General features: G+C 63.0%; 105 protein-coding genes and 3 pseudogenes (2 of these 108 cut by a window edge). 55 read left to right on the forward strand and 53 right to left on the reverse strand.

Annotation, left to right across the window (positions count from 1 at the left end; all coding sequences use genetic code 11):
* From J4E63_RS11815 to J4E63_RS11825, 3 genes are all read left to right on the forward strand, one after another.
* On the forward strand, positions 1 to 1356 hold the 3' portion of the coding sequence (locus J4E63_RS11815; RefSeq protein WP_192261300.1) for an MFS transporter. It extends 60 nt beyond the left edge of the window; only the last 1356 of its 1416 coding nucleotides appear in the window; its start codon lies beyond the left edge, outside the window; the stop codon is at positions 1354 to 1356.
* Entirely contained in the window at positions 1353 to 2627 is a 1275-nt protein-coding gene (locus J4E63_RS11820) for a glucarate dehydratase family protein (RefSeq protein WP_192261299.1), read from the forward strand. Before J4E63_RS11815 ends, J4E63_RS11820 begins: the two co-directional genes overlap by 4 nt.
* A gap of 390 nt (positions 2628 to 3017) precedes the next feature.
* On the forward strand, positions 3018 to 4202 hold the full coding sequence (locus J4E63_RS11825; protein WP_207282070.1) for a porin: 1185 nt from the start codon (positions 3018 to 3020) through the stop codon (positions 4200 to 4202).
* 251 nt (positions 4203 to 4453) lie between these two features.
* Here the strand turns inward: J4E63_RS11825 and J4E63_RS11830 are convergent, their stop codons facing one another.
* The 11 genes from J4E63_RS11830 to nirS all read right to left on the reverse strand — a co-directional run bounded on the left by J4E63_RS11830 (position 4454) and on the right by nirS (position 13775).
* Positions 4454 to 5950, reverse strand: coding sequence for a nitrite reductase (locus J4E63_RS11830; RefSeq protein ID WP_207282071.1), 1497 nt, complete (start codon positions 5948 to 5950; stop codon positions 4454 to 4456).
* Positions 5947 to 6789, reverse strand: coding sequence for a uroporphyrinogen-III C-methyltransferase (cobA, locus tag J4E63_RS11835; RefSeq protein WP_207282072.1), 843 nt, complete (start codon positions 6787 to 6789; stop codon positions 5947 to 5949). The genes J4E63_RS11830 and cobA overlap by 4 nt, the downstream gene beginning before the upstream one ends.
* A 40-nt stretch (positions 6790 to 6829) precedes the next feature.
* The gene (nirJ, locus tag J4E63_RS11840; RefSeq protein WP_207282073.1) at positions 6830 to 8008 is read right to left on the reverse strand and encodes a heme d1 biosynthesis radical SAM protein NirJ; all 1179 of its coding nucleotides are present in this window, start codon (positions 8006 to 8008) and stop codon (positions 6830 to 6832) included.
* A gap of 114 nt (positions 8009 to 8122) precedes the next feature.
* Complete coding sequence (locus J4E63_RS11845; RefSeq protein WP_207282074.1) at positions 8123 to 8692, reverse strand: Lrp/AsnC family transcriptional regulator; 570 nt, start codon at positions 8690 to 8692, stop codon at positions 8123 to 8125.
* Complete coding sequence (locus J4E63_RS11850; RefSeq protein WP_207282075.1) at positions 8667 to 9110, reverse strand: Lrp/AsnC family transcriptional regulator; 444 nt, start codon at positions 9108 to 9110, stop codon at positions 8667 to 8669. Before J4E63_RS11850 ends, J4E63_RS11845 begins: the two co-directional genes overlap by 26 nt.
* Positions 9103 to 9615 carry an Lrp/AsnC family transcriptional regulator gene (locus J4E63_RS11855; RefSeq protein WP_207282076.1) on the reverse strand — a complete coding sequence of 171 codons (513 nt, stop codon included), beginning with the start codon at positions 9613 to 9615 and terminating at the stop codon, positions 9103 to 9105. Before J4E63_RS11855 ends, J4E63_RS11850 begins: the two co-directional genes overlap by 8 nt.
* Positions 9612 to 10070 (reverse strand): Lrp/AsnC family transcriptional regulator, encoded by a 459-nt coding sequence (locus J4E63_RS11860; protein ID WP_207282077.1) that lies wholly within the window; start codon positions 10068 to 10070, stop codon positions 9612 to 9614. The genes J4E63_RS11855 and J4E63_RS11860 overlap by 4 nt, the downstream gene beginning before the upstream one ends.
* A 2-nt stretch (positions 10071 to 10072) precedes the next feature.
* A complete protein-coding gene (locus tag J4E63_RS11865) occupies positions 10073 to 11251 on the reverse strand; it encodes a cytochrome D1 domain-containing protein (protein ID WP_207282078.1) in 1179 nt (392 codons plus the stop codon).
* Positions 11248 to 11577, reverse strand: a complete 330-nt coding sequence (locus tag J4E63_RS11870; RefSeq protein WP_207282079.1) for a cytochrome c — start codon at positions 11575 to 11577, stop codon at positions 11248 to 11250. Before J4E63_RS11870 ends, J4E63_RS11865 begins: the two co-directional genes overlap by 4 nt.
* A gap of 185 nt (positions 11578 to 11762) precedes the next feature.
* Entirely contained in the window at positions 11763 to 12071 is a 309-nt protein-coding gene (locus J4E63_RS11875) for a c-type cytochrome (RefSeq protein ID WP_053119574.1), read from the reverse strand.
* A 24-nt stretch (positions 12072 to 12095) separates the two neighbouring features.
* Positions 12096 to 13775: a cytochrome D1 domain-containing protein gene (nirS, locus tag J4E63_RS11880; protein ID WP_207282080.1), complete on the reverse strand. Its 1680-nt coding sequence runs from the start codon at positions 13773 to 13775 to the stop codon at positions 12096 to 12098.
* Positions 13776 to 13974: 199 nt separating this feature from the next.
* Here nirS and J4E63_RS11885 point away from each other — a divergent pair, with 199 nt between their 5' ends.
* The 6 genes from J4E63_RS11885 to J4E63_RS11910 all read left to right on the forward strand — a co-directional run bounded on the left by J4E63_RS11885 (position 13975) and on the right by J4E63_RS11910 (position 19769).
* Complete coding sequence (locus J4E63_RS11885; protein WP_079304772.1) at positions 13975 to 14778, forward strand: CbbQ/NirQ/NorQ/GpvN family protein; 804 nt, start codon at positions 13975 to 13977, stop codon at positions 14776 to 14778.
* Complete coding sequence (locus tag J4E63_RS11890; protein ID WP_207282081.1) at positions 14762 to 15346, forward strand: cytochrome c oxidase subunit 3 family protein; 585 nt, start codon at positions 14762 to 14764, stop codon at positions 15344 to 15346. The genes J4E63_RS11885 and J4E63_RS11890 overlap by 17 nt, the downstream gene beginning before the upstream one ends.
* 12 nt (positions 15347 to 15358) lie before the next feature.
* A complete protein-coding gene (locus tag J4E63_RS11895) occupies positions 15359 to 15616 on the forward strand; it encodes a cytochrome C oxidase subunit IV family protein (protein ID WP_207282082.1) in 258 nt (85 codons plus the stop codon).
* A gap of 263 nt (positions 15617 to 15879) precedes the next feature.
* The gene (locus tag J4E63_RS11900) at positions 15880 to 16320 is read left to right on the forward strand and encodes a cytochrome c (RefSeq protein WP_003202495.1); all 441 of its coding nucleotides are present in this window, start codon (positions 15880 to 15882) and stop codon (positions 16318 to 16320) included.
* Positions 16321 to 16323: 3 nt separating this feature from the next.
* Positions 16324 to 17751: a cbb3-type cytochrome c oxidase subunit I gene (locus J4E63_RS11905; protein ID WP_060742078.1), complete on the forward strand. Its 1428-nt coding sequence runs from the start codon at positions 16324 to 16326 to the stop codon at positions 17749 to 17751.
* Between the two features lie 179 nt (positions 17752 to 17930).
* Positions 17931 to 19769, forward strand: a complete 1839-nt coding sequence (locus J4E63_RS11910; protein ID WP_207282083.1) for a nitric oxide reductase activation protein NorD — start codon at positions 17931 to 17933, stop codon at positions 19767 to 19769.
* Positions 19770 to 19773: 4 nt separating this feature from the next.
* On the opposite strand, the gene J4E63_RS11915 is transcribed toward J4E63_RS11910, so the two are convergent.
* Positions 19774 to 19974, reverse strand: a complete 201-nt coding sequence (locus J4E63_RS11915) for a protein DnrP (RefSeq protein WP_207282084.1) — start codon at positions 19972 to 19974, stop codon at positions 19774 to 19776.
* Positions 19971 to 20654 carry a Crp/Fnr family transcriptional regulator gene (locus tag J4E63_RS11920; protein ID WP_060742081.1) on the reverse strand — a complete coding sequence of 228 codons (684 nt, stop codon included), beginning with the start codon at positions 20652 to 20654 and terminating at the stop codon, positions 19971 to 19973. The genes J4E63_RS11915 and J4E63_RS11920 overlap by 4 nt, the downstream gene beginning before the upstream one ends.
* 563 nt (positions 20655 to 21217) lie before the next feature.
* Between J4E63_RS11920 and J4E63_RS11925 the strand changes: the two genes are divergently transcribed.
* Together J4E63_RS11925 and J4E63_RS11930 are read left to right on the forward strand one after the other, a co-directional pair.
* The gene (locus J4E63_RS11925) at positions 21218 to 22408 is read left to right on the forward strand and encodes an NnrS family protein (RefSeq protein ID WP_207282085.1); all 1191 of its coding nucleotides are present in this window, start codon (positions 21218 to 21220) and stop codon (positions 22406 to 22408) included.
* 25 nt (positions 22409 to 22433) lie between these two features.
* Complete coding sequence (locus J4E63_RS11930; RefSeq protein WP_170866790.1) at positions 22434 to 22871, forward strand: hypothetical protein; 438 nt, start codon at positions 22434 to 22436, stop codon at positions 22869 to 22871.
* A gap of 179 nt (positions 22872 to 23050) precedes the next feature.
* Here the strand turns inward: J4E63_RS11930 and ytfE are convergent, their stop codons facing one another.
* Positions 23051 to 23725 (reverse strand): iron-sulfur cluster repair protein YtfE, encoded by a 675-nt coding sequence (gene ytfE / locus J4E63_RS11935; RefSeq protein ID WP_207282086.1) that lies wholly within the window; start codon positions 23723 to 23725, stop codon positions 23051 to 23053.
* Positions 23726 to 23883: 158 nt separating this feature from the next.
* Here ytfE and norR point away from each other — a divergent pair, with 158 nt between their 5' ends.
* From norR to J4E63_RS11975, 8 genes are all read left to right on the forward strand, one after another.
* Positions 23884 to 25416 carry a nitric oxide reductase transcriptional regulator NorR gene (gene norR, locus J4E63_RS11940; RefSeq protein WP_192261284.1) on the forward strand — a complete coding sequence of 511 codons (1533 nt, stop codon included), beginning with the start codon at positions 23884 to 23886 and terminating at the stop codon, positions 25414 to 25416.
* Positions 25417 to 25610: 194 nt separating this feature from the next.
* A complete protein-coding gene (gene pdxH, locus J4E63_RS11945; RefSeq protein ID WP_207282087.1) occupies positions 25611 to 26258 on the forward strand; it encodes a pyridoxamine 5'-phosphate oxidase in 648 nt (215 codons plus the stop codon).
* Positions 26259 to 26345: 87 nt separating this feature from the next.
* The gene (gene moaB / locus J4E63_RS11950) at positions 26346 to 26900 is read left to right on the forward strand and encodes a molybdenum cofactor biosynthesis protein B (RefSeq protein WP_192261282.1); all 555 of its coding nucleotides are present in this window, start codon (positions 26346 to 26348) and stop codon (positions 26898 to 26900) included.
* Positions 26897 to 28132 (forward strand): gephyrin-like molybdotransferase Glp, encoded by a 1236-nt coding sequence (gene glp / locus J4E63_RS11955; protein ID WP_207282491.1) that lies wholly within the window; start codon positions 26897 to 26899, stop codon positions 28130 to 28132. Before moaB ends, glp begins: the two co-directional genes overlap by 4 nt.
* 81 nt (positions 28133 to 28213) lie before the next feature.
* Entirely contained in the window at positions 28214 to 29209 is a 996-nt protein-coding gene (locus J4E63_RS11960) for a peptidase U32 family protein (RefSeq protein ID WP_060742089.1), read from the forward strand.
* Positions 29210 to 29220: 11 nt separating this feature from the next.
* Complete coding sequence (locus J4E63_RS11965; protein ID WP_207282088.1) at positions 29221 to 30111, forward strand: U32 family peptidase; 891 nt, start codon at positions 29221 to 29223, stop codon at positions 30109 to 30111.
* Positions 30105 to 30575 carry an SCP2 domain-containing protein gene (locus tag J4E63_RS11970; RefSeq protein ID WP_060742091.1) on the forward strand — a complete coding sequence of 157 codons (471 nt, stop codon included), beginning with the start codon at positions 30105 to 30107 and terminating at the stop codon, positions 30573 to 30575. Before J4E63_RS11965 ends, J4E63_RS11970 begins: the two co-directional genes overlap by 7 nt.
* Positions 30575 to 30949: a putative zinc-binding protein gene (locus J4E63_RS11975; protein WP_192261280.1), complete on the forward strand. Its 375-nt coding sequence runs from the start codon at positions 30575 to 30577 to the stop codon at positions 30947 to 30949. Before J4E63_RS11970 ends, J4E63_RS11975 begins: the two co-directional genes overlap by 1 nt.
* Positions 30950 to 31115: 166 nt before the next feature.
* Here J4E63_RS11975 and J4E63_RS11980 read toward each other — a convergent pair whose 3' ends face one another.
* The 3 genes from J4E63_RS11980 to J4E63_RS11990 form a co-directional block, all read right to left on the reverse strand.
* Complete coding sequence (locus J4E63_RS11980; protein WP_060742093.1) at positions 31116 to 31793, reverse strand: Crp/Fnr family transcriptional regulator; 678 nt, start codon at positions 31791 to 31793, stop codon at positions 31116 to 31118.
* 219 nt (positions 31794 to 32012) lie between these two features.
* The gene (gene narL / locus J4E63_RS11985) at positions 32013 to 32660 is read right to left on the reverse strand and encodes a two-component system response regulator NarL (RefSeq protein ID WP_057451904.1); all 648 of its coding nucleotides are present in this window, start codon (positions 32658 to 32660) and stop codon (positions 32013 to 32015) included.
* Entirely contained in the window at positions 32657 to 34456 is a 1800-nt protein-coding gene (locus tag J4E63_RS11990; protein WP_207282089.1) for a HAMP domain-containing protein, read from the reverse strand. The genes narL and J4E63_RS11990 overlap by 4 nt, the downstream gene beginning before the upstream one ends.
* 307 nt (positions 34457 to 34763) lie before the next feature.
* On the opposite strand from J4E63_RS11990, the gene J4E63_RS11995 reads away from it, so the two are divergent.
* From J4E63_RS11995 to J4E63_RS12045, 11 genes are all read left to right on the forward strand, one after another.
* A complete protein-coding gene (locus tag J4E63_RS11995; protein ID WP_219734580.1) occupies positions 34764 to 36065 on the forward strand; it encodes a nitrate/nitrite transporter in 1302 nt (433 codons plus the stop codon).
* On the forward strand, positions 36043 to 37440 hold the full coding sequence (locus tag J4E63_RS12000) for a NarK family nitrate/nitrite MFS transporter (protein WP_207282090.1): 1398 nt from the start codon (positions 36043 to 36045) through the stop codon (positions 37438 to 37440). Before J4E63_RS11995 ends, J4E63_RS12000 begins: the two co-directional genes overlap by 23 nt.
* Before the next feature lie 65 nt (positions 37441 to 37505).
* Positions 37506 to 41279 (forward strand): nitrate reductase subunit alpha, encoded by a 3774-nt coding sequence (locus J4E63_RS12005; protein ID WP_207282091.1) that lies wholly within the window; start codon positions 37506 to 37508, stop codon positions 41277 to 41279.
* Position 41280: 1 nt separating this feature from the next.
* Positions 41281 to 42819 (forward strand): nitrate reductase subunit beta, encoded by a 1539-nt coding sequence (narH, locus tag J4E63_RS12010; protein WP_060742099.1) that lies wholly within the window; start codon positions 41281 to 41283, stop codon positions 42817 to 42819.
* A gap of 2 nt (positions 42820 to 42821) precedes the next feature.
* The gene (narJ, locus tag J4E63_RS12015) at positions 42822 to 43577 is read left to right on the forward strand and encodes a nitrate reductase molybdenum cofactor assembly chaperone (protein WP_158456000.1); all 756 of its coding nucleotides are present in this window, start codon (positions 42822 to 42824) and stop codon (positions 43575 to 43577) included.
* A complete protein-coding gene (narI, locus tag J4E63_RS12020) occupies positions 43570 to 44250 on the forward strand; it encodes a respiratory nitrate reductase subunit gamma (protein WP_207282092.1) in 681 nt (226 codons plus the stop codon). Before narJ ends, narI begins: the two co-directional genes overlap by 8 nt.
* 10 nt (positions 44251 to 44260) lie before the next feature.
* Positions 44261 to 45214, forward strand: coding sequence for a peptidylprolyl isomerase (locus tag J4E63_RS12025; protein WP_207282093.1), 954 nt, complete (start codon positions 44261 to 44263; stop codon positions 45212 to 45214).
* A 25-nt stretch (positions 45215 to 45239) separates the two neighbouring features.
* Positions 45240 to 46232, forward strand: a complete 993-nt coding sequence (gene moaA, locus J4E63_RS12030) for a GTP 3',8-cyclase MoaA (RefSeq protein WP_207282094.1) — start codon at positions 45240 to 45242, stop codon at positions 46230 to 46232.
* Between the two features lie 632 nt (positions 46233 to 46864).
* The gene (locus J4E63_RS12035) at positions 46865 to 48880 is read left to right on the forward strand and encodes a ribonucleoside triphosphate reductase (protein ID WP_060742104.1); all 2016 of its coding nucleotides are present in this window, start codon (positions 46865 to 46867) and stop codon (positions 48878 to 48880) included.
* 31 nt (positions 48881 to 48911) lie between these two features.
* Entirely contained in the window at positions 48912 to 49073 is a 162-nt protein-coding gene (nrdD, locus tag J4E63_RS12040) for an anaerobic ribonucleoside-triphosphate reductase (RefSeq protein WP_092174522.1), read from the forward strand.
* Entirely contained in the window at positions 49070 to 49765 is a 696-nt protein-coding gene (locus J4E63_RS12045) for an anaerobic ribonucleoside-triphosphate reductase activating protein (protein WP_259333728.1), read from the forward strand. Before nrdD ends, J4E63_RS12045 begins: the two co-directional genes overlap by 4 nt.
* Positions 49766 to 49902: 137 nt before the next feature.
* On the opposite strand, the gene J4E63_RS12050 is transcribed toward J4E63_RS12045, so the two are convergent.
* The 4 genes from J4E63_RS12050 to J4E63_RS12065 are packed head-to-tail and all read right to left on the reverse strand — an operon-like array spanning position 49903 to position 53012.
* Positions 49903 to 51270: a 4Fe-4S binding protein gene (locus J4E63_RS12050; RefSeq protein WP_207282095.1), complete on the reverse strand. Its 1368-nt coding sequence runs from the start codon at positions 51268 to 51270 to the stop codon at positions 49903 to 49905.
* Positions 51258 to 52112, reverse strand: a complete 855-nt coding sequence (locus J4E63_RS12055) for an FTR1 family protein (protein WP_207282096.1) — start codon at positions 52110 to 52112, stop codon at positions 51258 to 51260. The genes J4E63_RS12050 and J4E63_RS12055 overlap by 13 nt, the downstream gene beginning before the upstream one ends.
* A gap of 22 nt (positions 52113 to 52134) precedes the next feature.
* On the reverse strand, positions 52135 to 52479 hold the full coding sequence (locus J4E63_RS12060; RefSeq protein ID WP_192263976.1) for a cupredoxin domain-containing protein: 345 nt from the start codon (positions 52477 to 52479) through the stop codon (positions 52135 to 52137).
* 2 nt (positions 52480 to 52481) lie between these two features.
* Positions 52482 to 53012, reverse strand: a complete 531-nt coding sequence (locus J4E63_RS12065) for an iron transporter (RefSeq protein WP_192263973.1) — start codon at positions 53010 to 53012, stop codon at positions 52482 to 52484.
* Between the two features lie 203 nt (positions 53013 to 53215).
* Between J4E63_RS12065 and J4E63_RS12070 the strand changes: the two genes are divergently transcribed.
* Complete coding sequence (locus tag J4E63_RS12070) at positions 53216 to 53443, forward strand: DUF3079 domain-containing protein (protein ID WP_060742110.1); 228 nt, start codon at positions 53216 to 53218, stop codon at positions 53441 to 53443.
* 160 nt (positions 53444 to 53603) lie between these two features.
* Here J4E63_RS12070 and J4E63_RS12075 read toward each other — a convergent pair whose 3' ends face one another.
* The 3 genes from J4E63_RS12075 to J4E63_RS12085 form a co-directional block, all read right to left on the reverse strand.
* A complete protein-coding gene (locus tag J4E63_RS12075) occupies positions 53604 to 55343 on the reverse strand; it encodes a dipeptidase (RefSeq protein WP_207282097.1) in 1740 nt (579 codons plus the stop codon).
* Positions 55344 to 55708: 365 nt separating this feature from the next.
* Positions 55709 to 57709, reverse strand: coding sequence for a U32 family peptidase (locus J4E63_RS12080; RefSeq protein WP_207282098.1), 2001 nt, complete (start codon positions 57707 to 57709; stop codon positions 55709 to 55711).
* 117 nt (positions 57710 to 57826) lie between these two features.
* On the reverse strand, positions 57827 to 59395 hold the full coding sequence (locus J4E63_RS12085; protein ID WP_207282099.1) for a sensor domain-containing diguanylate cyclase: 1569 nt from the start codon (positions 59393 to 59395) through the stop codon (positions 57827 to 57829).
* Between the two features lie 127 nt (positions 59396 to 59522).
* Here J4E63_RS12085 and J4E63_RS12090 point away from each other — a divergent pair, with 127 nt between their 5' ends.
* Both J4E63_RS12090 and J4E63_RS12095 read left to right on the forward strand, forming a co-directional pair.
* Positions 59523 to 59981 carry a metallophosphoesterase family protein gene (locus J4E63_RS12090; RefSeq protein ID WP_207282100.1) on the forward strand — a complete coding sequence of 153 codons (459 nt, stop codon included), beginning with the start codon at positions 59523 to 59525 and terminating at the stop codon, positions 59979 to 59981.
* 122 nt (positions 59982 to 60103) lie between these two features.
* Positions 60104 to 60277 (forward strand): annotated as a pseudogene (locus J4E63_RS12095) (DUF6482 family protein); the annotation flags it as partial.
* 160 nt (positions 60278 to 60437) lie between these two features.
* Here J4E63_RS12095 and J4E63_RS12100 read toward each other — a convergent pair.
* The 7 genes from J4E63_RS12100 to J4E63_RS12130 form a co-directional block, all read right to left on the reverse strand.
* Positions 60438 to 61700, reverse strand: a complete 1263-nt coding sequence (locus J4E63_RS12100) for a cyclopropane-fatty-acyl-phospholipid synthase family protein (RefSeq protein ID WP_207282101.1) — start codon at positions 61698 to 61700, stop codon at positions 60438 to 60440.
* Complete coding sequence (locus J4E63_RS12105) at positions 61672 to 62487, reverse strand: DUF1365 family protein (RefSeq protein WP_207282102.1); 816 nt, start codon at positions 62485 to 62487, stop codon at positions 61672 to 61674. Before J4E63_RS12105 ends, J4E63_RS12100 begins: the two co-directional genes overlap by 29 nt.
* Positions 62484 to 63731: an NAD(P)/FAD-dependent oxidoreductase gene (locus tag J4E63_RS12110; RefSeq protein WP_207282103.1), complete on the reverse strand. Its 1248-nt coding sequence runs from the start codon at positions 63729 to 63731 to the stop codon at positions 62484 to 62486. Before J4E63_RS12110 ends, J4E63_RS12105 begins: the two co-directional genes overlap by 4 nt.
* Positions 63732 to 63734: 3 nt before the next feature.
* Positions 63735 to 64490: an SDR family oxidoreductase gene (locus tag J4E63_RS12115; protein ID WP_207282104.1), complete on the reverse strand. Its 756-nt coding sequence runs from the start codon at positions 64488 to 64490 to the stop codon at positions 63735 to 63737.
* Positions 64487 to 64909, reverse strand: a complete 423-nt coding sequence (locus J4E63_RS12120; protein ID WP_207282105.1) for a nuclear transport factor 2 family protein — start codon at positions 64907 to 64909, stop codon at positions 64487 to 64489. Before J4E63_RS12120 ends, J4E63_RS12115 begins: the two co-directional genes overlap by 4 nt.
* Positions 64910 to 65090: 181 nt before the next feature.
* Positions 65091 to 66176 carry an alkene reductase gene (locus tag J4E63_RS12125; protein ID WP_207282106.1) on the reverse strand — a complete coding sequence of 362 codons (1086 nt, stop codon included), beginning with the start codon at positions 66174 to 66176 and terminating at the stop codon, positions 65091 to 65093.
* A 54-nt stretch (positions 66177 to 66230) separates the two neighbouring features.
* Positions 66231 to 67070, reverse strand: a complete 840-nt coding sequence (locus tag J4E63_RS12130; protein WP_207282107.1) for a pirin family protein — start codon at positions 67068 to 67070, stop codon at positions 66231 to 66233.
* A 123-nt stretch (positions 67071 to 67193) separates the two neighbouring features.
* On the opposite strand from J4E63_RS12130, the gene J4E63_RS12135 reads away from it, so the two are divergent.
* On the forward strand, positions 67194 to 68108 hold the full coding sequence (locus J4E63_RS12135; RefSeq protein ID WP_207282108.1) for a LysR family transcriptional regulator: 915 nt from the start codon (positions 67194 to 67196) through the stop codon (positions 68106 to 68108).
* A 45-nt stretch (positions 68109 to 68153) separates the two neighbouring features.
* On the opposite strand, the gene J4E63_RS12140 is transcribed toward J4E63_RS12135, so the two are convergent.
* From J4E63_RS12140 to J4E63_RS12155, 4 genes are read right to left on the reverse strand one after another with little or no spacing between them, the layout of a single operon-like run.
* Positions 68154 to 69368, reverse strand: a complete 1215-nt coding sequence (locus J4E63_RS12140) for a pyridoxal phosphate-dependent aminotransferase (RefSeq protein WP_207282109.1) — start codon at positions 69366 to 69368, stop codon at positions 68154 to 68156.
* The gene (locus J4E63_RS12145; protein WP_060742128.1) at positions 69365 to 70003 is read right to left on the reverse strand and encodes an RraA family protein; all 639 of its coding nucleotides are present in this window, start codon (positions 70001 to 70003) and stop codon (positions 69365 to 69367) included. The genes J4E63_RS12140 and J4E63_RS12145 overlap by 4 nt, the downstream gene beginning before the upstream one ends.
* Positions 70003 to 70665, reverse strand: coding sequence for an RraA family protein (locus tag J4E63_RS12150; protein WP_207282110.1), 663 nt, complete (start codon positions 70663 to 70665; stop codon positions 70003 to 70005). Before J4E63_RS12150 ends, J4E63_RS12145 begins: the two co-directional genes overlap by 1 nt.
* Positions 70665 to 71330, reverse strand: coding sequence for an RraA family protein (locus J4E63_RS12155; RefSeq protein ID WP_060742130.1), 666 nt, complete (start codon positions 71328 to 71330; stop codon positions 70665 to 70667). The genes J4E63_RS12150 and J4E63_RS12155 overlap by 1 nt, the downstream gene beginning before the upstream one ends.
* A gap of 105 nt (positions 71331 to 71435) precedes the next feature.
* Here J4E63_RS12155 and J4E63_RS12160 point away from each other — a divergent pair, with 105 nt between their 5' ends.
* The 7 genes from J4E63_RS12160 to J4E63_RS12190 all read left to right on the forward strand — a co-directional run bounded on the left by J4E63_RS12160 (position 71436) and on the right by J4E63_RS12190 (position 78812).
* Positions 71436 to 72341, forward strand: a complete 906-nt coding sequence (locus J4E63_RS12160; protein ID WP_060742131.1) for a LysR family transcriptional regulator — start codon at positions 71436 to 71438, stop codon at positions 72339 to 72341.
* A gap of 144 nt (positions 72342 to 72485) precedes the next feature.
* Positions 72486 to 73289 (forward strand): alpha/beta fold hydrolase, encoded by an 804-nt coding sequence (locus J4E63_RS12165; protein WP_219738690.1) that lies wholly within the window; start codon positions 72486 to 72488, stop codon positions 73287 to 73289.
* A gap of 718 nt (positions 73290 to 74007) precedes the next feature.
* A complete protein-coding gene (locus J4E63_RS12170) occupies positions 74008 to 75333 on the forward strand; it encodes an NAD(P)/FAD-dependent oxidoreductase (protein ID WP_207282112.1) in 1326 nt (441 codons plus the stop codon).
* Positions 75333 to 75743: a RidA family protein gene (locus J4E63_RS12175; RefSeq protein WP_003201555.1), complete on the forward strand. Its 411-nt coding sequence runs from the start codon at positions 75333 to 75335 to the stop codon at positions 75741 to 75743. Before J4E63_RS12170 ends, J4E63_RS12175 begins: the two co-directional genes overlap by 1 nt.
* A gap of 10 nt (positions 75744 to 75753) precedes the next feature.
* Positions 75754 to 76428, forward strand: coding sequence for a DUF1028 domain-containing protein (locus J4E63_RS12180; RefSeq protein WP_207282113.1), 675 nt, complete (start codon positions 75754 to 75756; stop codon positions 76426 to 76428).
* A complete protein-coding gene (argE, locus tag J4E63_RS12185) occupies positions 76421 to 77590 on the forward strand; it encodes an acetylornithine deacetylase (protein WP_207282114.1) in 1170 nt (389 codons plus the stop codon). Before J4E63_RS12180 ends, argE begins: the two co-directional genes overlap by 8 nt.
* Before the next feature lie 181 nt (positions 77591 to 77771).
* Positions 77772 to 78812, forward strand: coding sequence for an ABC transporter substrate-binding protein (locus tag J4E63_RS12190; protein WP_063321406.1), 1041 nt, complete (start codon positions 77772 to 77774; stop codon positions 78810 to 78812).
* A 199-nt stretch (positions 78813 to 79011) separates the two neighbouring features.
* Here J4E63_RS12190 and J4E63_RS12195 read toward each other — a convergent pair whose 3' ends face one another.
* The 7 genes from J4E63_RS12195 to J4E63_RS12225 all read right to left on the reverse strand — a co-directional run bounded on the left by J4E63_RS12195 (position 79012) and on the right by J4E63_RS12225 (position 85672).
* On the reverse strand, positions 79012 to 79923 hold the full coding sequence (locus J4E63_RS12195; RefSeq protein ID WP_060742137.1) for a LysR substrate-binding domain-containing protein: 912 nt from the start codon (positions 79921 to 79923) through the stop codon (positions 79012 to 79014).
* Between the two features lie 212 nt (positions 79924 to 80135).
* The gene (locus J4E63_RS12200) at positions 80136 to 81338 is read right to left on the reverse strand and encodes an NAD(P)/FAD-dependent oxidoreductase (RefSeq protein ID WP_207282115.1); all 1203 of its coding nucleotides are present in this window, start codon (positions 81336 to 81338) and stop codon (positions 80136 to 80138) included.
* A gap of 236 nt (positions 81339 to 81574) precedes the next feature.
* Entirely contained in the window at positions 81575 to 81949 is a 375-nt protein-coding gene (locus J4E63_RS12205) for a response regulator transcription factor (RefSeq protein ID WP_207282116.1), read from the reverse strand.
* Between the two features lie 149 nt (positions 81950 to 82098).
* Positions 82099 to 82917: a helix-turn-helix transcriptional regulator gene (locus J4E63_RS12210; RefSeq protein WP_207282117.1), complete on the reverse strand. Its 819-nt coding sequence runs from the start codon at positions 82915 to 82917 to the stop codon at positions 82099 to 82101.
* A gap of 5 nt (positions 82918 to 82922) precedes the next feature.
* Positions 82923 to 83462, reverse strand: a complete 540-nt coding sequence (locus tag J4E63_RS12215; protein WP_207282118.1) for a kinase inhibitor — start codon at positions 83460 to 83462, stop codon at positions 82923 to 82925.
* A gap of 102 nt (positions 83463 to 83564) precedes the next feature.
* The gene (locus J4E63_RS12220; RefSeq protein ID WP_207282119.1) at positions 83565 to 84224 is read right to left on the reverse strand and encodes a response regulator transcription factor; all 660 of its coding nucleotides are present in this window, start codon (positions 84222 to 84224) and stop codon (positions 83565 to 83567) included.
* Complete coding sequence (locus tag J4E63_RS12225; protein WP_207282493.1) at positions 84221 to 85672, reverse strand: ATP-binding protein; 1452 nt, start codon at positions 85670 to 85672, stop codon at positions 84221 to 84223. Before J4E63_RS12225 ends, J4E63_RS12220 begins: the two co-directional genes overlap by 4 nt.
* Positions 85673 to 86142: 470 nt before the next feature.
* Here J4E63_RS12225 and J4E63_RS12230 point away from each other — a divergent pair, with 470 nt between their 5' ends.
* Positions 86143 to 87084, forward strand: a complete 942-nt coding sequence (locus J4E63_RS12230) for a LysR family transcriptional regulator (protein ID WP_310650706.1) — start codon at positions 86143 to 86145, stop codon at positions 87082 to 87084.
* A 26-nt stretch (positions 87085 to 87110) separates the two neighbouring features.
* Here J4E63_RS12230 and J4E63_RS12235 read toward each other — a convergent pair whose 3' ends face one another.
* A complete protein-coding gene (locus tag J4E63_RS12235; RefSeq protein WP_207282495.1) occupies positions 87111 to 88121 on the reverse strand; it encodes a GlxA family transcriptional regulator in 1011 nt (336 codons plus the stop codon).
* 205 nt (positions 88122 to 88326) lie between these two features.
* Between J4E63_RS12235 and J4E63_RS12240 the strand changes: the two genes are divergently transcribed.
* The 5 genes from J4E63_RS12240 to J4E63_RS12260 all read left to right on the forward strand — a co-directional run bounded on the left by J4E63_RS12240 (position 88327) and on the right by J4E63_RS12260 (position 94184).
* Positions 88327 to 89334: an ABC transporter substrate-binding protein gene (locus J4E63_RS12240; protein WP_207282120.1), complete on the forward strand. Its 1008-nt coding sequence runs from the start codon at positions 88327 to 88329 to the stop codon at positions 89332 to 89334.
* 111 nt (positions 89335 to 89445) lie between these two features.
* A complete protein-coding gene (locus J4E63_RS12245; protein ID WP_207282121.1) occupies positions 89446 to 90438 on the forward strand; it encodes a helix-turn-helix domain-containing protein in 993 nt (330 codons plus the stop codon).
* Positions 90439 to 90507: 69 nt separating this feature from the next.
* Positions 90508 to 91440, forward strand: a complete 933-nt coding sequence (locus tag J4E63_RS12250) for a transporter (RefSeq protein WP_207282122.1) — start codon at positions 90508 to 90510, stop codon at positions 91438 to 91440.
* Between the two features lie 12 nt (positions 91441 to 91452).
* Positions 91453 to 92709, forward strand: coding sequence for an MFS transporter (locus J4E63_RS12255; protein WP_207282123.1), 1257 nt, complete (start codon positions 91453 to 91455; stop codon positions 92707 to 92709).
* A 17-nt stretch (positions 92710 to 92726) separates the two neighbouring features.
* A complete protein-coding gene (locus tag J4E63_RS12260; RefSeq protein WP_207282124.1) occupies positions 92727 to 94184 on the forward strand; it encodes an amidase in 1458 nt (485 codons plus the stop codon).
* 287 nt (positions 94185 to 94471) lie between these two features.
* Here the strand turns inward: J4E63_RS12260 and J4E63_RS12265 are convergent, their stop codons facing one another.
* Complete coding sequence (locus J4E63_RS12265; RefSeq protein ID WP_207282125.1) at positions 94472 to 95959, reverse strand: aldehyde dehydrogenase family protein; 1488 nt, start codon at positions 95957 to 95959, stop codon at positions 94472 to 94474.
* Positions 95960 to 96586: 627 nt separating this feature from the next.
* Here J4E63_RS12265 and J4E63_RS31255 point away from each other — a divergent pair.
* Both J4E63_RS31255 and J4E63_RS31260 read left to right on the forward strand, forming a co-directional pair.
* Positions 96587 to 96829 (forward strand): annotated as a pseudogene (locus J4E63_RS31255) (PAS domain-containing protein); the annotation flags it as partial.
* A 105-nt stretch (positions 96830 to 96934) separates the two neighbouring features.
* Positions 96935 to 97126 (forward strand): annotated as a pseudogene (locus tag J4E63_RS31260) (methyl-accepting chemotaxis protein); the annotation flags it as partial.
* A 124-nt stretch (positions 97127 to 97250) separates the two neighbouring features.
* Here the strand turns inward: J4E63_RS31260 and J4E63_RS12275 are convergent.
* The gene (locus tag J4E63_RS12275; RefSeq protein WP_207282127.1) at positions 97251 to 98579 is read right to left on the reverse strand and encodes a hypothetical protein; all 1329 of its coding nucleotides are present in this window, start codon (positions 98577 to 98579) and stop codon (positions 97251 to 97253) included.
* Positions 98580 to 98870: 291 nt separating this feature from the next.
* Here J4E63_RS12275 and J4E63_RS12280 point away from each other — a divergent pair, with 291 nt between their 5' ends.
* The 3 genes from J4E63_RS12280 to feaR all read left to right on the forward strand — a co-directional run bounded on the left by J4E63_RS12280 (position 98871) and on the right by feaR (position 102021).
* A complete protein-coding gene (locus J4E63_RS12280) occupies positions 98871 to 100370 on the forward strand; it encodes an APC family permease (protein ID WP_207282128.1) in 1500 nt (499 codons plus the stop codon).
* Positions 100315 to 100935, forward strand: coding sequence for a DUF3156 family protein (locus tag J4E63_RS12285; protein WP_207282129.1), 621 nt, complete (start codon positions 100315 to 100317; stop codon positions 100933 to 100935). The genes J4E63_RS12280 and J4E63_RS12285 overlap by 56 nt, the downstream gene beginning before the upstream one ends.
* A 123-nt stretch (positions 100936 to 101058) precedes the next feature.
* Positions 101059 to 102021 (forward strand): transcriptional regulator FeaR, encoded by a 963-nt coding sequence (feaR, locus tag J4E63_RS12290; RefSeq protein WP_060742156.1) that lies wholly within the window; start codon positions 101059 to 101061, stop codon positions 102019 to 102021.
* 170 nt (positions 102022 to 102191) lie between these two features.
* Here the strand turns inward: feaR and J4E63_RS12295 are convergent, their stop codons facing one another.
* From J4E63_RS12295 to J4E63_RS12320, 6 genes are all read right to left on the reverse strand, one after another.
* Positions 102192 to 102959 (reverse strand): SDR family oxidoreductase, encoded by a 768-nt coding sequence (locus J4E63_RS12295; RefSeq protein WP_060742157.1) that lies wholly within the window; start codon positions 102957 to 102959, stop codon positions 102192 to 102194.
* The gene (locus J4E63_RS12300) at positions 102952 to 103752 is read right to left on the reverse strand and encodes an SDR family NAD(P)-dependent oxidoreductase (RefSeq protein WP_207282130.1); all 801 of its coding nucleotides are present in this window, start codon (positions 103750 to 103752) and stop codon (positions 102952 to 102954) included. The genes J4E63_RS12295 and J4E63_RS12300 overlap by 8 nt, the downstream gene beginning before the upstream one ends.
* On the reverse strand, positions 103745 to 104566 hold the full coding sequence (locus tag J4E63_RS12305) for a molybdenum cofactor biosynthesis F family protein (protein WP_207282131.1): 822 nt from the start codon (positions 104564 to 104566) through the stop codon (positions 103745 to 103747). The genes J4E63_RS12300 and J4E63_RS12305 overlap by 8 nt, the downstream gene beginning before the upstream one ends.
* 79 nt (positions 104567 to 104645) lie before the next feature.
* Positions 104646 to 105302, reverse strand: coding sequence for a helix-turn-helix transcriptional regulator (locus tag J4E63_RS12310; protein WP_207282132.1), 657 nt, complete (start codon positions 105300 to 105302; stop codon positions 104646 to 104648).
* A gap of 51 nt (positions 105303 to 105353) precedes the next feature.
* Positions 105354 to 105719: a cupin domain-containing protein gene (locus J4E63_RS12315; protein WP_053122428.1), complete on the reverse strand. Its 366-nt coding sequence runs from the start codon at positions 105717 to 105719 to the stop codon at positions 105354 to 105356.
* Positions 105720 to 105763: 44 nt separating this feature from the next.
* A complete protein-coding gene (locus J4E63_RS12320; RefSeq protein WP_207282133.1) occupies positions 105764 to 107062 on the reverse strand; it encodes an FAD-binding oxidoreductase in 1299 nt (432 codons plus the stop codon).
* A 311-nt stretch (positions 107063 to 107373) separates the two neighbouring features.
* On the opposite strand from J4E63_RS12320, the gene J4E63_RS12325 reads away from it, so the two are divergent.
* From J4E63_RS12325 to hpaR, 3 genes are all read left to right on the forward strand, one after another.
* Positions 107374 to 108543, forward strand: a complete 1170-nt coding sequence (locus tag J4E63_RS12325; protein ID WP_192263885.1) for a p-hydroxyphenylacetate 3-hydroxylase oxygenase component — start codon at positions 107374 to 107376, stop codon at positions 108541 to 108543.
* Positions 108544 to 108608: 65 nt separating this feature from the next.
* Complete coding sequence (locus J4E63_RS12330; RefSeq protein WP_207282134.1) at positions 108609 to 109550, forward strand: p-hydroxyphenylacetate 3-hydroxylase reductase component; 942 nt, start codon at positions 108609 to 108611, stop codon at positions 109548 to 109550.
* A 282-nt stretch (positions 109551 to 109832) separates the two neighbouring features.
* On the forward strand, positions 109833 to 110255 hold the full coding sequence (gene hpaR, locus J4E63_RS12335; RefSeq protein WP_060742164.1) for a homoprotocatechuate degradation operon regulator HpaR: 423 nt from the start codon (positions 109833 to 109835) through the stop codon (positions 110253 to 110255).
* A gap of 157 nt (positions 110256 to 110412) precedes the next feature.
* On the opposite strand, the gene hpaI is transcribed toward hpaR, so the two are convergent.
* Both hpaI and hpaH read right to left on the reverse strand, forming a co-directional pair.
* Entirely contained in the window at positions 110413 to 111210 is a 798-nt protein-coding gene (gene hpaI, locus J4E63_RS12340) for a 4-hydroxy-2-oxoheptanedioate aldolase (protein ID WP_207282135.1), read from the reverse strand.
* Positions 111211 to 111224: 14 nt separating this feature from the next.
* Positions 111225 to 111717, reverse strand: partial view of a 2-oxo-hept-4-ene-1,7-dioate hydratase gene (gene hpaH, locus J4E63_RS12345; RefSeq protein WP_207282136.1) — the 3' portion only. 311 nt of this gene lie beyond the right edge of the window; 493 of the gene's 804 nt are visible here — the last part of the coding sequence; its start codon lies beyond the right edge, outside the window; it ends in the stop codon at positions 111225 to 111227.

Raw genomic sequence — 111717 nt, forward strand, 5'->3', positions numbered from 1 at the left:
CTCGCGGCGGCCAAGGTCAAACGTCATGTACTGCCGTTGGTGGTGGTGATGTTCATCGTCAACTACATCGACCGGGTCAACATCGGTTTCGTGCGCAGTCACCTGGAAACCGACCTGGGCATCGGCGCCGCGGCCTACGGGCTCGGGGCCGGGTTGTTCTTCGTCGGCTACGCGCTGTTCGAAGTTCCGTCCAACATGCTGTTGCAACGCTACGGCGCGCGGGCCTGGCTGACACGCATCATGTTCACCTGGGGCGCGGCGGCGATGGCCATGGCCTTTGTGCAAGGTGAAACCAGCTTCTATGTGCTGCGCTTCATTCTCGGCGCCGCGGAGGCGGGCTTCTTTCCCGGCATCATCTACTACTTCACCCAGTGGCTGCCCGCCAACGAGCGCGGCAAGGCGATGGCGATCTTTCTCAGCGGTTCGGCCATCGCCTCGGTGATTTCCGGCCCGGTGTCTGGCGCCTTGCTGCACATCAGCGGGATGGGCCTGCATGGCTGGCAATGGATGTTCCTGATCGAAGGTTTTGCCTCCATCGTGCTGTGCGGGTTTGTCTGGTTCTGGCTGCAATCGCACCCGAGCCAGGCCAAATGGCTGACGGCTGAAGAGAAAGCCGTATTGATCGCCGCCATCGCCGAAGAGCAGCGGGCCCGGGAAGCCGCGCAAGTGATCAAGCCGTCGATGTTCAAGTTGCTGGCTGACCGACAGATCGCGCTGTTCTGTTTCATCTACTTTTCCATCGCCCTGACCATCTACGGCGCCACGTTCTGGCTACCGAGCATGATCAAGAAAATGGGGAGCCTGGGGGACTTCCAGGTCGGTTTGCTCAATTCCATTCCGTGGATCATTTCCATCGTCGCGATGTACGGCTTTGCCGCCCTGGCCGGTAAATGGAAATTCCAGCAGGCCTGGGTCGCGGTGACGCTGGTGATCGCTGCGTTCGGCATGTTCATGTCCACCACCGGGGGGCCGATCTTTGCCTTCGTGGCGATCTGTTTCGCGGCCATCGGTTTCAAGGCGGCGTCGGCGTTGTTCTGGCCGATTCCCCAAAGTTACCTGGATGCCCGTGTCGCGGCGGCGGTGATCGCCTTGATCAACTCCATCGGCAACCTCGGCGGCTTCGTCGCGCCCACGGCTTTCGGTTTCCTGGAACAGACCACGGGCTCCATCGAGGGCGGCCTGTATGGGTTGGCCGCCACCTCGCTTGTCGCCGCCGTGGTGATCTTTTTCGCCCGCACCGCGCCGAAGCGCGACACCCCGAACTCACTGTCCGGCCGGCCCGAAACCGTTGCCGAAGCGAATCAGCCGGAAAAATCGCAAGCCTTGAAACCTGGCCCATCGGGAGCCGCTGTATGAAGATCAAACGCGTCACCGTGACACCCATCGCTTTTCGCGATCCACCCTTGCTCAACGCCAGCGGCATCCATGAGCCGTTCGCGCTGCGCTCGATCATCGAGATCGAGAGCGACAACGGTTACATAGGCTTGGGGGAGAGCTACGGCGATGCCCCGGCCCTGGCAATCCAGCAGCAGTTGCAGAGCCAGTTGATCGGCCTGGACCCGTTCAACCTCAATCAGTTGCGGGCCATCGTCCAGGCGACCGTCGCCGCGCAGAAACCGGCCAGCGTTGCCGGTGCCGAACTGGCACCGGGCTCCCATGCGAGCAAGGCGGTGAGCAATGCCTACTCGGCGTTCGAAGTGGCCTGCCTGGATTTGCAGGCCCACTCCCTGAACGTGCCACTGGTGGACCTGCTGGGCGGCGCGATTCGCGACGAGATCCCGTTCAGTGCCTACCTGTTTTTCAAGTACGCCGAGCACATCGATTCGCCGTACCCGCCCGACAGTTGGGGCGAGGCGCTCAACGAACAGCAGATCGTCGCCCAGGCCCGGCGGATGATCCAGGACTATGGCTTCAAGAGCATCAAGCTCAAGGCCGGCGCCCTCGATCCGGAACATGAAGTGGCGTGCATCAAAGCGCTGAAACAGGCCTTTCCCGGCTACCCGTTGCGCATCGATCCCAATGCCAACTGGTCCCTGGAGACCTCGATTCGCATGGCCGAGCTGCTAGGGGATGACCTGCAGTATTACGAAGACCCGACGCCAGGGCTGGAAGGCATGGCCGAGCTGCACAAGCGCACGGGGCTGCCGCTGGCGACCAATATGGTGGTCACCGATTTCGATGAGTTCCGCCGCAGCGTGGCCCTGGACAGCGTGCAGATCGTCTTGGCCGACCACCATTACTGGGGTGGTCTGCGGGACACCCAGGCCCTGGCGAAAATGTGCAGCACCTTCGGCCTGGGCGTGTCGATGCATTCGAACTCGCACTTGGGCATCAGCCTCATGGCCATGGCCCACGTGGCGGCCGCGGTGCCGAACCTGGACTACGCCTGCGACACCCATTACCCGTGGCAGGAGCCGGATGAAGAAGTGATCAAGGGCGGCAAACTGCCGATTGTCGACGGCTGCGTGAAGATCACCCGGGCGCCTGGCCTTGGCTTGGAACTGGACCGGGATCAACTGGGCAAGCTGCATGACCAGTTCCTCAGTTGCGGTATCCGCCAGCGCGACGATGTGCGGCAGATGCAGCGCTACCGGCCGGAGTGGAAGACCGTCAAGCCGAGGTTCTGAGCTGATAGCGAGGGGGCCTGCTGCGCAGGCCAGCGGGAGCAAGCTCCCTCGCTACAAAAGCAACACGGTGCAAACCTGTGGGAGCGAGCTTGCTCGCGATAGCGTTGTGTCAGCCAACCGCATTGTTGAATGAACTGCCGCCATCGCGAGCAAGCTCGCTCCCACAATAAGCGGGACAAGCGGCCCACACCCAAAGTATCGCACCCGTCGGCAAGGCAGTCTTACACCCAAGCTGTCGCGCCCGTCGACCTCGCCGTCTTACACCCAAACTGCCGCGCCGGGCCGGCGCTGCCAAAGCATTCGCCAATTGCCTCCAAGGCAGCGTATGACGCGCCCTGGCACCTTTCGATAATCGCCTCCGACATCCCGTCCCCTGTTGCGGAGCGCGCCATGCACAACAATAAAAATACCTGCCTGCGTTTTTTGCCTGCGGTCATCGCCGGTCTTTCCAGTCTGGGCCTGACGTCTTGGGCCAACGCTGAAATCATGTTGTACGACAAAGACCAGGCCACTTTTTCCACCGACGGCTACATCAACGCCTTTTACGTCAACAGCGACGTGGACCGCGCGGGTGAGCAATACGACCGTCGGCAGGCGCGGGTCAAGATGGGCTTTTTGCCCAACTACCTGGGCTTCAACATGGGCAAGCAGGTCGATGACCTCAAGCTCGGCGCCCGGGCTTCGTTCTGGGTGACCATCAACGACAGTGAAACCAATGGCACCGACACCGCCATCGACGTGCGCCAGTTCTACGGCACCGTGGCCAACCCGGAGTGGGGCGAAGTGCTGATCGGCAAGGACTTTGGCCTGTTTGCCCGCTCCAACATCCTGCTGGACGAACTGCTCGCCGGTTATGGTCAGGTCAGCGATACCCTGGGGCTGGTGGACGGCGGTGGCGTGTCGTTCGGCAACATCGGCAGCGGTTACCCGTACCCGTTCCCGACCTCGCAGATCACCTACCGCACACCCGTGATGGACGGGCTGCGGGTGGCGGTGGGGATCATGGACCCGGTGGACACCAACGACAACAGCGCTACCGGCAAGGCCTATCAGGAAAACCCGCGCACCGAGAGCGAGATCACCTACCAGTTCGACCTGGGCGGGGCGAAGATCTACAGCTGGCTCAACGGCAGCTACCAGACCTCGGACAACACTGATTCCACCGTCGAATCGGTGACTTCCAAAGGCCTGGGGTATGGCGTGCAAGCGAAGATGGGTGGGTTGTCGCTCACCGGTTCGGGGTTCCAGGCCAAGGGTATCAACCCGTTCTTCACCAACAACGCCGGCGAAGCCACCCTGCGCAATGTCGACAGCAAGGGCTACCTGTTGCAGGGCTCGTACAAACTGGGCAAGAACCGTCTGGCGCTGTCCTACGGCAAGACCGATGACGACGGCAACGGCGTGGTAGGCAGTGGCGCCGATTACGAAACCCGGGGCATTGCGCTGTTCCACGATATCAACGACAACCTCAAGCTCGTGGCCGAGTACAACCAGTTCGAAATCAACGGCCACGACACTAGTGCGCAGAACGAAGACACCGACACCTTTGCGGTGGGCGCGGTGCTCACCTGGTAAGGGTGACCCCCTGGCTGCGCACATAACCCTGTGGGAGCGAGCTTGCTCGCGATGGGGTCAAGTCAGTCGGCATGGATGTTGACTGACCCGCCGCTATCGCGAGCAAGCTCGCTCCCACAGGATGTTTCACTGATGTACCCCTCCGATCGCTTTTGTGGCGAGGGAGCTTGCTCCCGCTGGGCTGCGCAGCAGCCCTGAGGCCTGGTGCCTCGGGTCGATTGATATTGGGGCTGCGCATCAGCCCCCTTTTTTCAGTGGGATGTCCCCTCGGCGAACTCGATCTTGTTGCCGACGTTGTACTTGCCCGAAGGCTTGTTCATGGGCAGGCGCTTGATTTCCTCGAGGGTGTTGCTGTCGTAGACGATCAGCGCGCCATCGGTGTCCCAGATACTCAGCAGCAAGTAGCGCCCGTCGCGGGTGAACTCGACGTGGGCGGCAGTCTTGCCGGGCATGGGCCGCAGGGTGTGGGCGATTTCCAGGGTCTGTTTGTCGATCAGGTGGATGGCGTCGTTGTCGGGGCCGAAGAACACATCGGTCCAGGCGTAGCGAGAGTTGGCATGGCTGCGCAGGAAGAAACCCGGCCCCAGGGTGGGGATCTGCTTGATGACTTTCCAGGTGTCGAAGTCGATCACCGAGATCAGCCCCTTGCTGATGTTGGGCGTGGCGAACACCCAGTGCCCATCGCGTTTCCAATAGGTCCCCGAGCCCAGGTGCGGCATGCCCGGCAGCGCGATGTCGGTGACGATCCGCCCTGTGTCGAGGTCGATCACCTGGCCGCCCTGGGCCTTGCGCGAGGTGGCGAGCAACTGCCGGTAATCGGGCGAGAAGGAAAAGTCGTCGAGATAATCCTCGGCCTCGATCCGCCTGGGCACGAAGTCCGGGTTCGGCCCGGTGGACAGCTCCCAGACCTCCTTCACGTCCTTCAAGGCCACGATGAAGCTGTTGCGCGGCGGCGCGGTATAGACCGCACTGACCCGCGAGGCCTGGCCGCCCAGCCCTACCGTTGCAACCGTCTTGACCAGCGACAGGTCGCGGGCATCTAGCACCACCACGTTGCCCGGCAGGGTATTGCCCACCAGCACCCAGCGCCCGTCCTTGCTCACCGCCAGGTTGCGGGTATTGAGCCCGGCCCGCACCTCGGCGATGAGCGTGAGGTTGTGCAAGTCATACAGACTGATCCAGCCGTCCCGGGAGGCGAAATAGACGAAGCGTCCGTCCGGCGAAAATTTCGGTCCGCCATGTAACGCAAAGTGTGAGGCGAAGCGCGCCAGGACCTCGAAGCGATCCCCGTCGACGATATCGACGTGATGGTCGCCAGCCTCCACCACCACGAACAGGTTCAGCGGATCGGCGTGGTGCTGGGGTTTGTCGGGCAGGGTGGCGACATCCGCCAGCAGGCGATGGCTGCGGCGAGTGTCGTCCTCGCTCCAGGTCGGTTCGACGGCAGGCGGACGTTGGAGATAATGGGTCAGGCCATCGATCTGCGCGGGCTCCAGCACCGCGCCGAATGCCGCCATCTGGCTGGCCGGGCGTCCATGCTTGATCACCTGGCGAATCTCGTCGGGTTTGATCCGGCTCAGGCTCTGGGGCAACAACGCCGGCCCGGCAGCGCCGATGCGATTGACCCCGTGGCACTGCTGGCAGTGTTGCTGGTAGTTGCGTTCGGCCAATGCCAGGTCCGGTTCAGGCGCCGAGGCAGCGTGGACGGCACCGACCCACAGCAACGGGGCAAGCCAGCCGATTCTCATGATGCCACCCTCGCGATACCGGGCTGGAGCGGTATGGCCGGGTGCAGGCGCGCCGGATGCTCCAGCAACTGATGGGCAAACAAGCCGACCACCTTGCCGATCACCGTCAAGGTCGGCAGGCCTTCGGCGCACGTCAGTGCCATCTCCGGCAATTGCTGGAGGGTGCCACGCAGGACCTGCTGGTCGGGTCGCGTGCCGTTGCTGATCAAGGCCGCCGGCGTGTCGGCCGCCAGGCCCGCCGCGATCAGCCGCGTGGCGATGGTGCCGAGGTTCGACAAGCCCATGTAGAACACCAGGGTCTGGCTGTCATCCGCCAGGCTTTGCCAGGGCAGGTTCAAGTCGCCTTCGCGTTGCAGATGACCGGTGATGAAACGACAGGAATTGACCATATCGCGATGGGTCAGGGGAATCCCGGCGTAGGTGCTGCAACCGGCTGCGGCGGTGATGCCGGGCACCACCTGGCAATCGATACCCCGGGCCAGCAGATACTCCAGCTCCTCGGCACCGCGACCGAAGATGAACGGATCACCGCCCTTGAGCCGCACCACCCGTTGGCCCAGGTCGGCCAGGTCGGCCAGCAGTTCGTTGATTTGTGGCTGGGGCAGGCTGTGGCAGCCGGCGGCCTTGCCGACGTAGTGCCGGGCGCAGGGCAGGGGGATCAGGTTGAGCAGTTGCGGGCTGATCAAGCGGTCGTAGACCACCGCGTCGGCCTGCATCAACAGGCTCCAGGCGCGCAAGGTCAGCAGGCCCGGGTCACCGGGGCCGGCGCCGACCAGGGCGACTTCACCCGGTCTGAAGGGCGATTGCAGGGCAGCGGGCAAAACGATGGAGGCAGGCATGGGACTTCCTTGGTTCGTCATCAGGTTCGCCGTCGGTTTATCAGGCGCAGGGCATCGCAACGCTGGGAATCGCGTGCAGGCCAATTTCGTCATCGTTGAGGTGGCAGCCGGGGTCCTGGCCCCACAGGTCGCCGTCGGCCCAGGCGCGGGTGCGGGTATTGCCGTTGCAGATGTCCAGCCAGCGGCATTGTCCACAACGGCCGCCCACGGCCCGTGGATGTTCGCGCAGCTTCAGCAGCAGGGCATCGGGGCGGTCTGACCAGAGTGTCTTGAACGGCGTCTGGCGCACGTTGCCCACCGAGTGCTGCCACCAGTACGTGTCGGGGTGGACCTCGCCGGTATTGTCGATGTTGGCGATGCCGCTGCCCGACGCATTGCCGCCCCAGGCCCGCAGCATCTGCTCCAGTGCGGCGTAGTGCTGGGGCATGCGTCGGGATACCCACTGCAGCAACAGGATCGCATCGGCGTCGTTGTTGCCGCTGACGAAGTCACTGTCGCGGCCCTGTTCGATGTCGTGCCAGGCTCGCTCGAAGATCAGGGTCATGGCCTCGCGACTCATTTGCTGGTGGGCATCGAGCTTGCGACTGCGCTTGCCCCGGCCGCTGTAGTTCAGATGCGACAGATAGAATTTCTGCACGTCGTACTCATCCATCAAGTCCAGCAAGCGCGGCAACTGGGCGTGGTTTTGCTGGGTGAGGGTGGTGCGCAATCCGACCCGGATGCCTTGCTCGCGGCAGAGCCGGATGGCCGCCATGGAGCTGGCGAAGCTGCCCTTGAGCTGGCGGAACTCATCGTGGGTCGCTTCCAGGCCGTCGATGCTGATGCCGACGTAATCGAAGTTCGCCGCGGCAATCTGTTGGATATTGGAGGCGTCGATCAGTGTGCCGTTGGTGGATAGGGCCAGGAAAAAGCCCTTGCTGCGGGCATAGGCACTGAGTTGGAACAGGTCGTCGCGCAGCAGCGGCTCGCCGCCGGACAGGATCAGCACGCGCACCCCGGCGTCATGCAAGTCATCGATGACCTTGAGCGCCGCCGCGGTGTCCAGTTCGTCGCGAAACACGCTGTCGGCCGACGTCGCATAGCAGTGCTTGCAGGTCAGGTTGCAACGCCTGAGCAGGTTCCAGATCACCACCGGCGGGCGGTGCTTGCCCGGTGGTGCGACGCGTGGGGCGGGGCATTGCCCGGCCAGGGCTCGCAGGTAGTGGCTGATCCTCAACATAAAGCGCTCCTTCGATTTCGATCGACGTGCGGGTTCAGCGCGGCTTGCTCCCGCGTTGTGGGAGCAAGGGTTGGTGGGAGCAAGGCTTGCCCGCGATGAAGCCGATGCGCTCCTTCATAAAACCGACGCCCCTGTTTCGCGAGCAAGCTTTGCTCCCACAGGTGTCAGGCGCAGGCCGGTTTTTTTCAGGATGCGGCTGCTCACCAGCATGTCGTCGGCGGCGCAGGCGTCCCCCAGCAGGTAACGCAGGTGTTCGCGGTAGCTGTCGATTTCTTCGCGGCTGCGGCCGTGGACCATGGCGAACAGGTTGTAGCGCCAGCCGGGCCGACGCGGCCGCCGGTAGCAGTGGCTGACGAAGGGCTGCGCCCCCAGCAGCGCGCCGAGGCGCGACATGTCGGCGTCGGCCACGTCCCAGACCGTCATGCCGTTGTGGCGATAACCCAGGCGGTAATGATTGGGCACGGCGGCGATCCGCCGGATCGCTCCTTCGGCCTGCAGGCGCTTGAGCAGGTCGAGGGTGGATTCCACGCTCAAGCCCAGTTGCTCGGCCAGCCAGGCCCAGGGGTCTTCGAGCAAGGGCAGGCCGGCCTGGGTCAGTTCCACCAGGCGCAACGCCAAGGGCGTTTCATCCAGCCGTGGCGGCGTTTGCCAGGAAGCCTCAGACGGGGAAATACAGGCCGACATGGTAGGTCTCCTCTTTGGGCAGGTTCAGCGGCACCAGGCCGGTCAGGTGTTCGATGCGCCGCAGGGTGTCGTCGATCGCCTGTTCGCTGGAGCAGGCGAGCACGAACCACATGTTCCAGGTGTGCTCGCGGCGGTAGTTGTGGGCCACTTCGGGCATGTCGGCGAGCAGCTCGGCAATGGCTTCGAAGCGCGGTTCGGGCACCGCCAGCGCCGCCAGGGTGAACGCGCCGCCCAGGCGGTCGATGTCGAACATCGGGCCGAAGCGGGTGAGTACGCCGTCGTTGAGCAGTTCGTGCAGGCGGTCGAGCAATTCAGTGCTGCTGCTGTCCAGTTCCTGGGCCAGGGCTTGCCAAGGATGGTGGACCAGCGGCAGGCCCAGTTGCAGGCGATTGATCAGGCGGCGGTCGAGGTCATCCATCGATACGGGCTCCGACCGGTGCGGCGTAACGTGCGCCGCATTGCTTGAACAGGTGCGTGCTGAACAGCAATTGGTGGGGCAGGTCGTCCAGCACGTGTTCTTCCAGCAGCGCCTGGACCTGGGCTTCGACGCGATCGCGCTGGCGACCGTGGATCATGCAGAACAGGTTGTATTGCCACTGGGGCAGGCGCCGCGGGCGCTGGTAGCAAAGGCTGATGCCGGGGGCCTGGCCGAGGCGCCGACCGACTTCATCGACCAGGGCGTCCGGCACGTCCAGCACCAGCATGGCGTTGGCGGCAAACCCCAGGGCGCGATGGTTGACCACCAGGCCGACGCGCCGGAACAGGCCCTGTTCGTGCCAGCGCTGCACCTGCTCGAGCACCTGGGGCTCGCTGGCCTCGATCTGCTCGGCCAGGGCCTGGAAGGGCCGCGATGTCAGGGGCAGGCCGGTTTCCAGTAGACGGCGCAGTGCCAGTGACTGTTGCTCGCTCAGGGCGTTTTTCATGGGGTGGCCTCCAGGGCAAAGCCCAGGTCGATGCGGTAGGCGGTGAGCATGGGCAGGTCCAGTGGCGTGAGACCGGTGTCGTGTTCCAGTTCCTGGAGGATGTTGTCCAGGTGGGCCCGGTTGGGGCCGGTCAGTACGAACCAGAGGTTGTAGCGATGCTCCCGGGCATAGTTGTGATTGACTTCCGGGTATTGGCTGACGCGTGCCGCCACCTGGTGCAAGCGGTCTTCGGGCACGGCCAGGGCGGCGAGGGTGCTGGCCCCGGCCCGGGTGTGTTCGAACACCGGGCCGACGCGCGATAATGTCCCGGCCACTTGCAGGTGGTGCAGGCAGTCGATGACCTGGGCTTCGCTGCAGCCCAAGGCCTCGGCCATGGCTTGATAGGGCTCGGCGCACAACGGCAGGCCATGCTGGAATCGATCGATCAGGCGCCGGGACAGTGAGTTGAGTGTCATGGTCAGTACCCCGGCTTGTGGGCGCGGCTGCTGAAGAAAATGCCGCTGGGGCTCAGGGCCGGCAAGCTGCCCAGGCGTTCGAGGCGATAAGGGTCCCAGACCTGCACCTGACCGCCATCCCGGGCGGACAGCCACAGTTGGTCGCCTCGGGCGGTGAACTCCATGTGCAGCACTGCCGGACCCGGCCGCAGGTCGGCGACGATGGCGTGGGTCTGGGTGTCGATGACCTGGACACGGTCGTTGTCCGGGTAGGCGAAGTTGACCCACAACTGTCGGCCATCCGGTCGCGCTGTGACGAACACCGGTTGACCGGCCACGGCGATGGCGTCGGTCTGTTGCCAGTCCTGGGCGTTCATCACCAACACTTGGTGATGCCCGACGGCGGGCACGAAGGCTTGCCGGTCGGCGATGGCCCAGCCTTCCAGGTGCGGCATCTTGTACACCGGGAGCCGCTCCTGGCCGCGCCCGTAATGCCCCAGTACCCGTTTCACCCCGCGCTCCGGGTGCCAGAGATCGAGTTGGGCCATACCGTCTTCACCGAACAGTCCGGCCATGTAATAACGCCCGTCCAGGGTGATCAGGGCGTCATAGGGTTGCTGGCCAATGGCGGTGAAACGCTCGATGCGCGGGGTGAGGCCCAGGCTGAAATCGGCGGTCCAGATTTCGCCGGTGTCGAACAGGCTGAACACGAAGCGTTGTCCTGGCGCATCCACCAAGCCCACCACCCGTGAGCGCTTTTGGCCGCCGGGCAACGGCGTGGCCGGGATGTCGGCGATCTGTTCCAGGGTCCGGGCATCGAACACCTTGACGCCGCCGGGCTCGTAGTTGGAAACGGCGATCAGTTTGCCGTCCTGGCTGATCGCGCCGCCGATGCTGTTGCCGCCCTGGATGATCCGGCGTTCGACGCGCGCACTCAGCAGGTCGACCTTGCTCAGGCCGCCATCACGGCCGAAGACATAGGCGTAGCGCTGGTCGCGGGAGAACACCACCGAGGCGTGGGACAAGTCGCCCAGGCCTTCGACGCGGCCCAGGGCGGTGCGGGTGTCGCTTTCGATGATTTGCAGGCTGCCGCTGGCGCGCTCCACCACCACGCCCAAATCGCCGGTGCCGCGCAACGGTGTCTGGGCGCAACCGCAGAGCAGCAGGGCGATGGCCGTGGAGGACAGGAAGGAACGGATCATGGGGCGGGTTTTCCTTGAAGGAGCCGGTCCACCAGCCAGCGAATGTCGTCGGGCGCAAGCAACGTTGCCCAACCGGGCATGGCGCTGCCGGGCCGTCCGAGGGTGACGGTGGCGATGAGGCTGTCGCGGGATTTTCCGGCCAGGGCTTCGTGGGTCAGGGGCGGACCGAGGCCGCCGGTCAGGTACAGGCCGTGGCAGGCGCCACAGTCCTGGTCCAGCAGGTGTTGCAATTGGATCTGGCGCTGGCTGTCGGGAGCGGCCAGCACGCAGGGCGTGGAAAGCAGGAGGAGGGCGATCATCGAAGTGATATGGCTATGTCGTTCCATGACGCTCTCCTGAATAAAATCGCACCGCTTTTGTGGCGAGGGAGCTTGCTCCCGCAGGGCTGCGAAGCAGCCCCCTGGTCTTGCCTGACACATTGAGTCGTCAGGTGGCTTTTGGGGCTGCTGCGCAGCCCAGCGGGAGCAAGCTCCCTCGCCACGGGGTCGTATCAGGCAGGTCCTGCCTGGGTTTATTTAAGGGTCAAGACCCACGCAGCGAGGATCTTGGCTTCCTCTTCCGTCACGGGGTTGGCCGGCATCGGCATCGGTCCCCAGTTGCCTTGCGTGCCTTCCTTGATGTGCTTGGCGAGCACGTCCTGGGCCCCGGCGACGCCAGCGTTTTTCGCCGCAACCTCCTTGAGCGCCGGGCCCACCACCTTGGTGTCGATGGAATGGCAGGCGGCGCAGGGTTTGCTCTTGAACAGCGTCGGGCCGTCTTGCGCCAACGCCGGCAGGCTGTAGGCGGCAGTCAAGGCCAGGGCAATCAGAATAGGCTTCATGGTTTTTCCTCTTATTGATGGGGCTCAATAGATGTCGTGTTGGGTGTTGTAGACGTTGAATTTCCCGGTCGGGGTGATCAGGCGCTTGTCCTTGATCACGTTCTTGACCTTGAGGGTCTTGTCGTCGATCACCACCAGCGCCGACTCGTCTTCCTGACCACTCCAGACCGAGAACCAGACCTCGTCGCCGGCCTTGTTGTATTCCGGTTGCACCACGCGCAGCGCGCCTTTCTCGATGCCGGCGTATTCGGCGATCGGCAGCACCGTGTAGCCGGCGTCGAGCTTGTCGATGTTGAACACCGCCACCGACTGGCTGAGCTTGGCGTCCGGGCTGAGGGTGGTGTCGACATACAGGTGGCGCGAGGCGGGGTGGGTCTTGATGAACAGCGAGCCGCCACCCTGGCCCTGGAGCGAACCGACCTGCTTCCAGGCGTATTGCGGATGCTTGATCGGGTCGGTGCCGATCATGGAAACCCCGGCGTCGCCCAAGTGGCTGGTGGCCCAGACCGGTCCATAGAGTGGGTGGTTGAAGTTGGCGCCGCGCCCCGGGTGCGGGGTCTTGCCGACATCCACCAGGGCAGTGAGCTTGCGTTCCTTGGAGTCGATCACCGCGACCTTGTTGGAGTTGTTGGCGGCCGTCATGAAGTAGCGATGGCTGCTGTCCCAACCGCCGTCATGGAGGAACGGCGCGGCGTCGATGCTGGTGATGGTGAGGTTCTTGATGTCCTGGTAGTTGACCAGCATCACCTTGCCGGTTTCCTTGACGTTGACGATGAACTCCGGCCATTCGTGAGAGGCGATGATGGCCGCGACCCGTGGCTCGGGATGGTATTGCTGGGTATCGACGGTCATGCCCCGGGTCGAGACGATCTGCCTGGGCTCCAGGGTCTCGCCGTCCATGATGGTGAACTGCGGCGGCCAGTAGGAACCGGCGATGGTGTACTTGTCCTCGTAGCCCTTGAACTTGGAGGTCTCCACCGAGCGGGCTTCGATGCCCACCTTGATTTCCGCCACCTTGGTCGGCTCTTTCGGCCACAGGTCGATCATGTCGATCTTGGCATCGCGGCCGATCACCAGCAGGTAGCGCCCCGATGCGGAGATGCGCGAGATGTGCACCGCATAACCGGTGTCGATCAGCTTGACGATCTTCTTGGTATCGCCGTCGATCAAGGCGATCTTGCCATCGTCGCGCAGGGTGACTGAAAACAGGTTTTGCAGATTGAGGTTGTTGAGCTGCCGGGTCGGACGGTCTCCGGGTTTGACCAGGACCTTCCAGGTCTTGAGGGTTTCGGCCATGCCCCATTCAGGTGGTGTCGGCGGGGTGTGCTGGATGAACTTGGCCATCACCGTGATCTGGTCTTTGGTCAGGGCGTTGGAGGTGCCCCAGTTCGGCATGCCGGCGGCGGAGCCGTAGGTGATCAGCGCCTCCAGGTAGGCCTGGCCGCGGGACTGGGTGATGTCGGGTGTCAGCGGTTTGCCGGTGGCGCCTTTGCGCAAGACCCCGTGGCAGCCGGCGCAGCGCTGGAAATAGATTTCCTTGGCCGAGTCGAAGTCGGCCTGGCTCAGGTCCGGCGCGCCTTCGGTCTTGACCACGCGGGACGGTTCCGGCGTGGTGGGTTGGTCGGCGAAGGCGTAGGGAGCAACCAGCGCTGTACACAGCGCCGTCACCCTCGGGGCCCACGTTTTTTTGTGGCTGATCAGCATTCCATTTCTCCTCAGGCATGACCCGCGCTGCGCTGTAATTGACGTTCGGCGCGCAGGTTCTTGGTGCGATGCAAGGCTATGCCCAGGGCGGTGGTGAGCCGCTTGACGGCGATCAAGTTTGCTGGCCGCCGCCCTTGCCAGGTTGTCGCAGGGCGCCGTAGCGTGGCCGGCAATCGTGTTGTCTGATCAGGCCCTCGCCATGAACGCTATCCACACTCTGCAGCACCCCGACGAACCCTTTTATCAACCCCAGGACAACGAGCAGGCGCTGTTCGAACAGGCCTGGCATCACGGCATGCCGGTGCTGATCAAAGGCCCCACCGGCTGCGGCAAGACCCGTTTCGTCCAGCACATGGCTCACCGCCTGAAACTGCCGCTGTACACCGTCGCCTGCCACGATGACTTGAGCGCGGCTGACCTGGTGGGCCGTCACCTGATCGGCGCCCAGGGCACCTGGTGGCAGGACGGCCCCTTGACCCGGGCGGTGCGTGAGGGCGGCATCTGCTATCTGGATGAGGTGGTAGAAGCGCGCCAGGACACGGCGGTGGTGCTGCACCCGCTGGCCGATGATCGTCGGCAGCTGTACCTGGAGCGCACCGGCGAAGTGCTGCAGGCGCCGCCGTCCTTCATGCTGGTGGTGTCGTACAACCCCGGTTACCAGAACCTGCTCAAGGGTATGAAGCCCAGCACGCGCCAGCGTTTCGTGGCGATGCGCTTTGGCTATCCGGCGGTGGCCGATGAAGAGCGCATCGTCGCCCGCGAGGCGGGCGTGGACTTGGCCCTGGCGGCCCAGGTGGTGCGGCTGGGGCAGGCGCTGCGCCGGCTCGACCAACATGACCTGGAGGAAGTCGCCTCAACGCGCCTGTTGATTTTCGCCGCGCGCATGATCGGCTCCGGCATGGACCCGCGCCAAGCCTGTCTGGCCTGCCTGGCCGAGCCGTTGAGTGACGACCCGCAGACCGTTTCCGCTTTGATGGATGTGGTCGATGTCCACTTCGGCTGAAACCGCTGGCGTGCCCCGGCGGTTGCCCGGGGATCTGGCGATGTGGTTTTTCATCCTCGCCGAGTTGTCGGTGTTCGCGCTGTTGATCCTGGCATTCACCGTCGCCCAGGCGTTGCATCCGCAGATGTTCAGCGAGGGCCGGCAATTGCTGGACCGCTCCACGGGCCTGGCGATGACCCTGAGCCTGCTGACCGCCGGGCTGTTCGCCGCCCTGGCCCAGGAGCAAGTCAGGCGGGACCGGCCGCGTCGCGCCGCGCTGTTGTTGTGCGGGGCGTTGTTGCTCGCCTGCGGTTATGTGGTGATCAAGCTCACTGAGTATGCCCATCTGCTGGCGAACGGCTTGGGGATGGAGCACGACACGTTCTTCACCTTGTACTGGATCCTCACTGCGTTTCATTTTCTCCATGTGCTGCTGGGCATGGTGATCCTCGCCTGGCTGGCCGAGGGTTGCCGGCGTCGGCGCTACGGTGCGCAGGAACACAGCGGGTTGGAGTCCGGCGTGCTGTATTGGCACATGGTCGATCTGGTCTGGGTGCTGCTGTTCCCGGTTGTCTACATTCTCGGTTGAGCGGAGGTGCTCATGTCGGCTTCCCGTGTCTTGATCGCCTGCTGGATGGCGCTGGTCGTGCTGAGCACCGGCACCGTCGCTCTGGGCCAGGTCGCCGCCAGCGCACTGGTGTCCATCGCCATCCTGACGGTCGCGGTGACCAAGGCCTGGCTGATCGCCGACGGCTTCATGGAACTGCGCCATGCGCCGCGCCTGTGGCGGCGGTTGATATTGAGTTGGGCCGCACTATTGGCCGTGCTGATTGCCTCGACACTCATGTCTGGCACATAGCCGTGGCGAGGGAGCTTGCTCCCGCTGGGCTGCGCAGCAGCCCCAAGGCCAGGCATCCCGGTGTATCAGGCTGACCGCGATCAACTTGCCTGGGGCCGCTTCGCGCCCCGGCGGGAGCAAGCTCCCTCGCCACAAAAGCTCATCTGCCTTTCGGGCTGTGTTGGAACAACCTACCAAAACCATCGGAGATTCTTGATCGCCATCAAGCGGTTTCAGCCCCCTCGGTTCCTAAAATGGTCACGCCAAGCAATGAGGAAGTGACCATGTCAGATACCTTCACCAAAGGCATGGCCAGGAATATTTACTTCGGGGGAAGCATCTTCTTCTTCCTGATATTCCTGGCCCTGACCTACCACACGGAACAGACCTTTCCCGAACGCAGCAACCAGGCGCAATTGACGGAGTCGGTGATACGCGGCAAGGGCGTCTGGGAGCGCAACAACTGCATCGGCTGCCATACGCTGTTGGGCGAGGGCGCGTATTTTGCGCCGGAGCTGGGCAACGTCGTGAACCGGCGCGGTGGCGATGAGGCCTTCAAGCCGTTCCTGCAGGCGTGGATGAAAATGCAGCCGCTGAACGTTCCGGGGCGGCGGGCCATGCCCCAGTTCAACCTGAGCGAGCAGGAGGTCGACGACATCGCCGAGTTCCTCAAGTGGAGTTCGAAAATCAATACCAATGGCTGGCCGCCAAACAAGGAGGGCTGAGAGATGAGCATGGCTAATCCGCATCTGAAATTCGCCTCGCAGGCTGTCGCCAAACCCTATTTCGTGTTTGCCCTGATGCTGTTCCTCGGGCAGGTGCTGTTCGGTTTGATCATGGGCCTGCAATACGTGGTCGGCGACTTCCTGTTCCCGCTGATCCCCTTCAACGTGGCCCGCATGGTCCACACCAACCTGCTGATCGTTTGGCTGCTGTTCGGCTTCATGGGCGCGGCGTATTACCTGATACCGGAGGAGGCCGACCGCGAACTGCACAGCCCGAAACTGGCGCTCGTGTTGTTCTGGGTATTCGCCGCCGCAGGCGTGGCGACGATCCTGGGTTACCTCTCGGTGCCTTATGCCACGCTGGCGAAATTCACCGGCAACGACCTGCTACCGACCATGGGCCGGGAATTCCTGGAACAGCCGACCATCACCAAGATGGGCATCGTCGTGGTATGCCTGGGGTTCCTCTACAACATCGGCATGACCCTGCTCAAGGGGCGCAAGACCACGGTCAGCATGGTGATGATGACCGGGCTGATCGGCCTGGCGGTGTTCTTCCTGTTCTCCTTCTACAACCCGGAAAACCTCGCACGCGACAAGTTCTACTGGTGGTGGGTGGTGCATCTTTGGGTGGAAGGCGTCTGGGAACTGATCATGGGTTCGATGCTCGCCTTCGTCCTGATCAAGATCACCGGCGTGGACCGGGAGGTGGTGGAAAAATGGCTCTACGTGATTATCGCCATGGCGTTGATCACCGGGATCATCGGCACCGGTCACCACTTCTTCTGGATCGGCGCGCCCGAGGTCTGGTTGTGGGTCGGCTCGATCTTCTCGGCGATGGAACCGCTGCCGTTCCTGGCGATGGTGGTCTTCGCCTTCAGCATGGTGAAAAACCGCCGCCGGCAGCATCCGAACCGCGCCGCCACGTTGTGGGCCAAGGGCACCACGGTCACCGCGTTCTTCGGCGCGGGTGTCTGGGGTTTCCTGCACACCCTGGCACCGGTCAACTACTACACCCACGGTTCGCAACTGACCGCGGCCCACGGCCACCTGGCTTTCTACGGGGCCTACGCGATGATCGTGATGACGCTGATCAGCTACGCCATGCCGCGCTTGCGGGGCTTGGGTGAAGCGGCGGACGAACGCTCCCAGCGCCTGGAGATCTGGGGCTTCTGGTTGATGACCCTGTCGATGGTGATGATCACCTTGTTCCTCACCGCCGCCGGTGTGGTCCAGGTGTGGTTGCAGCGCTGGATGCCGGATGGCAGCGCCTTGCCGTTCATGGCGACGATGGACCATTTGAAGCCGCTGTTCTGGGCGCGACTGGTCAGCGGCGTCGGGTTCCTGGCCGGGTTGCTCTGCTACCTGTTCAGCTTCCGTCAACGTGGTCGTGCGGCCCTTCGCGCACCGGCGGCGGTGGTGCCTTCCTGAGAGGGCGCTACTGAGTCCGTGGCGAGGACGCTTTTGTGGCGAGGGAGCTTGCTCCCGCTGGGCTGCGCAGCAGACCCTTGTTGATGGGCGCTTCGCACCCAAGCGGGAGCAAGCTCCCTCGCCACAAAGAGCCGTGCGAACCAGTTCTTTCACCGCAACGGGTCGATAGGAGAACAACCATGGCATTCACCCTCGAGCTGGAAGAATGGGTCGGCAGTGTCTGGCACCGTTTCATCACCCGCCGCGCCAGCGTGGATTTTCCCGAAGCACGGGTGGAACTGATTGCGCGGCAACGCTCCCTTCAAGTGCTGTTTCACGCGACGGGCGGCTCTCGCCAGTTGGGTGTGGAGGCGGTCAGCGACCGTGATCTGTTACTACGTCGCAACCTGTTGCAGCAGATCGCCGGCACCTGCAAGCAAGTGCCCCTGGCCTGCTGCGATGGCAATAACCTGCGTTTGCCGGCGAGCCTGGCACCGTTCCCCGATGTCGGCCTGAACGAAGAGCTGTATCGCTGGCTCGCGTTGCTGGCCGCGCAGTCGGGGCCGATGAAGCATTGGGGACGGGACAATCAGCGCTGGACCCAAGCGGTGTTGAAGCGCTACCCGGCGCTGCGCCCTCGCTACCGACGGCTGGTGGACGCGCACCTGTCCCTGCGCCCCGATCCCGCCACGCTCAACCCGGTCGAAGCCGCCCTGGAGCGGGCGTTGTGCCAAGCCTTGCGCGAACCGGGCAGTGTCGAACATTTTCCCCGCAGCGAGCGGGCCGCCTGGCCGTTGCCGCTGTGGCTCTACCCACCCCAACACCTGGCCAATCCCCAGGCCGCCAATCTCGAAGAGTCCGAGCAATACCTGGCGACGCCACCCGGTGAACAGCAAGGTGGGCGCAAGCGCGCCGAGCGAATCGATGACACCACCCGTGACGGTGGGCTGCTGATCGTGCGCCTGGAAAACCTGTTCAGTTGGACCGAACACGTGGACCTGGATCGCTGGGCCGATGACAGCGAAGACCCGGACGCCGCTCGCGTCGCCGAGGACCTGGACCAGTTGACCTTGTCACGCACCCGCATACGCAAGGGCGGTGGCTTGAAACTGCACCTGGACCTGCCTCCGGCCGATGTGGACGACATCCCGTTGGGCGCGGGCATCCTGTTGCCGGAATGGGATTATCGCAAGCAACGCCTGCAGGACGACTTTGTCAGCCTGCAAACCTTCACCCCTCGCGATTGCCTGCCCCAGCCGTTGCCCGCACGCCTGCGAAGCTCGGCCCAGCGCCTGCGTCGCCAGTTCGAACACTTGCGCAACGATCGCCAGTGGTTGCGCCAGCAAACCCAAGGTTCGGAGCTGGACCTGCAAGCCTGGCTGGATTTTCATGTCGAGCGCCAGCATGGCCAGTGCAGCGAACGCGGACTGTTCATGGACCAGCGCCAGACCCGCCGCGACCTGGCCTGCCTGCTGCTGGCCGACCTGTCGATGTCCACCGATGCTCACCTCAATGACGAGCACCGGGTGATCGATGTGATCCGCGACAGCCTGTTGTTGTTCGGCGAAACCCTGTCGGTGCTGGGGGATGATTTCGCTCTGTACGGGTTCTCTTCCCTGCGCCGCCAGCAGGTGCGCATGCATGAACTCAAAGCTTTCAACCAGCGTTACGACGATCACACCCGCGGACGCATCCAGGGCCTCAAGCCTGGTTACTACACGCGCATGGGGGCCGCGATTCGCCAGGCCACGCAACGGTTGGCGGGCTGCAAACGCCGGCGCAAATTGTTGTTGCTGCTCAGTGACGGCAAGCCCAATGACCTGGACCTCTACGAGGGACGCTACGGCGTGGAAGACACCCGCCAGGCGGTACTCGAGGCGCGGCGTCAAGGGTTGACGCCGTTCTGTATCACCATCGACCGCGAAGCGGGGGATTACCTGCCGTACATGTTCGGGGCCAACGGCTACACCTTGATTCGCCAGCCCGAGCAATTGCCGCTGCGTCTACCGCAGTTGTACCGGCAATTGACTCAGGATTGAGGGTTCAGACGATGCTGCGAGGCAGCCAGAAGAACATGACGATGCAGAAGATCGTCAGCCCGCCACAAAACCAACCGAAGCGCCGTAGCCGGCGCTCGTCGACCCTTGCCGCCTCGGCTGGCAACGGCATGCCGCACTGGCGGCATTCGGTGGTATCGACAGGGTTGGCCAGTTGGCAATACAGGCAAGTGGGCTGCGCGCTCATTCGAATTGCTCCAGGCGCAGGCGATCGAGAATGGCGATCTGGCGACCGTCCTGGGTGATGATTTTTTCATCGATCAGGCGCCGGATGATCCGCGAAAAGGTTTCCGGCTGGATCGACAAGTGCCCGGCGATCAGTTGCTTGGCCATCGGCAGTTCGAACTGACTGTCCACGGTTTGCAGGCGCACCAGTTGCGTCAGCAGGTAGCGCACCACGCGGTGAGTGGCGTTTTTCAGCGACAGGGTTTCAATCTCGTTGACCCGCTGGTGCAGGCGCACGCAGAGCTTGCCGAGCAGGGCGAAGGTCAGCCGGCTATTGCTTTGCAACAGGCGCATGTAGGTGGCGTTGGACAGTCGATACAGCTGGGTCGGGCCCACGGCTTCGGCGGACGCGACGTAGTTGGGCGTGTCCATCAGCATCATCGCTTCGGCAAAGGTCTGGCGCTCGCCGATGACCTCGAAGACTTTTTCCTGGCCGTCCGGGGTCAGCCGGTAGATTTTCACCGCCCCGGAAATCACGAAGTAAAACGCCTGCGCCGGCTCTCCCTGACGGAACAACGGGTCGCCCTTGTCGATGCTCAGCAGTTGGCTGTTGCTCATCAATTCGTCGAGCTGCTCTTCGTTCAAGGGCTCGAACAGATGATGGCTGCGCAGAATCTGGTGATGGACACGGTGGAGCACCATGGCATGGATCCTTGTAATGGCTAAAAGAAGTGTTCGGGGTCAGACCAGACTCAGGGACAGGCCGCTGGCAAGCGCCACGATGCAGGAGAGCACGACGAACCAGGTGAGCGGCAGAACGACGGATTTCATGGATGGCCCCGGCAAGAAAGGTGATGCCGTGGCTGAGCAAGAGCCGGGCCAGGCCTGGAGGCTTTGATTGGTGGGGCGTTGGGGCGGATAGGGTAAAAATAACCCTGGCGCGATAGGGTAAAAACAACCATTAAAGGGTCATAAATACCCCATTCAGCTACAGTCCTTGTGGGAGTGAGCTTGCTCGCGATGACGGCCGCACATCCAACATCAGTGCAACTGAGCCACCGCCATCGCGAGCAAGCTCGCTCCCACAGGGGGGCAGAGGTATTTGGCGAGCGGCTCGACCCGGTTCGGCAAGCCCCTTGCAAGTGTCTGGCCGAGGCACCTGGTTGGCTTGATCTGAGACAAGGCCTGCCAGCGTCGATAGCCGATCATTCGAACCCTGGTTTGTCGTACCTCGCTGACGGTTCAGCGAGGCAAAGGAGTGGTGTATGCAAGTGCTTGACCGTCGCAAGGCCATGGCCATCGCGCCGCTGTGGCGCCTGGCGTTTCGGCCGTTCTTTCTGGCCGGTTGCGTGCTGGCGCTGCTGGCCATTCCCTTTTGGCTCGCCGCGTTTACCGGGCGCTTGTCGGCCTGGCAGCCAGCCGGCGGTTGGTTGGCCTGGCACCGCCATGAACTGTTGTTCGGTTTCGGCCTGGCGATCATCGCCGGGTTCCTGCTGACGGCGGTGCAGACCTGGACCGGCACCCCGGGGCTCAGCGGCAAGCGCTTGGCCACGCTGGCGCTGCTGTGGCTGGGCGCGCGGTTGGCCTGGCTGGTCGATGCACCCTGGCCGTTGCTGACGCTGCTGGAACTGGGGTTTGCCCTGGCGGTCGCCGCGTTGATGGGGCTGACGTTGTGGCGTGTGCGGCAGAAGCGCAATTACCCGATTGTCCTGGTATTGCTGCTGTTGGCCGCCGCCGATGGGTTATCCGTGTACGGCCTGGTGCAGCACAACGAGGGCTTGCAGCGCCAGAGCGTGCTCACCGGCCTGTGGCTGGTGGCCGCCATGATGGGGTTGATCGGCGGGCGCGTGATTCCATTCTTTACCCAGCGTGGCCTCGGTCGGGTCGAGGGCGTGGCCCCTTGGCCGTGGCTCGATCGCCTGTTACTGGCGGGGTCGGCGCTGGTGGCGTTGTTGTATGCCTTCGGCCCGGCACTGGTGGCTAGCGCCTGGGTCGGCCTGGTGTTCGCCGCATTGGCGGTGGGGCATGGGGTTCGACTGGTGCGTTGGCATGATCGGGACTTGTGGCGGGTGCCGCTGCTGTGGTCGTTGCACCTGGCCTACGCTTGGCTGGCGGTGGCCTGCCTGGGGATGGCGCTGTGGCACTTCGGCGTGCCGGTGAACCCGAGCCTGGCGGTGCACGGCCTGACCATCGGCGCCATGGCCGGGTTGATCCTGGCGATGATTGCCCGCGTCAGCCTGGGCCATACCGGGCGAGCCCTGGAGCCACCGACGGGCATGACCCTGGCGTTCATCCTGCTGAACCTGGCGTGCCTGAGCCGCGTGCTGTTGGTGCTGCTGTTGCCGTTGGCCGGGCTGTGGCTCGCGGGGCTTTGCTGGACATTGGCGTTCGGTCTATACGCCTGGCGCTACGGGCCGATGCTGCTGAAGGCCCGGGTGGATGGGCATCCGGGATGAGTCGTTGGGGCGTAGGGGAACGATGATGTACGGGGTCTTGCTGGTCACGCATCTGCTGGCGGCCATCGCCTTCATTGGCACGTTGTTTTTCGAGGTTTTTATCTGGCATGCCGCCCGCCGGCCCCTGGCCCAAGGTGTCAAGGACGCCGCCGACCAGGCCATCGCCAAGCGCTCGCGACACGTCCTGCACGGCGTGGTGCTGTTGCTGTACGGCGCTGGCATGGCCCTGGCCTGGCAGCATCGCGGCGCATTGAGCCAGCCGCTGAGTAACAGCTTCGGCCTGCTGCTGAGCCTGAAGATCCTGCTGGCGCTGAGCATCATCGGTCACTATTTGTGGCTGGCGTACTGGCTCAAGAGCGGCCGCCTGACGCCGAACCGAGCCTGCTGGTTGCGCCGCAGTATCCTGGGGCACATGGTGTTGATCGTGGTGCTGGCCAAGGCGATGTTCTATTGGCAGTTTTGAGCTGGAGGGTAAGAGCCGGCATTTGATTCAAGGGCTTTGCAAAATAGGTCGAACACCATAAATCCCTTGTGGGAGCGAGCTTGCTCGCGATAGCGGTGGGTCAGGCAACTCAATATTGACTGATCCGGCGCCATCGCGAGCAAGCTCGCTCCCACAGGGGGAAATGCGGTGTTTGAGGGTTAGCGGGTGGGCTTCATCGCATTGACGAACAACACATTGTTTTCCAGGTGGATGTGCTGCATCAGGTCGTCGCGAAACTCCACCAGCCCGCGATACAGGGCGCGCCAGGTGTTGCAGGCGTCGGCGGGCGGGGTGATCTGGTCGGTCAGGGCGAGCATGGTTTCCAGGGCTTCACCGTGCTGGTCGTGTTCGTAGCGCAGCACCTGGATCGGCGCCGAGGCCCGTTCGCCCAGGCCCTGTTGCAGCATCGGGAACAGCACCTGTTCTTCCTTGAGCATGTGGCCTTCGAGTTCCTGATACATGTCCTGCAAGTGATCGGCCAGGCCGTTGGGGCAACTGGACCGCGCACCATGGACCTGCTCGACGCGCCGGGCCAGGCGGATCAGTTCCGGCAGTTGTTCGCGATGGCGCGCGTGGTAGCGTTCCAGGATGTGGGCGATCAGGAGCGCCTGGGGCTCGTCGCGCCAGTCATGGCCCAGCTCTCCGGCGGCTTGCAGGGTGTTGAGGGCATCGGCGATCAGCAGCGGGTTCAGGCCTTTGCCCAGCGCGGCTTCGCGCAAGGATTTTTGCCCGCCGCAACAGAAGTCGAGGTTGTAATGATGGAAGGTACGGGTGGCACCGGGAATGGCGCAGGCCAGTTGGCCGAGGCTTTGGTCCAGCAATTCGAGGCTCATCATGTTTCCTTGGGTTGAATCCCGGGAGGGACAGACGAGTGGACTTTGCAGCCGGCGTGCCAGATTTAACTGGCTGAAAATAAACGAATAATTTTTTTCAGGGTGATTGTCACCCTGACTGCGAAGGGTCAAACGAACCCTGGAGGGTCATCACAACCATGCTGCGTGAAAGCCTGGCCGCCGACCTGATCGTCGAGCTGCCCAATGCGGTGCGATTGCAGCGCCTGGTGCAGACCCTGCGCGAATACTTCAACAGTGGCGCCGTGGGGTTGCTGCGCCTGGACGATGACAGCCTCAGGCCCGTGGCGACCGTGGGCCTGGTCCACGAGGCGCTGGGACGGCGCTTCGTGATTGCCCAGCACCCGCGCCTGGCAGCGATCATGGCCTCGCGCGAGCCCACCTGGTTCGAGCCTGACAGTCGCTTGCCGGACCCTTATGACGGCTTGCTCGACAACCACGTTGGTGAACCGCTGCCGGTGCATGACTGCATGGGCGTAAGCCTGTACGTGGAAGGCCGGCTCTGGGGCGCAATTACCCTGGATGCGTTGCACGCCGGCACCTTCGACAGCCGCGCCCGGGACGAACTCAAGCGCTGTACCTTGCAGATCGAGGCGGCGGTGCGGGTCACTCGACTTGAACAGGAAAACCGTAGCCTGCGGGCATCGCGCAGCGACCAGACGGACCTGCGCTTGCCAGCCGAGGAGGGCGAGATCCTTGGGCGCAGTGAAGGTTTGCAGCAACTGCTCAACGAGCTGGATGTGCTGGCCGACTCCGAACTGCCGGTGTTGTTGCTGGGGGAAACCGGTGTGGGCAAGGAGCTGTTTGCCCGCCGCCTGCATCGCCTGTCCCGGCGCGGTCACAAGCCGTTGGTCCAGGTCAACTGCGCGGCGTTGCCCGAGTCCCTGGCCGAAAGCGAGTTGTTCGGCCACGTCAAAGGCGCGTTCTCCGGGGCGACCACCGACCGCGCCGGGCGTTTCGATGCGGCCAACGGTGGCACGCTGTTTCTCGATGAGGTCGGTGAATTGCCGTTGAGCGTACAGGCCAAGTTGCTGCGCACTCTGCAGAACGGCGAGATCCAGCGCCTGGGGGCGGACAAGCCGCTGCACGTCGATGTGCGGATCATCGCCGCCACCAACCGGCACTTGCCCGACAGCATTCGCGACGGGCTGTTTCGCGCCGACCTGTACCACCGGCTTTCGGTCTACCCGGTGCCGATCCCGCCGTTGCGCGAGCGCGGCCACGATGTGTTGATGTTGGCCGGGCACTTTCTCGAACTGAACCGCACGCGACTGGGCCTGCGCGGCTTGCGCCTGTCACCGGCGGCCGAACAGGCGCTATTGGCGTACAGCTGGCCGGGTAATGTGCGGGAACTGGAACACGTGATCAGTCGCGCCGCGTTGAAGCAACTGAGTCGTGGCGCCAGTCGCAGCCTGATCATGACCCTGGAGCCGCAGGTGCTGGACCTGGATGTCAACGCCAATACCGCCACGGTCCATGCACTGCTGGAGGCACCCCTGGAGGCGCCCGATGTACCGATCCAGCCGTTGAGCGAAGCGGTCGATGGTTGCCAGCGACAGGCGATCCTCAACGCCCTGGAGCGTTGCGGGCAGAACTGGGCGGGGGCGGCGCGGCTGTTGGAAGTGGATCCGAGCAACTTGCATAAGCTGGCGCGGCGGTTGGGGCTCAAGTAGCTGTTGGACCGCGTTGCCTTCATCGCGAGCAAGCTCGCTCCCACAGGGATCTTGTGAACACAGCAGATCACCTGTGGGAGCTTGCTCGCGATAGCGCCCTTCAACTCACCACAAGAACCGGCATTGACAACGATCAAGGCCCGTCAACGCAGTCGACTCCACACTGGCCCAAACCCACAGTGGAGATCACCCTCATGCCCCTTTCCCTGGCCAAAATGCGCCGCCAGTACACCCTTGGCGGCCTGGATGAAACCCAGGCACCGGACGATCCCCTGGTCCTGTTCGGGCTCTGGATGCAACAAGCCCGCGAGACCGAAAGCCCACCGGTGGAAGCCAACAGCATGGCCCTGGCGACGGTGGACGAGCAGGGCCGGCCCCATTGTCGGGTGCTGTTGCTCAAGGGTTTCGACGCCCAGGGTTTTTCGTTTTTCGGCAACTACGAAAGCGCCAAGGGACAGGACCTGGCGACGAATCCCTGGGCGGCCATGACGTTTTTCTGGCCGGGGCTGGAGCGGCAAGTACGCATCGAAGGGGTTGTCCACAAACTCGATCCGGCGCTGTCAGATGCCTATTTCGAGTCGCGTTCCGCAGGCAGTCGCCTGGGTGCCTGGGCGTCGCCACAAAGTCGCCCACTGGCAGATCGGGCTGCGCTGGAAACCTTGCTGGCGCAGGCGGAACAACGCTTCGCCGATCACCCCGTGCCGCGTCCCGACCATTGGGGCGGTTATTGCCTGCGGCCCGAACGCCTGGAGTTCTGGCAGGGCCGCGCCGACCGTTTGCACGATCGCCTCGACTACCGCCTGCGCGATGGCGCCTGGCAGCGCAGCCGCCTGGCACCCTGATACCAAGGGAGGTACCTCCAAGGAGGAATAGGCCCGGCAACGATTGCGGTTCAGGCTGGGCCATCTTTTCTGACAGGACGGCTGATCATGGCCCATCTGACGCAACGCCTCTTTCAACCGCTGAACATCGCGGTCCTTACCATCAGCGATACACGAACCTTCGACACCGACACCTCGGGCCAAACCCTGGCGGACCTGCTGCAGACGGCTGGGCACGTGCTCATCGACCGCGGGCTGGTGAAGGACGATATCTACCAGATCCGCGCCCAGGTCTCCCAATGGATCGCCGACCCCAAGGTGCAGGTGGTGTTGATGACCGGCGGCACTGGATTCACCCCGCGCGACAACACCCCCCAAGCCGTGGCGCCGTTGCTGGACAAGCAGGTGGACGGTTTCGGCGAGCTGTTCCGCCAGGTGTCGCTGGCGGAGATTGGCATGTCCACCCTGCAATCGCGGGCATTGGCGGGCATGAGCAATGGCGTGCTGGTGTGTTGCTTGCCAGGCTCGCCGGGGGCTTGTCGGACCGGTTGGGAGCAGATCCTGGCCGGGCAACTGGACAGTCGCACCGGCCCGTGCAATTTCACTCCGCACCTCAAGCCCCAGGACGGCATCGCCCCTGCCGCATGCGAGACGCGCTCGTGAGCGGTCGGGTGTGCGACAGCGGCGTGCTGATGCCGGTGGATGAGGCGATCCGGCATTTGCTCGACCAGGCACCGCCGCCACCGCCCGTGCAACGGGTCGGCCTGGACCAGGCCCTGGCGCGTGTGTTGGCTGCCGATATCCTGTGCCCGATGAATCTGCCGGCCTGGGACAACAGCGCGATGGACGGCTATGCCCTGCGGGCCGCTGACCTGCCGGTTGACGGCGGCTACCTGGCGTTGGCCGGGCGCATCGCCGCCGGTGACGAGCCGGGCGAACCGTTGCAGGCCGGGCAGGTCGTGCGGATTTTTACCGGTGCGCCGCTGCCACCGGGGGCCGACACGGTGGTGCCACAAGAGAGCTGCCAGGTCGATGGCGAGCGGGTCTGGTTGCCGTCGGTCAACGGCGGTGACCATGTGCGCAAGGAAGGTGAGGAACTGCGTCGAGGAGACCGGCTGCTTGAAGCCGGCACGCGCCTGCGCGCCCAGGAGTTGGGTTTGCTCGCCGGTGCCGGAGTCCCTCAGGTGGACGTCTATCGCCCCTTGCAAGTGGGCTTGCTCAGCAGCGGCGATGAGCTGTGCGAACCGGGCGAGCCACTGGCGCCGGGGCAGATCTATAACAGCAATCGCCATAGCCTCGCCGCGCTGTTGCGCGGCTGGGGCGTCGAGGTGCATGACTTCGGGGTCATGCCCGACCAGTTACTGGCCAGTCGGCAAGCGTTGCGCCTGGCCGCGGCCGAATGCGATGTGCTGATTACATCGGGCGGTGTTTCGGTGGGTGAAGAGGACCACCTCAAGCAAGCCATCGAAGCCTTGGGCAGCATCGACCTCTGGCGCCTGGCGATCCAGCCGGGCAAGCCCCTGGCTTTTGGCGATGTGGAAGGCAAGCCTTGGCTCGGGCTGCCGGGCAATCCGTCGGCGGCGTTGATTACCGCGCTGATCGTCGTGCGGCCGTTCCTGTTTCGGGCCCAGGGCATGGGCGATGTCCTGCCGGTGCCGTTGCAACTGCCGGCGGGGTTCGACTGGCTCAAGCGCAACCGGCGCCGACAGTACTTGCGCGCCAGGTTGGTGGCGGATGCCAACGGCCACCTGTGCGTGACGCTGCACCCGCAGCAAAGTTCGGCGATGCTAACGGCCGCGTGCTGGGCCGATGGGCTGGCGGTGGTGGAGTGCGAGGCGCAGTTGCACAAGCACGACAAGGTGCTGTACCTGCCATTCACTGACCTGATGCATTGACGGCAATTGATTGCCGTCAAGGTCGCCGGCCGAGGGCTGGCTAGACTGGCGGCGGCCTTAGTTTTCTCACGAGGATGCCCCATGCAACTGGTTTGCCCGGCAGGAAATCTGCCTGCCCTCAAAGCGGCGGTGCGCCAAGGCGCCGATGCCGTCTATGTCGGCTTTCGCGATGACACCAATGCCCGGCACTTCGCCGGGCTGAATATGGACGACAAACAGTTCGACGCCGCAGTCGCGCATATCCGTCAGCACCAACGCAAACTGTACGTGGCGGTCAATACTTACCCGCAACCCAAGGGCTGGGAGCGCTGGCAACGGGCCGTGGACCGTGCCGCCGATTTCGGCGTGGACGCCCTGATCGCCGCCGACCCCGGCGTGCTCGGCTACGCCAGCCAGCGCCATCCGAAACTGGCGCTGCACCTGTCGGTACAAGGCTCGGCGACCCACGCCGCGGCCCTGGCTTTTTACGCCCAGCGCTATGACATCCGCCGTGCGGTGCTGCCGCGGGTACTGTCCCTGGCCCAGGTGCGGCAGGTGGCGGCGGGCAGCCCGGTGCCTATCGAAGTCTTCGGTTTCGGCAGCCTGTGCATCATGGCCGAGGGCCGTTGCCACTTGTCTTCCTACATCACCGGCGAATCGCCGAACCTGTGCGGCGTCTGCTCACCCGCCAAGGCGGTGCGCTGGAGCGAGGACGCCCAAGGCCTCAGCGCACGCTTGAGCGAGGTGCTGATAGACCGCTACACCCCCGAAGAACCGGCCGGTTACCCGACCCTGTGCAAGGGCCGCTTCCTGGTGGGTGGCAAACGCTTCCATGCGCTGGAAGAACCCACCAGCCTCGACACCCTCGACCTGCTGCCGGAACTGACCGCCATCGGCGTTGAAGCGGTGAAAATCGAAGGCCGTCAACGCAGCCCGGCCTACGTTGAACAGGTGACCCGGGTCTGGCGCGCCGCGCTGGATGCCCACCAGGCCGCGCCGCAGCGGTTCCGGGTGCGGGAAGAATGGCGCCAGGTGCTGGCTGGTCTGTCCGAAGGCAGCCAGACCACCCTGGGCGCCTACCATCGATCATGGCAATGAGAGGAGGCCAGATGAAACTCAGCCTGGGACCGGTCCTGTTTTATTGGGACAAAGCGCAACTGGGGAATTTCTATGCCGAGATGTCGGCCTTGCCGCTGGACGTGATTTACCTGGGGGAAACCGTGTGCTCGAAGCGCCGGGCGTTTTCCCTGGATCAATGGCTAGGCCTGGGGCGCGAGCTGCAAACGTGTAGCCAGGCGCAGATCGTGTTGTCGAGCCTGACGCTGATCGAAGCGGCTTCGGAACTGTCCTCGCTGCGACGCCTGTGTGACAACGGCCAGCTGTTGGTGGAAGCCAATGACATGGGCGCGGTGCAGTTCCTGGCCGAGCGCAAGTTGCCCTTTGTCGGCGGGCCGGCGTTGAATTTGTACAACGGCCATGCCCTGGGGCAATTGCTCGACAGCAGCATGATCCGTTGGGTGCCGCCCGTGGAGTGCTCGGCGGCGCTGATCGGCGACGTGCTGGAGCAGGTGCGGGAGATGGACCGCGAGGTGCCTGAAGTAGAGATTTTTTCCTATGGTCATCTGCCCTTGGCGTACTCGGCGCGCTGCTTTACCGCCCGGGCCGAAAACCGACCCAAGGACGACTGTCAGTTCTGTTGCATCAACTACCCCGACGGCCTGGCGTTGAGCAGTCAGGAAGGCCAACAGTTGTTCACCCTCAACGGCATCCAGACGATGTCCGGCGAGGTGACCAACCTGCTGGCCGATTACCAAGCGCTGCTGGCCTGCGGTGCCGACCTGCTGCGGCTGAGCCCGCGCGCCCAGGGCATGGCCGAGGTGGTCGCGGCCTTCGACAAGGTTCGCCAGGGCGAGGCACCGCCGCTGTTCGTCGAAGGGTGCAACGGTTACTGGCACGGCCATGCCGGCATGTTGAAGGTAGAGGAGGCAGGCCTGTGTTGAGTCCGAAGAAGTGGGTGCTCAAGGGCGCCGACCGCTTGCTGCCCCTGGTGGGCAAGGTGCCGTTCGTGGTGCAGCGCCTGGCTTTGCAGCAGGCGCTCAATCGCTGCCTGGCCGAGCCGCTGCGCGATGGCGGGTTCGATGTGCTGCGTGGGCGCTGGTTGTGCCTGCGGGTGCCCGACTTGAAATTGTGTTGGTACCTGACCCTGGCGCGGGATGGATTGCGCATCGCCGAGCGCGCCGAGGCCCAGGTCACCATCAGTGGCAACTGGCGTGAGTTTCTGTTGCTGGCCAGCCGCCAGGAGGACCCCGATACGCTGTTCTTCCGGCGGCGGTTGGTGATCGAGGGCGACACCGAGCTGGGGCTGGCTTTGAAGAACCTGATCGACAGCCTCGACCCGGACGTATTGCCGCCGTGGTTATGGCGCAATCTGGAACGGGCGGGCAAGGGGTTGGCAGCGGTGTGATGAAAGCCCCAAGCGTATTGCCCTTGGTGTATTCCTGTTCCGGTTGCTCCAACGTGGCGCAACTGGCCAACACCGTCGCCCTGCGCCTGGACCGCGCCGGCCTGGCCGAGATGTCCTGCATCGTTGGCGTGGGTGGGCATGTGGCGCCACTGGTCAACAAGGCACGGTCGGGGCGACGGATCATTGCCCTGGACGGTTGCCCGTTGCAGTGCGTGCAGGCGTGTTTGCAGCAGCATGACCTGGAGGCGGATGTGCATGTGATTTTGAGTCAGTTGGGCTGGCGCAAGCGTTTTGGGGTCGATTGCTCGCAAGAGGAGGGCGATGCGTTGTTCGAGCGGTTGATAGCGATGATAGGGGGTGATCAAAGCCCCTGAGCCAAACACCGATCCCGTGGCGAGGGAGCTTGCTCCCGCTGGGGGGCGAAGCACCCCCAAGTTTGCCACAGCGGTGCGTCAGATTGATTGCGTCTGGCCTGTTTGGGGCTGCTGTGCAGCCCAGCGGGAGCAAGCTCCCTCGCCACAGAGGGTGCACTTGCTCGGGCTACTGCTGGTAAGCCTCCAGCGCCTCTTCGGCCAGGATGCGAATGTTGCGCCGCTCCATGGCGATCAGGCCGCCGTCCACCAGACGATGAAGAATCCGCGAAAAGGTTTCCGGCTGGATCCCCAGTTTGGAGGCCACCAGGCGTTTGGAAACCTGCAGGACCACCTGGCCGTCCCGTGGGTCGCGCTCCTGGAGCAAAAAATTGATGACCCGCCGACTGGCGCTGGCCAGTGTGAGGTTATCGATATCCTTGAGGCGCTGGTGCAGGTGGATGCTCATGCTCGCCAGGATCGCCAGGCAGACCTTGGGCTGGTCCTCCAGGGCCTTGCGGTAATGGGTGCCTTCGATACTCACCAGCACACTCTCCTTGATCGCCGATGCGCTGACCGGGTAGCAACGGGCCTGGCTGAACAGCAGGGCCTCGGCGAAGGTCTGCCCGGGCTGGATGATTTCCACCAGGTTCTCCTGGCCCTCGCCAGTGACCCGGAACAGCTTGATCTGGCCGCTGACCAGCAAGAAAAACCGCTTGGCCGGGTCGCCCTGGTGCATGAGCGTGCTGTTGCAGGCCAGGCGCTTGAGCACGGCGAGGTTGCAGACATCTTCAAAGACCCGCTCCGGCAACTGGCTGAACAGGTGATGACGACGCAACAGTAAAACGATGGAAGGGTGGGTCAGCATGGCGTACCTCCGCGTGCCGTCATGGTAGGGCCCAATACGCCGCCGGCCTATGCCTCCGCAGGCCTACCTCGGAAGAGGGAGGGCCTCTCGATCAAGGCACAAACCCCTGTGGGAGCGAGCTTGCTCGCGATGAAGACGGCACAGACGACATCGCCGTAGGCTGACCCACCGCTATCGCGAGCAAGCTCGCTCCCACAGGGGGAAATGTGTTGAGTTGATCTAACCGGCCCCGCGCAAATGTTCCATCGCCCACACCGCCGCCTCCACCCGCGAGCGCAGGCCGAGCTTGTGCAGCAGGTTCTTCACATGGACCTTGACCGTGCCTTCGGTGATGCCCAGCTTGTGGCCGATGACCTTGTTGCTGTAGCCGCCGGCGATGGTCTTGAGCACCTGGCGTTCGCGTTCGGTCAGTTCCACATCGGCCTGGCGCGGTGGCGAGCGCAGGGCCTGGGCCATGACGCGGGTCAGCCCGGGGCTGATCACCAGGGCACCGTTGAGGGCGTCGCGGATGTACTGGATCAGCAGCTCCGGCTCCATATCCTTGAGCAGGTAACCGTTGGCGTCCAGGCGCAGGGCATCGCGGATGTCGTCCTCGGCATCGGACACGGTGAACAACAGCACCTTGCCGGTGTAGTGCATGGCGCGCAGCCGGCGCAGGGTCTCGATGCCGTTCATCTGCGGCATGTTGTTGTCCAGCAACACCAGGTCGGGCTTGAGCGGTTCGATCAGGCTCAGGGCTTCTTCGCCGTGGCTGGCTTCGCCAACGATCTGCAAGTCGTCTTCGAGCTCGAGCATCTGGCGGATCCCGCGACGCATCATCGGGTGATCGTCGACCAGTAGCAGGGTGTGACGCAGGGGGGCGTTCATGTTGCGATGCCTTCGGTGGGTTGGCCCAGGAATTCCGGTTGGAAATGCACCTGGATACGGGTGCCCTGGGGTGTACGGGAGTGAATCTGCAGTTGGCCGTGCAGGCTGCGGGCCCGCTCGTTCATGATGTTCAGGCCATGGTGTTCGCGCTGGTCGACCTCGCCACTGAAGCCCCGGCCATCGTCTTCGATCGACAGGCGTACGGTCTCGCCTTCCTGGCGCAGTTCGAGCCAGGCGTTCTCGGCATGGGCGTGGCGCAGGCAGTTGGACAGGGCTTCGCGGGTGATCTGCAGGATGTGGATCTGCTCGCTGGCCGACAGCTCGAAGGCCAGGGTGTCGACGAACAGGTGCACCTGGAAGTCCCCGCGGTTGGAGAACTCTTCGGCGGTGTCCTTGAGTTCCTCGACCAGGCCGTCGTCGTGGATTTGCAGGCGGAAGGTGGTGAGCAGTTCACGCAGTTGCCGATAGGCATTGTTCAGCCCCTCGCGCAGCTCGCCGGTGACGGTCTCCAGGGTTTGCACCGGTTCGCCCCGGCGCATCAGGGTCTGCATGCGGCTGACTTGCAGCTTCATGTATGACAAGGCCTGGGCCAGGGAGTCGTGCAGCTCGCGGGCAATGATTGTGCGTTCGTCGAGCAGCAGCAGGCGATGGTCCTGTTCGCGCTGGCGCTTGAGGGACAGCGACGTGCCGATCAGGTTGGCCAGGGCCTGGATCAATGCGGTTTCCCAGGGTTGCGCCGCGTGGCCATCGACGAAATGCGCCTTGAGCTCACCCAGTTCGGTGCCCTGGTTGCTGATGCTGAAGGCTTGCGGGCGGGCGGCGTTATGCCGGTGGCAACTGGCGCAATCGCTGCTGGCGCAGACCTGGCGGCTGGCGGCGCCATGCAGGGCCAGCAGGTGCCTGGCCGGGGCCTGCAATTGCCCTTGCAGGCACAGCGTCAGGCGCAACCCCGGCAAGCGCTGCTGGAATCGGCGGATCAGCTCATCCAGGCCTTCGGCATTGGCCTGTCGCGTCGCCAGGCTGCGACTGCTCTGGTACAGCAGTTCGAGGGCGGCGTTGGCCTGTTGCAGGTTCAAGGTCTTTTGCTGGACCTGGTTTTCCAGGGTGCGGTGGGATTGCTCGATGGTCTCGGCCATGGTGTTGAAACTGGTCGCCAACTGCCCCAGTTCATCCTCGGACTGATGGTTGACCCGCACCTGGAATTCGCCACGGCGAAAGCGCTGGGTCGCGTCCACCAGTTCCTGCAAGGGCGTGACCACGCCGTACTGCAATTCATACAGGCCGATCAGCAGGATGATCATGGTGCTGAACAGCGCCATGCCCTGGATCGTCTGTTGCCAGCCTTGTTTGTGTTCGCTCTGGCGTTGCAGCAGGGTGACGAACTGGTCCAGTTGCTCGACGAAAGACGGGGCGCTGCTTTGGAAAAACGCCGAATCGCCGCGCTCGATGGCCGGGCGCAAGGTCTGGTTCCAGCGCTGGATGAGGTCGCGATAGCTCTTGTGCAGGGAGGTTTCCGGCCCATCTTCCAGCACGGCGCGCAGGGCCGGGCTGTCGAGGCGATTTTGCAGGCTGTCGATGATCACCGGGATGTCGTCGTTGGCCCCTGCCGCCAGTTTCCAGCTCAGGTGGTAGGTCTCCATGCGCACGGAACCGGCGGTGTTGATGGCGGCGGCGTCGCCCTGGCTGAACCAGGCGATCAACCCGGCGCTCAAGGAACTGGCCAGGGCCAGGATGGCGATCAGGATCACCGCCAGCCCGGCGCGAGCGGGCAGGGAACTGCGCAGCCAACCCATCATCGACGTGGGCCGGGAAGGCAAAACGGTGAACCGAACATAGGTGGCGCCCTGGACCTGGGTGTAGCAGCCGATCCTGGGCGCACTACCTCTAAAGAGTTGCTGGCCGTTCCGTTTCCATAAAAGCCTCGGCCAACTGGATCAAGATATTGATAAATAAAGGGTTTAATCGATATCCAGGTCTACCTCCTTGGAGGTAGACGGGCCAAGCATAGGCCTGTACCGCCCCGAGGCACGTTGACCCAGGTCAAGTTTTCGCGGGGTTCCTGTCACTAGGCTGCGCTCAATCGAACTGACGGAGTGCATCGTGATGCGAGCGCAAGTGCAACAAGGGCTGGTACTAGGGATGAGTACCCTGGCCTTCACCGTGTGCTTCATGGTCTGGATGATGTTTGCCGTGCTCGGCGTTCCGATCAAGGAACTGCTGGCCCTCAACGAAACCCAATTCGGCCTGCTGGCCGCCACGCCGGTGCTGACCGGTTCGCTGGTGCGCTTGCCCCTGGGGCTTCTGACCGACCGCTTTGGCGGACGGATCGTGTTCTTCCTGCTGATGCTGGCCTGTGTGTTGCCGCTGTACCTGATCACCCTCGCCACGGCCTTCTGGCAATTCCTGGTGCTGGGCCTGTTCGTCGGCCTGGCCGGCGGTTCGTTCTCGGTGGGCATCGCCTACGTCGCCAAGTGGTTCGACAAGCAGAACCAGGGCTTCGCCATGGGCGTCTTCGGTGCCGGCAACGCTGGTGCGGCGGTGACCAAGTTCCTCGCCCCGGCCCTGATCGCGTTCGGCTCCTGGCACCTGGTGCCCAAGGTGTTCAGCGCCATCCTGTTCATCACCGCGCTGTTGTTCTGGTTTCTCACCACCGAGAAAAAGGAACACAGCGGCACCGGCGGCGCCACCTTGCGCGAGCAGTTGAAAACCCTGAAAGAGCCGGCCGTGTGGCGCTACTGCCAGTACTACTCGATCGTGTTCGGCGGCTACGTGGCCCTGGCCTTGTGGATGACCAAATACTACGTGCAGGAATACGGCTTCAGCCTGCAAAGCGCCGCGCTGTTGGCGGCGTGTTTCTCCCTGCCTGGCGGCGTGCTGCGCGCCGTCGGTGGCTGGATGTCCGACCGCTGGGGCGCCCAGAGCGTGACCTGGTGGGTGTTGTGGGTGAGCTGGATCTGTCTGTTCCTGCTGTCCTACCCCCAGACCCAACTGCAAGTGCAAACCGTCAACGGCATCGTCGACTTCCATATCGGCCTCAACGCCACGCTGTTCACCGTGCTGCTGTTCGTGATGGGCATCGCCTTCGCGTTCGGCAAGGCCTCGGTCTTCAAGTACATCGCCAATGATTACCCGAAAAACATGGGCGCGGTGTCCGGCATCGTCGGCCTGGCCGGCGGCCTGGGCGGGTTCGTGCTGCCGATCATGTTCGGCGCCCTGGTGGACCTCACCGGCGTGCGCTCGTCCTGCTTCATGTTGATGTACGGCGTGGTCTGGGTCTCCCTGACCTGGATGTACTTCAGCGAAATGCGCAAGCGCCCGCTGCTGGGTAAACAGTCGCCGGCCAGCCAATCCCCGTTTTCCAGCATTGCCCAAGGAGAAGAACATGTCCGTTCTGCAAACGCCTGAAAAAGGCCCGGTCATTCATGACTGGCGTCCGGAAGACCCTGCTTTCTGGGGCAGTAGCGGCAAGCTGACCGCCCGGCGCAACCTGTGGATCTCGATTCCTGCGCTGCTCTTGGCCTTCGCGGTCTGGATGGTCTGGAGCACGGTGATCGTGCGCCTCAACGCCATCGGCTTCAGCTTCACCACTGACCAGTTGTTCTGGCTGGCGGCGTTGCCGGGGTTGTCGGGCGCGACCTTGCGCATCTTCTATTCGTTCATGGTGCCGATCTTCGGTGGCCGTCGCTGGACGGCCCTGAGCACCGCGTCGCTGCTGCTGCCGGCGCTGTGGATGGGCTTCGCGGTGCAGAACCCGGCCACGCCCTACAGCGTGTTCGTGCTGATCGCGCTGCTCTGCGGTTTTGGTGGCGGCAACTTCGCCTCGAGCATGTCCAACATCAGCTTCTTCTACCCCAAGTCCCAACAGGGCACCGCCCTGGGCCTGAACGCCGGGCTGGGTAATCTGGGGGTGTCGGTGATGCAGTTCAGCGTGCCGCTGGTGATCTCCTTCGGTGTGTTCGGTTTCATGGGCGGCCAGCCTCAGGTGCTGGCCGATGGCAGCTCGCTGTGGTTGCAGAACGCCGGTTTCATCTGGGTGCCGTTCATCCTCGCCGTCACCTTGATTGCCTGGTTCGGTATGAACGATTTGTCCAGCGCCCGCGCGTCGTTCAGCGAGCAGGCGGTGATCTTCAAGCGCAAGCACAACTGGCTGATGTGCTGGTTGTACCTGGCGACCTTCGGTTCGTTCATCGGTTTCTCCGCGGCGTTCCCGCTGCTGATCAAGACCTCGTTCCCGGACGTCATCGCCCTGAAATTCGCCTTCCTTGGCCCGCTGGTGGGCGCGCTGGTGCGGCCGCTGGGCGGTTGGCTGGCGGACAAACTCGGCGGTGCGAAGGTCACTCTGTGGAACTTCGTGCTGATGATCGTGATGGTGTTCGGCGTCTTGCACTTCCTGCCACAAGGCGGCCAGGGCGGCAGCTTCTACGGCTTCCTGGGCATGTTCATGTTGCTGTTCATCACCACCGGCGTGGGCAACGGTTCCACATTCCGCATGATCCCGGTGATCTTCCGCACCCTGCATGAAAAAGCCGCCCTGGGGAAAAAGCCCGAGGTGCGCGAGCAAGCGCTCAAGAACGCCGGCAAGGAATCAGCCGCGGTGCTGGGCTTCAGCTCGGCCATGGGCGCCTTCGGTGCGTTCTTCATTCCTAAATCATTCGGCTCTTCGATGGCCCTGACCGGCGGCCCGGAGATGGCCTTCTACATGTTCGTCGGCTTCTACCTGAGCTGCATCGTGGTGACCTGGTGGTGGTACGCCCGCAAAGGCGCGGCGACACCCTGCTAAGACGAATTCAACTATTGCGTGGGCGGGGCGCAGACCCCGCGGAGCAAGCCTGAGAGGAAGACACTGTGAGTCATTTACTGGATCAACTGCGGTTCTTCAACCGCAAGCAAGGCGAGTTTTCAGACGGCCATGGCGAGACCCGCAAGGAGTCCCGCGACTGGGAAAACGTCTACCGTTCCCGCTGGCAGTACGACAAGATCGTGCGCTCCACCCATGGGGTGAACTGCACCGGTTCGTGCTCATGGAAAATCTACGTCAAGAACGGCCTGATCACCTGGGAAACCCAGCAGACCGACTACCCGCGCACCCGCAATGACCTGCCCAACCACGAACCACGGGGCTGCCCGCGTGGCGCGAGCTACAGCTGGTACATCTACAGCGCCAACCGGCTCAAGTACCCGAAGATCCGCAAGCCGTTGCTCAAGCTGTGGCGCGAAGCCCGGCAGACCTTGCCGCCAGTGGAAGCCTGGGCCAGCATCGTCGAGGACAAAGCCAAGGCCGACTCGTACAAGAGCAAGCGCGGCATGGGTGGCTTCATCCGTTCCAACTGGGAAGAAGTCAACGAGATCATCGCCGCCGCCAACGTCTACACCGTCAAGACGCACGGCCCGGACCGGGTGGTGGGCTTCTCGCCGATCCCGGCCATGTCGATGGTCAGTTATGCCGCCGGCTCGCGTTACCTGTCGCTGATCGGTGGCGTGTGCCTGAGCTTCTACGACTGGTATTGCGACCTGCCGCCTGCTTCGCCAATGGTGTGGGGCGAGCAGACCGACGTGCCGGAATCGGCCGACTGGTACAACTCCAACTACATCATTGCCTGGGGCTCCAACGTCCCGCAGACCCGTACCCCCGACGCCCACTTCTTCACCGAGGTGCGCTACAAGGGCACCAAGACCGTGGCGATCACCCCGGACTACTCGGAAGTCGCCAAGCTCACCGACCTGTGGCTCAACCCCAAGCAGGGCACCGACGCCGCCCTGGCCCAGGCCTTCAACCATGTGATCTTCAAAGAATTCCACCTGGACAAGCCCAGCGCCTATTTCACCGAGTACGCCAAGCGCTACACCGACCTGCCGGTGCTGGTGATGCTCAAGCCGATGCTTGGCGCGGCGCCGGGCGCGGGTTACCAGCCGGACCGTTTCCTGCGGGCCAGTGACTTGACCGACAACCTCGGCCAGGAGAACAACCCGGAATGGAAAACCATCGCCCTGGATGCCAGCGGCGAACTGGTCTCGCCCCAAGGCTCCATCGGCTATCGCTGGGGCGAGAAGGGCAAGTGGAACATCCTCCCCCGTGAAGGCGGCGAGGGGCGTGAGATCGACCTCAAGCTGAGCCTGATCGGCGGCGACGTCGCCGAGGTGGCGTTCCCGTACTTCGCCGGCGAAGCCCAGGAGTACTTCCAGCATGTGGCCGGTGACGCGGTGCAGTTCCGGCGGGTGCCGGTGCACAGCGTGGTGCTGGCCGACGGCAGCGTGGCGAAAGTCGCCACCGTGTTCGACCTGTCGGCCGCCAACCTGGCCATCGACCGTGGCCTGGGTGGCGCCAACGTCGCCAAGGACTACGACGACGCCTCGGTGCCCGGCACCCCGGCCTGGCAGGAGCAGATCACCGGTGTGAGCCGCGAGAAGGCGATCCAGATCGCCCGCGAGTTCGCCGATAACGCCGACAAGACCCGTGGACGCTCGATGATCATCGTCGGTGCGGCGATGAACCACTGGTACCACATGGACATGAACTACCGCGGGCTGATCAACATGCTCATGCTCTGCGGTTGCGTCGGCCAGACCGGCGGTGGCTGGGCCCACTATGTGGGCCAGGAAAAACTCCGTCCGCAATGCGGCTGGCTGCCCCTGGCCTTCGGCCTGGACTGGAACCGTCCGCCACGGCAGATGAACGGCACCAGCTTTTTCTATGGCCACAGTTCGCAATGGCGCCACGAGAAGATGAGCATGCACGACGTGCTCTCGCCCCTGGCCGACAAATCGCAGTTCCCCGAGCACGCCCTGGACTACAACATCCGCGCCGAACGGGCTGGCTGGTTGCCGAGCGCGCCGCAACTCAACACCAACCCGCTGCACATCTGCCGCGATGCCGCCGCCGCGGGCCTGGAGCCCAAGGACTACGTGGTCAAGTCGCTGCAGGACGGTTCCCTGCGCTTTGCCTGCGAACAGCCGGACAGCCCGGTGAACTTTCCGCGCAACATGTTCATCTGGCGTTCCAACTTGCTGGGCTCCTCGGGCAAGGGCCACGAGTACATGCTCAAGTACTTGCTGGGCACCAAGAACGGCGTGATGAACGAAGACATCGGCCATAGCACCGAGTGCAAACCCACCGAAGCCGAGTGGGTCGACGAAGGCGCCATCGGCAAGCTCGACCTGGTGACCACCCTGGACTTCCGCATGTCCTCGACCTGCGTGTATTCCGACATCGTCTTGCCGACCGCCACCTGGTACGAAAAAGACGACATGAACACCTCGGACATGCACCCGTTCATCCACCCACTGTCGGCCGCCATCGATCCGGCCTGGGAGTCGCGTTCGGACTGGGAAATCTACAAAGGTATCGCCAAGGCGTTTTCCGCCATGTCGGTCGGCCACCTGGGCGTGGAAAAAGACCTGGTCACCGTACCGTTGATGCACGACAGCGTCGGCGAACTGGCCCAACCCTTTGGCGGCACCGACTGGAAAAGTGCCGGTGTGGCGCCGGTGCCGGGCAAGAACGCACCGAACCTGCAGGTGGTGGAGCGCGACTACCCGAACATCTACAAGCAGTTCACCTCCCTGGGTCCAATGCTCGAGAAGCTCGGCAACGGCGGCAAGGGCATCAACTGGAACACCGAGACTGAAGTGAAATTCCTCGGCGAACTGAACCACAAGGAAGTCGAGGCCGGCATCAGCCAAGGGCGGCCAAAAATCGACAGCGCCATCGACGCCGCCGAAGTGATCCTGTCCCTGGCCCCGGAAACCAACGGCCATGTCGCGGTGAAAGCCTGGGCGGCGCTGTCGGAATTCACCGGTATCGACCACAGCCACCTGGCCGTCTCCAAGGAGCACGAGGCCATTCGTTTCCGCGACATTCAGGCCCAGCCGCGCAAGATCATCTCCAGCCCGACCTGGTCCGGCCTGGAAGACGATCACGTGAGCTACAACGCCGGCTACACCAACGTCCATGAGTCGATCCCATGGCGCACCATCACCGGTCGCCAGCAGTTCTACCAGGATCACCCGTGGATGCAGGCGTTCGGCGAACAGCTGATGAGCTACCGGCCACCGGTCAACACCCGCACCATCGCCGGCGTGAAGGGCAAGCGCAGCAATGGCGAGACCGAGATCGTCCTGAACTGGATCACTCCGCACCAGAAGTGGGGCATCCACAGCACCTACAGCGACAACCTGCTGATGCTCACCTTGAGCCGTGGCGGGCCGATTGTCTGGCTCTCGGAAATCGACGCCAAGCGCGCCGGTATCGAGGACAACGACTGGATCGAATGCTTCAACGTCAACGGCGCATTGACCGCTCGTGCGGTGGTCAGCCAGCGGGTCAAGGAAGGCATGGTGATGATGTACCACGCCCAGGAACGAATCGTGAACGTACCCGGTTCCGAAACCACCAAGACCCGTGGCGGCCACCACAACTCGGTGACCCGCGTGGTGCTCAAGCCCACCCACATGATCGGTGGCTACGCCCAGCAGGCCTACGGCTTCAACTATTACGGCACGGTCGGATGCAACCGCGACGAGTTCGTCGTGGTGCGCAAGATGTCCAAGGTCGATTGGCTCGACGGTTCCAGTGGCGATGATCTGCCGCGTCCACTGCCGACTGATATCGAGGAGAACTGAGATGAAGATTCGCTCACAAATCGGCATGGTCCTGAACCTGGACAAATGCATCGGCTGCCACACCTGCTCGATCACCTGCAAGAACGTCTGGACCAGCCGCGAAGGCATGGAGTACGCCTGGTTCAACAACGTCGAATCCAAGCCGGGCATCGGCTATCCCAAGGAGTGGGAAAACCAGGACAAGTGGAAGGGCGGCTGGGTCCGTAACGCCGACGGTTCGATCAACCCGCGCATCGGCGGCAAGTTCCGCGTGTTGGCGAACATCTTCGCCAACCCGGACCTGCCCAGCCTGGACGATTACTACGAACCGTTCGACTTCGATTACCAGCACCTGCACACCGCGCCACTGGGCGAGCATCAACCCACCGCGCGCCCGCGTTCGCTGGTGTCTGGCAAGCGCATGCAGAAAATCGAATGGGGCCCGAACTGGGAGGAAATCCTCGGTACCGAGTTCGCCAAGCGGCGCAAGGACAAGAACTTCGACAAGATCCAGGCGGACATCTACGGCGAGTACGAAAACACTTTCATGATGTACCTGCCGCGCCTGTGCGAGCACTGCCTGAACCCGGCGTGCGCGGCATCGTGCCCGAGCGGGGCGATCTACAAGCGCGAAGAGGACGGCATCGTCCTGATCGACCAGGAGAAGTGCCGCGGCTGGCGCATGTGCATCAGCGGCTGCCCGTACAAGAAGATCTATTTCAACTGGAAAAGCGGCAAGTCGGAAAAGTGCATCTTCTGCTATCCGCGCATCGAAGCCGGCATGCCGACGGTCTGCGCTGAAACCTGCGTCGGCCGCATCCGTTACCTCGGCGTGCTGCTGTATGACGCCGACCGTATCAGCGAAGTGGCGAGCACCGCCGATGAGAAGGACCTGTACGAGAAGCAACTGGAGATTTTCCTCGACCCCAACGACCCGGCAGTGATTCGCCAGGCCTTGGCCGATGGCGTGCCACAGTCGGTGATCGACTCGGCGCAACGCTCGCCGGTCTACAAAATGGCCGTGGATTGGAAACTCGCGCTGCCGCTGCACCCGGAATACCGCACCTTGCCAATGGTCTGGTATGTGCCGCCACTGTCGCCGATCCAGAACGCGGCCGCCGCCGGTACCGTGGGCATGAACGGGGTGATCCCGGATGTCGACAGCCTGCGCATTCCGCTGCGTTACCTGGCGAACATGCTCACTGCCGGCGACGAAAAACCGGTCAAGCGCGCCCTCAAGCGTCTGCTGGCGATGCGGGCCTACAAGCGTTCCGAGCAGGTCGACGGCGTGCAGGACCTGCAAGTGCTGGCCGACGTCGGCTTGAGCGTGAACCAGGTGGAAGAGATGTACCGCTACCTGGCTATCGCCAACTACGAAGACCGTTTCGTGGTACCGAGCGCCCACCGTGAAGACGCCATGAGCGATGCGTTCGCCGAACGCTCCGGTTGTGGTTTCAGCTTCGGCAGCGGCTGCAGCGGCAGCTCTGACACCAACATGTTCGGCGGCAAGAAGGCCAATCGTCGCGACGTGATCAAAACCGTGCAGTTGTGGGAGGAATGAACATGCGCATTCTCAAGGTGATTTCGTTGCTGCTCGATTATCCGACCGAGACCCTGGTGGCCGGTCGCGACGAGCTGGAGCAGGCCATTGCGCAAGCACGGGAAATCAGTCCCCAGCAGCGCGCCGGGCTGTTCGAATTGCTGGAAGTGATCTGCGGCAAGGACTTGATGGACGGCCAGGAACACTACGGCGCGCTGTTCGGCCGGGGCCGTTCGCTGTCGCTGCTGTTGTTCGAACATGTCCATGGCGAGTCCCGCGACCGGGGCCAGGCCATGGTGGACATGATGGCGCAATACGAAGAGGCCGGTTTCGCCATCGGCGTCAAAGAGTTGCCTGACTACATCCCGCTGTACCTGGAGTTTCTCTCCACCCGCGAGGACATCGAGGCTCGCGAGGGCCTGGCGGATGTGGCGCATCTGCTGGCCTTGCTCGCGGCGCGCCTGGACGAGCGTGAAAGCGTCTACGCCAGTTGCTTCCGGGCGTTGTTGCAAATCGCCGGGGCCGAACCCCAGGTGGCGGTGGCCGAATTGCGTGAGCAAGTGAAGGCCGAGCCTCGGGACGACTCCCTCGAAGCCCTGGACAAGATCTGGGAAGAAGAGCAGGTGGATTTCATGAAGGCCGAACAGCAGGACCGTTGCAGTTCACTGCCCAGCGCGCCAGGCAAGGCGCGGGACGAAAGTGCGGTGCCGTTGCACTGGGTGGATTTTCAGCATGAAGGGCGGGCCGCAGCGCCAGCCGGGGAGGTGGGCAATGTCTAAATGGGATCTGTTGTTGTTCGGGGTCTACCCCTATGTCGCTTTGGCGATTTGCCTGCTCGGCAGCTGGGCACGGTTCGACCTGTCCCAGTACACCTGGAAGGCCGGTTCCAGCCAGATGCTGAACAAGCGCGGCATGCGTGTGGCGAGCAACCTGTTTCACGTTGGCGTGCTGTTCGTGTTGGCCGGGCACTTCGTCGGCCTGCTGACGCCGGCGGCGATCTATCACCATGTGCTGAGCACTGAGAACAAGCAGTTGCTGGCGATGGTTTCCGGTGGGTTCTTCGGCGTGCTGGGCCTGATCGGCCTGGTGATGCTGCTCAACCGCCGCCTGACCGACCCACGGGTGCGCGCCACCTCCAATGTCTCGGACATCCTCGTGCTGGTGGTGTTGCTGGTGCAACTGCTGCTGGGGCTGATGACCATCGTCGCATCCACCGCCCATATGGACGGCTCGGTGATGGTGATGCTGGCCGACTGGGCCCAGAACACTGTGCTGTTGCGGCCGGTGGAAGCCGCTACCGCGATAGCGCCGGTGGGCCTGGTCTACAAGCTCCACGTGGTGCTGGGCCTGACCCTGTTCGTGCTATTCCCGTTCACTCGTCTCGTGCACATCGTCAGTGCGCCGGTCTGGTACCTGGGACGTCGTTATCAAATCGTTCGGCAGAAGTTCTGAGGAGAAGATCATGGCGAGTGGATGCGGATGTGGCGGTGGTAGCGGTGGCGGTGGTTGCGGCTCCTCGGCAAAAGTGCCGCCGGTGGTCGATGTGGAACCCGTAGGGGCGGTGCAGTTCGAGCCGGCCCAGGCCGGGCCGGTGGTGGAAGATCAAGCGCCAGAGTTGATTGCCAGCAGTGAGCAGGAGTGGCCGATCATCAGCGTCAACGGGGTGTCGATCACCCCGCAGGCGATGGCCCAGGAGCTGCAGTATCACCCGGCCGACAGTCGCGAGGACGCGGTGTACCAGGCCGCTCGGGCCCTGGTGATTCGCCAATTGCTCCAGCAACGTATCGCCGAGCTGGGCCTGGCGTTGCAGGTCGGTGCCGGTGAAAACGAAGAAGAGGCAGCCACGCGGCTGTTGCTCGAACGCGAGGTGCAGGTGCCGCAGTGTGACGAGGCCACCTGCCTGCGTTACTACGAAAGCAACCGGGTGCGCTTTCACAGCGCGCCGTTGCTGGCGGTGCGGCACATCCTGCTCGAATGCGCGCCGGACGATGCCGAGGCCCGCAGCCTGGCCCATGTCCAGGCCGAGCTGCTACTGGAGCGGCTGGACCAGTTCCCGGGCAGCTTCGCCGAGTTGGCGCTGAAGTATTCGGCGTGTCCATCCAAGGCTCAGGGCGGCTCGCTGGGACAGATCAGCAAGGGCCAGACCGTGCCTGAACTGGAGCGCCAATTGTTCACCCTGCCGGCGGGCCTGGCGGGCAAGCCGCTGGAAAGTCGCTACGGCTGGCATGTGATCAGCATCGACCAGCGCATCGATGGCCAGCCGTTGCCGTATGAGGCCGTGGCGACAGCGATTCGTACGCAGTTGCAGCAGGGCGTTTGGCAAAAGGCGCTGGTGCAGTACCTGCAAACCCTGATCGGTGCGGCGGATATTCGCGGTATTCACCTTCAGGGCGCCGACTCGCCGCTGGTGCAGTGAGCACAGGTTCAATCGGGAGATCTTCATGAACGCGGTGTTGCAGGACGGATTTGGGCGCCAGATCGATTATTTGCGGATGTCGGTGACCGATCGTTGTGATTTTCGTTGTGTGTATTGCATGGCGAAAAACATGACCTTCCTGCCGCGTCAGCAGGTGTTGACCCTGGAAGAGTTGCAGCGTCTGGCGCGGCTGTTCGTCGGCCTGGGGGTGAAGAAAATTCGCCTGACCGGTGGCGAGCCGCTGATCCGTCCGGGCATCGTCGGGCTATGTCGCGAGATCGCGGCGCTGCCCGGCCTGCGGGAGCTGGTGATGACCAGCAACGGCTCGCAGTTGGGGCGTCTGGCCCAGCCGCTGGTCGAGGCTGGGGTCAAGCGCATGAACATCAGCCTCGACAGCCTCGACGGTGAGCGTTTTCGGGCGATCACCCGTAACGGCAACCTCGATCAAGTGCTGGCAGGGATTGAAGCGGCGAAGGTCGCTGGGTTCGAGCGGGTCAAGTTGAATTGCGTGGTGATGAAAGGACGCAACTTCGATGAGGTCCCGGCGCTGGTGCAGTACGCCATCGATCAACGCATCGACATCAGTTTTATCGAGGAGATGCCGTTGGGGGAGGTGGGGCGTTCCCGGGGTGAGTCGTTCTGTTCCAGCGATGAGGTCCGGGCGGAGATCGCTCGCCATTATCGCCTGCTCGACAGCGCCGAGAGCAGCGGCGGGCCGGCGCGCTATGTGCGCCTGGAGCGTCATCCAGATACCCGGATCGGTTTCATTTCCCCCAACACCCATAACTTCTGCGCCAGTTGCAACCGCGTGCGCATGACTGTCGAAGGGCGCTTGTTGTTGTGCCTGGGGCAAGAAGACTCCCTTGACCTGCGTGGCTTGCTGCGACGTTATCCGCTGGACGATCAACCGGTGATCCAGGCGGTGCAGCAGGCGTTGTGCGGCAAGCCATTGCGGCATGACTTCAACCCGGGTGGGGAGGTGCAGATTGTGCGGTTCATGAATATGAGTGGGGGTTAAGGGCTTGCGCGGACCCCGTGGCGAGGGAGCTTGCTCCCGCTGGGCTGCGTAGCAGTCCTGTTCTGGGTGCTGGGGTGTTGGGGACATATCCGTTTCTGCGGTAACGGCCACTTAGCGTTCCGCCCTGACGGCGGGTCACTTTCGAAAAGCGCGAAAGTAACCAAAGCGCTCATGCCCCACCACTCGGCACCTCGCCTAGGCTCGGTGTGCCCTCACTCCGGCATTGCTCCGTGGGCCGCCGCGAAGGGCCATCCATGGCCCAGCGCGGCTATCCCGGCATCCATGCCGGGATGCCCACTCCACAATGCCTGCGTTCGGCCATCGTGGTTAACGGGGCGTCGGAGATCAACGTCCACCGCGAGGCGGCCTTATAGCCGACCTGATTCTCACGCTCATACCCCGATCCAACTGTGGGAGCGAGCCTGCTCGCGAAGGCGGCCTGCCAGCGACCTGGTTCTCCCAGCCATACTCCAATCCCCTTGTGTGAGGCGCATTGCTCCCTTCCGAACAGGTTGGTCGTTGCCCCCGATTCTTGATATCGATCAATTGCAACTCGATCATTTGGCCGTACTCTCCACTGCATATTGTGTTTTTACAAATTAAAAAGCCTATATGTAGTGTCTGGAGCCAAAATGCAGAGCACGTTGATCTCAGTAGGGTGTAACCGCTTGCACAAGCGCGATGGCAGTGTGGTCGCCTTTGATGCGGACAAGATCCGCCAGGCGCTGATCGCCGCCGGCAAGGCCACTGGTGAGTACGCCGAAGCCGAGGCCGAAGGGTTGCTTGAGGCGGTATTGGCGCGGCTGGAAGGGCAGTCGCGGTTGAACGTCGAGCAGATCCAGGACCGCGTCGAGCGCGTTCTGATGGACGCCGGGTATTTCCTGTCCATGCGCGCCTACATCGTCTACCGCGAACAACACGGACGCCTGCGTCGGGATCGCCGTACGCTGGTGGAAGTCGCCACTTCGATGAACGAATACCTGGACCGCGAAGACTGGCGTGTGCAGGCCAACGCCAACCAGGGCTATTCCCTCGGCGGGCTGATCCTCAACGTATCGGGCAAGGTCACCGCCAATTACTGGCTCGACGAAGTCTACAGCCAAGCCATCGGCGAGGCGCACCGCGAGGCGGACCTGCATATCCACGACCTGGACATGCTCGCCGGCTACTGTGCCGGCTGGTCCTTGCGCACCCTCTTGCATGAAGGCCTCAACGGCGTGCCAGGGCGGGTCGAGGCTGGGCCGCCCAAGCACCTGAGCAGCGCCCTGGGACAGATGGTGAATTTCCTCGGCACCCTGCAAAACGAATGGGCCGGCGCCCAGGCGTTCAGCTCGTTCGACACCTACCTGGCGCCCTATGTACGCAAGGACCGGCTCAGCTACGACCAGGTTCGCCAGTCGTTGCAGGAGTTCATCTACAACCTCAACGTGCCGTCGCGCTGGGGCACGCAAACCCCGTTCACCAACCTGACGTTCGACTGGGTCTGCCCCCAGGACCTGCGCGAACAGATCCCGGTCATCGGCGGTGAAGAAATGCCGTTCGCCTACGGTGACCTGCAAGCGGAAATGGAGCTGATCAACCGCGCCTACATCGAGGTGATGCAGGCCGGCGATGCGAAAGGCCGGGTCTTCACCTTTCCGATCCCGACCTACAACATCACCCATGACTTCCCGTGGGACAGCGAGAACGCCGACCGGCTGTTCGAAATGACCGCCCGCTACGGCTTGCCGTATTTCCAGAACTTCCTCAACTCGGACATGCAACCCAACCAAGTGCGGTCGATGTGCTGCCGCCTGCAACTGGACGTGCGCGAGCTGCTCAAGCGCGGCGGCGGCCTGTTCGGTTCGGCGGAGCAGACCGGGTCCCTGGGCGTGGTGACGATCAACTGCGCGCGCCTGGGCTACCTGTACAAAGGCAACACCAGCGGGTTACTGCAACGCATCGATACCCTGATGGAACTGGCGAAAGAGAGCCTGGAGGTCAAGCGCAAGGTCATCCAGCATCACATGGATGCCGGTTTGTACCCCTACACCAAGCGCTACCTCGGCACGTTGCGCAACCACTTCTCCACCATCGGCGTGAACGGCCTGCATGAAATGCTGCGCAATTTCACCGATGACCAGCAAGGCCTGCACACCGAGCAGGGCCGGGCATTCGCCCTGAAACTGCTGGACCACGTGCGGGCCACGTTGCTGCGTTTCCAGGAGGAAACCGGCCACCTCTACAACCTCGAAGCCACGCCCGCCGAAGGCACCACGTACCGCTTCGCCAAGGAAGACCTCAAGCGCTACCCGGATATCCTGCAGGCTGGCAGCCCGGTCGCGCCGTACTACACCAACTCGTCGCAACTGCCGGTGGGCTTCACCGACGATCCGTTCGAAGCCCTGGAGTTGCAAGACGAACTGCAATGCAAATACACCGGCGGCACCGTGTTGCACCTGTACATGGCCGAGCAGATTTCCTCGACACAGGCCTGCAAGCAACTGGTGCGCAAGGCCCTGGGACGTTTCCGCCTGCCGTACCTGACCATCACGCCGACCTTTTCCATCTGCCCGGTGCACGGCTACCTGGCCGGCGAACACGAGTTCTGCCCCAAATGCGACGAGGCCTTGCTGCTGCAACAGCAGTTGGCAGGCAGCGTTCACTGATCCGATCCATCGACCGCAAGGAGCTTCACCCATGAATGCATCACAAAGCCTTCCACCCGCACAGCGTCAACGTTGTGAAGTCTGGACCCGGGTGATGGGGTATCACCGCCCGGTGGCGGCCTTCAACCCCGGTAAGCAATCCGAGCATCGTGAGCGGGTGCACTTCACCGAACGCGCGGCCGGGCGTCCATGAGTCGAGTGCTACGGGTCGGGGGCATGGTGCCCCTGACCACCCTCGATTATCCGGGCCAACTGGCCTGTGTGCTGTTTTGCCAGGGGTGTGCCTGGCGTTGTCGTTATTGCCATAACCCGCAACTGATCCCGCCACGCGGCAGCGAGGAGGTGGATTGGTGTCGGGTGTTGGCGTTCCTGCAACGCCGTCAGGACCTGCTCGACGCCGTGGTGTTCAGCGGCGGTGAGCCGACCTTGCAGGACGGCCTGGCGCCGGCCATGGAGCAAGTGCGGCAGATGGGTTTTCGCATCGGCCTGCACAGCGCCGGCATCAAGCCGGCGGCCTTCGCCAAAGTGGTCGGGCTTGCCGACTGGGTGGGGTTCGACATCAAGGCCTTGCCCGAAGATGCCCTGGAGGTGACCCGGGTCGAAGGCAGCGGCGCCGCCAACTGGCGCAGCCTCGACCACCTGCTGGACAGCGGCGTTGATTATGAATGTCGCACGACGGTGCACTGGCATCTGTTCGACCCGGAGCGGTTGCTGACCCTGGCCCGACGCCTGAGCGAGCGCGGTGTCAACCGGTTTGCCGTGCAACTGGTGCGCACCGCGCGGATGCTCGACCCGCATCTTTCCAGTGTCTCGGCGCAGGCCTTGCAGCCCGAATTATGGGCCGCCATGCGCGAGCTGTTTCCTTCGTTCGTGCTGCGTAGTTGAGGGATCGCAGGTTTGAGTGGCTGCCTGCCAAACCCCTGTGGGAGCGAGCTTGCTCGCGATAGCGGTGGGACAGCTGCAGTGATGTTGGCTGTGTCGACGTCATCGCGAGCAGGCTCGCTCCCACCGGATTTAGTGTGTTACCACCCCCAAAACTGCAACCACCACCCATAACCCACCAGACCGCTGGCCACTATCAGGCAGGCCATGGCGGGCAGTCGCTGAACGGGCGATGCAGTCGTCTGTTCCAGGCGTTTCCAACCCAGCCACAGGCTCCAGGCTATCGCCGCCACCAACAATCCGGCTCGAGCCGGTTGCACCCACTCGAGCAACAACCCTTCATAGCGCAGCAACTTGACGGTGGTGGCCGACAGGCCGAGGAACAGTCCCGCACCGCCAAGGGGTGTCAGGGTGACGGCTAGGGGCAAATACTCTGCGCAATCGCCCGCGAGTCGTGCCGCCAGGCGCATCAGCAGCATCAGCGACGTCCCCAGCAACAGGGCGCTCATGCCCAAATAGGCGACGATGCAAAAGCCATCGAGCCAGCTGAAGCTGTCGTTGAGTTGTGGATAGTGCGTCAGCAGCCACCAGGGCGCGTTGTCTTGCAGCGGCCAGAACAGATCGTGTGCCACCAGCCATTGCGCCAGTGCCTGCTTCAGGGTGATGAACCAGGGGCTGACGGTCCATTGAAAGGCCCCCATGGCCAGGCCGATGACGCCGAACAACAGCAAGCGCACATCCCAGGGCGAGAGCGTGGCGGGCGTTGACTGAAGGATTTCCTGGTTGCTGGAGCGGGCGATCAGGCGCACCGCATCGCGCTGGCCGCTGCAGCGACCGCAGGCGTGGCAATCGGCGGCACCGCGCATTCGGCGGATGTCCAGCAAGGGCGCGCAGTTGGGTGCGGGGCGACGCGGCGCAGGGTTTTCCAGCCAGCGTTGTTCGTCTACTTGAAAGTGCATCGGTGCCAGGCGGGCGAGGAGGGCGAAGACGCCACTGACCGGGCACAGATAACGGCACCACACTCGCTTGCCACGGGCGAACAGCAGGCCAACGATCACTGCCGCGACGGTCGAGCCACCCAGGATCAGCAGCGCCGCCTGGGCGTAGTCGTAGACGCTGATGAGTTGACCATAAATCGTCGTCAGGCAGAACGCCAGGGTCGGCCAGCCGGCCCAGCGCACGCTTCTCGGCACACCCAGGCCTTTGCCGTAGCGACTGGCCCATTCACTCAAGGCGCCTTCGGGGCACAGCACGCCACACCAGAGCCGACCGAACAAGACGATCGAGAGCAATACGAACGGCCACCACAGGCCCCAGAACAGGAACTGCGCCAGCAGCGTGAGGTTGTCGAACAGGTGCGCCTGACTGCTGGGCAATGGTAACAGGGCGGGTATCACCAGCAGCACCGCGTACAACAGCACCACCGCCCATTGCACGGCACGAATGGTTGCGCCGTGGCGCCGCATGCCGTCGCCCAGGCGCTGGAGCCAGGGGTTCAGGTGGGGCATGGCAGGTTTTCCGCCTTGGGTGTCCGCAACCATCTCGCGACGGTCAGCCAATAGCCTATCCACACCAAGAGCGTCAGCGCGCTGGGGCTGGCGCGATACCCGGCGAAATCGGCGAGGAATCCGCCCAGGCCATGGCCGTCGTCCAGTATCGCGCTGCTGTTCCACAGTGCATCGCCAATGCCACGGTACACCGGCTCGGGCCAATCCATCGCGAGCAATTGCCCGCCGATCCGCTCGATGCCGCTGACCAACAACGCCGCACCCAACAGCAGCAGGATCGCTTCGCTGATGGCGAAGAAACGCGGCCAGGAGATGAACCGGCGACTGCCGTGGAGCAAGGAAACGCTCAACAGCGCCAGCACCAGGCCAGCGATTGCACCCACGGCGAACAGGCCCAGTGACGGCCCTTGCAAGCGGGCGCCGGCGCCGTACAGGAAGACCACGGTTTCACTGCCTTCGCGGCTGACCGCCAGTAACGCCAGCACCATCAGGCCCAGGCCACCCTGGCGGTTCAGGCGCTGGTCGGCTTTGCGCGAAAGGTCCTGCTTCAGTGTCCCCGCGTTGCGATGCATCCAGCCGACCATTTGCACGATCAACAGACTCGCGATCAACGCCAGCGAAGCCTGGAACCATTCATTGGCGCTGCCGCTCATGGCTTCGCCGGCCAGCAGGATCAAACCGGCCAATACGCCCGACAACAGCAAGCCGAGCAGTGCGCCGCTCCATAGGTACCGCAACAGATGGCTGGCCTGTTGTTGCCGGCTGACCCAGGCCTGGAGGATACCGATCACCAACAACGCCTCGACGCTTTCGCGCCAGACAATAAACATCGATTGAGTCATGCAAATGCCTCCTGCAGGCCGATCATTGGGCGAGAATCCCGCCCTCGGGCAGTTGCGGGTTGAATTCATCGAAAAACGGATAGTGCCCGGGGCGCAGCGGATGGATGACCACGAAGGTCGTGACGCCGGGCGAGAGCACTTTTTCGACGCGCAATGGTGTGCTTTCGAATTCCGCCGGGCCCTGCCCGACATTCTTCAGCACGATCTTGAAGCGTTGCCCGGCCGGCACTTCCAGCTGTGGCGGCGTGAAATGCCCGTCGCGCATACTCAACTCATAGGTGGGCAGTTCGGCCTGGGCGATTGACGGCAGCAGCAGACCGGCCAGCATCAGCCAGGCCAGGCATGACGGCCAGGATCGGCGGCGCATGTTCAGTACCCGCCTTTTTTACCGATCCCGGCGTAGACGAATTCGTAATGCAGCTCGCAGCGTTCGAACCACGGCGCCACGCCGGTTTCCTTGTCGGTATGACGACCGAGGGACGCGTGGCCACCCGGTGGCAGGACGGTGAAGGTCAATTGGTATTTGCCAGGGCCGAGCAGCTTGACGTTGTCGCCGTAGTGCGGCCCGTCATTGGCGACCATGGCGTGGAAGTCGCCCTTGAGCTCGGTGTCGTTGCCTTGTTTCTTCAGCTGGAACGACACGTTGAGATAGGGTACGAAACTGCCTTCCTGAAAGCCTTGCTGGTTGTCCGCCGTGGCGCGGATGTCGGCTTCCAGGTGCACATCCGAATCTGCGGTGGCGCGCATCATGCCGGCGGGGGCCATTTCGATCGGTTGCAGGTACACCGCACCGACTTCCAGCCCCGGGCACAGTTGCGGTTCGCCGATGGGGTATTCCTTGGCCTGGGCCAGCGGTGCGAGCAACAGCAGGGCGAGGGACAACGGAGCAACGGGGCGCATGATGACTTCCTGGTTGGCTAAATGATGGCGCCGAGTCTAGGAAGCTTCGCTGCGAATAATAATGATTCTTGTCAATTTTCAGCGCGAAATTTTGCCCGGGGGCATCTGTTCGCTCCCGCACGGTTGTTCTTGATCGGGATCAAGGGTGGCGCTGTCCCGACGGGGTAGGGTACGGGCACACCCATCTGTTATGCGGGGTCGCCATGGCAAAGCCTTTTCCCATCAGTCCCAAACATCCCGAGCGCATTTGCTGGGGCTGTGATCGTTACTGTCCGACCACTGCGTTGGCCTGTGGGAATGGTGCCGATCGAACCATGCACCCGGCCGAGATGATCGGAGATGACTGGTACTTGCATGGTGATTGGGGGCTGGAGCTGGTCGACATTACCGCCAAGGTCATCGATCCCAGCGCCACTCACATGAAGGAATGAAGCAACCCTGTGGCGAGGGAGCTTGCTCCCGCTCGGGTGCGCAGCGCCCGCAAAATCTTGGGGCCGCTGCGCGACCCAGCGGGAGCAAGCTCCCTCGCCACAGGAACCAAGCAAGCCTCAGGGGCAAGCAAGCTTCAAGTGAACGGTGTGGCTCGGACAATCACAACTTCGGCAACTGCCCGATCCGCCCCATCATCTCGGTCACGATCTGCAAGTCCAACAGGAACTGCTCCACCGTCTTGAACTCGTTGTCGTTGTGGCCGGTGTACTTGACGTCGGGCATCGCCAGGCCGAATTGCACGCCGTTGGGCAAGTCATGGACCGAGGTGGCGCCGGCGGAGGTGCCGTATTTGTGTTCCATGCCCAGGTTTTCACTGGCCACGGCCAACAGCGCCTTGACCCATTCACCCTCGGGGTTGCGGTACATCGGCTCGTCGATGGAGTAATCGAAGGCCACGGCGACCTTGGATTTCTTGCTCCAGGCGGCCAATTTATCGGCAATGTCAGTCTTGATCGCTTCGGTGGGCTTGCCAACCGGTACCCGCAGGTTGACCGCAAGCTTGAAGGTCTTCTCATCCATCCCGACGAACGTCAGGGACGCGGTCAGCGGGCCCATGAAGGCATCGGAAAAGCCAATCCCCAGTTTGCTGCCCAGATAGTCCAGGCCCCAGTTGTCGGCGGCGTAGCGGGCGGCGTCGGTGATGTGGTTGTGTTTGAGCGCGACCTTGCCATCCAGGCCATTGATGAAGTCCAGCATCCGCGCGACCGGGTTGACGCCTGACTCGGGCTCGGAGGAGTGGGCGGATACGCCGGTGAAGGTCAGTTGCACGTCCTTGCCGACGACCTGGGTGCCCACTTCGAAATTGCCGCCGTTGCGCTTGGCGTAGTCGGTAGCGGCCTTGAGCAGGTCGGCGGCCAGTTCGGCAGGCTTGTCGCTGGCAAAGGTGGCCACGGAGGTCGACGGAATCTGATTGGTCGCCAGGCCGCCGGTCAATGTGGTGATTTGCGCGCCCTTGCCCTGTGCGGTACGCCGGGCGAAGTTCGCCATGATGGTGCCGTAGCCTTTCTCGGCTATCACCACCGGGTAGCCGCCATCCAGCGCCAGGTTGTAGTTGGGCGTCGGGTTGCGTTCGAAATAATAGGGAATGGCGTCACCGGTGGTTTCCTCGGTGGTGTCGACCAGCAGCTTGAAGTTGCGCGCCAGTGGCAGTTTTTCTTCCTTGATGATCTTCATGGCGTAGAGCGCCACGACGATGCCGTTCTTGTCGTCCTCGGTGCCCCGGCCATACATGCGGTCGCCCACCAGGGTGACCTTGAACGGATCGAGGCGGGTGCCGTCTTTCAACACCCAGTTTTGCGGCGTGACCGGCACCACGTCGGCATGGGCATGGATACCGACGACTTCGTCACCGCTGCCTTCGAGGGAAATCTCATAGACGCGGTTGTCGATGTTGCGGAAGTTCAGCTTGAACGCCTCGGCCAGGCTTTTGATCTTGTCGGCGATCTTGAGGAATTCCGGATTCTCGTGCTGGGCTACACCGTCCTTGCGAAAGGTCGGGATGGCGACCAGTTCCTTCAGCGTCTCGGTGGCGGCTGTGCCGTATTTCACTCGGGCGTAGAGGCCCAGTAGGCGATGGATTTCGTTCTGTTGTTCAGCCGACAGGGTTTTGTTGTCCTGGAAGGCGTTGATGGCCGGGCCGAGGTTCGCGGTTTTGGCGAGGTCGTTTTTGGCTACTTCCGCGAGGAACTGCCGGAAATCGGTGACGGAGGTGTCGGAAAAGGTTTTGACGAGGGTCGCGCTTTGTTGTGCGGTGATATTGGCGTTGGCCGACATCGCGAATGACGACAGGCTGGACAGTACGAGGGTGGTGACGGCAAGACGCTTGAACGGGAAGTTCATGGTGGCAGGCATTCCTTTGCAGGGGAGAAGTGTCGTGTGATGAAACAATCACTTACAACCTAACACCATGAACCCGCGGCGGGGGAGCCCTTGAACAGAATTTGTCGCCCGGAAAAGCGAAAACGGCGCAGAAATGAAAAACCCATTCCAACCAGTCCACACTCAGTGTGGGAGCGGGGCACACGCTTTGTGAACACCCGCAACCCAATGTGGGAGCGAGCTTGCTCGCGATAGCGGTGGGTCAGCTTGCATCCATGCTGATCCTGTTGACGCCATCGCGAGCAAGCTCGCTCCCACAGGGGAACTGTGGTGGACACAGGTTTTGTGAACACCCACTCCCACAGGGGAAAACGGGTGGGTATTGTTTAATGTGGCGCGCGAGGAATCGTCTTGAGCAGGTCTTCAGGGCTGATATGACCTACCACAGGCTGCGCCGTGCTGCCGGGCAATGGCAGGTCAAGGATGTGCCCCTTGATCTTGCCGACCACATGCATCTCGCAGGGTTTGCAGTCGAACTTCAGCGTCAGCACTTCATCGCCGTGTATCAGTTGCATCGGCGCGACCTTGGTGCGCACGCCGGTGACACCCTTGGCCTGCTTGGGGCAGAGGTTGAACGAGAAGCGCAGGCAGTGCTTGGTGATCATCACCGGCACTTCGCCGGTTTCCTCGTGGGCCTCGAACGCCGCATCGATCAGCTTGACCCCGTGGCGATGATAGAAGTCCCGGGCTTTCTGGTTGTAGACGTTGGCCAGGAACGACAGGTGCGACTCCGGGTACACCGGCGGCGGGCTGGTCTCGGCCTTGCGGCCACCCCGTGGATGAGCCGCCACACGAGCAGCGGTCAGTGCTTCGATGGCTTCGCGGCGCAAGGCCTTGAGCTGCGAGTTGGGGATGAAGAACGCCTGGGGCGCATCCAGCTCGATGGCGGTGGCGTGGTATTCGGTGGTGCCCAGTTGGCCGAGCAGGTCGTGCAGTTGCTCCAGGGCCTGTTCCGGCTTGTTGGCCAGGCCGAACGGCCCGTCCAGGGCAACGTTGGCGCTGATGCCTTCCTCACTGGTGGCGGTCAGCTCCAGGCGTTCTTCGCGCAGGCGTGCATTCCAGGCCAGGCCGACGCGGCGCTCGGAGGAGGTCTTGAGCAACGCTTGCTGCCAGTTGTGATCCAGGTTGCGGCTCAACGGGTGGTTGGGGCGCAACTGGTACATGCCGGCCGGCATTTCGTTGGGTTCGACGCGGTAACGGTAGCGCTTCTGGCCGTCCTCTTCGAATTCACCCTTGGGCTCGGCGATGTTGGCGCGGAAACCGACGACTTCGCGCTTGACCAGTACGTTGAGACCGTCGCCGTTGGACAGCGGATCGAAGGTCACCACTTGCAGGTCGCGCTTGCCGACTTTTTCCACCACGCCCACCGGCACGCCGGTAAAGGTTGGCGAATCAAAGGCGCCGATGTCGATCTTGCGCTCGCTGACGAAATAGTCGGTGCTGCCACGGTGGAAGGTCTTGTCCGGGTCGGGGACGAAGAAGTGTGCGGTACGGCCGCTGGACGCGCGGGCCAGGTCAGGGCGGTCTTCGAGGACATCGTCCAGGCGCTGGCGGTAATAGGCGGTGATGTTCTTCACATAGCCCATGTCCTTGTAGCGCCCTTCGATCTTGAACGAACGCACGCCGGCTTCGACCAGGGCACGGATGTTGGCGCTCTGGTTGTTGTCTTTCATCGACAGCAGGTGTTTTTCATAGGCGACCACCCGACCCTGGTCATCCTTGAGGGTGTAGGGCAGGCGGCAGGCCTGGGAGCAGTCGCCACGGTTGGCGCTGCGGCCGTTCTGGGCGTGGGAGATGTTGCACTGGCCGGAAAACGCCACGCACAGCGCACCGTGGATGAAGAACTCGATGGCCGCATCGGTCTCGTCGGCGATGGCACGGATTTCCTGCAGGTTCAGCTCACGGGCCAGGACCAGTTGCGAGAAACCGGCCTGGTCGAGAAACTTTGCCCGGGCCAGGGTGCGGATGTCGGTCTGGGTGCTGGCGTGCAACTCGATGGGCGGGATATCCAGCTCCATCACCCCCAGGTCCTGGACGATCAACGCGTCGACGCCAGCGTCGTACAACTGGTGGATCAGCTGGCGGGCCGGCTCCAGTTCGTTGTCGTGCAGGATGGTGTTGATGGTCGTGAACACACGGGCGTGGTAGCGGTGGGCGAACTCCACCAGCCGGGCAATATCGCCCACCTCGTTGCAGGCGTTGTGACGCGCGCCGAAACTCGGGCCACCGATGTACACGGCGTCGGCGCCATGCAGGATGGCCTCGCGGGCGATGGTCACGTCGCGGGCGGGGCTGAGCAATTCCAGATGATGTTTGGGCAAGGACATTTGTTTTTAGTCAGGCTGGTCACGGTCGAAGCGCGCATTGTAGCCGTCAGGCGCCTCGCCGGCACCTGTGGACTTGGTTTTGCACGATTCTGACCGATGCGCGGCACTCCCGCGGGTTCACCCCGGCGTCGATTCGGCGCTGCACCAGCGGTTCCGTCCGGTGTTCTTGGCCAGGTACAAGAAGGCATCGGCGGCCCTGATCAGCATGGCCGGGGTGACGTCCTCGCCGCTCGGCTGGCAGGTGGTGACGCCCGCGCTGATGGTGACAATGCCCAAGGGATGGTCGCCATGTTCGATGTTCAAGGCCCTGACCGCTTCGAGGATCTGCTGCACGACCTTGGTGGCGCCGGCGCTGTCGGTGTTTGGCAGCAGCACGGTGAACTCTTCACCGCCGTAGCGGACCGCCAGGTCGCCCGGCCTTTTGATGGTCTGCCCGAGCGCGGTTGCAATCGCCCGCAGGCAATCGTCCCCGGCGGCATGGCCATATCTGTCGTTGAAACGCTTGAAGTAATCGACGTCGAGCATGATCAGGGCCAGGGACGAACCCTGGCGCCTGGCCAGGCGGATCTCATCGGCCAGGGCGATGTCCAGCCGCCTGCGGTTGCCCAGCCCGGTCAGGCTGTCGGTCAGCGCCATATCGCGCATGGCCTGGTGGGCGCTGCGAATCTGCTTCTCCATGGCCATGCGGTAGCGCAGTTGGCTCAACACGATGAGCCCGAAGCCCACCAGGATCGCGATCAGGAAAATCAGCACCAAACCGGTCTTGAACAGGTCGCGGCGCCAGGGCGCGATGATCGATTCGCGGGACAGGCCGGCTTCCACCACCAGCGGGTAAGTGGTCAGGGCCCGGTAGCCGTACAGGCGCTCGGTGTCGTCGACGACAGCCTTGGCCTCGGCAACCCCTTGGTTGGAGGTGGGTAAATGTTCCCTGAAAATCACGCTGTTGACGAGGCTCTTGCCAATCACCGACGCGACGAAGGGGCGTCGGACCAGGATCGTTCCGCTGCGCTTGGCCAGGACCAGTGCGCCTTTGCCATCGATTTTGAAGTCGCCGTAGTAGTCGACGAAATAGCTGACCTTCACGGTCCCCAGCAATACGCCGGCAAACGAGCCATCGGGGTTGTTCAGGCGACGGGAAATGGGAATGATCAGGTCGTTGGTGGAGCGGCTATTGACGACGTCACCGATGCGCACGCCTTGATCCTCGTGGGTGCGGTGGTATTGGAAGTAGTCGCGGTCGGCGTTGTTCGCCATTTCCGGGATCACTTCCTTGTCCGTCACCAGCCATTGGCCGTCCGGGCCATAGATAAACAACCCGTGCAGTTGCGGCATGATGGCGGCCTGCTGCACCAATAGCTTATGGATGCGTGGGATGTCCATGTTCTGCAGGCCATCGCCCTCCACTCGTTCTGCGAGGGCGGCGGTGACCACATCCACTTGTCGAATGGTATCTTCAGCGTGTTGGGCCGTCGCCCGCGCCAGGTTCGTCACCGAATCCCGGGCAGACGCAAAAGCGGCGCGGTAGTCGCGCCAGGCCCGCCAGCCTTCGACGGCCAGGAAGGCGATGACGACCACGAGCATGAAACTCACGGTCAGCCGGAATGCCGCTCCTGCCCGCACAGCTTGCTGGGAGAAGGCCTCATCGGGGCTTTCGATATTGGGCTCTGGCTGCTTGCGTCCGAGCATTGACGTATCCTTTCCACGACGGGTCTGCACCTTTCACGGCGCAGCCTATCCTATTCGAATTCAGCATGTTAGCTGACTGCGACGAGGCAGGTACGAGCGGCGACACACGATTGGGGAGAAAGGTTTCATGAAAGTCGGCGTCATTTCCGATACCCACGGCCTGCTGCGTCCCGAAGCGCTTGCCGCGCTGCAAGGCTGTGAGCGGATCATTCATGCCGGCGACATCGGCAGCCCCGATATCCTGGCGCAACTGGCATGCCTCGCTCCGTTGTACGTGGTGCGTGGCAATAACGACCTGGGTGCCGAGTGGGCGGCGGAGCTTGCCGATCGCCTGCAGTTCGACCTGGACGGCTGGCCGGTCCTCCTGGTGCATGACATCGCCGATGTCCAGGCTGCGCTGGACCCGGCCGTGAAGTGGGTGATCACCGGCCATTCCCACAAGCCGAGCATCGAATGGCGCGGCGAACGCCTTTACCTCAACCCCGGCAGCGCCGGCCGGCGGCGTTTCAAGCTGCCGGTGACGCTGGCTTTGGTTGAGGTGGAGGCTGGGGGGATCGAACCGCGGATCGTTCAGTTGCTGGAATGACCGGCATGTAGCCCTCGTCTTTTCTCGTTGGCATGGAAAAGCTGTACAAATACATATCTCTGTACAATTATTGACTCGTCCTTGAGAAACCGGTGGCGTGCCCATGATCAGGTCGTTCGCGTTCAGGAAAAGCGTTGCCGGTACGCTCCACTACCCACCTGCGGGAACTGCTGCGTTTCGTGCCGCGCCTGCCGTGCACGTTGGTGCAGCAGGTGGTCCATGACGAGATGTGTGGTCAGCGTGAGGACGTCGTCGAGCCGTTGCGCATCCCGCTGTTTCTGGACGAGCCCTGGTAGCGTCTCGCTGGCGTCCTGTGGTCAGCGCGATTCGGCCAGGCGCAACGCCTGCGGCAGCCATAAGCCCCACAGTGCCGCCAGGAGCAGCCCGGCTGATGGGCACCGGCTACGAGTTGCAGCCAGAGCGCGCTGATCAGCAGGCGGCTGCGGCTCATCGGGCTTACCGTTGCTCCGGCAGGAACGACGGGCGGGCAGCGGGGCCGGCGAACAACAATTGGGCGACGCCGATGGCCCGCTCCTGGAATCCCCCTTCGCAGTAGCACAGGTAGAACTCCCACAGGCGCTGGAAGGTTTCGTCATAGCCCAACTCCGACAACGCCTGGCGCGATTGGCGGAAGTTCTCGTGCCAGTGCCGCAGCGTGCGGGCGTAGTGCGAACCGAAATCCTCGAGGTGCAGCAGGTTGAGTGGCGTCTGTGTACTGGCGGTGCTCAACAGGATCGACAGCGATGGCAGGGCGCCGCCGGGAAAGACATGGCGCTGGATAAAATCCACCGAGCGCCGGGCTTGGGCATAGCGCTGGTCACGGATGGTGATCGATTGCAGCAACATCAAACCGTCATCCTTGAGTCGCGCGGCGCAGCAGCGGAAATACTCAGGCAGGTAGCGATGCCCGACGGCCTCGATCATTTCGATGGACACCAGCTTGTCGTAGCGTCCCTGCAAGTCGCGGTAGTCCTGGCGCAGCACCTGCACACGCGCTTGCAGGCCCAGCGTCTCGACACGCTGCAGCGCATGGCGGTATTGCTCGTCGGACAAGGTCGTGGTGGTGACCTTGCAACCGTAATGTGTCGCCGCATGGATGGCGAGGCTGCCCCAGCCCGTACCGATTTCCAGCAAGTGGTCGCCGGGACGCAGGTCAAGCTTGCGACAAATGCGTTCCAGCTTGTTGCGCTGGGCGTCTTCCAGACTCTGTTCGGGGCTTTCGAACAGCGCGGCGGAATACATCATGGTGGGATCGAGCAGTCGTTCGAACAGCTCATTGCCCAAGTCGTAGTGAGCCATGATATTGCGCCGCGAGCCTTTGCGACTGTTGCGGTTGAGCCAGTGCAACCCCCGCATCAGCGGGCGGCTGAGGCGGGCCAGGCCGCTGTCCATGGCGTCGAGCACTTCCAGGTTGGCCACGAACAGGCGTGTCACGGCGGTCAGGTCGGCGCTGCGCCAGTAGCCGCGGATATAAGCCTCGCCAGCACCGATGGAACCGTTGCCGGCGACCATGCCCCAGGCCGCGTCGTCGAGAATCTCGACCTCGGCCACCAACGGGCTGGCGAGGTCGCCGAAGCTCGACGGCGCGCCATCGACCGTCAGGCGCAGGTGGCCGTGACGCAGGCGGCGCAATTGGCCGAGCACGGCCTGCTTGAAGAAGCCGCCATTGAACAGGCAGGAGCTGCTGGCCTTAGTGACGCTCAGGGTGGGTTCGGGCATGGTCGGGGTCCTTGTGGGCGGTTTCGCCAATACTCAGGTCGCCTGGGCTGGCCTGGTGTGCGTGCAGGGGTGTGCGTTTGAACAGCAGGCGCAGGGCCTGCCAGTAGATGGCGCTGACGGTGCGCAGGCTCATCCATGGGAAGGCCAGGACATGACGGCGCAGCGACCGGCTATCGAGAGGCTGGCGCTCGAGCGCGAGGTGGGCCTCGAACACTTTGTGCCCGGCGCGCCAGTTCTCCATGTGCACACGGATACGGGCGTCCTGGACCAGGAAACGCATGCGATAGTCCATGTCTCGGGGCAGGAACGGTGAAACATGGAACGCCTTGGCCACCTGGAACGCCTGGGGCTCGCCCGGACGTACGGGCAGCACATAGTGGTAGCGTTCGCGCCATGGGGTATTACGCACTTCGCAGAGGATCGCCGACAGGCGGCCGTCGGTTTCGTGGCAGAAATAAAAACTCACCGGGTTGAACGACAGGCCCCAACTGCGTGGCTGGGTCAGCAGGTGGATCGCACCTTGCGGAGCCGTGCCCAGGCTTTCGGCGAGGATCTCGCGCACGGCGTCGACCAGGGCCACGCCCAGGTGGGTGCGCGCCGGCAGGTAATCGCGCTCGCGCCAGCACAGCGGCGCCAGGGTCCATGGCCGCAGCAGGCGCGACAGGCCCAGCACGTGCTGCTGTTCGGCGAGGTCCAGGTACAGCATGCCGATCGGATAACGAAAGGCGTGGACGCGCGGGGCATGACGCCGATGGTCGATCCAGCCGCGACACAGGCTGCTGTTCACAGGTGCTCTCCGAAATGCTCCGCGACGTGGAGTGCGCTGACCACACCGTCTTCATGAAAGCCGTTGGCCCAATAGGCTCCGCAGAAATAGCTGTGCCGCTGCCCTTGCAACTCACCCTGGCGGGCCTGTGCGGTGACGCCGGCGAGGCTGTACTGGGGATGGGCGTAATCGAAGCGTGCAAGCACCAGGGCCGGGTCGACCGCATCGCTCTGGTTCAGGCTCACGCAAAAGGTCACCGGCGCGTCCAGGCCCTGGAGGATGTTCATGTTGTAGGTCAGCGCGGCCGGTGCCTGGGGTGGTCCGCCGAGGCGGTAGTTCCAGCTCGCCCAAACCTGGCGCCGCCGTGGCAACAGTCGGGTATCGGTGTGCAGCAGCACTTCGTTGCTGGCGTAGGCCAAGGCACCGAGAACCTCGGTTTCTTCAGCGCTGGGAGCCTCGAGCAGGGCGAGGGCCTGGTCGCTGTGGCAGGCGAACACCACTTTGTCGAAGCGCTCGATGCCTGCGGCGCTGGTCACATTGACCCCGGCGGCGTCCCGGCTGACGTATTGCACCGGGCAGTCGAGTCGGATGTGCTGGCGGAACCCGGCGCACAACGGGGTGATATAACCGCAAGAGCCGCCTTCGATCACGCGCCATTGCGGGCGGTGGTTGACCGACAGCAGGCCGTGGTTGTGGCAGAAGCGCACGAAGAACTGCAGTGGAAACTCCAGCATCCTGGCCGGCGACATCGACCAGATCGCCGAACCCATGGGCACGATGTAGTGATCGATGAAACGTTGGCCATAACCGTGGTGGTGCAGGTAGTCACCGAGCCGCGTGGCGCCGTCGATGCGTTGCGCCTGGAGGTCGCTCGTCGCTTGTCGGTTGAACCGCAGGATGTCCCGCAGCATGCCCCAGAAACCGGGCGATAGCAGGTTGCGCCGGCGGGCAAACAGGCTGCGCAGGGTGTGGCCCTTGTATTCCTGCCCGGTGGCCGGATCGTGCACCGAGAAACTCATTTCCGTAGGGTGCGAAGCGACACCCAAATGATCCAGCAGGCGAATGAAGTTCGGGTAGGTCCAGTCGTTGTACACGATGAAACCGGTATCCACGCCATAGCGTCGGCCTTGCCAATCGACCTCCACGGTATGGGTGTGGCCCCCGATTCGGTCGTCGGCCTCGAAGAGGGTGATCTGATGGCGACGGTTCAACAGGTAGGCGCAGGTCAACCCGGAAATACCGCTGCCGATGATTGCGATGCGCATGTCTCAAGATTCCTTGGAGGGGCGTGCCAGGCGCCGGCCCAGGGCCAGCCGCCAGCGGGCGGGTAACTGTCCGAGCAGGCGCAGAACGGCGATGAAGGCCCAGGGAAATGCGATGTCCAGCGGCCGTGCCGGCAAGCGCCGGACGATATGCCGCGCCGCCCGTTGCGCTGACCAGCGCATGGGCATGGGGAAGTCGTTGCGCCGGGTCAGCGGGGTATCGACGAAACCGGGGCTCACCAGGGTGACGTCGATGCCTTCGGCGGCCAGGTCAATACGCAGGGATTCCACCAGGTAGCGCAACGCCGCCTTCGAGGCGCCGTAGGCGCCAGCACGTGGCAAGGCCAACCAGGTGACCGCGCTGCCCACTACCACCAGATGCGGGCGTTGGCCCCGGCGCAGCAAGGGCAAGGCCGCCTCCAGGCAATGGCTGGTACCGAGCAGGTTGGTGGTGATGACACGCTCGACGAGGTGGGTGTCGAAATGCCCGGATTCCAGGTATTCACAGGTCCCGGCATTGAGGATCACCACGTCCAGTGCCAACCATTCACGCTCGATCTGCTGGCAGACCAGGGCGACCTGGCGCGGGTCGGTCAGGTCGCCCGGCAGTGCCAGCACCTGGTCTGGATAAAGGGCCGCCAACGCCTGCAAGGGTTCTGTCTGGCGTGCGCTCAATGCCAGGTGATGGCCTTGTTCCAGCAACTGTGCCGCGAGGGCCGCGCCAATGCCGCTGCTGGCTCCGGTCAGCCAGATGCGGCTCATGCCAGCCTCCGCTTGAGCCAGCGGACCGCCGGTCCCAGCAACGGCAGGTGTTCGTAGAGCAGGGCGCCGGCGTCGAAGAAATCCTGGTGATGGTAGACACGGTCGGTCCAGCGCAAATGGCTGCAACCCTGCAAGGCAATGGGGGCGCCGCCTGCCAGGCGTGGGTGCCGAAAGTGCAAGGTCCAGCGCAGATAACCTTCACCGGGAGCGGCCTCATCGAACGCGTGGAAGTCGTAACGCACGTCATGGGCGTTGGCATACAACTGCGCAAAGTACTCGCGCAAGGCGGTCAGGCCTTCGATCCGGTGCAACGGGTCCTGGAAATGGATGTCGACGTTGTAGAGCTCATCGAGCTCGCCGAGGCGACTGGCGTCCAGCTTGGCGAAAGCCTGGGCGAAACGCTGGAGATAGGCGGACATGCTAGGCTCCTAAATATTGTACAGAAGATTATTTCTGTACAAGTTTTCGAAGCCTACTTCAGAGGTTGTACATTTGAAAGTTTTTTGTACAAGAAAATGCAAATTTGTACAATTTTAGTCGAGGCAAGAGCAGGGCGTCGCAAGCCCTGCTTTGCGTCTTGCTGGCTCCCGTTCTACTGGATCATTGCGCCCGGGCCTCGGCCAGGGTCGGATAATCCGTGTAGCCATGTTCTTCGCCTTGGTAGAAGGTCGCTGCGTCGGGTGTGTTCAACGCCTCACCCTGTTTGAAGCGCTCCACCAGGTCCGGGTTCGCCAGGAATGGCGTTCCGAACGCGACCAGATCCGCTTCGCCACGACCGATGGCATTGCCCGCACGTTCCGCGCTGTAACCGCCGTTGGCAATGTAGGGGCCGCCGAAACGGCGCTTGAGTTCGAGGAAGTCGAACGGGCCTTCACCCAGTTCCACGATGTGCAGGTAGGCCAGGCCATAACGGCTGAGCATCCTGGCCGTGTAGTTGAAGGTCGCCTGCGGGTCGCTGTCGCTCATCGAGAAGTAACTGAAGATCGGCGACAGGCGCACGCCGACCCGGCTGGCCCCGAAGACTTCGATCACCGACTCGACCACCTCCTTGAGGAAACGGGCACGATTCTCGACCGAGCCGCCGTAGGCATCGGTGCGTTGGTTGGTGCCGTCACGCAGGAACTGGTCGATCAGGTAGCCATTGGCGCCATGGATCTCCACGCCGTCGAAGCCGGCCAGCTTCGCGTTGACAGCGGCCTGGTGGAAGTCGGCGACCACGCCCGGGATCTCGTCGAGCTCCAGCGCCCGTGGCAGTTCATAAGGCTTGAGGCCTTCGGGGGTGTAGATCTCGCCATCGGCCTTGATCGCCGAGGGTGCTACGGGTTGGGCGCCGTTGACTTGCACCAGGGGATGGGACAGACGGCCCACGTGCCAGAGCTGCAAAAAGATTTGCCCACCCTCGGAATGGACCGCGTCGGTCACCTGTTTCCAGCCGGTGATGTGCTCAGGGGTAAAAATCCCCGGCGTTCTCAGGTAACCCTTGCCCTGGGCCGACACCTGGGAGCCTTCGCTGATGATCAAGCCGGCGCTGGCGCGTTGGCTGTAGTACTCGGCCATCAGGGCCGTGGCCGCATCGCCTGTTCCTGCGCGGCTGCGGGTCATCGGCGCCATGATCATGCGGTTTTTCAGGGACAGCTTGCCGACCTGGGCGCGGGACAGCAGAAGGTCGAGACCGATGTTGGTCATGATGTTCACCTCTATGGGATTCGGACAGTGGATCAGGGTTGAGTCGAGGAGCGGCTAGGCCAGCCGACCCTCTTGCTGCAAAACGGTGCCGATGCGCTGGATTTCCTTCTCGCCTTTTTCCAGTGCGGCTTTGCTGGTGTGCACGGAGTAGTAGCCCATCACCAGGTCGTGGGGATGCTTGACCGCCGAACCGAGCACGAAGGAGGTCGCGCCCTGGGCAACGATGTCGATGGCTGCGCCGGATTCTTCGAACACCACCATTTCCCCGGCATTGACGTTGCCGCCAGCGTCGAGGCTGCCGTCGTTGACCGCCAGCCAGGCAACGGTATGCCCAGCCGGTGGCGTATAGCGCCAGCGTTCCTGGTCTTTCAATTGCACAGCCAAGTAGTTCATGCCCGCCGGGGCTGCAACGCTGCTGCGAGCCGCGCCATGTTGGCCGAGCAACACCAGCGCCGGACCCTCCCGGCGGATAGCGGAGGGCGCCAGGTAGACACTGTGGGCCGGGGCATTCTCTTCATCGGCCGGCAGCGCGACCCAAAGCTGGAAGCCTTTGATCGGCGAGCCTTCCACTGGCCTGCCGTCATGCCATACACCATTGCCTGCGTGCATCCATTCCATGCCGCCGGAGGGCAACACGCCCGATTGACCGGTGGTGTCTTCGTAAGTCACCTGGCCGTCGATCATGTAGGTCAGCGTTGCGATACCGGAGTGGGGGTGCATGCCGAAACCTTTTGGCATGACGTTGTCCGTGAAAGCGAAGAGGTCGAGAAACACAAAGGGCTTGCAGAGTTGGCCGAGGTCGCCCGGGCTCATGAGGCGCGTGATCGGCCCGTGGCGGTTGCCCCGGGTGCGGTGGACGATGGTACGCGGTGGCGCTGCGACGATGCTGTTCATGGATGACCTCGGATTCTTGAGCGTTGGTGGCCTCGATGCGAGAAGGATAAGTGCCTGGCAATAGATTGATTAGTCGATACAATCGGATTGAACTCATCCAGAAAATGAAGGAATAGCGACCTGATGCTCGATCTGAATGATGTCGCACTGTTTGTCCAGGTGGTGCGCAGCGGCAGCTTTGCCGAAGCAGCCAGGCGGCTGGGCATGCCTTCCAATACCGTGAGCCGGCGGGTCCAGCAGTTGGAGGCGCAATTGGGGAAGCGACTGCTGCAACGCTCCACTCGCAAACTCACGCTGACTCAGGTGGGGCAGGGGTTCTATGAACGCTGCGTCAGCGCCGTGGATGGGCTGACCGAGGCGGGGCAGGAACTGATGAAGGGCAGCGATGAACCCAGTGGCCTGGTGCGTATCGCGGCGATGGCGGATTTCTTCGATTTTTTCCCGATGCAATGGGTGGCCGACTTTCTCGTCGCGCATCCTCGGGTGCAGCTTGATTTCGTGCTCAGCGATGCCAAAGTCGACCTGATTGCCGACCGTATCGACGTGGCCTTTCGCGGCGGTGCGCTGCAGGACTCCGGGTATGTCGGGCGCCAACTCATCAAGAACGAAGGTGATGGGATGGTCGCCAGCCCCGCCTACATCGCCAAGCGCGGTGCGCCGAGTTCGCTGCAGGAGTTGGCTCACCACGACAGCGTGGCCTTTGCCCATCCCAGCGGCTTGAGTCACTGGCGGCTCATCGGCCCGGACGGCACCGAGGAAGAGGTGCAGGTTCCCAGCCGCTTCAACGCCAACACCGCTCAAGCGTTGCGCAAGGCTGCCGTGGCGGGCCTGGGCATCGCCGTGCTGCCCTCGGCGCTGAGCAGCGTGGACCTGGACGCTGGAAGGCTGGTACGTGTGTTGCCGCAGTACGAGCGTATTGGCTTCGGCCTTAATGTGCTCTATCCGAGCCGGCGCCAATTGCCGCTGGCGGTCTCGGCGTTCATTGCGTTGGTGATGGAAAAGCTGGAGCTCAAGGCGTTTCCGGCGCGGTTGAACTGAGCTGGCCATTACGATCCGAGTCTGTGCCCACCGTTTGATCCTGGTTCAGCGAAGTGCATCGCAGAATCCGCGAATCGCTTCGCAGGCCTGGCGCAAGGACGCATCATCCAGGGCGTAGGCAATGCGAATGTAAGGGCCAAGACCGAACGCGCTGCCGTGTACCACTGCCACGTCTGCTTCATCGAGCAGCGCGTGAGCGACATCTTCATCGGTGTGCAGCACCCGTCCTCCGGATGAGGTCCGGCCGATCAAGCCGGCACAGGAGGCGAACGCATAGAAGGCGCCACCCGGGCTTGCACAGGCAAGACCCGGCGTGGCATTGAGCAGCGCCACCATCAAGTCGCGACGACGCTGAAACACGGCACGGCTTTCGCGAATGAAGTCCTTGGGGCCGTCCAATGCAGCCAAGGCTGCTTGTTGGGAGACTGAGCTGGCGCCCGAGGTCTGCTGCCCTTGGAGTTTTTCCATGGCCTCCAGCAGCCAGCGTGGCCCGGTGGCAAAACCGATGCGCCAGCCCGTCATGGCATAGGCCTTGGAAACCCCGTTCATGGTCAGGGTGCGCGAAGCCAGTCGTGGTTCGACTTGGGCAAGGGTATAGAACACCTGATCATCGAAGATCAAATGCTCGTAGATGTCGTCCGCCAGGATCAGCACGTGAGGATGAGCCAGCAACACGTCGGCCAGGGCCTGCAGTTCTTCGCGGCTATACACCGCACCGGTCGGGTTGGACGGCGAGTTGAGGATCAACCAGCGGGTCTGCGGGGTGATCGCCGCATCCAGCGCGGCGGGCGTCAACTTGAAGCCGCTGTCGGCATCGCAGGTGACAATCCGGGACTCGCCGCCACAGAGCTGGACCATCTCCGGATAACTGACCCAATAGGGCGCCGGCACGATGACCTGGTCCCCCTCGTCAAGGGTCGCGGCCAGGGCGTTGTAGATGACTTGCTTGCCGCCATTGCAGACCAGGGTGTCCTGCCAGGTGACGTCGAGGCCGTTTTCCCGGCGGAATTTGGCCGCCACCGCTTCTCGCAGCGAACGCACACCGGCGACCTGGGTGTAGCGGGTGTGACCCTGTTCGATGGCCTCGATCGCCGCCTCGCGAATGTGCTTGGGCGTATCGAAATCAGGCTCGCCGGCGCACAGCGAAATGATCTTCGCCCCCTGTGCGCGACGTTCGGCCACCCGGTCCATGATCCGATAGGTCGCCGAGGGTTGCGCACGCGCCAGGCGCCGATTCAGTCGTTGGATGTCGACGCTCATGCGCGGGTTCTCCACTCGGTCAGGTTCATCAGTTCCAAGGTCGAGCGGCCTTCGGTCAACGCTTGCATCATCTGGGCTTCCTTGTTGGCGCGGGCTTCGCCTTCGGCCAGGGTTCGTGCCACATCCGCCTTGGGAATGATGATCACACCGTCTTCGTCGGCCACCACCAGGTCGCCTTGGGCAACATGGGCACCGTTGAAGTTGAACGGCTGGCCCACCGACGGCGCGCTGGCCTTGACCGTGCCTTTGACCGAAATGCCGCGGGCAAACACCGGGAACCGGCGTCTTTTCAGCGCCGCGATATCCCGCACGCCACCATCGATGACCAGGCCGACCACGCCCGCTGTTTCAGCCGCCACGGTGAGCACTTCGCCCCAGTAGCCGGCGATGAAACTGCCCGTGCCCACGACCAGCACGCTGCCACGGGGTACGCGTTCCATGGCCAGGTGCAGGGCCAGGTTGTCACCCGGCGAGCATTCCAGTGGGTAAGCGGGTGCGGCGATGAAGGCACCGTCCCAGACCGGGCGGATCGCGCTGTCGACCGCGCAAGGCTGGTGGCAGGCTTCATACAGGGTCGAGCTGCCCAAAACCTTGGCCCGGGCGTGAAAATCCTTGGGGAACAGGAGCGTGGTCATCAGACTTTCCTCTGCAGGCTGTGGTAGCCCAGTGCGGCGCGGGCTTGTTTCAAGGTCTTGCCTTGGGCGACCAGGGCACGGATGTCGGCCTCGACCGATTCGATCTGTCGGGCGCAGGCCGCCACTTCCGCGGCCCGGTCACGGGGGACGATCACCACGCCGTTGGCGTCGGCGACCACGATGTCACGGGCACAGACCCGGGCGGTGCCGATGGACACCGGCTGGTTCACCGACTGCACCTGCACGCGGTCCTTGCCGGTGCGCATGAAGCGGCCTTTGCTGAAGATTGGATAGCCATCGCCCAGGGCCTTGTTCACGTCACGGCAGACACCGTCGATGACGGTGGCGGCGATCTGCCGCGAGCCTGCGTACTGGGTCATGATGTCGCCCCACACGGTGCAGTCGGTGCGGCCGCCATTGTCGATGACCACCACGTCGCCAGCAGCCACGTCTTCGATGAAGTCGCCCACCGTGCCCGGCGGAGTGCTGGCCGAGACGTATTGCACGGTAAATGCCGGCCCGACGATGACTTGGTTGTAGTTGTCCAGGGGCGCTACGCCGAGGCATTGGCCGGGCAGGCCGAGTTTGTCCAGTGCGTCGGAGATGCCTGGGGTGTCCAGGCCTTCGAACAAGGCGACCAGGCTTTTATCTTCAAAGTTCATCAGGAGTGCTCCACGTGGATGGCTTCGAACTGGGTGTCATGCATCACTTCGGCGACCGAGCGACCGCTGCGCACCGCCTCGACCATGCCGTCCTGGCGGCGGGCGATGCGCTCGCCCAGGTCGAGCACCTTGTCGATGTGGGTCTGGGGAATGAAGACGGTCCCGCAGTTGTCGGCAATGACAAAGTCGTCTTCGCTGACATCGACGCCAGCGACGGGGATGGTCACTGCCGCGTCGATTTGAATGACGCGGTTGCGGGCACTGACCATGGTCACGCCGCGGCCAAACACCGGATAGCCAATGGCTTCGCTGCCGTCGATGTCGCGGCTGAAGCCGTCGATCACCGTACCGCGCACCTGCTTGCCGACCGCGGCGTTGGCGAGAATGTCGCCCCAGCAAGAGACGCCTTCGATTCCACCTGCGATCACCAAGACGCGATCATCGCTGTCGATCTGCTCCACCACCGGGGTGATCAGGTGGACCGTGGGGACGTTGTCGGATTTAGCGGCCAGCAGCACGGTGCTGGCGCGGCCGACGATCTTCGGGCAATTCCATAGTGGGCGCAGCCCAACGGTGGCTCCCGGCAATCCGAGGAAATCCAGGGCGTCGGACACCGTGTTGGTGTCCAGCGCCGCCAAGCGATCCAGCAAACTCATAGCATTCATGGGCAAACCCCAAAGGTGGCGGAGGGGCCCAGTGTCGAGGAGGAAGTTTCATAGGTATATTACTGATCACGTAACCCACAGATACGCTGAACCTATGGATAGTCCATGATCAACTTCCGTTTGATTCGTCATCTCTGGCTGTTCCTGGCGGTTGCCGAGGAACAGAATTTCGGTCGTGCGGCCAAGCGCCTGGGCATGTCCCAGCCACCGCTGAGCGAGCAGATCCAGGTGCTTGAGCAGGCGCTCAAGGTCAAGTTGTTCGAGCGTTCGCGACGTGGGGCGCAACTGACCCCCGTGGGGGCGGCGATCCTGCCGGCGGTGCGTAAATTCGCCGATCAACTGGAGCGCCTGGAACTGGCCGTGGAAGAAGCCGTGGCAGGGCAGTCGGGCATGCTGACCATCGGTGCGATCTCCACCGCCATGTTCGATGTGTTGCCAGGGTTGATCGAGCAACTGAAGGCCGAGCATCCGCACCTCACCGTGTCTGTCCGCGAGATCGACAGTGTCGAAGCCGTGCCGGCATTGGAAGCCGGAGACATCGACCTGGCCTTCGCCCGGCTGGACGGGGACCTGGGGCATTCGATCAGGTCATTGCCGTTGAGGGAAGATCGCCTGGTGGTGGCCTTGCCCAGCGATCATCCCCTGGCTTCGCGGACAAGGATCAGCCTGTCGAGCCTGTCCACCGAGCCCTTGGTGATGTTTTCCCGCAAGGTCAGCCCGGTGTACTTCGATAACCTGATCGCGACCTGTCGGGCCAGCGGCTTTTCGCCTCGGGTACTGCATGAAGTGCGCTCCGTTGCCTCGCAAATTGCCTTCGTCAGCTATGGCCAGGGCATTGCGCTGGTGCCGGCGTCGTTGAAGAAAATGGCGCCGCAGAACGTGGTGTTCCGACCACTCAGCCAGAAGCTCAACGTCGTGACCACCGCCGTGGCCTGGAATGCCGGACGGCTCAATCCGCTGGTGGAGGAGGTGGTGGCACGTTTGCAGGGGCGGGGACGAACAGAGGGTTGATCGATAGGTTTGGCATATCAAGGCAATCCCGAATCAGGAATTTACACAACCCTGGATTGCCCCGACATTGCGAGCCTGATTGCCGGCAATGCGTCCTGGCATACTCTGTTCACTCAAGGAATGACTCACGTGCCCCCAGTCGAAATGTTCTCTGAACTGAAACTCCCTCTGACCGTGGAGGGTGTTGCGCTGAACGTCGCCACTCTGCGGCGTGAGGGCGAGCGTGCCCCTATCCTGTTCCTGCATGGATTTGGTTCGACCAAGGAAGACTATGCCGACATCGTGCTGCACCCGGCATTCAATGGTCATCCGTTTGTCGCCTATGACGCACCGGGTTGCGGCGAAACCCAGTGCGCCGACCTTTCCCGGATCAGCATTGCGTTCCTGCTGGAAACGGCCTTGCAGGTACTGGCGCATTTCGACATCGAACGCTTCCATCTGGTGGGCCATTCCATGGGCGGGTTGACCGCACTGATGCTGGCCCATCACTTCCCTGGCCGGGTGCTCAGCTTTGTCGATATCGAAGGCAACGTGGCCCCGGAAGACTGTTTCCTCAGTCGACAGATCGTGGACTATCCGAGCGGTGATCCCGAAGCGTTTTTCACCGCCTTCATCGAGCGTGCCCGCCACGCGCCGGCCTACGCGAGTGGTCTCTATTCGGCGAGTCTCAGGCACAAGGTCCGCGCTGGTGCCGTGCCGGGGATTTTCCACTCCATGGTCGAGCTCTCCGACAATGCCGACCTGATGGGCAAGTTTCTCGGCTTGCCGTGCCCGAGGATGTTCATGTTCGGCGAGCAGAATGCCTCGCTGTCCTACCTGTCGCACCTCCAGGCCGAAGGCATCCGGCTGGCGCCGATCGCCGATTGCGGGCATTTCCCGATGTACTCCAACCCCGTGGCGATGTGGCAACAGATCGCCGATTTCCAGGCCAGTGTCGTGGCGGAATAAGCCCGTTGTACCGCACCTCGCCACAAAGGCATTCCCTCTCCAGGATGTGGGTGTCAGGGGGGCGCGCCTACCGCGTGCATCGACCTTCTTGCCACACTGCCAAACCGCTCTTGTGGCGAGGGAGCTTGCTCCCGCTGGCTGCGCAGCAGCCTAAAAGCTGAGCGCAATCCGCCTGAAAGATCTCGGTAACGGGTCTGGGGCCACTGCGCAGCCCAGCGGGAGCAAGCTCCCTCGCCACAAAGGCATTTCCTCTCCAGGATGTGGGTGTCAGGGGGGGCGCCTACCGCATGCATCGACCTTCTTGCCACACCGCTAAACCGCTCTTGTGGCGAGGGAGCTTGCTCCCGCTGGCTGCGCAGCAGCCTAAAAAAGCTGAGCGCAATGAGCCTGAGAGACCTCGGTAACGGATTTGGGGCCGCTGCGCAGCCCAGCGGGAGCAAGCTCCCTCGCCACAAAGGCATTCCCTCTTGCCACAGGTTCCGCATGTCTCAGGTCCAAACAAGACTCGCCTTGTTCCCTTGGGCATCACGCTCGGGCAGTAGCCCATTTTTTTCCTTCCCAGCAACGACAAAAACCCTCGTTTCGCAAATCCCCGCCTGCCAACACAATCGCCTCGACACCTCATCCCGATAACCGCAACCGCAGAACAACAAGAAAACCGAACCCGAGGCGGCGCCCTGCCGGCCTGAATCAAACCTAATGCCGGAAGTGCACAGACATGCCCGTTGAAACCCTACGCATCGATACGCTTGTTATAGGCGCCGGCCAGGCCGGCGTGGCCATGAGTGAGCACTTGAGCCGACAAGGCGTGCCTCATCTTGTCGTGGAGCGCAGCCGCATTGCCGAGGCCTGGCGCACGGCGCGTTGGGATTCGCTGGTGGCCAACGGGCCGGCCTGGCACGACCGCTTTCCGGGGTTGGAATTCGAAGGGCTCGACCCGGATGCCTTCGCGACGAAGGACCAGGTGGCCGATTACTTCGAAGCCTATGCCCGCCAGTTCAACGCACCGATCCGTACTGGCGTGGAGGTCCGGGGCGTCGAGCGCAATATCGGCCGTCCGGGCTTCACCGTGGAAACCTCCGACGGCCTGATCGAAGCGATCCACGTGGTCGTCGCCACCGGGCCCTTCCAGCGGCCGGTGATTCCACCGATTGCGCCGGACATGGCGACGGTCACCCAGCTTCACTCGGCTCAGTATCGCAACCCCGGGCAATTGCCCGAGGGGGCTGTGTTGGTGGTGGGCGCCGGGTCGTCGGGGGTGCAGATCGCCGATGAACTGCAGCGCGCCGGCAAGCAGGTCTATCTCTCGGTGGGGGCCCACGATCGTCCGCCCCGGGCCTATCGCAACCGCGATTTCTGCTGGTGGCTGGGCGTGCTGGGCGAGTGGGATGCGGAGGCGGTCCAGCCGGGCAAGGAGCACGTCACCATCGCGGTAAGCGGTGCCCGTGGTGGTCATACCGTGGATTTTCGCCGGCTGGCCCACGAGGGCATCACCCTGGTGGGGCTGACGAAATCGTTCAATGGCAGCGTGGTGACCTTTGAACCGAATCTGGCCGAAAACATCGCCCGCGGCGACGAAAACTACCTGGCGCTGCTGGATGCCGCCGACGCCTACATCGCCCGCAACGGCCTGGACCTGCCGCTCGAACCGGAAGCTCGCCACCGGCTGCCTGATCCGCAATGCCTGACCCAGCCGATCCTGGAACTGGACCTGGTCGCCGCCGGCGTGACCAGTGTCATCTGGGCCACCGGCTACTCGGTGGACTACAGCTGGCTGAAGGTCGACGCCCTCGGCGCCAATGGCAAGCCTCGGCATCAGCGTGGCGTTTCCAGTGAGCCGGGCCTGTATTTCGTCGGCTTGCCCTGGCTGTCGCGACGGGGCTCGGCGTTCATCTGGGGTGTCTGGCATGACGCCCGGCATATTGCCGATCACATCGTGAAGCAACGCATTTACCTCGCCTATCAAGATGCCGCCCAGCGCCAGGCCCCGGCACTCGACAGCGATTCACACCGTTCGAAAACCAGTCTCACGGGAGTTCGTTGATGCCGACTCACACGCGTATTCGCATGTTCAATACCAAGGACACCTACCCGAACCAGACGCTGGACAACGACCTGTGCCAGGCCGTACGGGCCGGCAACACCGTCTACGTGCGCGGCCAGGTCGGCACCGACTTCAACGGTCAATTGGTGGGCCTCGGCGATCCTCGCGCCCAGGCCGAGCAGGCCATGCGCAACGTCAAGCAATTGCTGGAAGAGGCCGGCAGCGACCTGAGCCACATCGTCAAGACCACGACGTACCTGATCGACCCGCGCTATCGCGAGCCGGTGTACCAGGAGGTCGGCAAGTGGCTCAAGGGCGTGTTTCCGATCTCCACCGGCTTGGTGGTCAGTGCCCTGGGCCAGCCGCAGTGGCTGATGGAAATCGACGTGATCGCGGTGATCCCTGAATAAGGAACGGAACATGACCTTTTCCATCGTTGGACGCTGTGCCGAAACCGGCCAGTTGGGCATCGCCATCAGTTCCTCGAGCATTGCCGTCGGCGCCCGTTGCCCCTGGTTGCGCGCGGGCGTCGGCGCGGTGTCGAGCCAGAACATTACCCTGCCGGCCCTGGGCCCGCAGGTTCTCGATGAACTGGCGGGCGGCCTGGCGGCGCAAGCGGCGCTGGAGCGGACCCTGGCGCGCAACGGCTACAGCCAATACCGGCAAGTGGCGGTAATCGATGCCGAGGGCCGCACGGCGATTTTCAGCGGCGAGCATACCCTGGGCACCCACAACGCAGTGGCCGGTGAGCAATGCGTGGCAGCCGGCAATCTGTTGGCCAACGCTGGGGTGATCGAAGCCATGGTCACGGCCTTCGAGCAGGGCGGTGGTTGTCTTGCGTCGCGTTTGATGAGCGCGTTGCAGGCCGGGCTGGTGGCGGGCGGGGAGGCCGGGGCGGTGCATTCGGCGGCGCTGTCGGTGGTCGATGACCTGACCTGGCCCATTGTCGATTTGCGGGTGGATTGGGCCGAGGAAAATCCCATCGGCGAGCTGGAAAAACTCTGGCTCGCCTATCAGCCGCAATTGCAGGATTACCTGACCCGCGCGCTCAACCCGACCCTGGCGCCGAGTTATGGAGTGCCGGGTGATGAGTGAGCTGCGCAGTCGCGCGCTGCTTGCCGAACTGGTGAGCTTTGCCACGGTCAGCCGCGATTCGAACCTGGCCTTGATCGAGTTCGTGCGCGACTACTTGCAAGGGCTGGGTGTGAACAGCGAGCTGATCTATAACGCCGAGCGAACCAAGGCCAACCTGCTGGCGAGCATTGGCCCGGCGCTGCCCGGTGGCGTGGTGTTGTCCGGGCACACCGATGTGGTGCCGGTGGACGGGCAGGCCTGGACGGTCGATCCGTTCTGCCTGACCGAGATGGACGGTAAATGGTTCGGGCGCGGCACGGCAGACATGAAGGGTTACCTGGCCTCGGTGCTCGCGGCGGTGCCGGTGTTCTTGTCCAGCCCGCTTCGGCGACCGGTGCACCTGGCGTTTTCCTATGACGAAGAGGTGGGTTGCCTGGGCGTTCACAGCTTGCTGGAGGTGTTGGTTCGGCGGATTGCGCAACCGGCCCTGTGCCTGATCGGCGAACCCACCGAACTCCAACCGGTGCTGGGCCACAAAGGCAAGCTCGCCATGCGTTGCCATGTCAAAGGGGCGGCTTGCCATTCGGCCTATGCGCCTTACGGGGTCAACGCCATCGAACAGGCGGCGCGCCTGATCGGGCGGTTGGGCGAGATCGGCGCGCAATTGGCCGAACCCTCGCGGCACGACCCGCGCTTCGACCCGGCGTTTTCCACCGTGCAGGTCGGGGTGGTCCACGGCGGCACGGCGCTGAACATCGTCCCGGCGGACTGTCGTTTCGATTTCGAGGTACGCGCCTTGCCGGATTTCGATCCCCTCGTGGTGGCTGAGCAATTGCAAGGTTATGCCGAGCAGACCCTGCTGCCGGCCATGCAGGCGGTGGCGGGGGATACAGCGATCCGCTTCGAACCGTTGTCGGCCTACCCGGGCCTGGCCACTTCGCCGGACAGCGCGGCCGCCCAACTGGTTGCACGGCTGTGTGGCAGCGACGCGTTCGGCACGGTCGCATTCGGCACCGAAGGCGGCCTGTTCCATCAGGCCGGGGTGCCGACGGTGGTCTGTGGCCCCGGCAGCATGGACCAGGGGCACAAGCCCGACGAATACGTGAGCGTTGAACAAATGGCCGCCTGCGACCGCTTGATGGGTCGGCTCGCGAGCTATCTCTGTGAACCCAATGATTGCTGACCGCAAGGTGCCTGAGGAGGACGATTTCAATGGAAGGAGATTCCTCGCGGTCAGCCAGGCGACACCCATGAACAGGCCGACAAGAGCCTTTGCTGTAGACCTTGCCGCCCGTATTTACGGTCACTTTTGAGTCCCGTCACCGGCTCGTGCGGGCGAGCCGGTATTTTCGAGGAACCGCTTCATGTCCAGATCCTTGCGTTGCAATATTGCGTGTGCCCTGGCGTTGCTGAGTACCAGTGTCCTGGCCGCGCCACAGAGCCTGACCGTGATTTCCTTCGGCGGCGCCACCAAGCAGGCCCAGGACAAGGCCTACTTCCAACCTTTCAATGCCAGCGGTGCGGGAAACATCGTGGCCGGCGAATACAACGGTGAGTTGTCGAAGATCAAGGCCATGGTCGCCGCCGGCCACACCAGTTGGGACGTGGTCGAAGTGGAGAGCCCCGAGCTGTTGCGTGGTTGTGAGGAGGGGCTGTTCGAGAAGCTTGACCTGGGGCGCCTGGGCGACCCGGCGAACTATGTGCCGGGAGCGCTCAATGAATGTGGGGTCGCCACCTACGTCTGGTCGATGGTCCTGGCTTATGACCAGAGCAAGCTCGCCAAGGCACCCAAGTCCTGGGCGGATTTCTGGAACGTGGCCGAGTACCCGGGCAAGCGTGGCCTGCGCAAGGGCGCCAAGTACACCTTGGAAATCGCCTTGCTGGCCGACGGGGTCAAGGCGCAGGACGTGTACAAGGTGCTGAACACCCCGGAAGGCGTGTCCCGGGCATTCGCCAAGCTCGACCAGATCAAGCCGAACATCCAATGGTGGGAAGCCGGCGCGCAACCGGCGCAGTGGTTGGTGGCGGGGGACGTGGCGATGAGTGCGGCCTACAACGGGCGTATCGCATCGGCGCAAAAGGAAGGCATGAAGCTGAGCATCGTCTGGCCGCAGAGCCTCTACGACCCGGAGTACTGGGCCGTGGTCAAGGGCACGCCGAACAAGGCCCTGGCCGAGCAGTTCATTGCCTTTGCCAGCCAGCCGCAGACCCAGAAGGTGTTTTCGGAAAACATCCCTTATGGGCCGGTGCACCGCAAGACACTGGCGCTGTTGCCGACGGCGGTACAGGAGCAGTTACCCACCGCCGAGGCCAACCTGGCTGAAGCCCAAGCCGTGGACGCGGAGTTCTGGGTCGACCATGGCGAGGAACTGGAACAACGCTTCAACGCCTGGGCCGCTCGCTAGACATATCCCTTGTGGCGAGGGAGCTTGCTCCCGCTGGGCTGCGCAGCAGCCCCGACACCAGGCGCCTCGGTGTATCAGCCTGACCGCGTTCGGCTTGCATGGGGTCGCTGCGCAACCCAGCGGGAGCAAGCTCCCTCGCTACGGGGTTGGTGTTTTACTTACAGGCCGGGGCGGGCAGTTGTGTCTGGCCTGCCGTGGCTCAAGGCAGCCATTGCTTGAACTGCTCCTTGCAATAGTCGACAAACAACTGCGCCGGTTTGGTGAGGTGCGCGCGCTTGAGCCAGCCTGCCACCAGTGCCGAACCGGTCACGTCCTCGGCGATGTCGACGCACACCAGGTGTTGCCCATCGTAGGTGCAGGTGGAGTGCGGGCGGGTCACCAGTACGGCAAAACCAAAGGACTGGCCGACCATGCCCCGCACCATCTCGATGGACGGCGAGCTGAAGACAATGTTGGGCGTCAGGCCCAGCTCCTCGAAGATGCTCACGAAATAGGTGCGACTGGGCTGCACGTCCAGCAGGATCATCGGTTCGAGGGCCAGGTCGCGCAGCGATACCTGGGCCTGGTCGGCGAAGCGATGCCCCGCCGGCAACAACGCGTAGGGGCGTTGCGGCGCCGTCAGCGCTTCGGTCTCGATGGTACTGTCGAGGTCGTGTTCATAGAAAATCGCCAGGTCGAAACGCCCCCCCGTGAGGCCTTGCACCAGCTCCTGTTGCTCGCCATCCTGCACGCGGATTTCCACCCCCGGGAAGCGCTCGCGAAAGCCCGCGATCAGCCGCGGCAGGTAGAGTGGGGCGACGGTTTCGAAACAGCCGATGTCGATCTGCCCGCTGACCACATCGTTATCGGCCAGCGCGTTCTGCTCGAACTCCCGGGCCATGCGCAACAGCTCCTGGGCCTTGCGATAGAAGCGCGCGCCGCCGGGCGTCAGCGATACCCCCTGGGCGTGATGCCGAATGAGCAATTGCACACCGAAACTGTCTTCCAAGCCCTTGATGGCGGAGGCGATCGACGGCTGGGCGATGTACAGCTTGCGAGAGGCTTCGGCGACGCTGCCACATTCGACGGTGGTGACGAAGTACTTCAGCTGACGCAAGGAATAGGACGCCACGGCACACCTCGATCCGGATGATTTCTGCCTACCTTACCTTGTGCACGGAGGCTGGTGGGCGAGCATTGATACGGATTTTGCTGGGCAGTGACGATATTCAGGCTGGCTTGGTGAAGAGCGCCGGAAAAAAACGCCTGCCCAAGGATCGTTGGCAGGCGTCTGGGAAAGACCGGCGCAGAAAGGAGGGACTGGCCGGGGGGCGGAAACGGGTTTCAGGCTACCGGGATCAACGGGTCGGCGGCGGCCAGGGCGGTTGCGCGATCAGCCGCGGGCGGGTAGATCCACACCGTGTTGATCTGGGTCTTGAGCTCCTTGGCTTCCTGCCCGACCAACTTGAGCTGGCGATCCCAGCCTTCGGTGTACACCCCGCCCCAGGCACCCAGGTCCAGGCAGGTCACATACTTGGGTTGGCTGTAGGCCATCGGCGCGACGCCCAGCAAGTCGGCCGCGACGTTGTTGCCGGCATAGCGGCCCAAGGCGATGGCGTGCTGGCAGGACATCGCCGCATAGTTGCCCAGCGTGTCGGTGGCGGCGTAGGCCACGTCACCGCTGGCGAATATGTCGTTCTGGCCCAGGACTTTCAGGTTGGCATCGACGTGCAGGCGACCCTGGCGATCGCGGGTAGCGGGTACCTGCTGGGTCAACGGACTGGCGCGGAACCCAACGGTCCAGATCACGGTATGGGACTCGATACGCTGGCCGCTCGACAGGGTGACGCCACCGGCATCCACCGATTCGACCGAGGCGTTGAGAATCCACTCGATACCCAGGTGTTCGGACGCTTCGACAATGGATGGGCTTATGCCGTCGCCCAACGCTGCGCCAATCTGCGGCCCGCGATCCACCACGATGACCCGGATGTCCGCATCCTCGCCGAGGACGGCGCGCAGGCGTGCGGGCATTTCGGTGGCGGTTTCGATCCCGGTAAAGCCGCCACCGGCCACCACCACGGTGTTGCGGGCCGGGCTGTCCGGCAGATTTTTCAGCGACTTGATATGGGCTTCGAGACGGCTTGCCTGCTCGATTTCATCAACGTCGAAGGCATGCTCGATCATGCCCTCCAGGTCGGGGCGAACCAACTGGCTGCCCGCCGCGAGCACCAGTCGGTCATAGCCCAGGGTGCCCTGGGTACCGAACACATCCACATAGCCCACCCGTTTGTTGTCGACATCGATACTGCTCGCCGAGCCTTGTACGAATTTCACGCCGACCGCGTCGAACAGACTACCCAGCGGCGCAGCCATGGTGTGGACGTCCGGCTCGTAGAAACGAGGACGAATGCGCAGTTCAGCCTGGGGGGCCAGGACGCTGATCTCCACGTCATGACGATCGTGTTGGTCCAGCAGCCGGGCCGCGCTCAATGCGCTCCAGACCCCGCCGAAACCTGCGCCAACAACCAGAATACGTTGTTTCATGATGAGCTCCCGAAGACAAAATCGATACGTTGAATTGTTTAACTGTTTCAGCGTGACCGTGTCGCGAAGTACTCCAAAATCGCCTGGCTGCAATGAGTTGCCATCGAGCACATTCAGTTTCGGTTCGCTGTAGGGAAGCTTATTGGCAGGACCTGTTTTTGACACTTCTACATAAGGTCATCGCGCCTATGCCTGGGTAGGGGGGATCTATACGAAGGTATGAGGGCGCGACGCAGTCAAGCAGACCGGGCCAGTACCGATTCGATGCAGGCGATCAATTCGGCGCAGTCGAAGGGTTTCGGGAAAAACGCCACCGGCTCGGGCGTACCGGCGCTGATACGGGGGGGCACGCCAGGGTATCCGGTGATGAAGATGATCGGGGGATGAATGCCCAGGGTCGATAGTCGATCGTACATCTGAATGCCCGTCATGCCAGGCATTTGAATATCCGATATCAGGCACGCCGTGTTTTCAAGTTCGCTGGAAGATAAAAAATCCAAGGCGCTGGCATATGTTTTAACCCGATATCCGTGGGAGCGTAACAAACCATCCAATGCAATTCGAACTGACTCATCGTCATCAATGATTGAAATGATTGCAGTGCTGGACATGTCGATACCTGGAGTTTGATATCAGGTAGCCATAAAGGCGCCCGTGTCACTGCAAGATACGCTGTCCAATGGCCCCGCCAAGTATACGTGTGTATGAACTTTCCAGCGTGTCGCGGGGCAACGACAGGGAGGGAACCTCACCGGAATGCTTAAATCGCTGCCCGCAGTTCACGTGGCGACAGGCCATAGTGTGAGCGAAAGCGCACGGCAAAACGTGAGGCCGAGGCGTAACCGCAGGCACCGGCAATTTCACCGATGGGACGAGACGTTGTTTGCAACCATTGCAATGCTGTCGCCAGTCGAACGCCCTCCAGAATGCCCCGGAAACTGTCCCCCTCATTCGCCAGTTGGCGACGCAACGTCGACTCACCCAGGTTAAGTTGCTGGGCAACGCTCGCCACCGTCCAGTCTCTCTCCGGGCTGCCCATCACCATCTGCTGCACACGTTCGCAAATTGGATCGTTGCGACCCATCAGCAGGGGGCCGATCTGGCCACCAAGGCACAGGCTCAGAAGAACCGCTTCCCCATAGAGCGTGCGTAATGCGTCCGGCGCGCTCCCATTGATAGCGGCCAGCAGCTGATTCCATGCCTGTGTTGTGTGCTTGTCCAGAGGGACGCATAGATCGGTCTTCAGTGCACCGCGACGGCTCATGATCTGTTGGCTGTATCGGCTGCTGAAGTTACGCAGTGTCGAGAGGGGAAAAGTGATCGCATCGGCGATGTAGTGACCGTGAGGGCCGGGGAAGTTCGAGATACCAAGCTCGCGTCCGGCCGGCATCAGAATCAGATGTTGCGGCCCCGCGCGCATCTCCCGGTCATCCCATTGCAACAGTTTCTCCCCCTGTCGCACTCGACACAGGGTGGTCACGAACACCGGTACCCTTGATAAGGTAAGGGGCTGTCGCGCCTGTATGACACACGCATCGATAATGTTTTCCCGGTGCTGTATGCCGTCACAAGGGCGCATCGTTTTTAACGTCCGTAAGTTGAAGTGATCGTCGCTTTGGCCAGGACGTTGGCATTGAGCATGTACCCAACCAAGGCGCCACTGGCCTCACCGTCGAGTGGCAGTTTATCGACTTTCAATGCCCATACGGTGAATTGATAGCGATGGGGCTTATCCCCTACAGGTGGGCAAGCCCCGCCAAATCCTGGCTGGCCATAATCGGTTCGCCCTTGTACTGCACCGGCAGGCAGGTTCGCTCCCACTCCACTTGGCAAGCTATTGGTAGAAGTGGGTAAGTTAACCACCGTCCAATGCCACCAACCGCTACCCGTCGGGGCATCGGGATCATAGACCGTGATCGCGTAGCTTTTAGTCCCAGCGGGAGCGTTTGTCCAGGAAAGCTCAGGGGACGTGTTGCCACCTTCACAACCGAAGCCTTGGAACACTTCGCGGCTGGTCAGCGGACGGTTGTCAGCAATATCCCGGCTGGTCAGTGAGAAGTCGGCAGCGTATCCACTGAATGCTACGGCCATGGTGAGTGCAGGCAGGATTGACCTGATGTTCATCGTGATTCCATCTGGGGCTTGAAGTGAAGCTCGAGTCTAGGATGAACAAAGAGTGGTTACTGTGCCGAAACGCTCGGCCAAAGTGCCGAAATGCTCGATTGACTATCGGCCTGTGTCAGCCAGACGCCATTCCAGCACCTGGGCCATGCGCACCAGATCAGCAAACGAGTGCGCGCACATCTTGCGCATGGCCTGGCCACGGTGAATCTTGACCGTGATTTCACTCAAACCCAGTTCCCCGGCGATCTGTTTGTTCATCAGGCCTGACACCGCCAGCGCCATGACCTGCCGCTCCCGGGGCGTCAAGGTGGTGTAGCGGTCAAGCACTTGCTGATGGCCGCGTTCGGCGTCGCGCCGCTGGCGGTCCTGGTGATGGGCGGCGGTCACGGCGTCGATCAGGTCTTGTTCGCGGAACGGTTTGGAGAGGAAATCCACGGCACCGGCCTTCATCGCCCGCACGGTCATGGCGATGTCACCGTGACCGGTCATGAACACAATCGGCAGTTGAACGTTGGCTGCAGCCAGCTCCCGTTGGCAATCCAGGCCGCTGGTGCCTTGCAGGCGCACATCCAGGACCAGGCAACTGGGTTGCTCGGGCCTGGAATGGTTCATGAACTGCGCGACCGAACCGAACAGATGGACCTGCAAGCCGATGGAACGCAGCAGGCTGCCGAGGGATTGGCACAGCGGTGCGTCGTCATCAACGATATAGACGATGGGGGCGTTGTCGATAATCGGGCTTGAGGGCTGTATGGAGGTCATTGCCCGCTTCCCGACAGAGCGGTGCACGTGAGCCGCGGCAGCGCGAACCTGAACGAGGTGCCTTGGCCGACCTCGCTGGTTGCCCAGATCCTGCCGTCATGGAAGTCGATAATGGACCGGCAGATGGAAAGGCCCATGCCCAGGCCGTTTTCCTTGGTGGTGAAAAACGCATTGAACAAGGACGGCAGGTCCTCGGGGGCAATGCCGGTTCCGTGGTCAGTCACCTCCAGCAGCACTTCGTCACTCTCGGTCCAGGTGCGTATGCGCAGGGTTCGTGCGTGTACCTTGACCCCGTCCATGGCGTGACAGGCATTGATGATCAGGTTGATGATCACTTGCTGCAGTTGCACCCGGTCTGCGCTGACCTGGCCCTCGGTCGCTGCCAGGTCCACCTTGACCCGGACTTTATGATGAGCCAGTTGCTGCTGGACCAGGTTCAGGGTCTCGCGGACGATGTCGTCCAGTCGCTCGGGCTGGCGCAACGGGTCGCACTTGCGCGACAGCGCCCTGATACCGCTGATGACCTCGCTGGCGCGACAGCCGTTGGCGACGATTCGGTCGAGGCAATCCAGGGCTTCCCCGAGATCGGGTTGCGGGCGTTTGAGCCAGCGGCGACAGGCCTCGCCGCTGCTGGTGATAGCCGTCAGTGGCTGGTTGACCTCGTGGGCAATGGACGCGGCCATTTCCCCCAGGGAGGTCAAGCGAGTGACGTGGGCCAGTTGGCTCTGGGCGCGAAACAACGCGTCTTCGGCCTGCTTGCTGGCAGTCACGTCCATGAGTGCGCCGAGATACTGGAAACGGCCATGCTGGACGAGCAGGGGGCTGGCGATCATATGGATGTGCTTGATGCGCCCATCAGGCATCAGCAGCCGCAGCTTGACCTCGATCTGCGGTTCGCCAGCGGCGGCCTGTTGGAAAATCCCGCGTGCCAACTCCAGGTCTTCAGGATGGGTGCGCTCCAGCATCATCGACACCGTTGGCGTCTTGCTGGGCGGGTACTCGAAAATCCGTGCCGACTCCTCCGACCAGGACAACGCTTGTCGATCACCGCGAAAGCCCATGCTGCCGGTCTGGCTCAGGCGCTGGGCGCCGGTCAGGTAAGCCTCGTTGTGCCGCAGGCTGTCGGAAGCCTGCTTGCTGCGCAGGGCCAGGAAAGCAATGGCGGACAGCGCGGTCAGGCAGCGGAAGAAGCCGGTGGTCGATTCCCAGCGGTGATAGCCGCCGTTGTAGAGGAACATCGCGGTGAGCAAGCCCATGCACATCAGCGCGACGGTGATCACCAGATTGATGGAGAACAGGTTGGCGGCCATCAACAACAAGGTGATGTACAGCAGGGTCGGCGCCAGGTCGGAATGGGTTTCGGAGTTGATGATGACAATGCCGCAGGCCACCACCAGGCCCACCGCCCAGCCGAGGGCGTTCACCAGTGGGTGGGTGCTGATCCCCATCGACGGTCGAGGCCCGCTCTGGCTTGGGCTGTATCGAAGGCTGTCATAGACGTTCTTGAGCATCGCGGAGGGTAGGGGCACGCTGGCAGACCTTTGGTTTTTTACGTGGTCTCGCTCTGGGATGTCGGGGCGACAGAGCATCGGTTCGTATCTTAGAAGCGCCGCTTTGCCTGAGGTAGGACATAAAACCCTGAAATCCCGCCAAGCCGTGCCAAGGAGAGGGGGCCGCTGCGCAGCCCGGCGGGAGCAAGCTCCCTCGCCACAAAGGCGGTGTTCGCCTGGGCCTGGATATATACCGAAGTATCGATGACGTTGCCCAAAGGGTGAGTCGAGTGTCCCCACGTACAACAGACCTGGCGCGCCTCGGGGATTACGCTTTCAACACCTCGTCGCCGTAGGCCTTGATGGAGGACGCAGGCGATGTTCTTGTCCACTCCCGACTCAATGGCCTGGCGCCTGAGGCGACGACTATGATGAACAGAAATGACCTGCGTCGTGCTGACATCAATCTGCTGGTGGTCTTCGAAACCATGATGCACGAGCGAAATGTGACCCGCGTCAGCGAAAAGCTGTTTCTCGGCCAGCCAACGATCAGCAGTGCCCTGGCGCGCTTGCGGTTGATGTTCGATGATCCCTTGTTCATCCGTTCGGGGCGGTTGATGGAACCGACCTCCCGGGCGCGGGAAATCTTCTCTAACCTGTCCCCGGCCCTGGACGGCATCGCCGCCGCCTTGAGTCGCTGCCAGGCGTTCGAGCCGGCCACCAGCGAGGCGACCTTCCATATCGGCCTTTGCGATGACGTCGAGTACGCCCTGCTGCCGGAGCTGTTGCGACGCCTGCGGGTCGAGGCACCGGGCACCACCTTGGTGGTGCGCCGGACCGATCAATGGCAGGTCTCCCAGCTGTTGGCCAGTGGCGAGATTTCCCTGGGCATCAGCCCGACGCTGGAGCTGCCGGCCAATGCCCGGCGCAAGACCCTGCGGCCGATTCGACCGATGCTGTTGCGCGCCGATTCGCAGCCCGGCGAGCTGACCCTGGACGAATTCTGCCGTCGGCCTCATGCCGTCGTATCGTCCATGGGCAATGTCATCGACGATTCAGACCGCGCGTTACGCCTGATGGGCCGACAGCGCCGGGTGGTGTTGACCGTGCCGCAGTTCAGCGCCTTGCCCGTGCTGTTGGCCCAGAGCGACATGATTGCCATCGTGCCGGATTACGTTGCCCAGGCGATGGCCGGGGTGACCGGCATGCGGGCGCAAGCGGCCCCGATCTGCTTGCCCCGGCACGAGCTTTCCATGGTCTGGCGCGGTGCTTCGCACAATGATCCGGGGGAGCGTTGGTTGCGTTCCCGTTGCTGCGCGCTGCTGGCCGAACAGGTCGACCCTCAGGAGCAATCCAGGCGAGTGGCCTGACGGACAGTTGCGCAAGGGTTTCGCACTCAGCGAGAAAACCGGCTGCGGTACTCCCGGGGGGATATCGAGAGATGGCGCTGAAACGTGTGGCGCATTCGTTCCTCGTCACCGAAACCGCAGGATCGGGCGATCTGGTCGATGTTGCGCGGGGAGTCTTCGAGCATTCGACGCGCGGCTTCAAGGCGGAACATCTCGATGGCTTTGGCCGGGGTTCGGCCGGTCTGGCGTTTATAGACCCGGGCAAAATTGCGCGGGCTCATCCTGGCCTGGCGGGCCAGCCGTTCGACGGTGAGGTTGTTGTCGCCCAGGTGCTCGGAAATCCACACGTGCAGTTCATCGAAGCCGGCGCTCTCTTGCATCTGCAATTGCAACAGTTGGCTGAACTGCGCCTGCCCGCCGGGGCGCTTGAGAAACACCACCAGCTCACGGGCCACCTGCAAGGCCACATCGCGACCACAGTCGGCTTCGACCAATGCCAGGGCCATGTCGATGCCGGCACTGACACCGGCCGAGGTCCACACGTTGCCCTGCTGGATGAAGATCGCATCGAGGTCCACCTCAACCGCTGGGAAACCGCTCTTGAGCATCTCGCACATGGCCCAATGGGTGGCGGCCCGGCGTCCGTCCAGCAAGCCGGCCTGGGCCATGAGAAAGGTGCCGCTGCACACCGATGCGGTGCGCCTGGCCTGGACCGAGGCCTTGCGCAGCCAGTGCACCAGGTCGACACAGTCGATCATCGCCTGCCGAATGTCCGGTGCACCGGGGACGATCAGCGTGTCGATGAGCGTCCCGTCGAGCTCATGCAGGGCACGGGTGTCCACGACCAGGCCTTCGGCGCTTTGCATCAACCCGCCAGCCAGGCTCGCGGTGTGCATGGCGTAGCCGGGCAGGCCGCGCTCGGTCATGGCTTTGGTGGCGGCCCAGAACACGGTCTGGGCCCCGGTCAGGTCCAGCAAACCCATCTGCGGGTAGGCCAGGAATACCAGGGTGCGCGGTTGGGAAACGGACTCGGCGGCGATGCCGATATCCAGGCTCATCTCGTTCATGTTCGCTTCGCGCAGGTGTTCGTCAGGGGAGGTCTGCAAGGTTATCAAGGGAACGTACCCGTGAGGGCGATTTCATGGGCTCGGATGCCGAACATTTAGGTGCTATTGATATGCTATTAAGGTATTTAAATTAATATTCTTATAGCTTTAAAGTCGTTGCCTTCAGTCTTTCACCTACTGTGAGGTTCATCAGACCATGGCTTTCAAGCGTTCTGCGCGCACCTTGTTGGTTTCCCTGGCGGCCACTGCGCTGCTCAATCCCTTGGCCCACGCCGAGGGCAAGATCAGCATCGCCCAGCAATTCGGTATCGGCTACCTGATCCTGGATGTGGTGCGTGACCAGCAGCTCATCGAGAAGCATGGCAAGGCCCAGGGCCTGGATATCAAAGTGGACTGGAACAGCATTTCCGGCGCGACGGCGATGAACGAGGCCTTGCTGACCGGCGCCCTGGATGTGGTGTCGGCGGGCGTTCCGCCGATGCTGACGATCTGGGATCGGACCCGCGGCAAGCAGAACGTCAAGGCCATCGCCTCGTTGGGGTCGATGCCCAACTACCTGCTGACCAACAACCCGAACGTGAAGAGCCTCAAGGACTTCACCGACAAGGACCGGATCGCTGTCCCGGCGGCGGGTGTCGGATTCCAGTCGCGCACGTTGCAGATCGAAACCGCCAAGGTGTTCGGCAACGATCACTTCAAGAAATTCGACGACATCTCGGTCAGCCTTCCGCACCCGGATGCGACGGCGGCGCTGATCGCCGGCCAGTCGGAGATCAATTCGCACTTCTCCAGCCCACCGTTCCAGTACCAGGCACTGCAAAACCCCAATGTGCACAAGGTGCTCAGTTCCTATGATGTGCTGGGCGGGCCGGCGACGTTCAACGTGCTCTACACCACGGAAAAATTCCACGACGAAAACCCCAAGACCTACAAGGCGTTCTACGATGCCTTGGTGGAGGCGCAAGGCATCATCAAGGCCGACAAGCCTGCCGCTGCCCAGACCTACATCCGCGTAGAACAGTCCAAGTTGCCGCTGGCGCTGGTGGAAAAAATCGTCAACGACCCCGAAATCGACTTCACCGTCGTTCCGCAACGCACCTACATCTATGCCGAAAAACTGCATGAACTGGGCGTGTTGAAAAACAAGGCCGACAGCTGGAAGGACTATTTCTTCGAAGAAGCCCATGCCGACGCCGGCAGCTGAATCCGGGCCGGTTATCCGTTTTCGGCACAATTGTACGACCGGTCCACGGGGCGGAATGGAACTTGCCTGAGCTTTGACCCATAAGCCCTGGAATCATCAAAGGTCGGGTCAATGAACAATGACAACATGGCGCAGCCAGCGGTCTCGTCGGATGGGTTGCCGATGCTGCCGATCAATCGGTTCCGTACCACGGACATCGACGAGCACGCCCGCAACATGGGGGGCTGGCAGGTCTGCTATGACCAGTTGACCCCCGGTCGCTTCGACGGCGAGTTGATCGAGTTCCGCTCGGATTGGATGCAGTTGGTGCGCGACCGCTCTAATCAGGCCCTGACCAAGCAAGGCATGGCCTGGGAGGGTGCCATCACCTTCAGCGTGCCGCTGAGTGCGGATGGGCCGGTCTTTTGCTCCGGGCACCCGATTGTCGAACCCAGCCTATTGGTCGCCCATGGGCATAACCTGCCTGAGTTGCGCACGCCCCAGCATCTGGATCTGCTCGGTGTCGCCATCGACGAGCAGGCGTTGGAGCATGTGCTGGAGCGACAAGGCAGTCGCTTTCGAATTACCGATCTTCCCAAGTGTTACCGTCTTGGCAACTCGACGCTGCCCGCCGAGCTTGCGGCGTTGTTCGATGAGCTTGAAGGGGGCGAGCAGGGGCGTGATTCGTTGCTGGGGTACGAGTCGATTCGCCGGGGCCTGCGGGACACGGTGATGTTGCACATACTGGAACTGGTGGCGCCGGACGAAGCACCGCCGCTCAGTCCCACGGCGCGCAAACGCATGGTCGACCGCGCCCGGGAGTACGCCCTGTCCCATGTCGATGAGCCGCTGTCGATCCTCGACCTGTGCAATCACATCGGTGCCAGCCGACGCAAATTGCAGTATTGCTTCCAAGAGACCCTGGGCATCAATCCGGTGGCTTATCTGCGGGCGTTGCGCCTCAATGCGGTGCGCCGTGAGCTGCGCAATGGCGATCAGGTGCTGGGTGTGCAGGAGGTGGCGGCACGCTGGGGGTTCTGGCATTTGAGCCGGTTTTCCAGTGATTACCGAACCCTGTTTGGCGAAACCCCGTCACACACCTTGCGTCGCACGCATCTGTGCTGAAAACGGATAACGGCTGACCGGCCGGCTCCCTAGGATGACCCCAACACCACATGGTCGGAGGGGCATTCGATGTACCAAAACAAAAAAACAAACGTCTGGCACTGTACGTGGTTAACCCTGGGGCTGATCGGTGCCTGCACCGCTGCCCATGGCACCGAAAACGGCGCGCCGACCACGGCGGTCGGGGTCTATGATTTCGGCGCGGGCATGATGCCGCCGGCCACGCCCTTTGGCACCGTCGGCCTGCGTACAGCGTTCTATTCGGCCAACGTGCAGAAGGATCGCCACGGCAAGTCTGTGGACAACAATTTCTCTTTGGATGTCTTGTCCATCGGCGTCGCCTACATGCGCATGACCGATTACACCGTGCTGGGTGCCAAGTATGGCTTCGGCGCCGTCGTGCCGTTCTTCCAGATGGACGCGTCGCTGCAGGTGCAGACGCCTGTCGGCCCGCTGGACCTGGAAGCCGATCCGTTTCGCATGGCTGACATGCAGGTATTGCCGGTGATCCTGCAGTGGACGCTTTCGCCGAACCTGTTCGTCAATGCCCAGTTCCAGATCCAGGCCCCCACCGGCGACTACGACAAGGATCGCTTGATCTCGCCGGGTCTCAACCACTGGACCTTCTCGCCGATCCTCAACGCCACGTACATCTCCGACAGCGGCTTCGAGGTGTCTTCGAGCTTTGAAGCCGACATCAACACCCGCAACCACGCCACCGACTACAAGAACGGCGTCGAGTACCGTCACGAATTTGCCGTGGGCCAGCACGTCGGGCCATGGACCTTGGGCGTGGGCGGGTACTACTACCGTCAGTTCACCGATGACGACGCGCCGGGGCTGGAAACTGGCAATCGCGCCCGGGTGCTGGCCGTCGGGCCGGCGGTGAGCTACTTCAAGCCCGGCATTCCACCGGTGTGGCTGCATGTCTACAAGGAGCTCGATGCGCGCAACCGCGCCGAGGGCTATACCGCGGCGCTGCGTATTTCCCACAGTTTCTAGAAGGGGCTCGTCATGAACCAATCAAGTTCCGTTTCAACGGCGGCCACCCCGTCGCGCCAGGCCAGTTGGCGCGAAGGCGGGGTGCTGATGCTGGGCAGCAGCCTGACGATCATGGGCGCGGTGATGGTCACGCCCATCCTGCCCCGGTTGGGTGCCGAATTCGGTCCCTTGGAACCGCGCGCCGATCTGCTGGTGCCGTTGGCGATTACCGGTCCGGCCCTGGCGATTGCCGTGTGCGCGCCGTTGGCTGGCTGGTTGGCCGACCGGGTGGGACGCAAGGCGTTGCTGGTGATTGCCACGGTGCTCTACGCCTTGCTCGGCGCCTTGCCGGCCCTGCTCGATAGCCTGCCTTCGATTGTCGGTGTGCGGCTGTTGTTCGGGTGCACGGAGGCGGCGGTGATGACCTGCTGCGCGACGCTGATCGCCGACTATTGGCAGGGCGAGGAGCGACTGCGCTACGTCAACCGGCAGGTGGTGACCATCGGCCTGGTGGGGGCGCTGTTTTTTGTGGTGGGCGGTGTGCTCGGGGAGCACTCGTGGCGGGCGCCATTCCTGTTGTATCTGCTGCCACTGCTGCTGGTGCCGGCCATGATGAAAGTGCTCTGGGAACCGCCGGTGGCGAAGCGGCAGAAGGTCGAGCAGCGCGTCGATGAGTCGGCTCCGGCCAAGGTCGCCGTGCTGCCACTGCTGGTCGGCTACCTGATGATCCTGGGCGGCATGGTCTTGACGTTCATCATGCCGATCCAGGCGCCGACGCTGTTGGTCAGCTTGGGCATCACCTCCAGCACGATGATCGGCCTGGCGGCGGGACTGAGCCTGTTGGCGACCTTGGGTGGTTCGCTGATGTGGCCGTTGCTGCGCCGTCGTTTCGGCATCGCCGGTTGCAACGCATTGTTGCTCGGCCTGATGGGCCTGGGGCTGTGGTTGCTGATGCGCGGGCAAAGCTACAACGCTGTGCTGGTGGCGGTGTTCATCCAGGGCCTGGGGGCCGGGTTGCTGGTGCCCAACGTGATGGCGCCGGTGATGAATGCCTTGACCGCCAGCACCCGCGGCAGGGGCTTGGGCGGGTTTACCTCGTGCCTGTACATCGGCCAATTCGTCAGTCCGCTGGTGGTGGCGTTGGTGGTTGTCTTCGCCGGTGACCTGCGTCACGCCATCCAGTGGCTGGCCCTGGCCAGTTTTGCCTTGGCACTGCTCTGGGTCATTGCCGGCCTGCGCGCACGGGGCCAGGGGCAGGCGAGCACCGTCGGATCACATCAATCGTCGTGACATAAGGAATCTGAAACATGGGTATGCAAGACATCCACCATTTGATGGACAGTGAAGACGCCACGGCGCTGGCTGAGTGGGTCAGGCGTGGCGAAGTCCAGCCCGGCGAATTGTTGGAAACCGCCATCGAGCGGCTGGAGCGGGTCGAGCCGCAGCTCAATGCGGTGGCCGAGCGCTTGTACGATTCGGCCCGGCAAGCAGCGCGCACGCCACAGGTTGGCCAGGGCCTGCTGGCCGGTGTGCCGACCTTGATCAAAGACCTGTTTTCGCCGGTCCACGGCGCGGCGATGACCAACGGCTCGCGTGCACTGGGCGACTTCCGGGCGGATTTCGAATCGGAAGTCGTGACGCGCCTGCGCCGTGCCGGATGCCAAGTGATGGGCACCAGCACTTCGCCGGAGTTCGGCACGTCGTACTCCACCGAGTCCGCGCGCTTTGGTGCCACCCGCAACCCTTGGAGCAGCGAGCACAGCGCCGGTGGCTCCAGCGGCGGCGCGGCGGCGTTGGTGGCGGCCCGCGTGGTGCCGTTCGCCCATGGCAACGACGGCGGCGGTTCATTGCGGGTGCCGGCGTCTTGCTGTGGTGTGTTCGGGTTCAAGCCCAGCCGTGGCCTGATGCCGTCGGGGCCGATAGTGGGCGAGGGCTGGGCGGGGATGGGCACGCCCCATGCGATTACCTTGTCGGTGCGTGACAGTGCGGCGCTGCTGGACGCCACCGCCGGGATGGACCTGGGGGCGCCCTATGCCGCGCCGGTCCAGGCGTTGCCGTATGTGATGGCGGTGCAGGCCGATCCCAAGCCGTTGCGCATTGCCCTGGTCGAACAGCTCGGCCCTTGGCCTACCGCGCCGCAAAGTCTCCAGGCCGTGGGCGAGGCGGCCCGGTTGTGCGAGGCCCTGGGGCATCGTGTCGAACCGGTGAACCTGCCGGTGGGGTTGCTGGAGTTTCTCGACCACGTGTTCACCATCATTGGCGCCAGCTCTCGTCACTATGTCGACCTGCTGGGCCAGATGCGTGGGTTTGCCGTGCAAGCGGAAGAACTGGAGGTGCGCACCCGGATCATCTTGCGGGACAAGGGCAACGTCAGTGGCGCCCAATATGCCGCGGCAGTGGAATGGATTCATGCCCTCGGCCGGCAGTTGGCGGTGTTCATGCAGGATTACGACGTGATCCTGACCCCGGTCCTGACTCGCGAGCCGGTGCTGATTGGCGAGCTGGACCTGCAGGATGTGTGCATGAGCCTGGATCAACTGATCGAGCGCTACCACAGCTATTCGCCGTTCACCGCGCTGTTCAATGCCAGCGGCCAGCCGGCGATGTCAGTGCCGTTGTCCTGGAGCGCCAATGGGTTGCCGATGGGGGCGCATTTTGCCGGGCGTTTTGGCGAGGAAAACACCTTGCTGGCCCTGGCCGCCCAACTGGAACGCGCCCAACCCTGGCGCGGCCGAGTCCCAGCGGTCAACGCCTGCCGGCGGTGAAAACTGTGGGAGCGGGCTAGCTCGCGAAGGTGTTGTGTCAGTCGGCATCATCGTTGCTGACGCTCCGCTATCGCGAGCAAGCTTGCTGCCACAAAGGGGATTTGTGGTGGTTGTGGATGCCTTGGACGACCCGGAAAAAACTGTGGGAGCGAGCTTGCTCGCGATGGCGTAGTGTCAGTCGACATCATCATTAACTGACGGTCCGCTATCGCGAGCAAGCTCGCTGCCACAAAGGGGATTTTGGCTGGGTAGGGCTCTGGGGTGTCGCTCCAGAGCCCTTTTGTTGCTCAGTAGCGGATCATCACCGATTTCAGTTCGGTGTAGTCGTCGATGAATGCACTGCCGAATTCACGGCCCACCCCGGAAGACTTGCTGCCACCAAAAGGCACGGCCGGGTCGAGCAGGGTGTGCATGTTCACCCATACCGTGCCCGCTTCGATGGCGGGGACCATGCGCAGGGCCTTGCCCAGGTCGTTGGTCCAGAGGCTGGCGCTCAGGCCGTAGGGTGTGTCGTTCATCAGTTCCAGCAGTTCCTCCTCAGTGTCGTAAGGAAAGAACGTGGCGATCGGGCCGAAGGTTTCTTCGTTGAGCAAGGCGTCGTCGCGGCGATTGGCGAGGATGATGGTCGGCTCGACGTAGCAACCCGGCCCATCGATCAGCTTGCCGCCGTGGATGATGGTGTTGTTCTGCGCGCGGGCCTTGGCGAAGAATTCCGCGAGTTTGTGCTGGTGCTGGCGGTTGGTTACCGGACCGAATTCGGTGCGTTCGTCCAGGGGCGAGCCGATGGTGAGTTTGCCCAGGCGCTGGGCCAGTTTGTCCATGATCGACTCGATCTGCGAACGGTGGACGAAGAACCGTTCCGCCGCCGCGCAGATTTGTCCCGAATGCAGAAAACCCGCCTCGATGATGCCGTTGACGGCCACCTCGGAGTCGATGTCACGCAGGAACCCCGCCGCATTCTTCCCGCCCAATTCCAGGGTTGCCCGGGTCAACCCGGCCCCCATGGCGGCCTGGCCCACCGCCAGGCCGGTGGGCACGGAACCGGTGAATGAAACCTTGTTGGTGCCCGGGTTTTCGATCAGCCCTTTGCCCACCTGGCCGCCGCCCGTCAACACATTCAGGGCCCCGGCCGGCAGGCCGGCCTCCATGGCCAGTTCGGCGATGCGCAGAATGGTCAGGGGGGTGAACTCGCTGGGCTTGATGATGACGCTGCAACCGGTCACCAGGGCTGAGGCCAGTTTCCAGATGGCGATCATGGTGGAAAAATTCCACGGCACGATACCGACCACCACCCCAACCGGTTCGCGCAAGGTGAACGCGGTGTAGCGTTCGCCAGCGAAGGAGGGCAACGAGGGCGTGATCGTCTCGCCATTGATCTTGGTCGCCCAGCCGGCGTAGTAACGCAGGAAGTGCGCGGCCTGGTCGACTTCGAAGGCCCGCGAGATGTGAATGATTTTCCCCGACTGGCAGGTTTCGATCTGCGCCAGCTCTTCGCGGTTGCGCTCCAACAGGTCCGCCAGCTTGAGCAGCACATGGCCGCGCACCGCCGGCGCGGTTTGAGACCACTGCTTGAAGCCGCGACGGGACGACTCCACCGCCGCATCGATATCGCTGGGGCTGGCGTCGCTGACCTGGGCGATGACCTGGCCGGTGGCGGGGTTGACCACGTCCAGCGTCTGGTGGCTCTGGCTTTCGACATAACCTCCGTCGATGAACAGGGCGTGGCGTCGACCGAGAAAGGCTTCGACCTGAGGCAGCAGGGCAATATCGCTCATGAGGGTTTCCTGATCGCGAACAAGGGAAAGCCCGAGAGTAATCCCGGCACGACCGCCCGGCTTGACTGTGCCTGCCGCGTGCTATGTCTGTGGCTGCCAGCCCGTGGGGCTGGCAGCCAGGAGCAAGGCCCGTGCAGGCAGGGACAAGCCAGCCTGGCCGGTTTGCGACCAGATCCGGTTTCGACTTGATAGGCAAAGGGGCGGGCGATGTTTCTCCAGACCAACAAACAGAAACTGGCGTTGATCGCACAGGTGCAGCGTGTGCTGGCCGGCGAAACGGAGGGCACGCCGACGCTCGACGCTTATCCGCCACTGCGGACCGTCCTTGAGCAGTATGCGCGGCAGATGGCGAACACCACTGCGCAGTTGCACCAGGCCGAGGCACAGGTGGAGGCGCAAACCCTGCGCTGGCAGCACAGCGAGCAGGCGTTGCACCAGGCTCGCCAGCAATTGGAGCAAGCCCGCGAGCGCGAGCAGGTGCTTGAGCGTCGTCTGGGCGAACACGACCAGCAGCTGCAGCAACATCGCCAGGATGCGCAGATCTGGGAGCTGCTGCAGTCGACCCTGACGGAAGGTTGCTGGGACATTACCGTGGTCGACGGTGATCTCCAGCACCCGGCCAGTGCCATGCGTTTTTCCAGTCAGTTCCGGTCGCTGCTGGGTTACGGGCCCGACGACTTGCCCGATGGCTGGGATGCCCAGGTTGGCATCACTCACTCGGATGACCTGTCAAAGATCATGGCCATTTTCGACCGGGAGATCCTCGGTCCCCAGGGCAGCGGTGAATATGTCTTCGAATACCGCATGCGCCACAAGCGCCGGGATTACATCTGGTGCCGCGAGCGCGGGCGGGCGGTACGCGACCCGCACGGGCAACTGGTCCGGGTCATCGGTGCGGTGCGTGATATCAGCGATGAGCGCTCGGCCCAGTCCACCCATCAGCGCATGCTGGAGCAGAACCAGGTGACCTACGCCCAGATTGCCACGGTGGTAGGAGTGATCAAGGGCATCGCCGACCAGACCAATCTGCTCGCCTTGAACGCCGCGATTGAAGCGGCCCGGGCCGGTGAGGTCGGGCGCGGCTTCTCGGTGGTGGCCGATGAGGTGCGCAAGCTGGCGCAAAGCACCCGGCAGGCGACCCATCAGATCCAGACCATGCTGCACCAGCACAGATAAACAAGGTAATCGCTACCCCGTAGGAGCTGACGAGCGGAGCGAGGCTGCGATCTTTCCCCCGGCACTTGAGTCCCAAGGGAAAGATCAAAGGATCACAGCCTGCGGCAGTTGGCTGTCAGAACGGAACCGCCACCACCAACTGGCTGTAGACGTTGGTGCCGTTGCCGCCGACCTGATTGCCACCGTTGTCCGCATCCTTCTGCGGCTTGTACAAACCTACCAGCGGCGTGACGATCAGGTGTTCGTTCACCGCCCATTCCACATACAGGTCCAGTTCCTGCGCGTCGAGGTTCAACGCTTGGCGGCCGTGCAGGGTCTGGTAGTCGAAGAACAGCGCACCAAGGGTCACGGTTTCTGCGGGTTTGAGCTTGAGGCCGACGTGCTGGATGGCGGTGTTGCTGTTGAACGGGCCGGCATAGTTGCCCGCCACTTCACCCTGGAACCAGGTGCCATAGCCGCGGCTCTGGCCGTTGAACATCGAGTCCCAGTCTTTGGAATAACGGCTGTAGCGATAAGTCAGGTCCGGCGTCCAGGGCAGGTCGGCGAAGGTGTAGCCGGCTTCGGCGTACCAGGCTTTCTCCGGGCCCGCGTCTTTGTCCTGCCAAGCGTACTCGAAGGCGAAGTGGGCATTTTCGATGCCAGCATTGCCGGCGCCGCGCAGGCTGTAGATGTCCATGCCTTCGCGTTGCTTCTGGAAATCGCTGGCGTAGCGGTCATCGACATCGATGCCATGGATATAGGTCAGCCCCAGGGTGCCAGGCGCCGCGGTGTATTCCAGGGTGCCGGCAGCCATTTCGGTGTTGGCCTGGGCGCGGTTGTCGGATTTGAGCCACATCAGGCTGCCATGCACGCCTTCCTTGCCGCCCAGGCGCAGCACGGCGGTCTCGTCGAAGGCATGTCGGGCCGCCAGGTAATAGGCGCCACCGCGGTTGAACTCGCCATCGGCCACGCCTTTGCCCAGGTTCAGGCCATCGTCGTTGATGATGAAACCATCGCCGAGGGTAATCACTTGGCGGCCGTAGGACAGGTCGACCCCGTCCTTGCCCAGTGCCGGGAACAGATCCCCCGAACGCCAGCCGGCAAAGGCTTCGTCGAACTTCGTGGTGCGTTCGGAGCCATCGCTCAGGCCGGCCGCATCGCCGTCGCCCCAGCTTCCGGAGCTGACCAGGTTGGCCGTCCCGTAGACACTGCCCAGGCCGCCGAGTGTCTGGTCGATACTCAGGCCATACTTGATGAAGCCTTCGCGCCAGCTCGAACCACCGGCGGTGCCGTCGTAGTTCTTGCGGCTGTTGAACAGCCCGTAGACAGCCAGGAAGTTGCCGGTGACGGTGGTGTCTTCGTCGGCGTAAAGCTCATAAGCGTGAGCCGATGAATCGGCGACCAGCAGGGCGATGCCCAAGCCGATGGCATTGCGCAGCAAAGGTGTACGGCGTGTGTGCTCCATGGTGGATTCCCCAGTGTGATAGGACAGCAGAGCGCGCATTAAAGGGAGCGGCACCCGGGGAAGTCTTTCACCTGCCTGCCATGGAGTTGATCCAGGCCGCCAGCGTGGCAGCGTTGGCAGGCAGCAACAAAACCGGCGGCAGACACGGGCAAGACGCCCGGGGCGGGGCGGCGCAGAGTAAGGCTGCACGCAACGCCGTTTCGATCAGGGACCGGTTGGGGAAGGCATGATCGCCGGCTCCTGGACGGCTGTGGCATCCATACTAAAAATCCGCTTTCGAGGATCTGCACGATGTCGATCAATGACAGGCTCACCGAGCACTTGAACCGGGGTTCGGTGGGTTTTCCCACTGCGTTGGCCAGCACCATTGGCCTGATCATGGCAAGCCCCGTGATTCTCACCGCGACCATGGGCTTTGGCATCGGCGGCAGCGCCTTTGCCTTGGCGATGCTGATCGCCGTGGTGATGATGCTGGCCCAGGCGACGACGTTCGCCGAGGCAGCGTCGATTCTTCCGACCACCGGCTCGGTCTATGACTACATCAACTGTGGCATGGGGCGTTTCTTCGCGATCACCGGCACCTTGTCGGCCTATCTGATTGTCCATGTGTTCGCCGGTACCGCCGAAACCATCCTGGCCGGCGTCATGGCCCTGGTGAACTTCGAACACCTCAACACCCTGGCCGAATCGGCCGGCGGTTCCTGGTTGCTGGGCGTGGGGTTCGTGGTGGTGTTCGGGGTGCTCAATGCGTTCGGTGTCAGTGCTTTTGGCCGGGCCGAAATCATCCTGACGTTCGGCATGTGGACCACCTTGATGGTGTTCGGCGTGTTGGGCCTGATCGCCGCGCCGGCGGTGGAGCTGGAGGGCTGGTTTGGCGCGTCCGTGGTGGGCACCGATCTGGTCACGGTGCTGTCGCTGGTGGGCATGGCCATGTTCATGTTTGTCGGCTGCGAATTCGTCACGCCGCTGGCGCCGGACCTGCGCCACTCCGCCCGGACCATGCCTCGGGCGATGATGCTGGGCTTGTTCAGCGTTGCCACCTGCATGTTCATCTACGGCGCGGCGATGAAGCGCCAGGTGGAAAACGTGTTGCTCGATGCCACCAGCGGCGTGCATCTGCTGGACACCCCCATGGCGATTCCACGGTTCGCCGAACAGGTCATGGGCGATATCGGCCCGATGTGGCTGGGCATTGGTTTTCTGTTTGCCGGTGCGGCGACCATCAACACCCTGATGGCCGGCGTGCCACGGATTCTCTATGGCATGGCGGTGGACGGCGCGTTGCCGAAGGTCTTCACTTATCTGCATCCACGCTTCAAGACGCCGCTGGTGTGCATCCTGGTGGCGATGCTGATTCCTTGCCTGCATGCGCTGTGGCTGGGCGGCAATCCCGACAACATCATGCACCTGGTGTTGGCCGCGGTGTGCGCCTGGAGTTTTGCCTACCTGTTGGTGACCGTGTCGGTGGTCAGCCTGCGGATTCGTCGCCCTGATCTGCCGCGGGCCTATCGCTCGCCGTGGTTCCCGTTGCCACAGATCCTGTCCAGTGTCGGCATTCTGCTGGGCATGTGGTTCATCACCCCACCCGGCATGAATCCGGCGGACATCTACGTGCCCTTCGCGGTGATGCTCGGTGGCACCGCGGCGTACGCCTTGTTCTGGACCCTGGTGGTGCAGAAGGTCAATCCATTCAAGCCAGCGTCGGTGGAAGACGTGCTGGCCAAGGAGTTTTCCCATGAGCCAGGGCAACCTGCGGGCGAGTTTATCGACCCTGCTGCAAAAACTGTCTGAGTTGTTCGGCACCCAGCGCGCCCCGGCCGGTTATCGGCCCGGGGTGACCCTGGAGCAACTGCGGCGCAACCTCGCATTGGCACGATTCGAGGTCGCAGGCCCGGCCATGGCCACGGTAGTTACCGACGACGGCAGCTTGCACTTGGAGATCGTCGAACGCACCGAGTCGCAGTTGTTGATGCACTTGGTGATGACCGAGTTCGTCCTGCGCGTGCCTGCTTCCCGAGAGGGCACGGCACGCCTGGAACTGCACCACGGCGGGGCTCTGCGGCGCAGCGGCATTCGTTGCCGGCAGCGGGACGGGCGCAGTGACCTGGCGGCCCGGTTGCAGGCGGCCGTGGAGACGGATCCTGCGTTGTATCAGGCTCTCATGCCGCTGGATTTCAAACGGCTGCGCATCGATCTGCAGGGGCGCCAGTGGTGCGTGCGCCTGGAACACATGGGCGGTAGCGAAGTGGTCAATCGCATGCCGGCCTTTCGACGTTACATCCCGTTGAGCCGCGAGCAGCGCGGCGCCTTGCTGGCAACCTTGAGCGGCCTGCAGCGGGTGCTGGCAACGCTCTGATCCTGTTGAGCTGTCCTGGCATCATTCCTGCTACTGCTCTGGCGATCAGGTACTTGTTGCGCGTATATAGATAACATGTTAACTATTGCCGCACAAAAACAAAAAGCCACTGCGGAGAATGCCATGAGCATGCAACAGGTTGGGCAGGACGGTCTGGACATCTGGAACCGGGATCTGCGGGCGACTTGCGGCCACTTCGATACCGAGCTGGCCTTCAATCGCGCCTTGTTCATTGGTGAGGTGTCGAATTTCCATCGGGGTGGCCTTGCCCTCGCGAACCTGCGCACCAACGCCGGCAGCATCAAGCGTCACTCACCCAGCGCCGATCACGATGATGACCAGGATTGTCTTCTGGTCAGCCAGCGCAGTGGTTACTGCCGCATTACCCAGAACGGTCGGAGCATCCAGTTGGCGCCCGGTGAGTTGTTGTTGATGGACTCCGTTGGCGCGCTTGAGATCACCCCGTTCGGCCTGATCGAGCACGCGGTGCTGTCCTTGTCTCGCCAGGACGTGTCGCGACAACTGGGCGGGGAAACCAAGACCTTTGGCAAGGTTTCGTCCAGCAAGGCGTGTGGACGGATGCTGCATGTGCTGATGGACCAACTGTGCAAGGACACACCGGACGGCGAGGGCGCGGCGGGCGAAGGTGAAGCCTTGCAGAGTGCCTTCGTTTCACTGTTGGGCTCGGCCCTGGAACAGGGGAGCGATGGCCGTGACGAAGGGGTGGCCTTGCAGGGCAGTCACTTGCGCAGCTACGTGCAGAAGGTCATCGACGAATCACTCACCCAGCCCGGCCTCAGCCCGGTGGGCCTGGCCAATCGACTGAATATTTCGGTGCGGCATCTGTATCGTTTGTTCGAAGAGCAGGATGACAGCGTTTGCCGCTACATCCAGCGGGCCCGCCTCAAGCGCAGCGCCGATGACCTGACCAACCCGTTCCTGCGGGACGAGTCCATTACTTCGATCGCCTACAAGTGGGGCTTTACCGATTCGGCGCATTTCAGCCGTTCGTTCAAGAAGCAGTTCGAACTGTCGCCCAAGGAGTTTCGTTCCAGCCGTTTGCAGGTGGGGCAGGGGGTGGCTTGAATGAGGTCGTCGTTGACTGGACGGTCGCTATCGCGAGCAAGCTCGCTCCCACAAAGGGATTTGTGCTGAACATGAGTTTTGTGGGTGACACTGGAAAGTGTGGGAGCGAGCTTGCTCGCGATGACGGTGGTCCATCCACCCTCACCGCAAGCTGACTCTCCCACTCAGGCTCAAACCTCCGGCAACGTCGAACCCCCATCGACCACCAACGTCTGCCCGGTCACATAGCTGGCCAGGCTCGACGCCAGGAACAGCATGGCGCCGGCGATGTCGCTCGGTTGGCCCAATCGACCCAGCGGCACCCGGCGGGCAATGTCCTGGTTGACTTCATCGTCGCCCAGGTTGGCCATGGCCGGTGTCGCGATCATGCCCGGCTCGACCCCGTTGACGCGGACATTCTCGGCCGCCAGTTCCAGCGCGGCGTTGCGAATGAAACCATTGACCCCGGCCTTGGAGGCCGCGTAGTGGCTGAGCCCCGGATACGCCACCCGCGGGCCGGTGACCGAGGAGGTCACCAGCACGCAGCCTCGGCCCTGGCGCCGGAACATCGGCAGCGCCGCCTGGGTCAGCCAGAATAGCGCCGACAGGTTCACCGCCAGCGTTCGCTCGAGCATCGCCGGGGTGATCTCGGCGAACGGCGTCAACGGAAAATACCCGGCGTTGTGCACCAGGGTATCCAGCCTCCCCAAGCGCTGTTCCAGCGCGCTCATCATTTCGAAGATCGCCGTCGCGTCGGCCAGGTCAACGCCCACCGCCTGCACCTGACAACCCACGGCCGTCAGTTCGTCGGCTACCGCCTCGGCGCGGGCCAGGCCCAGGTCGGCGATGACCACGCGTGCCCCGCGCAGGGCAAACGCTTCGACGATGGCCCGGCCGATGCCCTGGGCGCCGCCCGTGACCAGTACGGTCTGGCCGCTGAAATCCAGATCCTCAGACATCGCTGGCCTCCATCCGGCTGAAGGCCAGTGTCGGCACGTCGACGATGCTGGAGCCGCCATCGGCCACCAGCGTCGCTCCGGTGATGATCGACGCATCGGGCGAGGCCAGGAAGCGGCAGACGTTGGCGATTTCCTCCGCACTGGCAGCCCTGCGCAACGGCACGTCGGCGCAGACCCGGTCATAGGCCTGCTGCAACGTTTCGCCATGGAACTGCATCAATGCCTGCATTTCGTCATCGGCCATGGGCGTGCGAACCCAGCCTGGGCAGACCGCATTGACCCGTACGCCGTGAGGCCCGTAATCCCTTGCCAGGGAGCGGTTGAGGCCCAGCAGGGCGTGCTTGGCGGTGGTGTAGCCGCACACGTGGGGGCCTGCCGCCAATGAAGCGATGGAGGCGATCAGCACAATATTGCCGGCGCTTTCCTGCAGCAGTGGCAGGCATGCCCGGGCGCTGTAGAAGGCGCTGTCGAGGTTGCTGCGCAGGGCCGCTTCCCAGGCCGATGGCTGAGTCTCAGTGGCGCTGCCCATTCCCAAGCCACCGGCACAGGCGAGCAGCACGTCGAGTCGGCCATGACGCGTGCGAATCTGCTCGACGAAGCCGTCCCAGGTGTCTGGACAGGCCGCGTCGCCCACCAGCACCAGGCCGCCGATGTCCTCGGCGAGTGCTTCCAGGGGCTCGCGACGGCGGCCGATCAGCACCAGGTTGGCGCCTTCGGCGGCATACAGGCGGGCGCAGGCGGCGCCGATGCCGGTACCGGCACCGGTGATCACTACGGTACGTGATTCAGGCATCGGGATACTCCGTCTGATTGAGCACCTGGCAGTAGGAACTGACCGGGAAATTGGAAAACTCATCGAAGGACTCACCGGCATAGCCGAAGATCTTGCCGTCACTGCGGTGCTGCTGCAGGTCGATCAGCACCAACCCCAGGGTCGGGATGATCTTTTCTCGCCACACGAACAGGTACAACTGATCGGCGATCTTGTAGGTGTCGCAGCGATCGGTGTCGCACAGGCCTTGCTCAACGCCTTTGAGGCACTGCCAGGAGTAGAACTGGTCGTTGAGGTAAATGTGTTCGTAGACTTCGCTCGGGCTGTAGCGATACAGGTTGCGCAGCCCCACCAGCTCCGTGGTCGGTGCGTGCGGGCACAGGCCCGGCTGCCAGGGACGGTCGAGGCTGCCGTGCAGGAACTGCGCTTGAACCGAGGTCAATGGTTTGCCGGCCAATGCCCGGCTGTAGAGGCCTTCGCCGGTTTCCGGCTGGCTTGGCATGCGGCCGATCACGGCGGTGAAGGCGGCGCTGGCGGTATCGAGCACGAGGCTTATCGACGAGGTCAGCTCGCCTTCGCGCTTGATGAAGTCCACCAGGTACAGGCCCGGTCGTACGGATGTGGCCCGGTAGGTGGCGGTGCCGCTGGAATGCCCATCGGCGGCGTTCCAGGTCAGGGTGTCCTGCTCGAAGCGATGCTCGATCTGCCAGCCGTTGGCGAAGTTCAGGGTGAACGTCTTGCCGTCCAGGTCGGCCAGGTTTGGCAGGATGAAGGCTTCGGGGGCAAAGCCATCGGCCAGGGCGCCGACGGTGATCCAGTCTGTAGATGTGCTCATTTGCAAGGCTCCGGTGGTTGAATTAGCCACTCGGATCATGCGGCGCCGCGCAGTGGCGGCCTATCAACCAGATGGTTGATCAGAGGAACAGTGCGCTGACCAGCTCGGTGCGACTGCTCACACCGACTTTGCGGAACAGGTGGATCAGGTGAGTCTTGATGGTCGGCAAGCCCACCCCCAGTTCCCGGGCCAGTTGCTTGTTGCTGACGCCTTGGCGTAACAGCCAGGCGATCTGGCGCTCCTTGGGCGTCAAGTCGCCCAGTGCATCCTCATGGGCCGGCAAATGGGCCACGGCCAGTTGCAGCAAGGCCTGCAACGCGCTGAGTTGGCTCAACTGCTGATGGGTGAAGACGCCTTGCTCGGCGGTGCGCAACAACGAAACCGCGGCTTGGGGCTGACCATCGCGATGGGCGAAGACTTCCACCACGTCGACCACGCCGTAGCGTTGCAGGAAGTCGCGATAACGATGGTTGTCACGCAACGGTTGGCGGGCCATCGCCAGGCCCAGCGGCACCACGGCCAGTTCGCTGGACGCGCAGTGGCGTGGCTGCAGGGGGTCGAACTGGCGGTAATTGTCCAGGTAGTCGCGATGCATCTCGCCGCTCATCCCATGGAGGCTGAAGTCGTGGGCTTGCAACTGCCGATCCACGCAATAGAACGCCGCCCGGCTGACGGGAACCAGCTGGGTGAAGGCGTGCAGGCAATGGCCGGCGATGTCCTGGGCGATGACGTTCATGGTCGCAACCTTCGCAAGCGGGCTGCCGGGTGGGCCGGCAGCCCTGTTCGGTCAGACTACCGCGAAGTAATGCTTGACGAAACTTTCGCTGACCACTTCCCACAGCACCGGCGTGCCCTTGGTCACGAACCAGCTGTCGCCGGCCTTGTAGCGAGTGCTCTGGCCGGTGGCCTCGTCGGTGAGGACCACTTCACCGGTGACCACGGTGGCTTGTTCGGCGAAGGGGTAGACCATCCGGAACTTGCCCTGGGTGGTACCGAAGTAGGCGCTGCTGACCGGGTCGGTGGGGGCGCCGAAGGTCATCTTGCCGAAGGCCTTGACTTCGCCTTCGAGAATCTGCGAACCCAGGTCGGCGACGGTGCCCCAGGCGTCCAGGTCGGACAGCTGGATGTCTTTTTCGAGGGTGATGAGGGGCATGGCAGGTGACTCCTGATGATTGAAAGGAAGAAGGAGGTTGGCCGTCAGCGACGGCCGTTCCAGTAACCCGACAGCTGGTGCCAGGACTTGCCGGCAGTCAGCAGCAATGGGCGAATGGCGTCTTTGCCGATGATGGTTGGGCGGTGGATCGAGCTGACCAGGTCGTAGCGCGCCGAGCCTTCGCTCATGCCTTCGGCCAGCACCTTGCAGATGATGTGGCTCGGGGTGACGCCAAAGCCTGAGTAACCCTGGACGAAAAACGCGTTGCTGCGCCCCGGCAGGGTGCCGATCTGCGGGAACAGGTTCGGGCTGCAGGCCATCGGCCCGCCCCAAGCCAGGTCGATCTTCACGTCCTTGAGGTACGGGAAGACCTTCAGCATCAGGCGCCGGTTCCAGGCCTTGAGATCCTGGGGAATGTGCTCCACCAATGGCGTGGCGGCACCGAACAGCAGGCGGTTTTCGTTGGTGACGCGGTAGTAGTCGATCACCGGGCGAATGTCGCTGTAGGCACCGCGAATCGGGCTGATGCGCTGGATCAGTTCGTCCGACAGTGGCTCGGTCATCATCTGGAAGGCGTAGGTGTTGATGGTCGAGCGGTGCAGTTCCGGTTCCAGTTTGTTGAGGAAACTGTCGCAGGCCCAGAGCAGCTTGCTGGCCCTGACCGAGCCGCGTCCGGTGCGCACAGTGATGCGTTCGCCATAGCTGACTTCCAGGGCCGGGCTGTTTTCGAAGATCCGTACGCCGTGGCTGACCACCGCCTTGGCTTCACCCAGGAGCAGGTTCAGCGAGTGCACATGCCCGCCGCCCATGTGCAGCAATGCACTGCTGTAGGCCTTGGAGCCAATGATCTGCTGCACGTCGGAGCCGCCGAGGAAGCGGATCTCATGTTTGCTGTTGATCGACTTGAAGTCTTTTTCCCAGGCCCGCAGGGTTTTTTCCTGGCGGGCGTTGAAACCCATGTAGCCGTAGCCGTGGCAGAAGTCGGCATCGATAGCGTACTTGGCGATACGGTCCTTGATGATGTCGGCGCCCAGGTCGCTGATCTCGAAGACCTGGCGCAGGCCGTCTTCACCGACGTCCTTCTTGATCTTTTCCAGGTCATGACCAATGCCGGCCATGATCTGCCCGCCATTGCGCCCGGTGCCGCCGAACCCGAGATAACGCGCCTCCAGCACCACGATGTTGGTGATGCCTTTTTCGGCGAGTTCCAGCGCGGTATTGATGCCGGAGAAACCACCGCCAATGACCACGACGTCGGCTTCCACGTCCTGTTCCAGCGTGGGGAAGCTGAGGTTGTATTTCTTGGTGGCCGTGTAATAGGTGGGCGTTTCGATATTGATCATGACGCAACCTGACAAAGTGAAAGGAAACTCCGATGCCACGCCTACGCAAGGCATTGCAGGGGATGGCCCTATTAAGAGCCTTGGCGGGGCGCTTGTCTTGATCATCCGTGCCGGGGGATTTGACCGAGCGCGCCATGACGCCGAAACCTGCCCCATGAAAAGTACAATCTTGGATCTGGAAGGTGCATTTTTCACCTGCCAGCGATTGCCCATACTGGACCGGCCTTAATCACGGATCCCGCTGTTTGTGCAACCTGAGGTTGCCGGGCAAAGGCGGGATCGGCAGATGCCAATAATAAAAGAGCCCGTCCATGAAAAAGCCAAACCCGCTGCTCGAAGACCTCAAGCCCCTCCTGCCGGCCATCGCCGCCAACGCCTTCCAGGCGGAGAAAGATCGTAGCGTGCCTGCCGAGAATATTGCCCTGCTCAAAAGCATCGGCATGCACCGGGCCTTCCAGCCGAAACCCTACGGTGGCCTGGAGATTTCCCTGCCGCAGTTCGCCGATTGCATCGCGCTGCTGGCCGGTGCCTGTGCCAGCACGGCCTGGGCCATGAGCCTGTTGTGCACCCACAGCCATCAGCTGGCAATGTTCCCGGCCAAGGCCCAGCAAGAGGTCTGGGGCGATGACCCGGATGCCACCGCCAGCAGCAGCATCGCACCGTTTGGCCGCACCGAGGAAGTCGACGGCGGTGTGATGTTCAGCGGTGAAATGGGCTGGAGCAGTGGCTGCGATCACGCCGAATGGGCGATCGTGGGGTTTCGCCGGAAAAACGCCGAAGGCACCCAGGACTATTGCTTTGCGGTGCTGCCGCGCAGCGACTATGAAATTCGCGATGACTGGTTCGCGGTGGGCATGCGCGGCAGTGGCAGCAAGACGCTGATCATCGACAACGCTTTCGTGCCGGAACACCGGATCCAGAAGGCCAAGGACATGATGGAAGGCAAGTCCGGTGGATTCGGCCTGTACCCCGACAGCAAGATTTTCTACTCGCCGTACCGGCCGTACTTCGCCAGTGGTTTCTCCACGGTCAGCCTGGGCGTGGCCGAACGCATGCTGGAGGTCTTTCGCGAGAAAACCAGGAACCGTGTGCGGGCCTACACCGGCGCGGCCGTCGGTGCCGCCACCCCGGCGTTGATGCGCCTGGCCGAGTCCACCCACCAGGTGGCGGCGGCCCGTGCCTTCCTCGAGAAAACCTGGCAGGAGCACGCCGAACATGGCGAGCGCCACGAGTACCCCAGCCGGGAAACCCTGGCGTTCTGGCGGACCAACCAGGGGTACGCCACCAAGATGTGCATCCAGGCCGTCGACCGCTTGATGGAGGCGGCCGGCGGCGGCGCCTGGTTCGAGAACAACGAGTTGCAACGGCTGTTCCGCGATGCCCACCTGACCGGCGCCCATGCCTACACCGACTACGACGTCTGCGCGCAGATCCTCGGTCGTGAGCTGATGGGGCTCGAACCCGATCCGTCCATGGTTTGACCGCCTGTTCGCTGAACCCTAGAACAATAATCGAGGCCGTCCCTTGAGGCGGCCGGGAGTCTTGCATGTCCAGTCTTTGTGATACCGCTTTCGACACCCGCGCGTTCCGCCGGGCCCTGGGTAACTTCGCCACCGGCGTGACCGTGGTCACCGCCGCCACTGAAGATGGCCGCAAGGTCGGTGTGACGGCCAACAGTTTCAACTCGGTGTCCCTGGATCCGCCGCTGATTTTGTGGAGCATCGACAAGCGCTCCAGCAGCCACGAAGTATTCGAAGCCGCCAGCCATTTCGCGGTGAACGTGCTGGCTGCCGACCAGATCGACCTGTCGAACAACTTCGCCCGACCCAAGGAGGACCGCTTCGCTGAAATCCAGTTCGAGACCGGCGAAGGTGGCGCTCCGGTGTTTGTCGATTGCTCGGCGCGTTTTCACTGTGAAAAATTCCAGCAGGTCGACGGTGGCGATCACTGGATCATGATCGGAAAGGTCGTGGCCTTTGACGATTTCGGACGCTCGCCCTTGCTCTATCACCAGGGCGCCTACTCGATGGTGTTGCCCCACACTCGCATGACCAAGCGGGAAGAGGGCCAGTCCCCCAGCAGTCATTTCCAGGGCCGCTTGAGCCATAACCTGTATTACCTGATGACCCAGGCGCTGCGGGCCTATCAGGCCAGTTACCAGCCGCGTCAGTTGTCCACTGGGCTGCGTACCAGCGAAGCGCGGATGTTAATGGTGCTGGAGAACGACGCCGGGCTGAACCTGTGCGACCTGCAGCGGGAGGTGGCGATGCCGGTGCGCGAGATCGAAGAAGCCGTAGCCAACCTCAAGCGCAAGGGGCTGGTGAGCGATGAAGGCGAGCGGGTACGCCTGACCGCCAAGGGCATCGATGAGACCGAAGGGCTCTGGGCCATCGCCAAGGAACAGCAGGACAAGGTGTTCGGCCAGTTCAGCGAGGAACAGGTCGAGCATTTCAAACAAGTGCTCAAGGGGGTGATCAAGGGCGCTTGAGCAACATGACCGGCATCCACCTCTGGTCAAGCCGATGCATTTCTGTGGGAGCGAGCTTGCTCGCGATGGCGGTGGCCCCGTCGATACTGATGTTGACTGACAGGCCCCTATCGCGAGCAAGCTCGCTCCCACAGGGTTATGTGCGCAGCCCAGCGGGAGCATGCTCCCTCGCCACAAGGGCCATCGCTGGATCCAGATTCTGTGAACGGATAGTCCGATATGGATTGGAAGCTGTTAAGATTTAGTTAACTCATTAACTAAATCTTCTCGCGAACCCACTCCATGCCCAAGCCGCGCCAATCCTTGACCCTGACCCTGCTACAGGCCCGTGAAGCGGCCATGGGGTTTTTCCGGCCTTCTCTCAATCAACACGGCTTGACCGAGCAGCAATGGCGGGTCATCCGGATTCTCAGCCAGCACGACGAGCTGGAGATCAATCGCCTGGCCGAACTGGCCTGCATCCTCAAGCCCAGCATGACCGGCGTGTTGGTGCGCATGGAAGCGGCGGGCATGGTGGTGCGACGCAAGGCCGAACAGGATCAACGGCGGGTGCTGGTGCGCCTGGCGCCGCAAGGGCAGGCGAGCTTCGATTCGATGAGCCAGAGCATGGAAGAGAATTACCAGCGTTTGCAGGACCAGTTAGGGGAGGAAAAACTGCAGACGTTGCTGGGGTTGCTCAATGAGCTGAAGATGATCAGGCGCTGAGAACCGCGAGCGAACCCGCTTCTGTGGCGAGGGAGCTTGCTCCCGCTGGACTGCGCAGCAGGCCCAAAAAACTTGAGTCCACTGCCGGATTCAAGGGGGCCGCTTCGCGACCCAGCGGGAGCAAGCTCCCTCGCCACAGGGTATCCGGCAACGTCAGTCAGTACACGCCCCCAACCGCGGGCTTTGCTACGTCCTTGAACGTCGCCGCCAGTGTCTGCAAGCCCCGCATCAACACCGTCGTATCCACGCCCACCGCGACAAACGCCGCGCCGAGTTCGATGTAGCGCCGGGCCAGTTTTTCATCGGCGCTGAGAATCCCGGCGGCCTTGCTGGCCTGGCGGATGCGGGCGATGGCGTCTTCGATGGCCGCTTGCACCTGCGGGTGGCCGGGGTTGCCGCGAAACCCCATGGACGCGCTCAGGTCCGCCGGGCCGATAAAGACCCCATCCACACCTTCCACCGCGGCAATGGCATCCAGGTTGGCCAGGCCTTCGCGGCTCTCGATCTGCACCAGCAGGCACATCTGTTCATCGGCCTTGTCGAGGTAGCCGGGGATGCTGTTCCAGCGTGACGCCCGGGCCAGCGCGCTGCCGACGCCACGTACACCCTGGGGCGGGTAGTGGATGGCGCGCACCAGTTCACGCGCCTGCTCGGCGCTTTCCACCATGGGCACCAGCAGGGTCTGCACGCCGATGTCGAGCACCTGCTTGATCAGCGCCGTGTCACCGACCACCGGGCGTATTACCGGCTGGCCGGGGTAGGGCGCCACGGCCTGGAGCTGGCCGAGCAGGGTGCGCAAGTCGTTCGGCGCGTGTTCACCGTCGATCAGCAGCCAATCGAAGCCGGCATTGGCCGCCAGTTCCGCACAGTAGGCATCGGCCAACCCCAGCCACAGGCCGATCTGTGCCTCGCCGCTGCGCAGGCGTTGCTTGAAGGTATTGATGGGCATATCCATGAGGCGGTCTCCGATCAGACGAAACGGCAGGCGATGGAACCGAGCATGTCGTAGTCGACATGGAAGGTATCGCCGGGGTTGGCGGCCACGGGGCGGGTGAAGGAGCCGCCGAGGATGATCTGTCCCGGTTGCAGGGTGACGTCATAGGCCGCCAGCTTGTTCGCCAGCCAGGCCACGCCTTTGGCCGGGTGATTGAGCACCGCCGCCGAGACGCCGGACTCTTCGATCACACCGTTGCGGTAGAGCACCGCCGGCACTTTGCGCAGGTCGATCTCGGTCGGGCGTACGGCGCGACCGCCCATGACCACCCCAGCATTGGCGGCGTTGTCGGAAATGGTGTCGAACACCTTGCGGGTTGCCTTGGTCTGCGGGTCGATCTGCTGGATACGCGCATCGATGATTTCCAGTGCCGGGATCACCCATTCGGTGGCATCGAGCACGTCGAACACCGTCACGTTGGGGCCTTTCAAGGGCTTGCCGAGGATGAACGCCAGCTCCACTTCCACC

Source organism: Pseudomonas sp. FW300-N2F2 (assembly GCF_017351655.1).
Taxonomy (GTDB): Bacteria; Pseudomonadota; Gammaproteobacteria; order Pseudomonadales; family Pseudomonadaceae; genus Aquipseudomonas; species Aquipseudomonas fluorescens_AA.

Bases quoted from the DNA above. Each gene is read 5' to 3' on its own strand.
- J4E63_RS12140 (WP_207282109.1), bottom strand. From the start codon at position 69,368: ATGAGCGTCGACATCCAACGACTGAATCGGCGCCTGGCGCGTGCGCAA.
- J4E63_RS12250 (WP_207282122.1), top strand. From the start codon at position 90,508: ATGTACCAAAACAAAAAAACAAACGTCTGGCACTGTACGTGGTTAACC.
- J4E63_RS12110 (WP_207282103.1), bottom strand. From the start codon at position 63,731: ATGCGCATCGCAATCATCGGCAGCGGTATTTCCGGGTTGACCTGCGCC.
- J4E63_RS12085 (WP_207282099.1), bottom strand. From the start codon at position 59,395: ATGCTCGGACGCAAGCAGCCAGAGCCCAATATCGAAAGCCCCGATGAG.
- J4E63_RS12145 (WP_060742128.1), bottom strand. From the start codon at position 70,003: ATGACCACGCTCCTGTTCCCCAAGGATTTTCACGCCCGGGCCAAGGTT.
- ytfE (WP_207282086.1), bottom strand. From the start codon at position 23,725: ATGAGCCTCGAATTGCTGGACCAAAGCCTCGGCCAACTGGCCTGCGCC.
- hpaR (WP_060742164.1), top strand. From the start codon at position 109,833: ATGCCCAAGCCGCGCCAATCCTTGACCCTGACCCTGCTACAGGCCCGT.
- narJ (WP_158456000.1), top strand. From the start codon at position 42,822: ATGCGCATTCTCAAGGTGATTTCGTTGCTGCTCGATTATCCGACCGAG.
- J4E63_RS12330 (WP_207282134.1), top strand. From the start codon at position 108,609: ATGTCCAGTCTTTGTGATACCGCTTTCGACACCCGCGCGTTCCGCCGG.
- J4E63_RS12100 (WP_207282101.1), bottom strand. From the start codon at position 61,700: ATGCCCGAACCCACCCTGAGCGTCACTAAGGCCAGCAGCTCCTGCCTG.
- J4E63_RS11925 (WP_207282085.1), top strand. From the start codon at position 21,218: ATGCAAGTGCTTGACCGTCGCAAGGCCATGGCCATCGCGCCGCTGTGG.
- J4E63_RS12155 (WP_060742130.1), bottom strand. From the start codon at position 71,330: ATGAATGCTATGAGTTTGCTGGATCGCTTGGCGGCGCTGGACACCAAC.
- J4E63_RS11830 (WP_207282071.1), bottom strand. From the start codon at position 5,950: ATGAGAATCGGCTGGCTTGCCCCGTTGCTGTGGGTCGGTGCCGTCCAC.
- nirS (WP_207282080.1), bottom strand. From the start codon at position 13,775: ATGCTGATCAGCCACAAAAAAACGTGGGCCCCGAGGGTGACGGCGCTG.
- J4E63_RS11885 (WP_079304772.1), top strand. From the start codon at position 13,975: ATGAACGCTATCCACACTCTGCAGCACCCCGACGAACCCTTTTATCAA.
- J4E63_RS12170 (WP_207282112.1), top strand. From the start codon at position 74,008: ATGCCCGTTGAAACCCTACGCATCGATACGCTTGTTATAGGCGCCGGC.
- norR (WP_192261284.1), top strand. From the start codon at position 23,884: ATGCTGCGTGAAAGCCTGGCCGCCGACCTGATCGTCGAGCTGCCCAAT.
- J4E63_RS11845 (WP_207282074.1), bottom strand. From the start codon at position 8,692: ATGTCGGCCTGTATTTCCCCGTCTGAGGCTTCCTGGCAAACGCCGCCA.
- J4E63_RS12305 (WP_207282131.1), bottom strand. From the start codon at position 104,566: ATGAGCACATCTACAGACTGGATCACCGTCGGCGCCCTGGCCGATGGC.
- J4E63_RS11820 (WP_192261299.1), top strand. From the start codon at position 1,353: ATGAAGATCAAACGCGTCACCGTGACACCCATCGCTTTTCGCGATCCA.
- J4E63_RS12260 (WP_207282124.1), top strand. From the start codon at position 92,727: ATGGGTATGCAAGACATCCACCATTTGATGGACAGTGAAGACGCCACG.
- J4E63_RS12215 (WP_207282118.1), bottom strand. From the start codon at position 83,462: ATGAACATCAGGTCAATCCTGCCTGCACTCACCATGGCCGTAGCATTC.
- J4E63_RS12240 (WP_207282120.1), top strand. From the start codon at position 88,327: ATGGCTTTCAAGCGTTCTGCGCGCACCTTGTTGGTTTCCCTGGCGGCC.
- J4E63_RS11825 (WP_207282070.1), top strand. From the start codon at position 3,018: ATGCACAACAATAAAAATACCTGCCTGCGTTTTTTGCCTGCGGTCATC.
- J4E63_RS12230 (WP_310650706.1), top strand. From the start codon at position 86,143: ATGATGAACAGAAATGACCTGCGTCGTGCTGACATCAATCTGCTGGTG.
- J4E63_RS12050 (WP_207282095.1), bottom strand. From the start codon at position 51,270: ATGCCCCACCTGAACCCCTGGCTCCAGCGCCTGGGCGACGGCATGCGG.
- J4E63_RS12165 (WP_219738690.1), top strand. From the start codon at position 72,486: ATGTTCTCTGAACTGAAACTCCCTCTGACCGTGGAGGGTGTTGCGCTG.
- J4E63_RS11910 (WP_207282083.1), top strand. From the start codon at position 17,931: ATGGCATTCACCCTCGAGCTGGAAGAATGGGTCGGCAGTGTCTGGCAC.
- J4E63_RS11990 (WP_207282089.1), bottom strand. From the start codon at position 34,456: ATGATGGGTTGGCTGCGCAGTTCCCTGCCCGCTCGCGCCGGGCTGGCG.
- J4E63_RS12135 (WP_207282108.1), top strand. From the start codon at position 67,194: ATGCTCGATCTGAATGATGTCGCACTGTTTGTCCAGGTGGTGCGCAGC.
- narI (WP_207282092.1), top strand. From the start codon at position 43,570: ATGTCTAAATGGGATCTGTTGTTGTTCGGGGTCTACCCCTATGTCGCT.
- J4E63_RS12295 (WP_060742157.1), bottom strand. From the start codon at position 102,959: ATGTCTGAGGATCTGGATTTCAGCGGCCAGACCGTACTGGTCACGGGC.
- J4E63_RS12235 (WP_207282495.1), bottom strand. From the start codon at position 88,121: ATGAGCCTGGATATCGGCATCGCCGCCGAGTCCGTTTCCCAACCGCGC.
- J4E63_RS12210 (WP_207282117.1), bottom strand. From the start codon at position 82,917: ATGCGCCCTTGTGACGGCATACAGCACCGGGAAAACATTATCGATGCG.
- J4E63_RS11895 (WP_207282082.1), top strand. From the start codon at position 15,359: ATGTCGGCTTCCCGTGTCTTGATCGCCTGCTGGATGGCGCTGGTCGTG.
- feaR (WP_060742156.1), top strand. From the start codon at position 101,059: ATGAGCATGCAACAGGTTGGGCAGGACGGTCTGGACATCTGGAACCGG.
- J4E63_RS12175 (WP_003201555.1), top strand. From the start codon at position 75,333: ATGCCGACTCACACGCGTATTCGCATGTTCAATACCAAGGACACCTAC.
- nirJ (WP_207282073.1), bottom strand. From the start codon at position 8,008: ATGTTGAGGATCAGCCACTACCTGCGAGCCCTGGCCGGGCAATGCCCC.
- J4E63_RS11960 (WP_060742089.1), top strand. From the start codon at position 28,214: ATGCAACTGGTTTGCCCGGCAGGAAATCTGCCTGCCCTCAAAGCGGCG.
- J4E63_RS12065 (WP_192263973.1), bottom strand. From the start codon at position 53,012: ATGCGCCCCGTTGCTCCGTTGTCCCTCGCCCTGCTGTTGCTCGCACCG.
- pdxH (WP_207282087.1), top strand. From the start codon at position 25,611: ATGCCCCTTTCCCTGGCCAAAATGCGCCGCCAGTACACCCTTGGCGGC.
- J4E63_RS12125 (WP_207282106.1), bottom strand. From the start codon at position 66,176: ATGACCAACATCGGTCTCGACCTTCTGCTGTCCCGCGCCCAGGTCGGC.
- J4E63_RS12130 (WP_207282107.1), bottom strand. From the start codon at position 67,070: ATGAACAGCATCGTCGCAGCGCCACCGCGTACCATCGTCCACCGCACC.
- J4E63_RS12320 (WP_207282133.1), bottom strand. From the start codon at position 107,062: ATGATCAATATCGAAACGCCCACCTATTACACGGCCACCAAGAAATAC.
- J4E63_RS12160 (WP_060742131.1), top strand. From the start codon at position 71,436: ATGATCAACTTCCGTTTGATTCGTCATCTCTGGCTGTTCCTGGCGGTT.
- J4E63_RS11865 (WP_207282078.1), bottom strand. From the start codon at position 11,251: ATGATCCGTTCCTTCCTGTCCTCCACGGCCATCGCCCTGCTGCTCTGC.
- J4E63_RS12275 (WP_207282127.1), bottom strand. From the start codon at position 98,579: ATGGAGCACACACGCCGTACACCTTTGCTGCGCAATGCCATCGGCTTG.
- J4E63_RS12205 (WP_207282116.1), bottom strand. From the start codon at position 81,949: ATGTCCAGCACTGCAATCATTTCAATCATTGATGACGATGAGTCAGTT.
- J4E63_RS12255 (WP_207282123.1), top strand. From the start codon at position 91,453: ATGAACCAATCAAGTTCCGTTTCAACGGCGGCCACCCCGTCGCGCCAG.
- J4E63_RS12150 (WP_207282110.1), bottom strand. From the start codon at position 70,665: ATGAACTTTGAAGATAAAAGCCTGGTCGCCTTGTTCGAAGGCCTGGAC.
- J4E63_RS12190 (WP_063321406.1), top strand. From the start codon at position 77,772: ATGTCCAGATCCTTGCGTTGCAATATTGCGTGTGCCCTGGCGTTGCTG.
- J4E63_RS12090 (WP_207282100.1), top strand. From the start codon at position 59,523: ATGAAAGTCGGCGTCATTTCCGATACCCACGGCCTGCTGCGTCCCGAA.
- J4E63_RS12115 (WP_207282104.1), bottom strand. From the start codon at position 64,490: ATGAGCCGCATCTGGCTGACCGGAGCCAGCAGCGGCATTGGCGCGGCC.
- J4E63_RS12315 (WP_053122428.1), bottom strand. From the start codon at position 105,719: ATGCCCCTCATCACCCTCGAAAAAGACATCCAGCTGTCCGACCTGGAC.
- J4E63_RS12120 (WP_207282105.1), bottom strand. From the start codon at position 64,909: ATGTCCGCCTATCTCCAGCGTTTCGCCCAGGCTTTCGCCAAGCTGGAC.
- J4E63_RS11850 (WP_207282075.1), bottom strand. From the start codon at position 9,110: ATGGATGACCTCGACCGCCGCCTGATCAATCGCCTGCAACTGGGCCTG.
- J4E63_RS11900 (WP_003202495.1), top strand. From the start codon at position 15,880: ATGTCAGATACCTTCACCAAAGGCATGGCCAGGAATATTTACTTCGGG.
- J4E63_RS12035 (WP_060742104.1), top strand. From the start codon at position 46,865: ATGCAGAGCACGTTGATCTCAGTAGGGTGTAACCGCTTGCACAAGCGC.
- J4E63_RS12265 (WP_207282125.1), bottom strand. From the start codon at position 95,959: ATGAGCGATATTGCCCTGCTGCCTCAGGTCGAAGCCTTTCTCGGTCGA.
- J4E63_RS12060 (WP_192263976.1), bottom strand. From the start codon at position 52,479: ATGCGCCGCCGATCCTGGCCGTCATGCCTGGCCTGGCTGATGCTGGCC.
- J4E63_RS12225 (WP_207282493.1), bottom strand. From the start codon at position 85,672: ATGGGGATCAGCACCCACCCACTGGTGAACGCCCTCGGCTGGGCGGTG.
- J4E63_RS12325 (WP_192263885.1), top strand. From the start codon at position 107,374: ATGAAAAAGCCAAACCCGCTGCTCGAAGACCTCAAGCCCCTCCTGCCG.
- J4E63_RS11875 (WP_053119574.1), bottom strand. From the start codon at position 12,071: ATGAAGCCTATTCTGATTGCCCTGGCCTTGACTGCCGCCTACAGCCTG.
- argE (WP_207282114.1), top strand. From the start codon at position 76,421: ATGAGTGAGCTGCGCAGTCGCGCGCTGCTTGCCGAACTGGTGAGCTTT.
- J4E63_RS12200 (WP_207282115.1), bottom strand. From the start codon at position 81,338: ATGAAACAACGTATTCTGGTTGTTGGCGCAGGTTTCGGCGGGGTCTGG.
- J4E63_RS11855 (WP_207282076.1), bottom strand. From the start codon at position 9,615: ATGAAAAACGCCCTGAGCGAGCAACAGTCACTGGCACTGCGCCGTCTA.
- J4E63_RS11870 (WP_207282079.1), bottom strand. From the start codon at position 11,577: ATGGAACGACATAGCCATATCACTTCGATGATCGCCCTCCTCCTGCTT.
- J4E63_RS11860 (WP_207282077.1), bottom strand. From the start codon at position 10,070: ATGACACTCAACTCACTGTCCCGGCGCCTGATCGATCGATTCCAGCAT.
- J4E63_RS11915 (WP_207282084.1), bottom strand. From the start codon at position 19,974: ATGAGCGCGCAGCCCACTTGCCTGTATTGCCAACTGGCCAACCCTGTC.
- narH (WP_060742099.1), top strand. From the start codon at position 41,281: ATGAAGATTCGCTCACAAATCGGCATGGTCCTGAACCTGGACAAATGC.
- cobA (WP_207282072.1), bottom strand. From the start codon at position 6,789: ATGCCTGCCTCCATCGTTTTGCCCGCTGCCCTGCAATCGCCCTTCAGA.
- J4E63_RS12075 (WP_207282097.1), bottom strand. From the start codon at position 55,343: ATGAACTTCCCGTTCAAGCGTCTTGCCGTCACCACCCTCGTACTGTCC.
- J4E63_RS11995 (WP_219734580.1), top strand. From the start codon at position 34,764: ATGCGAGCGCAAGTGCAACAAGGGCTGGTACTAGGGATGAGTACCCTG.
- J4E63_RS12055 (WP_207282096.1), bottom strand. From the start codon at position 52,112: ATGACTCAATCGATGTTTATTGTCTGGCGCGAAAGCGTCGAGGCGTTG.
- J4E63_RS12180 (WP_207282113.1), top strand. From the start codon at position 75,754: ATGACCTTTTCCATCGTTGGACGCTGTGCCGAAACCGGCCAGTTGGGC.
- J4E63_RS12045 (WP_259333728.1), top strand. From the start codon at position 49,070: ATGAGTCGAGTGCTACGGGTCGGGGGCATGGTGCCCCTGACCACCCTC.
- J4E63_RS11890 (WP_207282081.1), top strand. From the start codon at position 14,762: ATGTCCACTTCGGCTGAAACCGCTGGCGTGCCCCGGCGGTTGCCCGGG.
- J4E63_RS11975 (WP_192261280.1), top strand. From the start codon at position 30,575: ATGAAAGCCCCAAGCGTATTGCCCTTGGTGTATTCCTGTTCCGGTTGC.
- moaA (WP_207282094.1), top strand. From the start codon at position 45,240: ATGAACGCGGTGTTGCAGGACGGATTTGGGCGCCAGATCGATTATTTG.
- J4E63_RS11920 (WP_060742081.1), bottom strand. From the start codon at position 20,654: ATGGTGCTCCACCGTGTCCATCACCAGATTCTGCGCAGCCATCATCTG.
- J4E63_RS12280 (WP_207282128.1), top strand. From the start codon at position 98,871: ATGTCGATCAATGACAGGCTCACCGAGCACTTGAACCGGGGTTCGGTG.
- J4E63_RS11930 (WP_170866790.1), top strand. From the start codon at position 22,434: ATGTACGGGGTCTTGCTGGTCACGCATCTGCTGGCGGCCATCGCCTTC.
- J4E63_RS11980 (WP_060742093.1), bottom strand. From the start codon at position 31,793: ATGCTGACCCACCCTTCCATCGTTTTACTGTTGCGTCGTCATCACCTG.
- narL (WP_057451904.1), bottom strand. From the start codon at position 32,660: ATGAACGCCCCCCTGCGTCACACCCTGCTACTGGTCGACGATCACCCG.
- J4E63_RS11905 (WP_060742078.1), top strand. From the start codon at position 16,324: ATGAGCATGGCTAATCCGCATCTGAAATTCGCCTCGCAGGCTGTCGCC.
- nrdD (WP_092174522.1), top strand. From the start codon at position 48,912: ATGAATGCATCACAAAGCCTTCCACCCGCACAGCGTCAACGTTGTGAA.
- moaB (WP_192261282.1), top strand. From the start codon at position 26,346: ATGGCCCATCTGACGCAACGCCTCTTTCAACCGCTGAACATCGCGGTC.
- J4E63_RS11965 (WP_207282088.1), top strand. From the start codon at position 29,221: ATGAAACTCAGCCTGGGACCGGTCCTGTTTTATTGGGACAAAGCGCAA.
- J4E63_RS12245 (WP_207282121.1), top strand. From the start codon at position 89,446: ATGAACAATGACAACATGGCGCAGCCAGCGGTCTCGTCGGATGGGTTG.
- hpaI (WP_207282135.1), bottom strand. From the start codon at position 111,210: ATGGATATGCCCATCAATACCTTCAAGCAACGCCTGCGCAGCGGCGAG.
- J4E63_RS12080 (WP_207282098.1), bottom strand. From the start codon at position 57,709: ATGTCCTTGCCCAAACATCATCTGGAATTGCTCAGCCCCGCCCGCGAC.
- J4E63_RS12285 (WP_207282129.1), top strand. From the start codon at position 100,315: ATGAGCCAGGGCAACCTGCGGGCGAGTTTATCGACCCTGCTGCAAAAA.
- J4E63_RS12000 (WP_207282090.1), top strand. From the start codon at position 36,043: ATGTCCGTTCTGCAAACGCCTGAAAAAGGCCCGGTCATTCATGACTGG.
- J4E63_RS12070 (WP_060742110.1), top strand. From the start codon at position 53,216: ATGGCAAAGCCTTTTCCCATCAGTCCCAAACATCCCGAGCGCATTTGC.
- J4E63_RS12220 (WP_207282119.1), bottom strand. From the start codon at position 84,224: ATGACCTCCATACAGCCCTCAAGCCCGATTATCGACAACGCCCCCATC.
- J4E63_RS12025 (WP_207282093.1), top strand. From the start codon at position 44,261: ATGGCGAGTGGATGCGGATGTGGCGGTGGTAGCGGTGGCGGTGGTTGC.
- J4E63_RS12300 (WP_207282130.1), bottom strand. From the start codon at position 103,752: ATGCCTGAATCACGTACCGTAGTGATCACCGGTGCCGGTACCGGCATC.
- J4E63_RS12310 (WP_207282132.1), bottom strand. From the start codon at position 105,302: ATGAACGTCATCGCCCAGGACATCGCCGGCCATTGCCTGCACGCCTTC.